Below are 105,624 nucleotides of genomic sequence, written 5' to 3'. Positions count from 1 at the left end.
TACCTGGGCCTGACGATCAGTGGCTTCCCGAACCTCTTCATGATTCATGGACCCGGTTCGCCGGGCGTTTTTTACAATATGCCGCTCGGAGCCGAGCGACAGATGGGCTGGGTGGGTGATCTCGTGCAGCGTCTGCGCGATCAGAACCTCGGTGCCGTGGAGGCCTCCACGGCCAGCGAAGACGCCTGGGCCGAAGAGGTCACGACTCTTGCCAGCTTCACGCTTTTCCCGCGCACGGATTCCTGGTGGACGGGGGCGAATATTCCGGGCAAGCCGCGCTACTTCTCGGCGTATCTTGGCGGGTCGATCTATTATCAGCGCATCGCGGACGTGGCAGCTCAGGACTATGACGGCTTTGTCTTCGAGAAGTCCCATGATGCCGCGTGAGTACAGGTGAATCGGCCCGACTCTCTGCCTCCGCCGGACGATGAGGTGCGAACTGATACGCGATCCGAAGCGCAGTCCGGAGCGAGTCACGAGGTGATTCTCGAGGCCTATCCGGATTCGGGAATGACGCGGTGGCGGATTTGACGACCGGGAATTCTCGCGAGGGTGCGCTCTTGCCGGTTGTGCTCTCGGGCTCGGATATCTCCTACTTCACCGGGAAGATGGAGAACTACTTTCGTGTGCGCGGAATTCCTTACGAATTGCGTAATATGCAGTTTCCGCGTGACGAGAAAATTCGCAAACGTGAGGTCGGTGTCACCCAGATGCCCACCGTCGAGTTGGCCGATGGCCGCTGGATGACGGATACGACCAAGATGATTCAATGGTTCGAGGCGCAGTTCCCGGAAGATGGTCTTCTCCCCGTGGATCCCTTGCAGGCCTTTCTATGTTATTTCCTGGAAGACTGGGCCGACGAGTGGTGGTGGCGCCCCGCGATGCATTACCGATGGTATTCCGAGGAGGGCTCGCGGTTTGCGGCCTGGCACCTTGCCAGGACCTGCTTGCGCGAGGTGCCGGCGCCGATGGGTTTGAAATGGCGTTATCTGCGACGTCGCCAGCGATCCGGTTATACCGCCGGCGACGGGATCCATGAGGCCAGCGTTGCCGCTGTCGAAGCCGATTACCATCGTCTCCTGCGGGCGCTCGAGACGATCTTTCAAGATCGCCCATTCCTTTTGGGCGACCGCCCCACGCTCGCAGATATCGGTTTCGCCGGCCCGTTCTTTCGGCATTTCGCCCTTGATCCCTTGCCTCTGGAGATCCTTCGAAGGCACGCACCCTCGGTTCTGGAGTGGGTCGCGCGGCTTTGGAAAACGCGGATCGCGGAGTGTCGCGGCACGCTGCGCGACGGGATCCCGGAGGATTTCGGCCCGCTGCTCGACGAGATCGGGGGCACCTACCTGCCGTACCTCAACGCGAATGTGGCGGCTGTCCGCGCGGGAAAAAAGCGCTTTGATGTGAATCTGGGCGGGGCGCAATTTCGCGGTGCGCGCTATTCACGCTATCGCGTCTGGTGCCTCGCGGAACTGCGTTTGCATTATGAGCGAATGCCCGCCAGCGCACAGGCCGCAGGCCGAGTGCTGCTGGAGCGCCACGGTTGTTGGGGTCCGCTGTGGCAAGAAAACGACCTGCCGCTTATGCCGAACCAGGAGCAAGGTTTGCCGTTTCGTGGCGATACAAAGATGGTGGGTTTTGCCGAGTAGTTCGGTTGGGGAGGTATGATCGGATGCGGAAGTGGCTGATTCGAATTCCAATGGTGCTGGTCGCCTTGTTTGCGGGTGCCTTCTGGATGATTTTCCTCTCTTCTCGGCCGCCACTGACAATCGATCCGGCAACTCTTGCCGGCGACGGCAGCCTTCTGGATTATTGCGACCTGCCGGTTCTCGATGGTCGCGGGAAGAAGGCAGCGGAGATCGCCAAGGGCAACACACCGGGCTGTGGTTACGAACATTTCCCGCTGCCGATTCTGGCCGAATGTGGCGAGCCACTCGTTGACGGCGCCGTGGACATCCGGGGCCTTTGGCAAGGCGTCGAGGGCACTCATATCGGCCATGTCGAGCGAATCGAGCAATGCGGGGCCCGGACGGTGGTGACCAGTTCCGGGATCATCCATGACAAGGGGCCCAATCTGACCGGCGGCTCCACATCGAATGATACCGAAGGGGCGGTCTTGTTCACGATCGGCGACCGCGAATACTGCCCGCGCACCTCAGCCGATGTAGTCTGGAACGACGGTGTCCTGGATTTTCATGTCTTTGGGTGGGGGCCGGTCGTGGTCCGGCGTTATCTGCGTGGAGACCAACTGGTTTGGGAATACGCCGATGGCAGCGTGACCATCATGGATCGAATCTGCCGTTTGCCCGCAGACAAGAAGATTCCGAGAAAACGAGGTCCACGCTACAAGGTTCTTTAGGCGATCGGGCAAGTGCGGCGGTCGTGCCTTGAAGTTGCCGATTGACCGTGTTTTCGATTAACCGGATTAGGTGTAACCGGTCGCAGGATGCGGCTGTTGAAACCTGGAGACAAGAACTCGTGAATGAAGACAATCCAATGACCAGTCGGGAATCGCCTGTCGAGAAGGACTCGGGTTGTACGGATACGAGCTGTTGTCCGCCGCAACAGCCTGTAGTTCGAGGCGCCCGCAAGGTGGGTCGCAATGACCCATGTCCCTGCGGCAGCGGTCGCAAGCATAAGAAGTGTTGCGCCTAGGGTAGCCCGAGACAGAGCTGGCGGCTCCGTGGAAAGCCGGGAAAGCCGGGAAAGCCGGGAAACCCTGGGAATCCTGCACCTGGGAGATGAAGGCGGTTGTTCAAGAGTGTCGCGTGTCGTATCCTCATCGGAATGAAGCTGAGCCTGAAATTTGCGCTTGTTACGATGTTGATGCTCTCAATGGCCGCAATCTCCTGCGGGGATAGCCAAGAGCTCCCAAGTGAGGCCAGGGGCTTCGAGATCATCGAGATTCGCCCTGACGGTACGCTGCGGGCGTGGATCAGCCCCGAGATTACCTATGATGAATTTATCGCGCTCGAGGTGCCCGCGGGTTGGATCAAGAATCAGCCTCGCACGGGGAGTGCTTCTGCAGAAACCGACTCTGTGAGAAGCAGATTTCTCCGTTCTCCGGATGCCAGCGAAGAAGGAGAGATCGTTATCGAGGAGCTCTTCGGGTTTAACTGGTTCCACGCAGCAACGATCATCGATTCGAATGTGCCCCTGGATGATTCCGGCATCCTGAGAGGGGTGCGCGTGCGGAAGTTCCACGAGGTTACATTTGGCGCCGGCAGTCAGCTTGTCCTGTTGGAGTCGCCCGGTGGTGATCTTTATTTTCGGATCGGTCGCGATGCCGACCGCACCGTGGATGTGCCGACGATCCCCGAAGGCTGGACCTTGGCCGAGGTCACCACCCCCGGTGAGCTGGTGCTCCTCCTGGCTCCGGAAAACATCGTCATCCGCACCGATAACGAGGACTCCTTCCAGGGGCCGCTTCCAGAGCTTGAGGCATTGCTCTAATTCCCAGGACCCACCCGCGTGGGCGGCGGCCGATCAACCGCCACGTGTCTTGGTCTCGGATTTCGTTCGTGTCGATTCGCGACAGCGGGCGCTGCTTCCCGTCGAGCCGCACAAGCGCCAGATCTAATCGCGCAGGAGTCTTGCGGGGTCGCGGCCGTTCACAAAGCCGATGAACGGAAAGAGCATGCTGTATCCCAGAAGGGATTGGACCTTCGGGCTGCATTGCTTTGCCCGTTCCCGCGAGATGGCGAGGCAGTAGTTCTCCTGCTGGCGCGCCCAGGGTTCGCAATACTGCGTCGTGGCAGCAAGCCTTGGCTTGTCGCTGTTGTTCGGGCCGGCGCAATGCCACATGGTCCCCAGAAAGAAGACCGCCGATCCCGCTGGCATGACGGCAGGAACCATCTTGCTGACATCGATGTCGGCAGACGGCACATCTCCCCATAAATGGCTTTTGGGATAGACCAGAGTCGCGCCATTATCCTCGCGGAAATCGTCGAGCGCCCAGATCAGGGCTGCACCGATCGGTTTTCGGGGGCGGGGCAGCGGGTAGAATCCATCGTCATGATGCAGCGGTTGGCGAATTTCGCCCGGCATCACCTTGATCACCTGGAGTTGGGAGAGAAGGTAATTCGGCATGAAGAGCCGATCGAGCAGGGCCATCACCAGCGGGTGCTCGACGACCGGATTACACGAGAGCGTTTTCTCGATCACCGAATAGATGCGGCGTGTTTTATAACCTTCGAACTCGGTCCTGCCGTCATGTTCGAGAAGCGGATCGGTTTCCCGTCGGATGGTTTCGATCTCTTCGGGCGAGAGCAGGTTCGGCAGAATGACATAGCCTTCCTCCTGCACGGTCGCGATCAGGGAGTCGAGATGGTCGCTGTCGATTCCGTATTTACGTTCGGCCTCCGCGAGGGCGGATGCCTGCTTCTCGAGGACTTCGTCTCGAACGGTGCCGTCTTCATTTGTATAGGCGCGAGTAGCCATAAGTATGGCATTTCTAGCAAGCCTCAGGCTTTGGATCTATCGGAAAAAACAACTGGCGGCCGGCTTGCGGGAACTGCGGGTTTTCTACCTCGCTTCATGCGAGGCTCGTTCGGCCAGAAGTGCTGCGGCGGGCGCCGCCGCGTGACGGTTGACGCTTGCTGGCCTCGAGGTCGTCTCGGGGCAGCCGTCCATCTTGTCGATCCAGTTCTGCAGCCGTGATGCCGCATGCTGGTCGACCATGCTGGTCGCGAGGGGCGGCATGCGGTGTTCGCCGGTATCGGTCATCCGCCACCACAGGGCCGAGCGTTCTGCATCTCCCGGTGCCAGGCGCAGAAGCCCTTCGACCGGGATCACGCCGAATTCGACGTCCTCACCGCAAAGGCCCGCATTCTCCGGCCAATTGGGGAAGCGAAGATCGATATCGGTGCGCGCAATCCCTTCCGGCGCATGGCAGAAAGAGCAGTTTGCATGCAGGTATCCTCCGATGGCCTCCTCTTCCTCCTCGACGTTTTGTTCAACCCCGGACCACCGGGGAAACTGGACCTCGGCCCGCAGGCGTCTGGCGAGGTTCGGCTCCAGCGCGCCGAGGCCGATGAGTTCCTCTACCGGATCGGGTCCCCCCTCGGTTGGTCGTAATTGTGCCAGTTCTGCTCCGAGGGTTCGGCCGGCACTGCTGGAATGACAGCGCAGACATTCCTGCCGGCCGGGGAAGCGCCAGGCAGAATCGGACAGACCCTCGATCACGCGCGTGGCGCCCGAGGAGCCGACGAGTTCTGCGGTCCGGCCGTCTTCGTCCCAGGCATAGGAGAGCCCGTTCCATCCCCCGTCGGCATGCCTGGATAGAAGCCTTGTTTCGATGGGGTTTCCGGAGATGGAAAATTCCTTGGCAAAGACCGTGCCCGGCGGGAAGTCGAGGTCTCCGTGCTCTCCGATATCAATGGTCGCACCCGGCGGAAGACTCAGCCAGCGGCGCTTGGTGGCTCCGTCAGACCAGAGCGGAATATTGATTCCATAGCCCAGCATGGCTGCGCCATTGTCCGGTCCGCATCCGGTTTCGGAAAGTGTGTCCGGAAGCGTGGGGTCCTCATCGGCATGGTAGTTCGCGAGGCGAAAAATAGGGCCGCGCGCACTGAGAACATAGATCTCGCCATCTGGGTCTTGTGCAAAGCTGGTGATCGGTAGCTCGGTATGGGCAAGCAGGCGTTCCCGCACGTTGCCGTCGGCGGTCGGGAAGAGTCCCGAGATCCGTCCGTTGCAGAAATCGGAAAAGAGATAGATGCCATCGAGGTCCGGCCATTTGTTTCCCCGGTAGACAAAGCCCCCGATGACCGCACAACCGCCACCGCGGTCATACCAGTACACGGGCGGTTGATAGCGGTCGAGGTCACAAGGCGGGGTGCTGCACGCCGCGGCCTCGACGACCGGCCAGCCGTGATGGCTCCCTTCTTCCAGAAGGTCGATTTCTTCAAAGCGGCGTCCACCGACGTCTCCGACCCATATGGCTCCGGTGCTCCGATCGAAGCTCCACTGCCAGGGGTTCCGGAAACCCCAGGCAAGGACGTCGGCGGGAACCTCGACACCCAAAAGGGGGGAAGAGCCGGGTTGATCGACGTAGAGCGCCAGGAACGTGCCTTCTGCGGAGTCCGGACGGCCAGCCTCCTCGGGGCGGTTCATCTCGCCGAGGCCCACAATCAGCCTTCCGGGGTCCTCCGGGTCAAATCGCAGAGTACCGCCATGATGGACCGGATGGACATTCCCGTCTTCCGCCCGCCAGCAGTTGTTGCGCCGTTCAAAGAGGATGCGAAAGGGTTCGGGATCCAGGTGCAGATCAGCCCCCTCGGACTCGCGATGCAATTCCGCGATGATCTGGAGCGGGCATTGCTCGGGTACGCCTTGGTTCAGTACCGCGCTGATCCAGACGCGGCCATCGTCTGGCCAATTCGGGTGCAGCGCAAAGCCGATCAGTCCGGCTTCGCCGTGATCGGGCCCCCAGGGATCGAGTACCCTATCCCGCCAGTCGAGGATCTCGACGGGCTGATTCCCCTCGCTATCATACCGAACCAATCGGCCTCTTTGGTCGAGCAAGACAAAGCCATCCCCCTGAGGTTCCCACTCGAGGCCGATCAGTGATTCTGCCTGTACTTCAGGAAAAACTCGCACCAGAACGGTTTCACCGCTGGTATGCCGATCTCCGGGAGGCAGGCACAATGGCCCCTCGAGAGGGGCTTCGGAAAAGGATCCCCCACCCGAGCAAGCCTCGATCAAGATCGAGAACAATACCAGCAGTGCTCTGCGCCCATGCATCAGTCATCCGGGGGCCGCGGCCCCCTGCAGGCAGCGTAGGTGTATCGTCGTCTCGATGCGAGCACTCAGTCGCTGACCTCGCAGAGCTCACCCGACCACCCACTCTCACAAGTACATGTCGCTACGCCGGCGTTGTCGGCGCAGTTGCCGTGGACGCAGGGGCTGGGGTAGCAGGCCGAGTTCGGTGGCGCGGGGATCGGGCAGACATCTTGTTGCCAGGGCATCTGGTACTCGGTGGTGATCGCCGCGCCGCAGCGGTGCTCGCCCGGGACCTCGGCGACGCCCAGGATTTGCGAGATGCGCTCGTACTGGGCGACGCGGTTGAGCATCTTTGCATTCGTGTTGGTGCCGCACTCCTGGTTGCCGTTGACGTTATTGATGGTCTGGGCGAAGCCGCTGCTGCCTGCCGGGATACAATCGCCGTAAAGTTCGGGATTGTGGAAGAGCATATGCGCTGACGGGATATAGGCCCCCCCACCGAAGTCGCGGCTGTTCATCCAGTAGTAGATGCCGCTCAGCCAGGCCGTGCCGCGCGCTGTCGGCAGCTTGGCGACGATCTCGGGCGGCACAAAATCCCGATTGAATGAGGCGAGAAGGTAGGGATTCTGGAGGAGGTGATTGTCCAAATCGAGCAGATTGTCCAAATCCCTGTAGTTGTCGTTCCAGCTCAGCTGAATCGGCCCCCGGCCCCAGTACTGACAATCCCGCGCGTCGCCGGTCTGCGCGCAGCAGAATTCGCCGACGGGCTCGCCGTAATACCCCGTACTTGCCGAACAATTCATGTCGGGGCCGTAGTTGCCCGAGCAGGTACTCTCGGTTTCCTTGCAGGCCAGTTCTTCCCAGAGGGTCAGCCCGCAGTTCTGGCCGTCCTCGCTGTCCCAGGTGCCGGTCTCCTGCGTGACGTTGGCAAAGAATGCAGCCAACTCCTGTCGGTTGCGGGTCCCGTCGCCGACATTGGCAAACGCAAGAAGGTCGGTGAGGTCCCGGTCCTTGATGAACTCCATCACCTCGAGCAGGCCGCGGTAGGTGTACATGGGTTTTCCGTCGGCTGCGAAGGGCAGAATATCGCCCCCAATGTCACGCATGCAGATCGAGCAGTTTGTCCCGTTCGGCGCGAATCCGGCACCGTCGGCGCAGGGGAAGATCTGGTCAAATTCGGCCTGAGTCAGCCAACTGGAAAGGCCTGTGTCCGGAAGCGGTTCGGTGTCAGGTTCGGCCGGGAAAACAGGATCCGGCAGGGTGCTGTCGAGGTCCATCTCGAACTCGCACGCGCTGCCATTGAATTCACAGGCGGAGGGCTCGAAGGTGTCTGTCGAGAATGCCGTGAAGTGAATATCGAGCCAGGTTTCGGTCGGGAGGAAAGTTGCGCTGCCACTATTGGAAAACGCATAGTGGCCGTCGGCATAGGAATCCAGAATGCCGCCGCCCCAAGGCGTACCGTCGATCGCATCATCGAGGTCGAACTCCAATGTCCAGCCGCTGGTGATCGGGGCGCTGTAGTTGATCACGCGCAGACGCGCGTTGTAGCCGCCGACCCACTCGCTGGTTTTCGAAAAGCGCACCACGAGAGCATCTGTCTCCGGTTCCGGATCGGGGCCGGAGTCGCCGAGGTTCTCGCAGCTTTCGTTGGCGGCTGCGTCGTCGATGGCATCGCAATCAGGCTCGGTGCCCCCGAATTGGCCAATCATGCGGCAAGTCCGACAAAGGACGCGCTCGGTCACGCAGTCGCTAAAGCCGTTTCCCAGGCACTCGCCGGGAAACATCGCGCCGAAGTCCTGGTCTGCACAAACGCCGCTCACGGCCTTGTCAATTTTGCTGGCGAGTTTGGCGAATTTGCCACTCGGATCGGTAGCAAGTTCATCGACGCAGGCCGCGAGACCCGCGGCCGACTCGATCGGGTTCGTCGCGCTCTTGAGGCCCAGTTTTTGGCATTTCTCGTAGAGCTTGATGCCTGTCTGCGAAAGCTTGCCCCAGGCCTTCATGATGCTCTTCTGGCATTTGGTGCCGCGTATCTGCGTTGCCCCCGATACGATGGCTGCATCCAGATCATCACCCAGAATGTCGTCAACGAGCGCGAGCTCTTCCGAGATGGCGGCCGTATTCAGCTCTGTTGCCCCGGCAAAGCCGTAGGCGGGCAGGGATCCGCAAAATGCGCCGGCAAACAAGTTTGTCTTTGCCGTCTGGATTCCCAGTTTGCCGCTGGCGTCGTTGTCGATGCAATCGCGGGCCGACGCGACCTTGCCTTTGGCCGCATTCTGGAGGCAATTGGCGGCCTCCTTGTTCTGCGCCTTGGCAACGGTTCGGACCTGCTTGGTCATCTTGGCGACACATTTCATGTCGTCTTTTCCGAGAGCAGCCGAAGCCGGTGGGGTCGAAAACAAACTTGCTCCGAGGGCGATAGCGAGCATGAAGACCAAGTGGCGTCGGACGGCGGCGTAGCAGGTTGCGAGAGGCATGGAGGGCTCCGGTTTTCGATTTCGTGTCGTTGGTTTCAGGTTTTCCGCTGCCGAATCGAAGCAAATAAGCGCTCAGGTCCGGTCGGTCGAATAGCATAGCCTATCGCGGTAGCGCTGCCCGGGCAATATGTGCTCCTTGCGGCTGAGGGAGGTCCGGAACCCCGGAATTAGCGTCCGAAATTCAGGGAAGTTAGGCTATTTCCGACCCGCTCGGGCAGGATGATAAATCGGACCGACACCCAACTGCTGTCGAAAGCCCTGTCGCGCGGATCGACAAATTTCCCTTCAGGAAGGCACCGAGAATGGCTCATGAAAAAAACGCTCCAGTAGATTCCGAGAGGGGAGTCACACAAATCATCACAGTCGATTGTCATCCGGATTGTGTGGCTGAGGTCGAGGCGGCGACCTGTCAATGGATCGCCGCAGCCTCGGATGTGGAAGGGCACCGGGGTGCAGGCGTTTTTTGCACGCGACCGGGAGACCAGATGCGAGTGCACGTTGTGCGTCAGTTCGAAAACATGAAGACCTTGCAAGCATCGGGTGCCGCGGACGCGGCCCGCGCCCTGCGCGCCAGCATGGAGTCCTCGACCGAGGGCGAAGTTGATGAGCGGATCGTGCCGGGGATGCAGAATTGGCTGGACCTCGCGACGCCGAGCCGCGAGGTGATGCCGACGCGTTTCAAGATGACGGTCCTTATGTTTTTGGGCATGTTCCCGATCAGCATCGGCGTCCACCATTTGTGGAAGCATTTTCCGGAGATGATGGAATTACCTGCGCTTGTGAATGCAGGCCTCATGACGGGGGCGGTAACGATTGTCACGATGAATCTTGCGATGCCGGTTTTGATGTATCTGTTCGCTGGATGGTTTGACTCAGGTTCCGACGCAGCCGATTGCTGAGGGGTCGGACTGTTTTGCGCCAGAGCCGTAATCCTGGCCACCCGGAGAGATTCGCTTGATTGGTGGAAACAGTGTTGCCAGTCATTCTGCTGCTGATGAATGATTCCAGACGCAGGAGGCTCTGACTTGTCGGGGCCAAGTGGTGGCGGCCCGCCCGCGCCAACTTGCGGTTGAGCAAAGCACTCGCTGAGCGAAGTTCTTGCAGTCACGGCCCTGTCCGGTCTAGGGTCGGGGGATGCTTAACTCGAGGACGATTTTCGCAACAGCGGGTACGGTCATTTTGGGTTTGGGTCTTCTGTCGTGTGGCGGGGATTCCGGCGGTTCCGGAGGGGAACCTGTGGATCCACCACCATGTGAGGGGCCGAGTTGTGGCGAACCGGTTGTGGAGATTGAGTTGGTCGTTGCCGACCCGGACCGATGTGCCAATACGGACCAGCGACATTGCCTGCTGCCGTTTCCGAACGACACCTTGACGGTCGGGGACGAAGCGATGGACACCGGCCGGCGGCTGAATCTGGTGCGCGAGTCCATGATTCAGAATACCGCCGGCGTTTACGTCGAGACGAAATTCATCAACGGAAATGATGGTTGGAGTCCGGGTGCGGCGGCAGCCACGCATATACCGAATCTGGATCTGGAGGCGTCGCAAATTCCACCACTGGTCGACCTTGCGCGTTCGCTCGATGTGGACGCCACGACGATTCTTCTGGATGCGACCACAGGGGAGCGGATCCCGCATTGGGGCGAATTGGACCAGAATGTCGAAAACGATGGGGACCGACTTTTCTTTATGCGCCCGGCCGTGAATCTGGCTTACGGTCATCGCATCATTGTCGCGATCCGCACGCCCGTGGATACAAATGGTGCCGACATTCCCGCGGGTGATGTGTTCCGTGCTTACCGGGATGATCTGATTTCAAATATCCCCGAGGTCGAAGCGCAGCGTCTGCGTTACGAGGAGATCTTTGCGGCACTTGATGAGGCCGGCGTCGCGCGCGGAGGGCTCTATCTGGCTTGGGATTTTACGGTGGCCAGCTCGCGCAATATGACCGAGCGATTGTTGCATATTCGCGATGATGCATTTGGGGATCTCGGGACCGCCGCGCCGCAATTTTCAGTCGAAGAAGTCGAGGAGCCGTTGGACGACCGGACATTGCGTCGCATTAACGGGACTTTTGAGGTTCCGCATTATCTGACCAAGGATGGCGAGACGGGCGGGGAATTTGTGTTCGGTGACGACGGCCTGCCGGTGCGCCAGGGGACTTATACGGCGAGATTCCGCTGCATTGTGCCCCAAGCGGCCTTTGATGAAGCTGGCGCTGCGGTTCCGGCGCGGCCCTCTCTTTATGGCCACGGGCTTTTGGGGAGCGAGCGCGAGGTTTCCGCCGGGAACGTGCGCGATATGGCCAATGAACATAATTTTGTCTTCTGTGCGACGCGTTGGCTCGGAATGGCGGAAGAGGATGTGCCGACGGCTGTTGCTCTGCTGCAGGACCTTTCCAACATCAATGCGCATGCGGACCGATTACAGCAGGGTGTCCTTGCGTATCTCTTCCTGGGGCGTTTGCTGATTCACCCCGACGGCTTCGGTTCCGACCCTGCATTTCAGGGACTCGGGCAGAGCGTGATTGATACTAGCGAGCTCTATTATGACGGCAATTCGCAGGGCGGGATCATGGGAGGCGTCTTGATGGCGGTCGCGCAGGACTTCACCAAGGGGGTGCTTGGGGTGACGGGAATGAATTACAGTCTCCTGCTGCAGCGCAGCGTTGATTGGGACGCCTACCGCGCCATCTACGAGCCTTCTTATGATGAGCCTCTAGAGGCGTCTCTCGGCCTTCTGCTTATCCAGCTTCTGTGGGATCGAGGCGAGGCCAATGCGTATGCAGCACATATGACCGACGATCCTCTGCCGAATACGCCCTCACATAAGGTCCTTCTGCATGTGGCTTTTGGGGACCATCAGGTCGCTCCGGCGTCGGCTGAAATCGAGGCGCGAACGGTGGGCGCCAAAATGCATCGGCCGATGGTTCTCGACGGGCGTTTGCCCGACGTGGAACCAGGGTGGGGGATCGAGACGATTCCGGAGTATCCCTATGAGGGCAGTGCGATTATTTTCTGGGATTCCGGTTCACCCACGCCGCCCACGGTCAATTTGCCACCTCGAGAAGGCCGAGATTCTCACGAGGATCCTCGTCACTACGTCGATGTGCGTCGGCAAAAGGCGGCTTTCCTCGCGCACGATAGCGTCGTGATCGACGTCTGCGCCGGGGAGGCCTGCGTGATTCCTCCGCGATAATTGGCCTCAGTCAACGCAACTCAGTAAAGAGACGCAAGTGAACGAAACACCGACGTACGAACCCCGCCCCGGACCTCTGAACGGAATCCTTGTTCTGGACCTCACTCATGCGCTCTCGGGGCCTTATTGCACCATGCTGCTGGGCGAAATGGGAGCACGCGTTATCAAGGTGGAACGTCCTCCGCACGGGGACAGTGCGCGCGCGTTTCCTCCGTTCGTGGATGGCGAGCCGGAGTTCTACAATACCTTCAACCATGGCAAGCAGAGCCTGGCCGCAGACCTCGAGAGCCCGGAGGATCGACCTTTGATCGAAGCGCTTGTGCGCCGGGCTGACGTGCTGGTGGAGAATTTTCGTCCCGGCACTCTCGAGAAATGGGGACTCGGCTGGGATACGGTTCACGAGTGGAACCCGTCTCTGGTCTACGCCTCGATCAGCGGATTCGGACAGACGGGTCCGGAGTCCTGGGAGGGGGCCTATGATGTGGTCATCCAGGCCGAATCCGGATTGATGAGCGTGACCGGGTTTGCCGACGGACCGCCTGTGGTCACCGGGACCTCGCTGGCAGACTACCTCTCGGGCACCAACGCTTTTGCTGCGATCAACGCAGCGCTGGTCCAGAGCCGTACCTCGGGGGTCGGCTCTCGGGTCGACGTCGCGATGCTGGATTCGCTGCTCGGGATTCTCGGGACACAAGTTTTCAATTATCTGGCCAATGGGGTCGAGCCCCATCGCATGGGCAACGGGAACTCCACGATTGTTCCGTTCGATATTTTTGACGCAGCCGACGGTCCCCTCGCAATCTGTGCGCCGGATGAGAAGTCCTTCGGTCGGCTGGCGGGGGTCCTGGGCCACGAAGAGTGGCTCGCGGACGAGCGTTTCCAGGAACTGGTTGGCAGGATTGCGAATCGAGACGAGATTCTGGCGGCCATCCAGAAAGCTGTCGCGGACCGTCCCCGGGATGAGTTGGCCAAAAGCCTGCAGGAAGCGGGCGTCCCCTCGGGGCCTGTGCGTACGGTCCCGCAGGCGATTGATTCCGCGCAATCGCATGAGCGCAATATGGTTCTGGAAATCAAGGGGACCGGGATGCGGATCCCCGGACATGCAATGCATATCAGCACGCTGAGCGACGACCCGTCCCGCCCTCGTGCCGCGGCTCTTGGAGCCGACAGCGAGGCGATCCGCAAGGAGTTTCTCGACTAGTTTTCGGTGGCGCCCTGTTTCTGCAGTTCGTCGATCGGGTCGCCGGCGATGAAGCGGGCGGCAAGCTTGTCGGCATCAAACTCCACACCGATCGGGTTTTGTATAAAGACATCGCTGGACATGAAGTCCTGCGCCTGTTGCTCGGTTTCGAAGTTGTCCACTTGCAACTCGATCCGATTCCCATCGGGGTCGGCGTAGTAAAGCGACGTCGTCGGTCCGTGGTTGATCGACCAGACCGGGACGATGCCAAGTTCTTTCAGGCGCAGGTAGCTCCCGAGCAGGGCCTCCAGCGAGGAAAACGTGTAGGCGACATGGTCGAGTCCGGCTGCTCCTGGAGGTGCCTGATCGGTCACGGGTGTGACTACGAGGGCGACTCTGTGATGTTCGGCATCGTAGGTCAGAAAAGCGATGAAGGGGGCCTCGTGGACGACGTGCATCCCGAGAAGTTTTTCGTAAAACGCAATCGATGCTTTCAGGTCCGTGACTCGCAGGACGAAGTGGGCAAAGTTGGCCGGTTTGACCACAGTCTTGTTGTCGAGATCTCGGCTCATGCCAGTGTCCTTAGCAGCCGCTCAAAGATTCTTCACGCCTTTGTGCTTGCTTGCGGCGAGCCCGAACGCATTTGCTCGTGTTGCCGTCTTCTCCGTCTCAGGTGAGGTCTCCGAGGGTGACGTGCACAGGAATCGAACTCATCCTCGGTATTCCCGTGTAGGGCTCCTGATAGTCCAGATCTGCACTGGCCAGTGCGCCCGTATGGTTGCCCATAGAGTATTCCTGCGGCTCGGAGGGGTCCGATCCTGCTTTCAGTCGGTCGAGATCGATCCCGTAGGCATGGCTCATGGAGACCACGCCCTCGCGGAGTTCGTTGGACTCCTGCACGACCGCGTGAATGGTGGCGCGGCGCGAAGAGATCGAGACGATCTTGCCATTGTCGGCGCCGATGCGCTCCATGTCCGCGGGGTGCATAAACAGTGGATTATGAGGGCGCTCACGGACCAGATCCGCTTGGTCGCGACCCAGAGAGTTCAGGGTATGTTTCTGCCTTCGGCTCAAAAGCCGGAACGGGAATTCTTCGTCGCCCGGGAGAGCTCCCTGCTGTAGAGCTTCGTCGAGTTGTTCCATCATGATCGGGTTGCCGAGTTCGAGAAACGAGGTGCAATCCGGATCCCGCGGCAGAACCACGGCATCGGGGTCTTCGTAGAGACGTCCGGCCTGGTGCTTGCGCACCTCGGACAACGGGATACGCGAGCCCTCGGTGAGCCAGTCAAAAAAATCGTCTGTAGTCGGCTTGTTTTCCATGTCGAGGGAAACAAAGCGCCCGTCGGGATCGCCCGGGTCTCGGAGCAGGCCGAAGTAGACTTGCAGGGGCAGCTTCATCTCTCGCGCCAGGTAGTAAAATAATTCCCAATCTTCGAGGAGCTCGGATCCTTCGGGGGGGGCGACCAGAGCCTCGCGGTAGGCCGCATAGGGGACTGGATATCCCCAGCCCGGCGAATGAGTCTCGAGTTCTTCGAAATCGTAGCTCAGCGCGGGGATCTCCGGGACCAGTTTGGGCGGGATGACGTAGTCCGCGTAGCGCGCCGTCTGGTTCATCTTCGGGTCGAGCACAACGAGCAGGTCCAGTTTTTCCAGAGCGGCGCGCGTCTTGATCTGATCGGGCCAGGCGGTCAATGGATTGCCGCCCAGGCAGAAGAGCGCACGGATCTGGCCGTCGCCCTCGAGCAAGATCTCGTCAGCAAGCGCACCTGTTGGCAAACCGCAGGCAGTGTTGGAGAGCCCGCGAACCCGCAATGCGGGCGGAAAGCCCCAGGCAACGGGCATGGGTTCCAGCGGTTGGGCGCGTCGCGGTCCCTTGGGTACGAGCACGCCGGGGTTCGGGACCCGGTCACCTTGCTTGGCACGAAAGCCGCAGAGCGTGATCAGGCAAGCCAGAAGATACTCGGCCAGAGTTCCCCGCGGCGACATATTGGACCCGGTACCGGCGCTGGCGCCACCGGTTTTGGCGTTGGCGAAGATCCGCGTGGCCTCGCGCAGTTGATCGGCCGGAATGTCAGCGCGTTTCTCCACGAACTCAGGTGTAAATGGTTCGACGTGCTGGCGCAGTTCTTCGAGATTCTTGCCGTTCTCGGCAACGAAGTCCTTGTCCTCAAGCCCTTCTGCGAGCACAAGACGAACCATGCCGGCCAGGATGGTCGCATCCTCGCCGGGAACCGGTTGCAGGTGGACTCGAGCCTTCTGTGCGGTTTCGCTGCGTCTGGGATCAATCACGATCAGTTTGATTCCACGCTTTACCGCTCGGTGCAGGTGCCAGTTGGGATTGATCGTGGGGACGCCGCCAAGGCCCGATACCGCCGGGTTGGTGCCGATGAACAACCATGTTTCCGCCTCGGCGAATGCAGTGCCGCCCGCGTGCCATTTTCCGTGCAGGGCGCGTGCCAGGAGTTTTCCGGGTTGGTCGATCGAGCCGCAGCTGAATGACATCGGAGAACCCAGTGCATCCATGAACGCACCGGATACCATGCCGCCCGGAGGGGCCAGCGCGTAGGTGCCCGAGTAGAGGGCCACAGAGGCAGGGCCGTGCTTGTCGACAATTTCACTCAGTCTCTCGGCAATCCCGGAAACGGCGGTTTGCGGTGAAACGGATTGGAATTCTCCGTTCGCGTCTTTCTGCAGAGGGCGGAGGATTCGGTTGGGGCCGTATAGGTGCCCCTCGATATCGCGGCCTCTGCGGCAGGAGTACCCATGCGACGCGGGATCATCCGAGTCGCCAATCAAACTCTTGACCCGTCCATCTACGATTTCCATGAAGACACCGCAGGAGATCATGCAGGTCCGACAAATGGCGCGCGTTTTTTCTTTGCCTTTAGAATTTTTCATAGCTACTCGCGGGTCGAGAAATCCCGTTTGCCAACATCCATCAACCCCATGCAAGGTGTCAAGCACTGGCGATCTCGCGCGCCCTTCTATTCCCTCATGCCTGGGCCCTGTTAGAGGGTGAGCAGGTAGAGCAGGAGATTTTTCTGGCGAGTGTCGGAGAGCTCTTGGTAGGAGGTCCGCACGGATGCGGCATCTCCTCCATGCAGAAGGATGGATTCGTCCAAAGTTGTGGCGCGACCGTCATGGAGGAAGGTCGCATGCCCGGTGACCCATTCCTGAAGGCGGATTCCCCAAAGGGGTGCGGTTCGCCACTCGCACCGGTCCGCAGAACCCTCGTCGTTATCCGCACAAAGGTCCTCGCCCATATTCCAGAGGAGCAAGTCGGTGAAAGGCCGGATGGTGATGTTCCGGAACTGAGCGACTGGATGAAAGTCGCCCGTTTGCATCTCCGGGCGGTGGCAGCCTGCGCAGCCAATATCCCGGAAGGTCCTCTCTCCGTCGAGGACATCAGGGTCAGTGATGGTCAATTGGTCGGGTACGCGAAGTCGTGTATTGGCCTGCTGGGCGATCTGGGCTCGCGGGTGTCTCCGTACCGGCACGCCGAGTCCCCGGATATAGTCTTCGATCCTGTCGACAAATCTCTCGTCAGGGTTCTCGACTCCGAGGTCCAATACGAACGCTTTCTCGATCTGGTCTCGCAGGGTTGGTTCGCTGGCCTTCCATCCAAATCGCCCCGCAGGGATTTTGCCGCCGCTCTGTCGCGCGAAGTCCTCGATGGTGCTGTCGTCGACAGCTTCGAGAAGTCCGAGTCCAATCAACGACGGCGCGACACGGAGGTCTCCAGCCTCGTTGATAAACCCCTGGCGCAAGCGATCAGCTCGCCCGGGGGGTGCGGCTTTGCCCAGTTGGAAATGGCAATGGACACAAGTGCTGCTCGCTGCATCCGGACTGCCGCCAACCGCGAAACCACCATTGCCGGGCAAGCGTTCCCCCAGAAAACTGGCGCGAAAAATTTCGCGCCCGAGGGTGAATTGATGCAGGCGGGCCTGATCAATGCCGAGAAAGGGCTGGGATAGTTCGAACCCCGGTGTGCCATGCGCGAAATTTGTCGTGGGTCCCGCAGAGAAGTATCGGGCGGTATCCCTCTCCAGAGTGATTCCGCCCGCTCCGGCGCGGTAGCGCAGAATGTCCGAATAGTACTGAGGGAAATTGCCGCCAAGTTCGCGTCGGGGCGTGAACTCGAGGGTGACGATCTCCCTGCGCTGTCGGATCTCGGCCCACGAGCGCCCGCGAATCGAGTCCACCTGCGCGTAAAGCCGGCTCGCCATCCAACCCGGATCGTCATTGGCCGGACCCTCCGGGCTGCCCTTGGCCATGAATGTGGCCCCGGTGAACTGAGGAGGGTCGGCAAAGCCGGGATTGAGGATATGGTCGTAGGTGAAATTGACCATGCTCAGGGGGGCATCGGGTGAATAGACCTGAACCTCCAACCCTTCGGGTCGATCGATGAGAATGATTTCATAGGCGCTCCCTTGTGCGTATTGGTCGATGTAGGCGTCGTGATTCAGGTCACTCTCGTGGCGGTCTCGAAACCGTTCCGCGAGTCGAGTCGTGATTGTCTCGCCATCGGTAGAGATCAAGCCAGCGCCATCTGTCCGGCTCCCCGCCGGAGAGGATCCGTCCGCACCAGGAGGAGCCGTTGGCGTCGCTGGCGGTGTTTCTGCCGGGGTTGGCGCAGCCGTTCTTTCGGGGCTCGCTCTTGGCGTTGGCGGCGTCGCCGATGGCGTGACCGCGGGCCCGGGTGGCAGCGGGGGGAGGCCATTCGCGCATGGGCTTTCGATCGACGTCAGGCTTGCCTGACGGGTGATGCGTCGCGGACCGGTCAGACATTGTCCACCGTCGACTTCGACCTTGAATTCAATGTCGACGGTTTCTCCAAGGTCGACAAGTTGAGAGACGTCACGCAGGAAATGACCATCCACGCGCACGCCGGGGCGACAATCATTCTCGAGGCAAAGATAGTGGAAGCTCGCGCTCCAGCCCTCATCGACGTGGAAAAGCTGTCCGTCCGCATTGATCCCGAAAATTGCCTCAGTTGCGTCGACGATTGGATCAGGGTCGACGGCAGGGTCCGGGGTCGCGCTGGGTAGGGGGAGGGGCGTGGGCGCGTCCGGAGGATCCAGATGAAAGAATCGCAGGCGATCCACGTTCATGGCGGTATCCCCCTCGGCAAAGATGAGGGAGAAATCAGAGTTGGCCGGTATCGCAAATGGGAAAGATGCGACGCCGTAACTCCCCACCCAGGCTCCGGTGGATGGAAAATCGATGGACCCGACCCGTTCTCCATTAATGAAAACAGATAAGGATCCGGGTCGGGCCGCAGCGTATCTTATATTTACCGTGGTCGATTCCGGGACATTCGCGACCCGCACGCCTGCTCCTGATGAGCCCAAATAGGCAACGCCCTGCCGACCGCTGGCATTTTCATCCGAATAGACCGCCGCCGCTCCGAGAATGATCCCGGATTCGGCCTCGATGAAGGTTGATGGAGCCGAGCTTCCACACCCTGGGAGAATCATCGAGAGCGCAAGGAGAATCCCCGGGAGAATGCATCGGTAATTGCCTTGGTGAATGCCAGGCTGCATCGTCGCATTCTTCAGGTTGGCGTTTCCCGAAAATGCGAGCGATTGAACCAGCATAGTCCCCCTTGTCCAGCTTGGAGGATTCGCCGAGCATAGGGTGCAAGGCGAAGGTGCTCCGACTGGAATGAAGTTCAGACGGAAGGGGCGACGCAGAATTCAAATTCAGGATCGATCAGCGAATCGTTCCCGGATGGCCTGCAGGGCGAGGCCAGGCCAATTCACAGTCGCACCGACGGCGCCGACTTCGTAAAGCCTTCGCAGGTCGTCCTGGTTGTGCACGCCCCAGCCTCTCACGTCCAGCCCGCGATCCGTGGCGTGGGCCATTGTATGCGGCACCAAGTCGGCTGCACTTACCCCGATCTGCTGGAAGCCGGCTGCGGCGGCCTCGTCTGTCCAGAACTGCTGGATTTGCTCGTGCGATAGGCCCTCGAGTTCGGAGCTATATCGAGAGTTCCGAGTGTCTTTCATATTACGCCAGAGCAAGAGGCAGAGCGGGATCTCGGGGGCGAGTCGCTGGACTTCGCGCAGGCGATCCACCGAGAAAGAAGACACGGTCACCCGTTCGCGCAAATCGAAGACATCGATCATTTGCAGGAGTCGCAGCGGGAGGAGATCGTCATCGCCTTTCAGCTCGACATGGTAGTGCACGTGGCCATTCATCTGCTCGAAAACGGTCCGGAGTCCGATCAGACAAGTGCCCGCGTATTGATTTTTTTCTTCCGGATGTTGTCGGTCGAACCAGGACCCGATTTCGGTGCGGAAGAGGACGGCCGCGGGGTGTTCGCGAACTCTGCCTCGAAGAGCGGTTTTGGCGTCCAGCCGGTCGTCATGGAAGACGATGATCTCCTCGTCGGCCGAAAAGCGAATATCGAGCTCGATCTCCGATGTGCCCAGCTCTACTGCTTTCGTAAAAGCCGGCATCGTATTTTCAGGGGCATGCGCTGACGCCCCGCGATGTGCGATTACTTTGAAAGACTCCGACATTTCAATCACAAGGTAGCATATTTACCCCGCGGTCCACTGCGGAAGCGATCGTTCCCGGATCCGTGCGTTGTCTCGGCTATGGTGCTGGAGGAGGAGCTGAGACGGGAAAGGCTTGCAGCAGGCGCCCGGTGTAGCTCTCGATGCTGTATTCGCGCTCGACCCAGCGTCGGCCACGATCGCCGAGCTCGCGGCGCAGGTCGCCGGAAGAAAGTCGCTTGGTGATGGCGGCCAGTTCGGCTCCGTTCTCGATCCAGACTCCAGCCTGACTCTCGCGACAATGCTCCACCATCACCTCGGATTTTTTCGTGACAATCACGGGCGTGCGACATGCGAGGGCTTCGAGCAATACGATGCCAAGACTTTCGAAAGGGGAGGGGTGCACGAATGCCAATGCCGTGCGCATAAGTTCGAGTTTTTCTTCTTCCGAAACAAATCCGCGCACTTCGACGCCGGGGAGTCTCTGGTATTCAGGGCCTTTTCCTCCGATCAGAACCAGTCGCGGTGGGTCGGAGTGCAAATCGCGCATCTCCGCATACCATTTCATCAGATCGGGAACACCTTTATGCGCGTCAATGCGACCCGCATAGAGTAGAAAGGGGGGAGACTTCGGCGGGCGGACTTCGTCTTTCGGCAGGCCCAGACCAAAGCCCAGCTTTTCCGTCCTGAGAGGCACATCCGGATAAAGGCGCGCCGCGAGGGCGATCTCGGAATTCGTGCAACATAAAAGTCGGGCTCGAGAGATGCGGCGACCGAAAACCGGCAGATAGGCGGGGATTTCATCGTGAAGTGTGGGCACGATATTGGCCCGATCCGGGGGGACGGCCAGCAACCCATCGTAGGTCGTTGGATAGAGATAGGTCATGAAGAGGGCTGCGTCCGGTTGGTTTTGTCGCAAATGCTCGCCGATGCCGGGGGCGATGGGTCCCTGTGCCTGGATAAATTTCTCCTGCACTCCGTCCGGCAAGTTGCGGAGACGGCGAAGGAATTGGTCGCGCTCCGAGGTGTTGAGCAGCGGGAACTCGCCGGCCGCACAATTGAGATGGATCACATCGGTCAGGCGATCGAATTCTGGAGTACGCCCCTGCTGGACCGGGAACCGGCGCACCTGAAAACCGTCTTCGGCAGTGGTGCCGGGGGGGAATACATTTTTCCAGGTATCGTAATCGACGGCTGTGGTTGTGAGGATCTCAACCTCGTGGTGCGGCGCAAGCAATCGAGCGATCAACGCTCCGAGCGTTTCCGCGCCGCCCAGAACCTTCTTTCCGTACCGTTGCTGGATGATGGAGATCTTCATGTGCCCACTTGATGCACGATTTCAAGAAATCGATCGAGGAGGACTTTGCGAGCGAACCGTCTTTCCATCGATAATTGTTGTTCCCGCCGCACGTTTTCGCGATCGACTGGCGACTTTAGAAGGCGATGGATCATCGTTGCCATCGCATCATCCTGCGTTTTGCCAAAAGTCATCGCAACATCTCCCATCGTTTCGACCATCGCGCTCTGCTCGCCGATCAGAATGGGAAGTCCCATGGCACTCGCCTCCACCAACGGCACGCAGAATCCTTCATGTTCCGAGCAGGAAACAAATAGCCGAGAGGTCAAGTAGGCTGCCTTGAGCTCCTCGACGCTGACGGCTCCGGTGATGTCGATTTGCGAGCGGAGGCCCATTTTGCCGGCGTCTTCTTCGAGGAGCTGCTGCCAGGCCCTGAGTTCATCCGCGATAGGGCCAACGAAGCGCACTCTCAAGGATTCGCCAAAAAGCTCCCGGTAAATGGCGGCAATTCGGATCAATCGTCGATGACCCTTGTTTGGCGTAATTCGCCCGACGAAGAGGATGTCAGCTGGGTTCTGGGACCATCGCTTCAAAGTTTCGCCGTCAGAATCCGTATTGATCAGACGGTCGATATTATGGATTGGTGGGAGCGGGGTGACCAGCGCTGGATTGGCTCCGAAGGAGGTCAGTTCGGAAGCACTAAAGTTCGAACAGGGCAGGTAGCGCGCCACGTTGGACCGACTCGCCAGGGCACGTCGTTGCTCAAGTCCCCTGCGAGTGTTTTCGGAATAATCGTCGTTGATCCCCTCGAAGAATCGAGATGGCGTGACGTTATGATCCCGGATCATCAGGGGGCCACGCACCAAGTCGAGCAGTTTTGTGCCAGATTCCCACTGAATGCCATGGTGGTAAATCACCAAGCCTCGATGCCGGCGGAGAAAGGAAAAAGCCTTGCGAGCAGGTTTTGCTTCCGATGCCGCGTCGGCCGCGTCGGCGAAAATACGGACTTCATAGCCCGCAGATTGAAGAGCTTCTCGCATGCCGAAAACATCTGTACCGGTGGCGTCTCCAAAGGAGAGCGTCGGAACTAAAATTACGGCGACAGGCTTGCGAAACATTAGGGTATCGGCGCGTTAGGCTCTCGCGATGATCGCATAGTCCTGTGGTGCAAAGAGCAAAGTATTGAGTCGGCGGAAATTTTCCGAAAGTTCAGGGGGCAAATCGCTCGTTTCGAGCTTGTCCTCGGAGGGGACCTCCGCCCCATAAACAATATTGATATCGCTGAAGCGTGCATCCTCTGCCATGAATTGGAGGGTTAAGGGGTGCAGGGCGAGGCTATGAGTGGGATCCATCGTGAAGGCGTTGGCGTGGGTATAAAGGCTTGCGATGTTTACAGTTTCCAGAATCAGGATCCCGCCAGGCCGCAGTTTTTGTTTCGCCAACCGCAGGACTCTGGTGATCGCCCGCAGGGGAAGGTGCTCGATTACCTGAAACGAAACAATCCCCCCGAGGCTCTGATCAGCCGAATTTTCGAGAGCTTGGATAAGATCGCGCTTCTCGATATCGAGGCCGCGCTTCTTTGCGAACGTCACGGCTGCATCTGCGAGATCGACGCCTGAGCAGGGGATCGACTTCTCTCGCAGAACTTCGAGAAATTCCCCGCGCCCGCAGCCCAGATCCAGGACCGGTCCATCCGCAGGCTCGGAGAAGTAGCCCTCGTAGTGCGACTGCATTTCCCGAACTTGTTCGGAGGATCCCCGGTAGCGCTCCTGAAAGCCCTCATAATTAAAATCGCGAGCAGAAGGGGGACTCGCCTCGTGCGCCGCTCCCCGCGGGAGCGCTGCGATTTCATTCTCCAAATATTCGAGGTTCCTCGCCATGGAACGGTTTTCTTCCATGAGCGCTTCCAGCGATTGAATCAGAGCTTGATTAAAACTGGCTTGTCGATCGAGCGCAGGACGCATCATTTGACGGAAAAATTTCTTGAAAAAAATGATGACGCGACCAAGTTGGCCGCGATGGGAGTGAAGCTCGGCTTCGGCGGGGTGGACGTTATTATACAGGCGTGACGGGACACTTGCGCGAGCCGGGTCCGCGTAGGACTTCGGGTCCCCGCGAAGCGCCGCAGCAGCCAATGCTTCCGATTGTGTTTGTTGGACCGGAACTTTGGATGGGCCGATATTCTTGCGCAGTGCATCGGCCTCTTTTTGAACCTCGCTGACAAGATCCAAAATGTTGATACCGGTGTTGCCCACGCTCCATCGTTACCGAAACTCATCGAGTTTTGGAAGACGAACCGCATGGGCAGGCTCTTGTTTCGACGTCCGAGCGCCAACTCCAGAGATGTCCTGCCCTTCTTTCTCGTTCATAATGGGTCTTCTGTCGACGGTTTTGCCGCAAGCCGATGTCAGGGATCAGCCGCCCGAGGGTCGGCTCAGATCGGATAAGTAACGCTCGCGCTCGAGATTCGGAGGCCTGCCTTCTTCGTCGAAAAGTCCTGCAGTGTCGATCATGGATGCTAAACGGCCGAGATGGCGCCCCAAATCATCCTCTACACAATGCCCATATCCCAGAACGCGGTACGACCCGAGATTGCGCTGCGCGAAAAGGGACTCTCTTTCGAGAGGGTGCTGGTGGATCTTCTGGCCGCAGAGCATCATCAGCCGCCGCTGTCGGAACTCACGCCGCGTCGACAAGTCCCGACGCTGGTGCATCGCGATGGCGGAGAGGAGATTGTGATCTACGAGAGCATCGCGATCATCCGCCTGCTCGATGCCTGGTATCCCGACCCGCCGCTCATGCCGCCGCTGACCAACCGGACGGGCTATGCGGAAGCGGTGATGCGAATCGAGGAGTTTCAGGCGAAGCTCGACGTGAAGAACATTTTCGGATCCGTCGTCTTTGGCAAGCAGAGCCGCGCGGTTCTGTCGGAGCGGATTGATCAACTAAGAGCCGAACTGCTGCATTGGGATCGTTACGTGGAGGGTCGAAGCTACCTGGCCGGCGAGGAGTTTACGCTGGCAGACATCGCGGTCTTTCCTTTGCTGATGCACTTCGAGGTCCTCGGTTATGATTTTGCGGCCGAGACGCCCTCGCTGGCGCTTTATATGGATCGTTGCAAGGCACGCCCGAGCATCGAGGATACCGGTTGGGTCAAGACCTTTCAGGAATTCGTCGCGGTCATGAACCCCGAGCAGGTCCTCGCTGCCTGCACTTGAAGGTAGAATGTTTCGCCTCGCGGGCGAGCGGCAATCGCTATTCCGGCCCGACCTGTAGCGACTGGAGGAAATCGACTTTGGTATCGGGGCGGGTGGCTCAGTCCGCCCATTCCACGTGCAGAGGCAGCCTTTTCAGGCCACTGACGAAGTTCGCTTCGACCAATGCGGGCTCTCCGTTGAGTTCGACCGAGCGGATTCGTGGGAGCAATTCGGTGAGGATGGCTCGGATCTCCATGCGGGCCAGTTTTGCGCCCAGACAATAATGCGCGCCGAACCCGAAAGCCAGATGTGGGTTGGGGTGGCGGGTGATGTCGAAACGAAACGGATCTTCGAACACTTCTTCGTCGCGATTGCCTGATGGATAGCAAAGCAGCAGGGCTTCGCTCTGGCGGATCTTCACGCCGCGAAGCTCATAGTCTTCCTGGGCGGTCCGCATGAAATGTTTGACCGGTGTCGTCCAGCGAATGATCTCGTCGACCGCATGATCCAGATTTGCGTCGCCCGAGCGCAGCGCTTCGCGGGCCTCGGGATTTTCGACCAGCGCCAGAACGCCCCCGCTGATCGCCGAGCTGGTCGTATCGTGACCGGCTGTAGCGATGATCGTGTAGTAGGAGGCCGTTTCGACCCCGCCCAGAGGACATCCGCCGATCTCGCCATTGGCGATCACGCTTGCCAGATCTTCAGTGGGTTTCTCGCGGCGGTCTTCGGTGAGTTGGTTAAAATATTGCGCAAACTCCATCAGGGTGACCATCGGGTTGGCGCCGTCGTCGCGCTTCATATCGGGGTCGGTCGAGCCAAAGAGTTCCTGAGTGAGTTTGAGCATCCGGTGCTCGTCTTTTTCGGGAACGCCGAGAATGCTCATGATGACCTGCAGGGGAAACCCCATAGCGACTTCGGTAACAAAGTCGCAGGTCGCGCCTTGGGCGCGCATGCGATCGACGTAGGTCTTCGCCAATTCCTCCAGCCGAGTTTCGAGCCGCCGCAGGCTCTTGGGTTGCCACCAGTCCTTCGTCAGGTTTCGGTAGTCGGCGTGGTCGGGGTCATCCATGTGGATGAGAGTGCGCAGGATCTGTCCTTCCGGAGACTGCGAGAACTCGTCGACTTTGGCGTCGGCCAGAACGGAGCGGGGCGAGTTGGTGAAAAGATGATTCTGTCGCTCGATCTCCAGGATATCCGCATGGCGCGTGATCGCCCAGAAGGGATTGAATCCTTCGGGAGAAACCAGGTGGACGGGGGCCTCTCGACGCAGCAGAGCCAGCGAGGCCTGAAGGGTTTTATCGTCGGCAAAAGCTGCCGGGTTCGCCAGAGAAAGGCCTGCTGCTTCGAGATCATTCATGGCGCGATTAAACACCGAGCATGCCGCCCGGGGCAAGTCGCGCGATCGCGTGCGTTCCTGCGCATTTCTGCGTCTTTTGGAGCGGCCTTACGATAATTTGCCGCGCCAGTCGGCAATCGCCTGGCCAATCTCATCCGGCGAATCCTCCTGAATGAAATGCGAGCCCCGGACCGTCACTTCGGTCTGGTTGGGCCATTTGCGGCATAGCTCCAACTGCTTGCCGACCATGATGGCACCGGGTTCTGCGTTGATCAGCAGTTTGGGGACTTCGCTCTCGGCAAGCCAGGCGGCATAGTCTGTAGCAATGGCGGTCACGTCCGCCGGCTCGCCGGCGATCGGAATCTGGCGAGGCCAGGTCAGCGTTGGCCGCCGTCCCTCACCGGCCTCCAGGAAGGGACGTCCGTAGGCATTCTTCTCGGCGTCCCCCATGCGCCGCAGGACGGAGGAAGGCAGCACCTTGTCGACAAAGAAGTTGTTCTCGAGCACCATCTCTTCGCCTGCAGGCGAGCGGAATCCCTGAAAAACAGGAGTGATCGCGGGGTTCCAGTCTGACCAGTCGGGGAAAGGGGCGACGATGGCTTCCATATAGGCGATCCCCTTGATGGCATCCCGATGGCGGTTAGCCCAATCAAATCCGAGAGCCGAGCCCCAATCGTGGATGACCAGAGTCACGTTTTTTTCCACGCCTAATTGCGCGAGCAGCGCATCCAGATATTCGCGGTGCTCCACGAAAGTGTAGGAGTCCTCGTTGCTGTTCTCCAACTTCTCGGAGTCTCCCATCCCGATCAGGTCGGGTGCAATACAGCGGCCGCTGTCGGCAAGGTGCGGAATGATGTTGCGCCATAAATACGAAGATGTCGGGTTGCCGTGCAGGAAAACGATGGGATCGCCTTCGCCGACTTCGACGTACGCCATACGTTTGCCTTTGACGTCGGTAAATTTCTTTCCGTAGCGCTCGAGGGCCGGGACCGCAGGCCGGCCCGGCAGCCCGTCGAGAATCATCGCGTCCGCGCCGGGCGCGTGCTCGGTTCGGATCGGGATTACCGCCTGGTAGTCGGCGCAGTCGTACCAGCCTTGAGCCTGCTCGCGCGTGGGAAAGGTAATGATGACGTTGTGGTTCCGAGCCGGGCGGCCCTCGAGGTGGTCGATGGGGCCCGCAGCGATGACGCGGCCCTTGAAGGGTTTGATCGTCTTGACCACGCCTTTTTCGTAGGCCCGAAAGGCTTTGCGGTCATTTACATCGACATGGGCAATAAAATAGGCTGGCATTGGATCTTCTCCTTGGCTGGGCATCGGGCCTGTCTCTGGCTAGTGGAGCTGCGAGAGGTTTTCCAGTCCTGTTCGAGGCCGGCTGGGCGGGGGTGGATTCTCGCCCGATTCGAAATTCGGACCACGGCAGGTAGAGGTAGGGTTGTGAGTCAGCCTCATACTCTTTGGCAGCCATCGGAAGACTTGTTGCGCGACAGCGCCATGGCAAGATTCCTGCGTCGCGCGGCCGATCTGGACGCCAGAATTGTGGACTATGCGTCGCTGCATACTTGGTCGGTGCGGCATGCTGACGAGTTCTGGCGTCTCTGGCTCGAGGAGTCCGGGATTCTCCATGAGGGCAGTCCCTTGCCGACAGAGCACGAGAACCCGTCGGCGCTCGGCGGGAATTTCTTTCCGAATCTCAAGCTGAACTTTGCCGAGAATCTTCTTCGCCACCGAGGCGATCGGCCCGCTGTCCACGGCCTCAGTGAGGGGGATGAGGGGGGCGAGGGGGCCAACGATCGGACGCTGACGCACGATCAGCTTTTTGATCAGGTGCGCCGGTTGCAGAAATCGCTGATCGATCTGGGTATTCGCCCGGGAGATCGAGTGGCGGGCATTCTGCCGAACATTCCCGAAGCGGTCGTGGCGATGTTGGCCACGACCAGTCTGGGTGCGATCTGGTCTTCGTGTTCGCCGGATTTTGGCACCCAGGGGGTGCTCAAGCGCTTCGCCCAGATCGAGCCTCGAGTGTTGATCAGCGCGGATGGCTACCGCTACGCGAGCAAGGATTTTTCCTGTCGTCACAAGCTCGAGGAGGTCGCGCCCGGACTCGATGGTCTGCAAGCGGTCGTTCTGATCGAGACGCGAGCGGGAGACGAAATGCCGCCGGATCTTGCTGTCCCGGTCTTGTCATGGGCAGGGGCCACCGCCCGCACCGACCACGAGATGCAGTTCTCTCGGCTTCCGTTCAATCACCCGCTCTATATTCTCTATAGTTCCGGGACCACGGGAGTTCCCAAATGTATTGTGCATGGGGCGGGGGGTACCCTTTTACAGCACAGCAAGGAATTGATCCTGCATTCCGACCTCCGCCCGGACGATAACCTTCTCTATTTCACAACCTGTGGCTGGATGATGTGGAATTGGTTGGTGTCGGGCCTTTATACCGGCGCGGCCATCACGCTCTACGACGGTTCTCCGGCCGAACCCGAGATCGATGCGTTCTGGGAGGCGGTCGCCCGCAAGAAGGTGACGCATGCGGGCACCAGTCCGAAGTATATCGGGAGCTGCCGCGGTGTGGTGATGCCGCGCGAGAAGTTTGATCTCTCGGCTCTGCGGGTGGTGCTCTCGACCGGCGCTCCCTTGCTGGAAGAGGATTTTGACTGGATCTACAGCCATGTTTCCCCCGACGTTCTTCTTGCCTCGATCAGTGGCGGTACCGATATCATTTCATGCTTCATGTTGGGCAATCCCTTGTTGCCGGTGCTCCGCGGTGAGATCCAGGCAGCCGGTCTCGGCATGGATATCGCTGCCTTCGATGATCGCGATCAGTCGGTGTTCCAGAAACGCGGGGAATTGGTTTGCCGCCGTCCGTTTCCCTCGATGCCGGTCTCGTTCTGGGATGATCCGGGAGAAGAGAAGTATCGCGGCGCTTACTTCAGGAAAGAAAACGACGTCTGGTACCATGGTGACTATATCGAACTGACGCGGACCCACGGGGATTGTGGCGGCGTGGTGGTATTCGGGCGCTCGGACGCAACCCTGAACCCCGCGGGTGTCCGGATCGGTACCGCCGAGATTTACAGCCTTGTCGAGACCCTGCCGTGGGTACAGGACAGCATTGTCGTCGGACAGCCCCATGCCGGTGATGTCCGGATCGTTCTCTTTGTTCAGGCCAGAAGCGGCGAGAGCCTTACCGAGGCGCGTGTGGCCGAAGTGCGATCGCTGATCCGCCAGCAAGCATCACCTAGACACGTCCCGGCCTTCGTCCTGGAGACGCCCGAGGTTCCCTACACGCTATCGGGAAAGAAAGTGGAATTGGCCGTGCGAGAAGTTCTTGCTGGCGGGGATCCGGCCAACGAGGAAGCGCTCGCCAATCCGGCCGCTTTGTTGCATTTTCGCAACCGGCCGGAGTTGCAATAAATCGCGCGTTCGAGACGGCGCGCCGGGTTTGAAAAACATGGTCGCCGCGCTACATCTGGGCTATGCGAGTCCTTGCATTTTTGGTCTACCTGCCAATCCAGATTGTGCTCCTGCCTCTGTTGATCGTGGCCGCTCTGATTTTTTCTTATTATCAGATCATGGTCAGTCGTCGGGTCGGGGTTTCCCAGACGGGCATCGAGGTACTGGGAGGGCGTGTTCATATGCACCTCTTCGGTCTTCGCCAGGATGAAGCCACCTTGGCCTTGTCGCGTGTGCTGCCCAACTTTTCGCTCCGGCTGACTCGATTCATGCTGTGGCCTCAGACCGTCTACTATTGGCTTGCCGGGCGGTCGATCCTCTACCCCACGGTGGTCGCGCCGGGGAAGGAAACTCTGGGACAGATGATCACCGCAAGGACCAGCTTTCTCGATGAGATTCTGGAAAGGGCTGCGCTCGAGATGCGCCAGGTCGTCTTTCTGGGGGCAGGCTATGACACGCGCGCTTACGGGCCGATGCGCCGGGAAGAGTTACGATTCTTCGAAGTCGATTTGCCTGTGACGCAGGCGTTGAAGATTGCGTGTCTAGACCAAGCCGGGCTTTCCCGCGATCACGTCACGTTTGTGACCACCGACTTCGAGAGCGACAATCTCTTCGAGCAGCTGGCGGCCGCCGGGTATGATCCGCAGCAGCCCACCCTGTTTTTATGGGAGGGAGTGACCCTGTATCTTGCCGAGTCCGATGTCCGCAGAACACTTGCCGACATCCGCGCGCATGCAGGCGCCGGCAGTGTGATTGCTTGTGATCTCTACAGCGATCGCATGGTGCAGTTGGGGAAAAAGGGTCCAGCGAAAGAGCTTCTGAAAGCTACGGACGAAAATCTGGGCTTTTCTCTCCCGTTTGCCGAAGACTGGGAATCGGTTCTCGAGCAGTTTCTGGTCGCGGACGGCTGGCACTGTGCGACCAGCCATTTCCTCGGAAGCGATAGCCCCAAGGGTCCCTTTATGGTGGTGGCCGAATTGCATAAAACGTCCGCCGATACTTCAGGAGGCGTCTCCTGAGCCGGGCTTTTCCCTCCCTGAGATTGCACCGAGGCGAGCTTCACCGAGCCGATCTTGAACCGCGGCGGGTTTGCCCGGAAGCCGCCGCACGCTGGGCCTGCACGTTCCGTGTAGTTGTGTCCCCGGGAGCTGTTCCGGGGGCAAGCGGGCTCAAGCGTGATTGTTTCCGCGCCGGATGGCGTCGAGGGTGGTAAGTGTGCATGTCGGCTGTGGCGCGCCCGGGGCCAGGCACCACCGAAGTAGGGCTTTCCCCTCGAGCCGTCCGCCGGTGTCGAGCCAATTCGCAACGCCCGGGTCTTCGGCTGCAATCACCAACCGCCAATCGCCGTTTGCTTCGCAGGTGGCGGTGCCGTTGTTGGTGCAGGTGCGCGCGTACCGATAGTCGTAGGATTCGCACCACGGGTTTACCAAGGTCAGGCCCCAATAGACAAAAGGGCGTCGCGGCGGGTGAATGACGACCTCGAGAGCTTCGCCCGGATTCAGTTTCCACCGACCGCCCATATAGGCCATCTCGGTGTTGCAGTGGCTTTCGACTTCGTCGTCCTGTTCCTCGACGTGCTCGGCCCCGGTGCCGCCACCGATCTGGTTGAGATTCGCAGCGGTGCCCGCATACATGCCGACGCAGACATCGGCGACAAAAGGCATGAAGTTGGATGCGGTCTCCATCTTTTCCAGAAATGCGTCGAGTTCCAGTCGGGGCGCTGGTAGAGGCTCGCCGAGACGTTCGATTTCCAGATCGGCGGGCTGTTGGGTGTCGCGGTTGGTGAAGGTCTCCCGGATGGCCAAATGCTGTGTGGTGGCTGGCAGGGGCATCCAGTTTTCTGCCAGTGGCGGCCCTCCGATCGTGATGGAAAAATTCCCGCCGGCGTCCAGAGTAAAGGCGTCGATATGAGATTGCTCCAGAGTCCCCATCGCGCCGCCGCCCGGCGAACCCCAATGATACACGTCTGTCCCCAGGGTCAGGCCGATATAAGGTGCGTCTCCGCGCGATCCCGACAGTCGGTAGATCTGATCATCGTCGAGGACGCAGAAATGGTAGTTCACGTCCGGGTTGTCGACGATGAACTTACGGTAGGGGCCCTGCTGCAGAAAAAGCACGGGATGGAGTGGGTCGTTTTTTTCCAGAATCCAGTCCTGCGCGATACTGGTGAGGCGCCCGGCCCAGCGGATGCCCTCGGCGAGATCCACGGGCGAGTCTGCCGGGGCCGTCGTTTGCATGATGTTCACGACTTTTTCCTGAGCCGCGAGCCATTTTTTATGGACTGCTTCGATGCGGTCGTGCATGGCGCCTTTAAATCACTGGATGAGTCCGCTGCCAAATCGAGCATGCGGGCCCGAATCTCTTGTCGCGGGCGCGGCACTCTGGGAGAAACGTGGCATGGGATGGACGCCGACACCGCAGGCCTCATGGGTCGAGAGTTTTAATGCCCTGGGGGATAATCTGGGCAATGCCGCCATGGCCGAGATGATTTCGCTGCAAGAGTCCGAGGTCCTCGCTGCCGCAGAAAATGCCACCGGCTTTTCGGACTTCGGGGACGAGGGGTTCCGCGACGGGTTAGGGCGCCTGCTGCAAGCTCTCGAAGCCGAGGCCGAGCTGAGCTTTCTCGGACGCCTGTTGGCGCGGCAGGAAATTCAGCGCATCCTCCAGACGCGATTGCAGATCCGGGATACCTTGCGTGCGCAGCCCGAGATCCTCGAGGAACCTGTCGAGGCGCCGGTTTTCATTACCGGGTTGGCGCGCACGGGAACGACATTTCTGCACGAACTCTTGACCCAGGATCCCCGCAACCGTGTTCCGATGCTCTGGGAGACGATGTATCCCGCGCCACCACCGGAGACAGCGAGTTTTTTGACCGATCCGCGCATCGAGAAGGCGGACCGCGAGATTCGTATCATGGACGAGATCGTGCCGTCGTTTCCCGCGATGCATGAAAATGCCGGCAACCTGCCTACCGAGTGTATTTTTCTGCTGGCACAGGAATTCGCGACCGATTTGTTCTCGGGTGCTTTCGAAATCCCGAGTTATTCGGCATGGATGTCCACCACCGACAAGTTGGCCTCCTATCAGGCGCATCGACGATTGCTGCAGTTGTTGCAATCGCGCCACCGTTTGGACCGTTGGGTGTTGAAGGCGCCGTCACATCTTTCTCAGTTGCCCGAGCTCTTTGCGGTCTACCCGGATGCGCGCGTTGTCATCACGCATCGAGACCCGCTCCAGGTTTTGGGCTCTCTGACAAATCTCATGGCGACGCTGCGCGGAATGCGGAGTCGATCCGTCGACTATGCCTCGGTGGTCTGGCAGATGTCGCTGGGGTACGAAATGCTGGTGCAGCGTGTTGTAGAGCAGCGGTCGGCCGGATTGCTTCCGGAAGATCAGATCTTTGATATCCGCTATCCCGAGCTGCTCGCCGATCCCTCCGGTTCGATTTCGCGTTTGTACGCCTGGCTGGGCATCGATCTGCACGCGAGCGTGCTCGACGGGATCGAGAGTTTTCTGGCGAAGCGGCCGCAGGACAAGCATGGTCTCCACCAATACGGCTTTGCCGATACCGGGCTTGAGCTGGGGACCGAAAGAGCCAAATACCTCGGATATCAGGAGCGCTTTGGGGTGGCGTCGGAGATCTGAAGACGGTGGACTACCGGATGAACCCGCGGCGAGCGTCTTCCGATAGACCCGGAATCCAAAGTCCTGAGCGAAGATAATTCGGGCCGCACAGCCACGGCGGTCGGCGCTGGATGCAGCGCCGCCCAACGGGGTGTCGAGAGGCGCTGCGATTTCCTGCGTCTATTTGGTTTCTTCGACAACGACAGCCATAGCCTGGCTGAGAGTGATTTCTACAAGGTCGCCGACCTTGAGGTTCTCGAGGTTCTTGGGGTTCCGCACCTGCACGGTTCTTGTCTTGCCATCCGCGCCCCGCAAGGTCACCGAGTCGGGATCCCGATCAATCTTGTCAATGGTTGCGGTCACCGTGATCACGCGCGCGCCCATCGTCCCGGGCTTTTGTCCCGCGGCGGCTCTTTCGGCGCCACCGGTCATCGTCACTCCGGGCGTTGCTGCCCCGGGAACCTTTACGTCATAGGCAACGGATTCGTAGTAGACGACCCGGATCTGATCACCGGAATCGATCTGGTCGAAGTTGACGACATCGGGGCCGGCATGGATCACGTTGCTGCTGCCATCCGTCATTTTGACGGTGATATCGCGGGTCGAAGTATCGACCTTTTCGACCGTGGCCACGGCCTCGACTGTGGCTTCCTCAAGCGTGCCGGATTGCACAACGCCAGAGCTGTCGGGGTGCCGTGCGGCTGCGCAAGCGGCCAGTGAAACGGCGCAGGTCACCACTAGAAGCACGCGAAGAAGATCATCTCGAATCAAAGTGTACTTGGATTTCATACGACTTCCCTTAGCATGATCGAGGCCGGGATTCGCAAGCGCCCCGCCAGCACTCCGGGGAGGCGGGGCGTCGGTGTTTGGTATTAGAAGTGAATCGCGTGCACTCCATCGAGAAATGCACCCGACGGTGATCCCGCAACGGAAGCGATGCAGCTGTTATTGCTCGAGCCGTCGTCGAAGGTGTCGCAATCATACTCCAGATTGTCAGCAGCGTTGAAGATCTGGCAGGTGCGACATCGCCCGGTCGCGACCACACAGCTCGAGAAGCCATCGATATCGACAGCATTTTGAGCACATGGGCCGTCCAGAACATCCGTCAGCCCGACGGTGAAGGGAGTACATTTTTTCCCGAAGAGATCGACGATCTTGAGACGCGCTTTCTCGACTTTGCCCTTTGCATCCGCCGCAACATCAGCGAAGCAGCCTTCCAGCGATTCGGCGGAGATAATCGGATTCTCGGAAGATTTCAGCTGCGCTTTTTTGCAGGCTGTGAATTCCTTCATCTGGAAAAGCAGCACTTTGTCGGCTGTTTTGATCAGGGTCTGCTGACAGACGCCGGCCTTCTTCAGGGTCTTGTCGGTCAAGTCGACCGCCGTGGCATCAGCATCAGGCCCCAGGATATCGCTGAGGAAATCCCGGGCTGACGCCGTAACTTCGGTGGAAATGGTGGCGTCATCCACGTAGGCGAAGTTGGGTTCTTCGGGGCATTTGGTCTTGGAAGGATCGTCGATCTCTCCTTCTTGAGCCACCTTGAGCTTATTGGCTGCTTTCGCGACCTTTCCTTTCACATCCGCGGTCAGGCATGCAGTGATGGTCTGGTTCTCGGGAAGTTTTCCGCGTCCACCATTCTTTATGCAGATCAAATTTTCCTTGCCCTGCGCCTGAGCGATCTTGACTGTCAATCCGTTGACGATATTGATGCATTTCTGCTGGTCTTTGGACTGCGTGGCTTCGATCTGACAGCGACTGGAGCAGCCATCCCCGTTGTTGGTGTCGCCATCATCGCAGGTCTCGCCGCTGTCGGTCACCCCATTGCCGCAACCGGCTTCATTTGTGCAAACCGCCGAACAGCCGTCGCCGTCGATATTGCCGCCGTCATCGCATTCTTCCGTTGCATCCTGGAGTCCGTCGCCGCAGTTGAAATCACAGGCGCCCGGAGCGCATGAGCAAATACCGACGTCACAGCTCTCGCCGCTGGTCAATGGATTTGCGTCGTCGCATGCCGTCGCGTCGGGCAGGTCCTCGTCGGCAGGGCAGGCGCCGCCAGCGCAAACCTCAGTCGCATCGCAGCTACCACTGGGTCCTCGGCAAGTCGTTCCGTCCGACTCGTGGTTCGCTTCGCAATTGCCGCTATCATCACAGGTATCGGGATTGCTGCAGGCAGTGTCCGCAGAGTTCCCGCAGCTGCTCCCGGCCGTCGCGAAGCCATTATCCGCACAGGCGCCAGAGCCGTCACAGGTGTCGGCAAGATCGCAATCTCCGGCGGCCTCCCCACAACTGGTCGCTGCAGCTGCGTGGTTTGCTTCACAACTACCGGAGCCGTCGCAGGTGTCCGGGTCGGTACATTCATCGTCGGCGCTATCGCCACAACTGGTGGCGGCCGCCGCGTGGTTTGCCTCGCAACTACCGGAGCCGTCGCAGGTATCGGGATCGGTGCACTCGTCGTCGGCGCTGTCGCCACAACTGGTGGCGGCCGCTGCGTGATTCTCCTCGCAACTACCGGAGCCGTCGCAGGTGTCGGGATCGGTGCACTCGTTGTCGGCGCTGTCGCCACAACTGGTAGCGGCCGCGGCGTGGTTGTCTTCGCAGCTACCGGCCCCGTCGCAGGTGTCCGGATCGGTACATTCGTCATCGGCGCTGTCGCCACAACTGGTAGCGGCCGCGGCGTGGTTGTCCTCGCAACTACCGGACCCGTCGCAGGTATCAGGATCGGTGCACTCGTCATCCGCGCTGTCGCCACAACTGGTCGTAGCCAGAGCGTGGTTAGCCTCGCAGCTGCCGGAGCCGTTGCAGGTGTCAGGATCTGTGCATTCGTTGTCTGCGCTGTCGCCACAACTGGTCGCAGGCGGAGCGTGGTTAGCCTCGCAGCTGCCGGAGCCGTTGCAGGTGTCGGCATCCGTGCACTCGGTGTCAGCATTGTCGCCGCAGGCGGTTCCGATAATTGCATGCCCGCCATCGGTGCAGCTTCCCGAACTGTCGCAGGTATCCTGGAACGTACATTCTGTGCCGGCGTCGCCGCAGCTGGCGCCCACAAGTGCATGTCGATCCTGACAGGTTCCGAGACCATCGCAGGTGTCGGGATTCGTACATTCCGTGTCGCTGGGGTCTCCACACGCGGTGCCGCCCGAGACATAGCCGTTGTCGGCGCAGCCGCCCGCGCCGTTGCAGGTGTCCTGAATCACGCAGGCGCTGCCGGGGTCACCGCAGGCGGTTGCGGTGTCCGCGTTATTAACTTGGCAGGTTCCGCTGCCGTCACAGGTGTCCGGGTTGTCGCACTGGGTATCCGAGGCATCTCCGCATGAAGTCCCCGAGGCCTCGAAACCGTTGGTGATACAAATTCCCGAAGCGTCGCAGGTATCCTGAAGGATGCATTCGCTGCCGCCGACACCGCAGGCCGTCCCCGGGGAGGCGACTCCGTTGTCGGTGCAGGAGCCCGTGCCGTCGCAGGTATCCTGAATCACACACTCGCTGCCGTCATCGCCGCAGTTCGTGCCCACGTTTTGGTAGCCATTGTCGATGCAGGTTCCGCTGCCGTCGCAGGAGTCCTGAATGGTGCACTCGTCGCCGGCGTCCCCGCAGTTGGCTCCGACAACCTCATGCCCATTGTCGACGCAACTGCCGGCACCGTCACAGGTGTCCTGAAGGGTGCATTCTGTGCCGCTCCCGCCGCAAGTCGCTTCTGTCGATTCGAATCCGCAGGTAGCGGAGCAGCAGGAATTGCCGGAGTCGTCACATTGCTCGCCGATATCGAGCAGTCCGTCGCCGCAGCTGCCGGTCTGGATCGAGATCTGTGCGATGGCCTGATCGTCGCTGATGCCTCCGGTGCTTCCGCCGAAACCGAAGCGCCAGCCAGCCTGCGGTGCCCAGCCGGGTATCTGCACTTCGATCAGGGCCCCGGCCGTGTTGTCGGCGGTATCGGCGACGACGAGCTGCCCGTTGCGATCGACCGCGACCTGCGCATATGTCCACTGTCCTCGAAGCTGTCGGGGACTGGACTCGGCGATCAGGTTCCCGTCGTAGTACGCCCGGATCCGATCGTTGTTGTAGGTCGACCAGACGATCGTCAGGCCGCTGGGGCCGACATTTTGGTTGAAACTCGCGTCACTGAGGTCTCCGAAGCGAAAGCCGATCCCGTCAGCACCGCCGCCATTCCATGCATATTTGGTAAAATAGGCGGCAAAGCTGTCGATGGCCTGCCCTGGGTTCTGATCTTCCAGGATTGCCGAGCCTTGTTGGCTGCCCGCGTTATCGGTCAGTCGGAGGTAAAAATCGTCTTGTCGGGCATTACCGAAGTAACTCCAACCGGATTGAGGCGCGGTCGAATTGAATTGCTCGGGGGGGGCCCCGACGACGTGGGTGACGATCGAGGTATCCTCGATGGTATGTTCGTCGGCGAGACCACCCGTGGAGGCGGCGAGGATGAAGCGCCTCCCGGCAACCGGCGTCCACGAGCCGATGATGCCGACAATACCGGCGCCATCGTGCCAGATTTTAATTTCGCCGTTCGAGCGCACCACCACGCATAGCGAAACAAAGTTTCCGGTGCGCAAATTCTTGGAGGGGCCCTCGACGACCAAGCTGCCGTCGTAGTAGGCCGCGATTTTACCCGCGACATCACCGCTGCCGTTATCATAAGTGTCAAGCGAGACTGCGAGACCATTGGTCACGCCTTCCGGGTCGCTGACAATGCTGTTGGGGTCCCCGAAGTTGAACGAGAAGCCATCGGCTCCCGAAGGACCAGAACCGATAAATAGAGTGGTGCATCCGTGGAAGGAATCTACCGCTCGGCCCGGATCGAGGTCATCGATCACAACCCGGCCATATTCAGATCCCGAGTTGCTCGTCAGGACGATCTTGGCGCTGACGGCCTCGGCATTTCCACTCAATGTTGCTCGTGAGCCGCTCCCCGAGTTCCAGCTGGAGGCGAAACTGCCTGCGCGTGACTCCAGTGGCGTCGCGAGTTGCGCGGTGGCCAGAAGGAGCAAAGCGAGGCCGAATTGCAGGCGAGCGAAACAGCTTGATAAACGAACGGGGCAGGTTTTCATCGGGTGCGACTCCTGTGGGCTGTGCGGGACGTTTCTGGTCATATCGCCCCGGGAGGTCGCAGGTCAATATAATCGTGTCCCAATTGTGGAAATTGCCCCGAGCACCGCCCGGCCGTGACGCGCCGCGCTAGGGTGCGGCTGCGGAGAGAGTCCAGGTCCGCAGGTCGTGATTCTGCGCGGATCCCCCCGTCTGGGCAGAAAAACCGGCGTACATGGAACCGAAACTCGCGAGGTCCACCTCCACCCAGTTCTCCAGTGCCGCGGCGCTGCCTTCGTCGATCAGGCGGATTCGCAGTTGACGCAGTGCGCTCAGGTAGTCCAGTTCCAGCCGATATACATGACCGGTGGAGCCAGGCGTCGGGTCAGCGGTGAAGTCAAGCAGGTCGTTGAAGAAGATTCGGTTGTCCCCGAGCAGAACTTCGAGGGATTCGCTGGTACCTTCGCCATTATCCCAGGTGTCGACGGCGACGGTCAGTGCCGACCCGGTAAAGGAACCGCGGATGCCCGGGTTCGCGGCCAGCCCATCTGGTTGCAGGTAGAAAGACATTCCATCGGCGCCGCCGTTGACCAGATGGCTGATCTGCAGCCGGAAGGCTGTCGACCAGCTTTCTGAAGCATCGATGGGCTGGGACAACCAGGCCGAACCCACCTGACCACCGCCATTGTTGGTCAGGCGCAGCCGTTGCGGGTTGGGCTGGAAGAGAGCGTCCTCGTCGCGAACCCAGAAGGTGGATCCGACCAGTGTGAGATCGGAGGTTTCAAAAGAGGCACCGGTAAAATCATGGTGAAAGGCGATCTGATGGGGAACGTTATCCTGCATCAGTTGGACCAATTCACCGGGTGTCACGATTTCGACGTCGGGTGAGAGGCTCGCCACGACGCTCTGGACCAGACCAAAGGACTGATCCCAGGCCGCGACATTGATCAGGCTGTAGCCGGCTACGCTGCTCGAGTCGCGGCGAGCATTGTTCAGCAGGGAAATGATCGAGGCGGCATCCGAGTTGGCAAGGCCGGTCCACAGCTTGCCGCGCGGTGCAATGATGGGCTTTCCATTGGACCAGTTCACCCGGCCACGACCATCCGCATAGTCTGCGTATTCCAGATAGAAGAGACCCTCGATCTCCTCTCGTGCGGTAAAGCGATCCCAAAGATCGAGTCGCTCTCTGGCTTCGGCGTCGAGAATCTGGATCAGGCTGAGGTCCGCCAGGGACATCCATCCCGCCAGACGCTCGATATGGGTGTCCAGCGCTGCGGTGGGATAGCGGCTCGGGTAGAGATAGCCGCCCCCGGAAGGGCCGACGACAAAATAGTCCTCGCCGCTGCCGGTGGCCGCGTTCGCGTAGTACCAATGCAGAACCGAGGGAGCGAGTTCGGCGAGGGCAGGTGCCATTCCGTAGCCCATATCGAAACTCCCGCGGAGCGGACTACCGTACCAGCGCGCGTCGGTGGCGAAGGTGCCGAGCAGCCATTGGATATTATCGCCATCGGTCATGAGGAAGGAAGCGTAGTGTTTGCCGGGGGATGCGCTGGCAGCGGGTTGGTTTGGTTGGGTTTGTTGGTGTGCCGGGATCCCGCTGAGAGGTGCGATATTATGGGCATGGTCAGCGGCGATGGTGAACGCCCCTCGGTCGGAGCTCGCGCCCACGAAGACATCTTCGCCAATACTCGCGTCTCCCCAGCCGTAGATTGCGGCATCGGGGGCCAACGTTTCCACAAGGTTGTTGCGAAACTCCGAGTTGCCGTCGAAGAAGACCATGGCGCGAGAGAGCACGGCGTAGTCGCGTAGCTGTTGGGTGAATTCTTCGCGTTGCTCAAAGGCGACAACCGGGTTCAGCCGGCTTGCGTAGTTATCAAGGATCAACCCTTCGTTCATGCTGCGCAGGTCGGCGATCCGCTCGAGGCCGCGCGCCAGCGCGCGCCCTTCCATGGAAGCATCCACCAATAAGGCGTTTTCGATACCGGCCAGAGAGTTGGCCACACTGATCGAGTGATCGCCAGCTTGCCAAACAAGGTGTCCGCGCAACAGGTCGCGGAATCGGTCCACAAGCCACCACGCGTCCGAGACCTCCTCGTAAGTGACGCCGCGAGTTGCGGCGAGATCTTCCAGCCAGGTGCGATAGCCGCCGGCACCAGGGTCAAGATAGATTTGCGCGGGGCTGGTTCTGGCCACAAGACCTTGGAGCCCCGCGACCATGACCTGCTCGCCTGAGGTCAGTTCGCTTGTGCGAACGACGTAGAGGTGGAGTGGCTCGCGGGCTTTTTCGATCCGTGTCCGCGACGCGCTGCTTGGGCATGGCCCTGGCGCGGCATTCTTGCAGACCAGATTGGCCAGCAGACCGCCACCGGAAGACTTGAATCGACACGATTCGAAGCGCGAGCAATGGCGGACCTCTTCGCCTGCATTACGTATGGTCAGAACAGTGTCGACCGGACCTGTGGGAGCTCCAAGTGCGCGGAGATTGCTGTCGAGATCGCCGGCGCTGCGCGCCACGACCTTCAATACCTTCCCCGACCGAGCGAGCAGCGATTTGACAGTCGTGAGCGTGTCGAGCGATTCGGGGTCCGTCGCCTTGTTGGTGAAGGAAAATCCGCCGGTCAGCTTCCGCCAGCCACGGACTCCGGGTGCCGAGCCCACGGGGACGCGGAACTGAGCGACGGGTTGCCCGTCCGGGTAGAATACCTGCAGCTCTGCTTCCACGGAACCGGGATCGGTGCCGGTCCCAACCTCGACCAGGCCTTCCTTGTCGCGCGCGACGAAAACTACGCTTGATTTGGCACCGATCGCCGACTTGTCCCGGATCACGAGTTTCCGGGCGGCGATGGAAACATCGGTGATGGCCTCCGCGGGAGCCGCCAAACTGAGGATGACCAAAAGAAGGCCGCAGAGGTGAGCGCTGTTGCGCTTGTTGTCGTTCAGGTTCATGGCATGGGTACTCCGGTAAACTCCCAAGTTCGGATATCATGATTCTCCGCAGCTGTCCCTGTGGTGGCCGAGAATCCGGCCCAGGAGGCCCCCCAGCCATCGAGGTTCAGACCGATGGTCTCTTCGAGATAGCCACCGCCGGACTCGTCAATCAGTCGGATCTGCAATTGGTTCAAGGGCGCCACGTGGCGAACTTCGAGCCGAAAGACTTGCGGGCTCGAGCCGGGGCGGGGGTCGCTGGCCAGATCCTGAAGGTTATTCGAGTAGATTCGATTGCCCGAAAGCCACACCTGCAGAGATTCGTCGGCCCCATCGTCGTTGTTCCAGGTGTCGATGACGACGGAGAGTCGGCGTCCGCCGAGACCAAACCCATGGTGGTTCGGGTTGATCGTCGTGCCGTTGGTTTGCAGATGGAAACCAAGTCCATCGGCCCCATCGGGACCGCCAAAGGTGATCTGGAAACGGCTGATCGAGCTCCAACTTGCGGAGGCATCCCAGCGACTCTCCGCATCCCAGGCCGAGCCATTGCGACCCGAGCCATTGTTCGTCAGGCGCAGTCGTCGCGGATAGGGCGAGAAGATTGGAGCCCCGTCTTCGGTCCAGAACGCATCGCCAACGAGGGCCATGCTGGCGGTCTCGAAATCGCCGCCGGTGAAATCTCGCGCACGGCGTAACTGTCCGGGCGCGAGATCGAGGACCGGCACCGTCCCGGCGAGGAGAAAGGAACGCACGTCATGGTTCTGCGTCGCGTTGCCGGTACGCGCCGAGAAGCCCGCATGGGATGGTCCCAGGTTGCGCAGGTCGATGCTTACGCGTTCATCGAGAAAAGCGTTCGAGCCCTCGTCGAAAAGCGCAATCCTTAATTCCTGAGCGGCAGCCCAGTACTCCAACTCCATCCGGAAAACTCGAGGAAAGGACCCGGGCCTCGGATCCGATGGGAAATCGAGGAGGTTGTTGAAGTACAGGACGGCACCGTTGACCAGAACATAAAGCGATTCCTCGGTTCCTTGCGGCCCGTTGTTGTAGGTGTCAACCACGACGGAAATCCGCGGGCCGGCAAGTCCGGTTCCATTCTCGGCCGGGTTCGCGTCGAGACCATCGGATTGCAGATGAAACCCGAGCCCATCGGCGCCTTCGGCTCCCTGATAAGAGAGCTGGAACTGATAGAAGGCCTTCCAGTTCTGGCTCGCATCGATTTGTGTGCCGGCGTACCAGGCTGAACCCTGTTGGTTTGTCTGGTTGCTGGTGAGGCGTAGTCGTCTCGGTTGCGGCTGGAAAAAAGGTGCGGGGTCTTCAACCCAGACTGCGTTGCCGTTGAGGACAAAATCGGCTGTCTGAAAATCGGCTCCCGTGAAGTCGCGTTGCACGATCGTTCCGGCGGGCAGCAGGTCGGCAAAGACCCCCAGACTGCCGCCGAGGGCGGAGGCTTCGAGTCCATAGAATGTCTTCCCGAGAATCTCGGGAATCGGGAAGCTGCCCAACGTCGAGCTGATGTTCGGGAGGGCGGCGGGGAGCAATTGCTGCAGGGTCACGGACACGAGCGCTTCGTTGAGCTCCAGCGGGTTTTCCAGAACGAGAACGTCGATCTCATTGGCTGCCAGCGGTCCCAGTACAAACTCGAGAAGGCCGAGAATATTATCGAAGCCCACTTCAATGCCCGTGCGGAGATCGACGAGAACATTCAGGATTTGCAGATCTCCTCCGGCGTCCTCGACGATAAAACGAAGCTGGAGATGGCCGATCCTTAGCTCGGCGACCTCGCCGGCCGGACCTGTCTGGGTTGTGAGAAAGGGCGCCAGTCCGGGACGAACCTCGACGCGGACGGGTCTCGTATCGGGCCAGATGGTAGCGATTTCGGGAAAGACGAGCGCCAGCAGGTCGGTGGTGATCGGGGCACCGGCCAGAGCCTCGATGTTGCTTACCAGCAGACCGCATCGGGTCTCTTCGGCCAGCAGTTGGTTCAGGACGGTTCGCGAGAGTGAGAGTGCGACATCGTAAGCGCGACCCGCAACGGGCGTTCCCGCAGCAAAGATCGGCAAGTCGCCGGCGGCGACGACGACACCCAGCGGTTCCGCGGATCCTGCAGGCGGCGTGCATTGACCGCTTCCGCCGCCCACATTCGCGGCCAGAGTCAGGTCATTGCGAATGGTGATGCCCTCGTCGTCGATCGGGATATCGGCGATTGGCGCGCTGATGCCGACGCCGAGGCTGTCGCCCAGTACGCCCTGAATGGCGAAGCCGGCGAGAGCAATTTCGATTGCCGAAGCAATGGGCGTATCGTCATCGCCTGGAGATTGATTGTCGAGGAATCCGGTGAATCCGTCGCGCACAAGCGACTCCACATCGCCGAGGAAATTTCCGACAAGGCTCTCGAGCAGTCCGCTGCCAAAGCCGTCGCCGCAATCGGTGTCGGCGCTGAAGCCGGCGAAGCTGACGTCGATGCCTCCGAGCTGTGTGACGTCGATTCTGGTGCGATCGGCGGGGGCCCACCAGAGGTCGAAGTTGCCGCGAAGAACGGCGGCGTCCGAGGTGACGTTGATGTCACAGCCAAGTTCGACAACGCGGGCGCTCAACGACACAGCTTGCAGGACGATTTCGGCCTCCACGTAGCCCACACCGGCGCCGCGTGCGTCGGCACCCAGTCGGAACCCGGCCACTGCGGGCGGTGGTGCATTGCTGCCGTTGGAGGGGTTGATGGTGACGTCCGTGGTGAGACATCCGATCACGCAAAGGTATTCGAAGTCGTCGATGACCAGAGTGCCGGGTGGGAGAAGTGAGGGTAGGTCGATCTCGACCATGGAGGCGAGCGACGGTTCCAGACGATCGAGCCCTCGATCAGACAGGCGGAAGGAGAGGCCGGCAGCCTCGGTAGAGCCCAGCGGGATCCCCGAGGTTTGGTGAAGAGTTCGGCGTTGACGAAGCAGGACGTTCTGCGAGCTGGTATGGCGCAGCTCAATCACCAGAGGCTGCAGAACTCCCGAGCCGGCCTGCACGCTGTGGGAGAAGCCCCCCGTGCTGGTGGTCGCGGCAACTTCGTTGTTGACGTAGACGGAATATCTTTCGGGCGCTGCCCCCCCGAATTGACCGTGAGCCTCGATCGAGGTGCCCTGGAAGAACGCTCCCTGAGTGGGGGATTGCAGGCTCAGGAAAGGTTCGGGGTACAAATCATTGAAGGTATCCTCGCCGATTTCGTCCATGGTTGTCGTGAGACATTCGCCGAGAGCGGCGGGATCGGCTGCGCAAAGCCCCAACCGAGCAGGGCTTTCCGCCGCACATGCGAGTGCCGCATCCTGCAGTTTGAGCTCGGCCCTGGCGACTTCGTCGCGAGGATCGGCAAAGCTGTTGAACTCCTTGCAGGACTCTTCGATGCTTGTCCGATCCGCGAGGAAGCGGCAGCGTTGCTGGACCTTCTGGCGTCGGTCAAGAAGAATGCGAGTTGCCTTCCCGACGCTCGCGGCACAGCGCAGATCATCTTTTTCCGGGTTGAACTGAGGTGACGGGTAGGCGGCGTCGGCCGCGCTTGTAGCGCGGGCCTTGGCGAGACAACTCATGCAACTCACTACACCGGCAAAGCTCTCATTCGGTCGGTCGCCGCAGGGTGCCGGGCAGTATCCCAAGCCGGAGGCGAAGGGGCTTTCGCTTTGCGCACAACTTTTTGCAGCAAGTTTGGCGAGCTTCTCCTCTGCCTTGCGAACGGACTTCAGCGCTGCGACATCAGTGCTCTCGAGATCCCGACAATCAGCCGGGGTGTCGCGCCCTCTTATGGTGTCTTCGTGACATTTGGCCTGGTACTTGAAAGCGGTGACGGCCAGCTTGCGGTAGCCTTTGCCGAGGTCCCGTCGGCATTTGATATCTACATCAATGGCGAGAGCATCTGGGGCGATCAGCAGCGACAGTGAGAGCGCCGCGGCCACGAGGCAAGACCGTAGATCGATCCGTCGAACGTTTGGGTTATATTCTTTCATCACGGGAATTTACCAAGCCTCAGGACCATACCTCGGCGCTGCCGGCCGCGCGAGCGACAAAAGTGCTTGGATTATCGATGCTTTTCGGATCTACGGGGGTCTCTCGCGCTATATACGGGATTGTATTCCGGTCCGTCCGGACATAGGAAGGGAAGTCAGGTGCAGGATAACTGTCGGGCAAGGTTCTGACGGAAGAAAGGTTGTCGATGAGAAATCTAAGCGGATTGTTGTGGTTGGGGGCGGTGGTAACGGTCCTTGCGGGCTGTTCCGGCAGTAATTCGGACGAACCCCCGATGCGCGCGGAAATTGTGCGCACGAGCTTCGGCATCCCTCATATCAAGGCAGACAACTTCAAAGGGCTCGGCTACGGCTATGGCTACGCGTTCTCGCAGGATAATTATTGCGAATTGATGAAGGAAGTCGTCCGTGCCAACGGTCGCTCCGCACTTTTTCTGGGAGACGAGGGCAACTTCGACGCCGATGTAGTCTACAGCTTTTTCAACAACGACGAATATATCGAAAACGAATTCATGGCGGCGGCACCACGGGATCTCGACGATCTGGTGGTCGGTTATGCGGCAGGTATGAATCGCTATTTGCGCGAGACCGGCGCCGAGGGATTGCCTGAAGGTGAGACCGGCTGTCGAGAGGCTGCCTACGTGCGCGAGGTGACGCCGATGGATCTGGCCAAGGTCTACCGCAAGCTGATTTTGCGGGGGTCGATGGATCCTTTGATTCGTGCGGTCACCTCGGCTGCACCGCCCGAATCGCTGGCGGCCGCCCCTCGTGTCGAGGCCCAGAGCTTTGCCTTTCAGGCTGAGGATCTCGGGTTTATACCGCCGAGCGAATTCGGCAGCAATGCGTATGCCATCGGAAGAGACGCTTCCCGGTCGGGCAAGGGACTTCTGTTCGGAAATCCTCATTTCCCGTGGAACGGTCCACAGCGGTTTTATAATGTTCATCTGGAAATTCCCGGCGTCTACAATGTTGCGGGTGCATCGTTGTTTGGCGTCCCTTTGGTGAACATCGGTTTCAATGAGGATCTCGCATGGACGCATACCGTCTCCACGGCGCGTCGATTCGCCTTCGTGGAACTGAGGATCCTCCCCACCGATCCCATGCGCTACCAGTATGACGATGAGGTTCGCGAGATCACCTCGCACCCCGTCACCGTGGAGGTCCGTCTCGAGGACGGTAGCGTGGAGGAACGCACCAAAACGATCTATATGAGCCACGTCGGCCCGATTGTGGATTTGGGTGTGCTGAGCCCGGTCGTGGCGGGTTGGCCAACGGCGTTTGGTACGCTCCTGGCTCTTCGGGATGCCAATCTGGAAAACACCGCGGCCCTTCCGCAGTGGCTGGCGATCGGCCAGTCTCATAGCATCGCGGAACTGCTGGAAGCGCTTGAGCTGCTGGGTGTGCCCTGGGTGAATACGATCGCGGCCGATCGAGATGGTCAGGCCCTTTACGGCGATGTCGGCGCGATTCCGAATATCTCCGTAGCCAAGCTCGATGAATGCGGAAAGACGCCGCTGACGGAGTTGCTGACATCGCAAGGGTTCCCCTCTCTCGACGGATCACGCTCTGCTTGTGAATGGGGCGTTTCCCCGGGAGTTCGGGAAGGGCTCTTTGCTGCCGATCAATTACCGGCTCTTCAGAACACGACCTATGTTGCCAATGCGAATGACAGCTATTGGCTCTCCAACCCCGCGCAGCTTTTGACGGACTACTCTCCGGTCATCGGGCGGGAAGACGTGGCGCAGTCCTTCCGCACCCGGTTGACGTTCATGCAGGCTGAAGAGCGGATTGCGGGGACCGATGGATTGGGCCTGCCAGGCTTTGACCGCGAGTTGCTCGAACAGATGCTCTACCTTAATCGGAATATCGGGGCCGATCTCGTGCTCGATGACGTCATCGAGATCTGCTCCGGAGTCGACGACTGGCCAGCGTACAGCAATGCGCCGGCTCAGGCGGCCGAGGCCTGCGAGGTTCTGTCGCTATGGGATACCCGCTATAATAGCGACAGCACGGGACCTCATATCTGGGAAGAGTTCTGGGGGAGGTTGACCGATGTTGCGGATGTGTGGGCGGTGCCCTTTGATGTGACAGATCCGGTTCATACGCCTCGCGAACTCAACCGAAGCAATCTCGATGTTGTGGAAGGCGTGAAGCGTGCTTTGGGCGAAGCAGTCGATGAATTGATTGTGCGTGGACTGCCCATGAATCGTTCTTGGGGCGAGGTGCAGTACAAGGAGGTCGATGGGGATCGTATCCCGATCTCCGGCGGATCAGGTGCTTCGATGTTCAGCGTGATTTCGTCTCGCTACGTCGGCGACCAGGGGCGCGGCTATATCCGTCACGGCAACAGCTATATTCAGGTAGTGACCTGGGATGACAGTCGCTGTCCCGATGCCTCGAGCGTTCTGACCTACTCGCAGTCGACCAATCCCGCGTCCCCGCATTTTGCGGATATGACGCGTGTCTACTCGGCAAAAGAATGGGTCGATATGCCCTTTTGCGCCGACGATATCGAGGCGGACACGGTCTCCGAGATCGTTCTCGAGGCTGTTGCGGAGCCTCTCTCGTAAAATTTTCGGCAGCCTGGCGAAGCGAGGCCTCGATTGTCGGCTCTGTCTTCTGGAGATCGATCAGAGCCAGACTTCGAGGTTCTCGCGCTGGGCCAGGCGTCTGGACAGGCGGATCGTCAGGAGATCGGCGAGGCCGGTGTCGGTCAGCAGGGAGCGCACCGAAGTGCGCTCAGGTTCGGTGAGGGAATCGAAGGTATCCTGTGCGCGCTGTAATTGGAAGAATCGATAGGGCTGAGCCACCGACTCGATCGGTTGACCGCGGACCGAGAAATGCGCCTTGCCGAGAAAGCGCTCGGCCGGCACTCCCGGTGCCGGCGGGGTCGCCCGAAGCCATTGATTGATGGTTTCTGCGGCGGCCTCTGTCTCGGGCAGCAGGTCGGCGGAAAGAATTCGCAGGGTCTCGATCAAGGTCGCAGGGATCTCGTCGTTGGGCAGGTAGTCTTCGCTTGCCTCAAAGAATTCTGGAGTATCGGCGTCGCCTCGGTTCATGCGCTCGACCCAACGGTAAACTCGAACTGCTTTTTCCTGCATGATTCGTGCGGGATAGGGGTCGCGTCCCAAATGGGCATAGAGGGGCGCGATCAGGCCGAAGTCGCCGATACAGGGTTTGCCGCCGAGGAGGTAAGGGTGGGCCGAAAAATGAGTATCGAGGGCCGCCAGAAGCTCCAGATAGAGTGACTCGACCAAATCCTTTGTTTCGTCACGAACCCCCCAGAGCCCCGCAACAAAGCGCATTTTCTCCATCATGCGTTCCGTTTTCTCCGGACGCGCCGGGACGTCTCGCTGGGAGTAGTAGAAATGGTGCCTGAGAAAGCTGAGGTTCTGGTCCGGGAAGTTCCAGCGGTAATGCATGGCCGGGCGCAGGAGGCCATCGGTTCCAACCAGGTCGAAAAGGGAACTGACCACCTTCTGGCGCGCCGTAGAGGGTTGGCAGGGATGCCCGGTGGCCTGCTCGAAATATTCGATGATTGCGGCTCCGTCTCGAATAACGGTGCCGTCCGGCGTCTTGAGGGTCGGAATCGTCGGTAATTTTGCCAGCGGGAGAATATCGTTCTTGAAGCTTTCGTGGCCCGTGGAAAGCTCCTGAAACGGGATCTGATTCTTGATCAGGTAGGAGCGCGCCCTTCCTGAATACAAGGAGTGCGTGATGGCAAAAAGAGTATGTTTCTCCGACATTGGCTGCTCTCGCTTGGCTGGGGTGAGCCTGCAATCATCTTTGCAGGGCAAGCACTAGGCGTCGCGTATCGGGGTTCTTTTCGCAACCCGGATGGGCAGAGGGGATGGGATCTCGCGGTGGATCGCCGGTGCTCGGGGGACGGCGCAACGGTCGCGTGCGGCTCTCGGTGGCCGTTTGCCTGCCCGGCGGGCGGGCAAGGGTTTTCATGCAGGCATTGGTCCGGTAAAACCGAAGAGTGCTGATTGTTATTTCTCCCGCCAAATCGCTGGATTTCGAGTCCCCTCTGGCCACCGACAAGTCCTCAACGCCGAGGATGCTGCGAGATTCGCGCGAGCTGGTCTCGGTCATGGCGCAGAAATCGGCGAAGGATCTCTCGAAGTTGATGAGCATATCGGCCCCTCTCGGGGAGTTGAACCACGAGCGTTTTCAGCAGTGGCACACGCCCTTCACCCCGGACAACTCGCGCCCAGCGCTCACGGCTTTTACCGGCGACGTCTATCTCGGGATGGACGCGCCCGGTTCGTTCACGAGTCGCGACTACACCCATGCGCAAAAGACTCTGCGCATCCTGTCGGGTCTATATGGCGTGCTGCGGCCTCTTGATCTCATGCAGGCCTACCGGCTTGAGATGGGCACCTCCTTGCCCAATGGTCGTGGCAAGGATCTGTATGCGTTTTGGGCCGATCGGATCACCCGAACTTTGAACGCCGACCTGGCGGAAAGCCCCGGGGCAAAAGTTCTGGTCAATCTGGCGTCCAACGAATATTTCCATTCGGTACGCGCCAATGAGGTCGAAGGGCGGATCGTCACGCCCAAATTTCTGGATGCCAAGGATGACGGCCCCTACAAGATCGTGAGCTTTTTCGCCAAGCGTGCCCGCGGTGCGATGTCCGGCTGGCTGATCCGAGAGAGGATCAAATCGGTCTCGGCCATAAGCGACTTCACAGGGATGGGCTATCGGTTTGACGACAGTCGTTCGTCGCCGGAGGAGCCGGTCTTCGTGCGCGAAAACAGCAGCAAGAGTTAGGCCTCTCTTCTCCTCAGCGGGGTCCGGGCGCGAGGATGGCCAGCACGATCAACCTTTCCTTGCCTGTATTGCGAATCCCATGGGGTACGCCTTCCGGGGCCACCAGGACCATCCCGGCGGACATCGGCACCTCTTCGCCTTCGAGAAGGAATTCCCCCTCGCCCGCGACGACCTGGTAGACTTTGTCCATCCCGGTATGCGCGTGGAGCGCATGCTCTTGCCCTGGCTCGAAACTATTGAGTCCGACCAGCAAGCGCTCGGATTCGAAAAGTGTCGCCTTACCCATTTTGGAGGGTTGGAAGATCGCATGGTCCTCGGGTCGGATCGCTACAGGGTGATTCATGGCATCGGCTTTCTTGGTTGCTGTTCGCGGTTGGCAAAGGATTTCGGCCGCGGGATTATTTGCAGGACGCTAGCCCAAAGCTGCTAGTTTGCGCAAAGCCGGGAGCGCGGGAGTCGCTCCGGGCAGCAGGAGTATCCCCGGGGGATGCGTCCGCTTTCACAATCAACTTGCAGGGCTCGCTGCCGAGGCGGTGACTCCTCGTCCGTTTTCTGCTGGTCGTTGCGACCGCTGCGTGGAATCTGATTCCACGCAGCGGTCGGATCAGTTGCCCGGATAGAGTACTTTATCGAAGGATCCCGTCGGGGTGGTATTTCCGTAGGTCCCGCCAATTCGCCCATTCCGGTACTCCTGAACCGTCAGGCTGATTACGGGAAGACCCTCGTAGCCTGTGGCGGGACGACCAAATACGTTCAGGAGTCCATCCGGCAGAGTTTCGCCATGCAGAAGTTCGCCCGCGAGGTTGCGGTCGAAGTACATCTTTACGGTACCGGAGAGCGGCCGCGGCAAGCGGTCGGTCCACAGGGAAATGTCAGCCGGCGGCTCGCTGACCTCACTACGCGAGACCTCGGCGCGCATGGCGATCTCGGTGGTAGCGCGTGTGAGTCGACAACCCCCATCCACGGTCGTGAGTCCGGACGCCGCCAGAGTTGCGGCTCGTGTATTCCCCTCTCGATCGGCTACGGTGCAGCGCATCTTCTCCCCGTTCGGGTTGCAACTGAAAGGTCCGGGGCCGTAGGGGGCACCTTCGGCACAATTCAAATTGAGTGTCGGCAAGGAAGCAATAATGCGCGTCTCTCCACCGACCAGAGGGCTGATGTCGAATTGAGCCGACAGCTGAGCTGACGTCAGCGCCAAGTTTACCGCGGCGACGCATTGGGTCGGCGTCAGCAACCTTTCGCCATCGGTGCGGAAGGTAAGGCAATCGGCAAGAGTGGGAGCCTCCAGGTTGCTCAGAATCCCGCCTTCGACGAGAATCGGCCCCAGTCCGCGAGCGGCAAATCGAGCGATCGCCGGAGTTCGGTAGGCATGGGAAACCCCGGCACCGACACGCACGAGAAAGACCTGAGCGGAAAGGTGATTGGTGGCAGCTTCGCGCAAGAATCCGTCGGGCTTGGCCCAACGGTTGCCCTCGAGCCGAGCGAGCTGGTCTTCCGGGTCGCAGGAAAGGGACTCGACCCCGATGATCTCGAAAGAACCGGTCTGCCAATCCTTCACATCGCCCGGGACCGCCTGAGTGAAGGCCTGGGGTGTGGTGAAGGCGTCAGCTGTCCGCCACGAACCGAGGTCTTCTTCGACGACCACGGGAAACCCGGAGCGGAGCTCTGGAAGCCCGTTCGAGCCCAGCTGGAGGTTTCCGGCCCAGACCTGGCCGCAGCCGAGAATAATCGAATAGCTGAAGGCCTGAGTCCCCTGCAGGGATTCTTTGAACCGAACCCGCGCCAGAATTCCTCCATTGGGATTATAGCAAAGTGTCCCGTCAGTGCCGCGCTGGTAGTCCGAAGAATTACAGACCGGCAGGTTTTCATCGCCGGTATTGGAGTTGCGGATCTGAATCAGGACCTGCTGCGCATCGCCATCATTGGCGCGCACATCGTACCATGGGCCCAGAGCCACCTGGCCCTCTCCGCCGATATTCAGGACGGGTCCGGCATAGATCTGCCCAGAGGCGCTGACATTCTGTGCGGGGTTTGCTGTTGCTGCCCGCCGGCTGCCAGTGTTCCGGATGTCGGCGAGCAGGGCCGCCTCGAGGCCCCAACGGTTTTTGAAGATGTTCTCCGGGGCCGGTGCACAGACTCCGGGTTCATCCGGGACCCGGCGGCAATCCGGTCCGCAATTGGGACCGGTATCGTCGCACTCTTCGCCAGCTTCTCGCTGGATGATCCCGTCGCCACAAACGGTGCAGACGTCCGGGTCTCCGGTGCGACAGATATTATCCCAGTATCCGGCGGGTTCTCCTGCCCGGCAGGTTTCGTCCAGCGCCGGGTCCGGTAGTCCACCGTCCGCGCAGGGAATATTGCTCGACGCGGGTACGCATTGGTTGCATTCGTAAAGCCCATTCGGGTCCGGTGGGATCGGCGGTGTCGCACCGGCACAGAGCGGGCCTTTTGTAAGCGTCCCGTTGAAGATTCCGAGGTCGCAGCTTTCGGGGATGACGAAGTTGTCCAAGCCCGCCGCCTCCCGTCGGTCGAGAGTCGTCTCACATTGCGCGGCTGATTGCGCGGTGAGGGTAGGCATGGTTTCGAAGCAGATGAAATTCCTGTAGGACGGTACTGCGAGTTCGGTCTGACAAATATCATCACCGCAGGCACGACAGTTGGCGTAGCAACTCTTGGAGCTGCCGTTGCTCGGCCCCTCGTCGCAGAATTCGCCATCCTGCTGAATCGCGTCACCGCAAAAAGTACAGTCGGAGCGACAGACCAACCCGTTTGGGCCGGGGTTGCCGGTTCCGTTATCGGCTCCGTCATCGCAGGTCTCATCTCCCCGGATCACACCGTCGCCGCAGAAGGACGGGGTCGGCGTCGGTGGGGTCGGCGTCGGCGGTGCTTCACCGTGATAGCCGACCATATAGACGCGGTTGGCGAGAACAGTTCCCGTGATATTCGTGAATTGTTCCAAGCGGAAGTTGTTGTCGTTCGGCGATACGAAGCGGGCCACGACGTTTGAAAGGCGCCCGATCACATTGTTGTTGCCCCGGGCTTCGATTTGGAAAACCAGATCACTCGGGTTGCCGCTGTCGGGTCGAATCGTAGCCTCAGGTTGCGTGCGCACCGACCGCCGCACTCGTACCGTGACCGCGCCTTCGGCCTGCAGACGCGCACCCTTGCCGATGGTGAGTCTGTGCATCTGATAGTTGCCGGCGCGCAGCGTCAGGGTCGCGCCGTCGCGCACCGTAACGTTGCCGTAGCAACGACCACTTATAGGCTCCCCTGTTGTGTTCCGTGGCACATCGACATCGAATGCAACGGTAACGCAGTCGCTGGTGGGGGTGGCCGGCGGCGGCAGGGTGACATTCGTTGGCGGGAAGTCTGTAGACAACTGCTGTCCTCGGATGGTGCCCGAACCGGTCAAGGTTTGCGTGTAGAGATTTTCGACGGAGGACTGTCTCTGGAGTCGGGTGGTCTGGGCCGCGACCAGCCCACCCGCTTGCTGGCTGTCGGTTCCGAGGTCGAAATAGCCGTCGGGATCGAGGACCAGAAAGCTTCCGTTCAGGTTCCGGTTAGGTCCGACCAGAATCTGCTCTTCGGCGATGACCGCGTAACTTTCCCAATTGCTCTGAGGGAGGGGGGCCGCCTGCAGATCCGCGCCAAACGCGGCCTGAATCAGAAGTGCCAAAGATAGGGCGAGAGCTCGATAAATATTCGTGTACATCGTCATATCTCCTGCTCACTCACAGGGCAGTAAAATGGTTTGAGAGGATCCTGACGGCGTGGTGTTGCCGTAATTGCCTCCGGTTTGAAGATTGGTGAATTCCTGAATGACCACGGAGACCACCGGAAGTCCGAGATAACCGTCGACAGCCACGCCTTGCACGTTGAGGTTTTTCGGACCGCTGTAATCAGAAAGGGTCTCTGCGAGGGCGCGCTGGTCGCGCGCCGCAGAATTACGTGCGGGGATATATTTTTCCTGATGGATCACGATATCCTCGGAATTCTTGGCCAGATCGATTGTGAATTTGCCGGAACCGCCGAGTGGTAACTCCCAAGTCCACAGAGTCAGGTCGGCGGATGGGTCCGGTTGTGTCTCGCGAATCGCTACAATCGACATATCCTTGGGTAGCCGGCAGGTTGACGGGGCCGGTTGAGCTGAATCCATCGAAGGGGGCGGGGCGAGTGGGTTCTGAATTCGTGTGCCGAGCCTGCTGTATATCTCGCAGTTGATCTCTTCGCCCTGAGGATTGCAGCTGAACGGTTCCGAATCGGCGTAATAATCGTTCAGGCAGCGGTAGCGTCGCGTCGGCATCGCCGTCGCAATCCGAGTCTGGCCGGCGATCAGGTCCTGAATATCAAATTGCCCAAGCGTCTCGGCCGAGGAGATTGCCAGATTGACCGCCGAGATACACTCCTCGGGAGTGAGGGGGGTCTCGTGGTCCCAACCCGTCGTGATGCAGTCGTGAAGTGTAGGTTTTTCGGGAGTCGCGAGCAGGTTTCCGCCAAGTGGAATCGGTCCGCCTTCATACTCCACGAAACGAGCGATCGCGGTGCCCTGATAAGAAAAGGAGCGGCCGGATTGGGGCTGAATGATAAAGACTTTTGCCGACAGGGCGTTGCTGGGTTCGTGCCCGCCCGGTCGAAGTTTCGCCCATTGCCAGGTCCGACTTTCCGGCGCACCGTCCGGGCCCGGAACAATCGTGGCTCCGCAAGGGATGGACTCGATGCCGATGATCTCGAAAAATCCTCTCTGCCAATCCTCGATGGAGCCGGTTGCGTTCACATCCTTTTCAAACGGAAGTGGATCGAGAGGGATCTGGGCGCTAAAGAGTCCGTCTGCATCCGCGGTCACGACGGGAAAGCGAGTTCGGACCTGCGGCAAGTTGTTTTCGCCCATGGAGATGACGCCTGCCCAAGTTTGTCCGCAGCCGATGGCGATCGGAAAACTCAGCGCCAGTTGACTGGTTCCGGCTTCTCGGAAGAATACGCGCGCGAGGATCCCGCCGAGAGGGTTGTAGCAGTGGAGGCCATCGAGTCCTGCGAGGAAGTCCTTACGGGTACACTCCGGCAGGTTCGAATCCGAAGAGTTGCGGTTCCAGATTTGCAAGTTGGTGTGTTGTGGCAGGATATTTGTCGATTGAGGGTCGATCCCGCGCTCGCGTGCATCAAAGTAGGGCCCAAGCACGATCTGGCCCTGATTACCGGGATTGATGATCGGCCCGGCGATGGCGGTACCGCCTCGCGTCCCGGCCAGATTGCGGTAGACGTTGCGTGGCCCCGAGACCGCGGCCCAGGAGACCTGAGTCGCGAGCACGGCCACAAGGGTGATCGCCATACTGAATTTAAGCTGTCGCACGGGTGCAGACTATCACTCGAAGACTTTCGGCGGGTAGGGTTTTTCTGGTCCGTACGGAAGTTTATCAACGGAGATCTCCTGAAAATAGCGATTGACAGGGCATCGGCTAGCGCAGTTGGCGTAGGGAGGCGGATTTTTCTCTGTGGCCGCGATTTACCGTTGACCTAAAGGGGACTCTAATAATATACCTTTCTCCAAGTTTGGACCGTTCTCCATGAATTTACCCAATATTGACAGTGATATTACGCCGGGGCGTCGCGAGCGCCGGCGTCGCGAGTTGCGCGAGAGGGTGCTGGCCGTGTCGCTGGAGTTGGTCGCTGACAAGGGCTTCGATGCCACGACCGTCGAGGAGATCGCTGAGGCAGCCGATATCGCGCCGGCCACCTTTTTCAATCATTTCCAGAGCAAGGGCGGTCTTCTCGGGGAGATCACCGCACAAGTGGTTGCGTCAGTGGAACTTCTGATCGAGGCCCATCTTCAGGAGGATGCCAATGTTGCGGCGCACCTCGAGGGCCTTGCGCGGCATGCGGCTGCGCTGATCTCGGAGCAGCAGAAGCTGGCTCGCGAGGTCATGCTCGAGATGCTGCGGTCGAGTTCGCGCCCCGAAGATGCGGCCCCCTATTTGGCCAGTCTGGGACGACCGATTGCCTTGCTTCTCGAGCGAGGTCAGGAGCGAGAGGAAGTTCGTGCCGATCTCGAAGCGGAGTTTCTGGCCGAGATGGTGCTGGGCGCGTTGCACGCGACCTTGACCCAATGGCTGTCCGACGAATCCTATCCCATTGTTGAGCGGCTCCCCCGAGCCGCATCTTTTATTTGTGAAGCCATCCGTCCAGTCGGTGTGGTTTCGAATTCCCGGGCCGATGCCCATGAGGTTTTTTGAGATGAGTATCCCTGATTTTGATTACGGCAAGTCCGATTTTTGGACCTGGGATAAACCGATGTATGACCAGCTTCAATGGCTTCGGGAGAACGACCCGATCCATTGGTCGGAGAAGTCCGGTCTCTTTATTTTGACTCGGTTCGAGGACGTGATGTTCGCATCCAAGAACAACGAAACCTTCTGCTCGGGTGAAGGCGTGCTCCCCTCGAACCCGGCGAAACTGGGCCTGATCGATGAGGACGAACCCCGCCATCAGAAGCTTCGGCGTTTGGTGAACAAGGGATTTACCCCTCGAATGGTGCGCAAGATGGAAGAGGACTTCGAGGGTATCGTCAAAGATGCGCTTGATGGGGTCGCACATACAGGACGCTGCGATTTTGTTCATGATATCGCTGTGCCGCTGCCGCTTTTGATCATTGCGGACATGATCGGCGTTCAACCCGACGATCGTGCCAAGTTTCACCAATGGTCAGATTGCATGATTCTGGCACAGGGCAATATGCACGAGCCCGGAGTTGTGGAAGCAGCCGCGAATGCGTTTGTGGAATACGGCCAATATTGCACCGGGATCCTCGAGGATCGTCGAGCGAATCCCCGAGACGATTTGATGAGTATTCTGGTAACGGCGAAAGATGAAGGCGTCCTTGTCGATCATGATCACGCCGGGATGGACGAGGTGATCGTTCTGGAGGAGCAGCGCCAACTTAACAACGATGAACTCATCATGTTCTGTGTACTTCTGCTCGTGGCTGGCAACGAAACCACCCGGAATGGTCTGTCCGGTGGCATGAAGCTCCTGGTCGAAAACCCCCATATTGCGGAGCAACTGGCAGCGGACCCTGACCTGATCAAACCTGCTGTGGAGGAGATGCTTCGTCTGACCTCCCCGATTATTTCCTTTGTTCGCACAGCCACTTGCGATACCGAGATCCGAGGGCAGAAGATTGCCAAGGGGGAAAAGGTTTTGATGCTCTACCCGTCGGCCAATCGGGACGCCGAGGTCTTCGAGGATCCGGATCGATTTATCATTGATCGAAACAAGACCAATCTGGCTTTCGGCATCGGCAACCATTTTTGCCTGGGTGCGAATCTCGCGCGGATGGAAATGCGAGTGGCTTTCCGTGAGTTGCTCCGCCGGACGCCGGGGATGAAATACGCGGGCGAGGAGCCCGAGATGGCACCGTCGGCTCTGGTCCGCAGTTTCCAGAAGATGGATCTGGTTTTCACGCCCGAGACCGCATAGGCGCTTGCTTTGCCCGCGGACCCGCCAACAAGGGCGGGTCCGCCTCGGCAGATGGCCTCTGCCAATTCAGCTAGCGTCGGGATCGGTTGCCGGATCGCCACAGCGCGGGTCATTCTCCTGAAGCAGGTCGATCAGGGTCTGGCTGAGCGGAATGTCAACGCACCCGTTGGTTTTTTCGCAGATGAAATCGGTTTCCCTCGCATCCACATGGCAACCGAAGCACTCACCTCCGAATTGATTGATGACTTCGTCGCGCCCGCGTACACGAATTTCTGTTCCTGCTTCCGAGACTGCGAGTTCAAAATACTCCCAGTTGTTATTCTCAGGATCGAAGTCGGGGCCTCGTTTGACCATGGCCTCTCCGGGAACCAACTGGAGTATGGTTCCAATGGGGTATTGCTCTCCGGGGGTGAGCTTCTCGGCCAATGCAATTGCCTCATCGAGAAAACCGAGGGTATTGGCGATCCGGAGGTTGCGTACCCGTGGTTGCTCGGCGAGACACCGAAAATCGGCGGCCGTCGCGACGAAATCTGTTGGTACCGGCGTCGGTGTCGGGACCGGTGCCGGGCCCGGCGGTGGGCCTGATCCCCCACAGGCGAAGGCAAAAAGGGCGAGCAAGGCGAGTGTTGTGGTCTTTGTGAAATCCAGCACGACAGAACCCTACCAGCATATTTGTTCTCGACTCTATCAAAACGGGACGTTCGGTCGCGATAGGGGGCTGATCGACCCTGAAATGGTGCGCCGTTGGTGCAATTTTCCCCGGTGGGACTGGCACGATCCGGGGCCAAGGGGGTAGAGTCATCCAAGGGGGAGCGAGGCGCCTCCCCGGAGGGGGAACAATGAAAAGAGTTTTTCTTTTGGTGGCCACCAACATCGCCATCATGCTGGTACTTTCCGTCGCGGTCAGCTTGCTCGGGTTTCAGCCCTATTTGCAGCAAAACGGACTGAACCTGGGATCGCTGCTGGCCATTTCCGCTGTCTTCGGATTTGGCGGTTCCTTCATTTCGCTGTTGATGTCGAAGTGGATGGCAAAGCGTATGATGGGGGCGCAGGTTATCGAATCGCCACGGAACCCCGCAGAGCAATTTCTTTTTGACACTGTGCGCAATCAGGCGCAGGTGGCGGGGATCGCGATGCCTGAAGTCGCGATATTTGATTCCCCTCAACCGAATGCCTTTGCCACCGGAGCCCGTCGCGATGCGGCACTCGTCGCGGTGAGCACGGGGCTTCTGCGAGGCATGGGGCGCGACGAGGTCGAAGCCGTCCTCGGACACGAAATCAGCCATATCGCCAACGGGGATATGGTGACCTTGACCTTGATCCAGGGCGTGCTCAATACCTTCGTCTTTTTTCTCGCGCGCGTTGTCGGATACGCGATCGACCGCGCCATTTCCGGCGATCGGGACCGTGGCGGGTTTGGTATCGGTTATTTTGTGAGCGTTATGGCCGCGCAAGTTCTGTTCGGGATGATCGCCAGTGTCATCGTGATGTGGTTCTCTCGGCAACGCGAGTTCCGGGCTGACTCCGGTGGCGCCCAGTTGGCCGGCCGCGGCAAGATGATTGCCGCCCTCGAGGCGCTGAAGAACCCCCATACGGAGGTCGAAATGCCGCAACAGTTCTCTGCTTTCGGGATCTCGCCGGGGCATCGGTCCCGTTTCGGAGCTCTTTTCATGAGCCATCCCCCATTGGACGAAAGGATCGACGCGCTTCAGCGAGGATCCTGAGAAGCGAGGGGGTGCAGGCTGGATTCCCTTGCAGCCAACCTTGAAATCATATCGAAGTGAGCGCAGGTCGGAAGCTTTCGCCCTGCAAGCCAATAGAATGTACAGCCCCGGAGACAAGAGATGAGAAGTTCAGCGAAATTATGTTTGGCCCTTGTTTTCCTCGGGATGGTTGCATGCGGGGGCAGTAGTTCGAGCAAGGAGGCCAGGCCCGCGTTGGATTTGGAATTTTCGGATCCGCCGATTGATTTGGAGGGGACAGCTGCGAAGTTCGTAGCGGACCTTCGCTACGGCGAGGGCGAACGGAACTTTTTGGACATCTACCTACCGGAGTGCTCGGAGCCGACGGCTTTGGTCATTTACGTCCATGGGGGCGGGTTTACCGGTGGCAACAAGTCGGCCGGGCATCGAAACCCCGGCAATGTGCGCGAGTTCCTCGATAATTGCGTGGCTTTTGCGACGATAAACTACTTTCTTCTGGACGTTCCGTCCCGAGCCGAAGGAACCGACTCGATCGCCGCGCAGGGCGGTGTGCTTTCATCTTTGCGGGATGCCGCCCAATCGCTGCAATTTTTGCGCTACAATTTCGCGATCCTGAACCTCGATCCGACACGAGTCGCGATGTACGGTGCTTCGGCTGGTGCGGGCGCGAGTCTGTGGATGGCGACCCGCGACGATATGGCCGATGCCGACAGCGCTAATCCTGTCGCGAGGGAGTCTACTCGGATCCTGGCTGCGGGCGCGTTGGCCACGCAGTCCACTTATGACGTGATGAAATGGGACACGATCCTCATGCCGATCACGGAGCAATTCGCAGAAGCTTTGGGCGGGACGGATATCCCAACGGTCGCTGCGGCCGTGGGCGCAACCAACTATATGCTGACGTTTCTCGGCGTTCCCGAGGTGGCGGATATCTATACTCCAGAGAATGCCGAATATCGTGCCAGTATCGATATGCTGGGCATGATGGATGCCGAAGACGCGCCGCTTTTTGTCCGAAATTACGCAACCGGCTTCGACGACCTTCTCAACGTTTTCCTCCATACGGGCCTGCACGCGCTTGCCGTCATGGATCGTGCGGATGCGGTGGGGCTTGAGAATGTCACGTATGTCGAGGGCACTTTTGCGCGGGAAGATCCGTCAGGGCTGGAGTTGGTTCCGTTCCTCCTTGGCCATCTGGAGTGAAGCCCGACGAGCGAAGGCTGTGATTGGCGATGAAACTGCCGGTGGCACAGGCCGTGGGGTAACCTGTAGGCCGGGACCCGCCCATTCCGATGATTATATCGCATAAGCATAAATTCATCTTCATCCATGGCCCCAAAACGGCGGGTACAGCGATCGCCGACCAATTGCAGCCAATTTGTGGGGATAGCGATCTCGTCGTCCAGAAGAGGACATCGGGCCTGCAGAAACACGACGGTTCCGAGCGGATCCGGGATTTCGTTGGTGATGCCATCTGGCAAAACTACTTCAAGTTCACATTCGAGCGGAATCCATGGGATAAAATCTTTTCGCTCTACTGTATGCAGATGGACCCGGACCACTGGCTGCGCGACGAGGGCGGGGATTGGACGCGGGTGCGGTCCGATCTGCGGCGACGAATGTACGGCCATCGCACGCCTTCTTTCCGGAAATGGCTCCTGCGCAAGAATCGCGGTCTTTTCCATTCACGACTGCCCGAGTACCTCGGGCATCTCTATTTTGTCGAGGGGCCACTCGCGGTCGATTTCATTGGTCGGTTTGAAGAACTGCACCGGGACTTTGCCAAGATTACCGATCGGTTGGGCGTGGATGTTCGGCTCGGAACCGCGGATCGCGCGGTCCGAAGAAAGACCGATCCCGACTTCGATCCGGCTATCCCCTCGTATCGAAAACACTACGACGAGGAATTGCGAGAAGTTGTTCGCCGTCGCTACCAGCGCGAGATCGAATACTTCGGCTACGAATTCTAGCTCCTCGATGGTCGCGCAGGGGCATGGTTTCGTTCCCGGAAGGCCTTGCTTTACAATTGCACCCGGACAGGGAGGGGCTTCATGAGTTTAATTGCATTCTTGATTTTGGGGGCATTGGCGGGTTGGTTGGCGGGGGTTCTTACCCGCGGCGGCGGATTTGGTCTGGTTGGCGATATGGTCGTCGGCATTGTCGGCGCTTTTGTCGGAGGATTTCTCTTCAGCCTGGCCGGGCTGGATGCGATCGGTTTCATCGGGGCGCTGGTTTCGGCGACAGTTGGAGCGGTCGTGTTGCTTTGGGTCGTCGGGATGATCAACCGCGCTTGAAATTGTCCTGAGCGAGATTTCTTCCGTATCCTCGAAGTCGAGGCGGAATCGGGGATCGCCATCCGGAAGCGAGAGCGCTCGGTTTGCGAAAGCCTCGACCCTTGATGTCCAACTTGGTACCTTTGACCTCGGCAGATCGCTCGATTTCAGAGGGGGAATTTTGATGGCGCATCGCACGAAATTTTTAGGTTCAAGTTTTCTGGTGGCCGCGTTGGCCCTTGGTCTGGTGCCTTCTGTCGTTGACGCAAAGCTTCCGCGGGCGACTGCCGTAGAAATATCAACCGTCCAACAGGAGTTGCTGGAACTTCGATATTATACGGGCCCTGTGGATGGGCAGCGCAGCGAGGCACTGCGGTTCGCGGTTGAGGCTTTTCAAAAGGTCAATGGCCTGAGTCGCGACGGTATCGTTGGTCCCGAGACTCTGAGTGCTTTGGCGACATCGTCGATTCCGAAGGCCAATACGGTCCACGACGGAATTCACACCGAGGTCGATATTCCTCGACAGGTGCTTGCCGTTTATGAGGGAAATCAACTCTTGAGGATTTTGCCCGTCTCCAGCGGCAGTGGGAAGACCTATCGGGCGCCTGATGCCACAGAAGATAGTGTCGCCAACACCCCCACCGGTTCCATGAGTTTCCTTCGCCATATCGAGGGGATTCACCGCAGCCATCTCGGTCGGCTCTGGAACCCGGTATACTTTCACGCGGGCGGCTTCGCCGTGCATGGTGAGCCTTCGGTTCCTGTCTTTCCCGCGAGCCACGGATGTATTCGTATTCCGGTGGGAGATTCCGAATGGTTTGAGCAGACCGTGCCTCTGGGGTCTGCGATCCTTGTCTCCCCGGATGCGCTCTCGCTCGAGCCCGCGACCGCCTTGGACAAGAGCCTCTAGCGCCTCATGGCAGGAAGAGGCTCCGGGCTTCCCACTCGGGAGCAAATGCGACCAGGGCCCCGCCGTCCTTGATGGCATCGATGATCGAATTCGAGGTTGCCCGGGGCAGAGCGGGGCAGCCCCAGCTCCGCCCCATCCGGCCGTGGCGCTGGAGGAATTGCGGGCTGACATAGTCGGCTCCATGAATGACGATACTCCGGTCGAAGGCCTTGTCGTTGATACCCTGCTCAAGTCCGTGCAGGCGCAACGAGTAGCCATGTTTGCCGCGGTAGGTGTTTCCTGCCGCAAACAGGCCCAAGCTCGTCTGCAAACTCTCCGGAGTGTTGGAGAAGTTTTTTGCGTAGGCATCGCCCGAGTTCTTACCGTGAGAAACCCAGTCATGGAAAAGAACGCTTCCCTCCACGAGGTCGAGAACCCAGAGCCTCTTGTCGGATGAGGGTAGGCGATAGTCGATGATCGCCAGCCGCGGCCGCGAAACTAATTCCCTGCTTTTCGCCTCCGCGTAAGCCCGCAGCGACAGTGAGAGAACCTTCTCGGGAAGTTTGGGGGCCGCGCGCACGATGCTGGTGAAGGACTCCCTCAGGCCCGCGGGAATCGTCTCGAGGATCTTTGGTGCGGCCTTGGGCTCACGAGCGACTGCTGTCGCGGTTAGTGAGAGTGCCACCGCGAGCACCATGATTCCCGGAATGGGCCCGAGAAGTTTTCTCCAGTTCATGCACCGATGGTACCGGCCGCAGGCCGACGGTGATAGCCTGCATGCCGGTACGAGATCGGTTTTTTCAGGCGTCGGCCTTAGGGTGTTCCCGCGCAGATGCCGCTGGTGCATTGGTCACCCGTGGTCGATCCGTTGGCGTCGTCACAAACGGTTCCGTCGGTCACGGGGATGGGGGCTCCGCAGGTGCCGGTCATCGGGTCACATGTGCCGTTGTTGTTGCACTGATCGGCGCCCGAACAAGTCACGCCTTCGCAAAGGTCGACGGGCGCTGGTGCCTGCGTGAGATCGAATACGTATCCGTCCGAGCGGTCCTTCCAGGTCGCGGTGCGGGCAAAGCTTATCGTGCCGTCGATCTCGATTTCCACCTGGATATCCGGACTGGTCGCCGCTGCGAGGTCCGCGAATCCCTTCATCTGCCAACGCCAGATCCCTTCGCGGTTTGTGGTCATGGACATCAGGCTGATGCCATCTCTGGTCCCGGCACCGCGTCGAGCCGTGCGATCGCGGAAGCTCCATTTGTGGCCTCGCTGGATCACGTCGCCCGCGAATAGTGTGCCTTCGAAGACGGGATTCCCGTCACTTTGCACAGTGACCCTGAATTCCGATGTCGCCGGGTCGAATCCGTCGGGCAGGTCCATGCCCAGGCGCAGGTAGAAGAAATCCTTCTGGACGCGCCGTAGCCGGATCTTGGACGGGCATGGGTGCGTGCAAACATCATATACAGGGGTGTCTGCCACGACCGCGGATTCTTCGACGGCAATGACTGTATAGCCGCTCGTAGATGTCAGCACCGGGTTATAGCCAACTTCACGCAGTTGATGAGCGAGGTTGTCTGGCCCGGGGTCTCCGTGGAAGCCGCGGATTTGCCAAATGGCGTAAGCCACGTTGGGGGTAGTTTGCAAAGCACCCGGCTCGCCGGGCGTGAGGGCGGGGTCCCCGAAATAGATCATATGTTCGGTTGTAAGATCCTCCATCGGCGTCGCGAAGGTCTTGAGGAGGTTACCACCGGCGTCATAAAGCTCTACGGCAAGGTCGGCGACGCCGTCCCCGGTCTCGTTGCGATCATTCCAGATCACGATTCCGTAAATGTTCTGAGGTGCTGAAAAGTCGAAACGGAATTTCGCTTCGGTCAAATTCTGGTCGATCCGCATATAGTGACAACCAAGAGGCGAGCCGCAGCCTGAACCGGTTATCCTGCCGTCAACCAGGGTCTCATAGCTGCCGCCCCCGCCCAGACCCTCAAAATAAGTATAGGGTCCATCGATTTCGGTTATGACGGGAATTTCAACGGGGCCACAGATTTCCGCAATATCATGACAATCAAAGGCGAGACTTGAACTTCCGCTGGACGCTGGAGAAGGAGCCCAGAGGGCGGCGATCAGGCCCATTCCAATCAGGCAGGTCGCGCGTGGGGAGAGGCGTAGGTTATTCATGTGCAGGACTCCAGTGCGAAAGGTGAGATGAAAAAGCGGCTGGAAAGATGAGGTTTGTCGGTGGCATCGACCTGATGCCCGCTGCTGTTTTAGGACTCTTATGCAAATTTTGCAAGAGACACCGATAGGACTGGTAGGGCCGCGTGAGGGTACAGCCGGCACATGGGTTTCCGGCCTTCTTTGCTTCGCTGCGGCATGTCGGGTAGCCCGAAGCATGTCTGGGCACCAACTCGGTGGGGGTGGGAGGCGATCAATCACGGAATTTTACCCGCGATTGTTTGCCCCCGGGATGCCCCCACGTGGGCTCGGATGGGCCCTGATCCTCGCCTCCGGGCTTCTCGCGGGCTGCGCCGCGTGGCTGCCGTCAAAGCCGGCTGCGCCCCCGGTGATTCAGGAGTTTCAATTTGCAGTTCTGGACCATCCAACGACGCGTCAATTCGGGCGCTCGATAAACCTCTTTATCCGTTACCGATATCTCGAGGGCCTCGCGGCTTCGGATTATCCGGATTATCGCGCCATGCGGCAATCCGCGCTCGAGTTTTTCCGCGTGAGACCCGCGGAGCCAGCCATCGAATATTGGGAAGTCCTGAATGAAGGCCTCGTCCGCGAACTTTATGTCTCGTTTCCGCTGGCCGGTGTGGTGTCGCAGCTTCAAGTCGAGCCGGACCCCAATCCGAAATTACAGGAACCCGGTTTTCACAGCTCGATTGTCCAGATCGGTGCTGTGACGGGGATCGATCGCGGTCCTCGGGGTTGGCCCTCTGCGCGGCACTCAGCCGGTCTCGGTCCGGTTTCCGGCGAGACGCTGGCGGATCGCTAGCGTTCCTGCCCGACCCGAACGATTCCCTTTATGCGCGCTCTTGAGCCTGATTTTCCATTCCGTCCGAATCAATTTCCGTTCTTCTACGGGTGGCTGATTCTCGTCGTCGCCACATTGGCCGTTCTGATGAGTATTCCTGGTCAGACGATGGGCGTGAGCGTCTTTACCGAGCCCCTGATGGAAGTGACCGGGCTCTCACGCATCGGTCTCAGCAACGCCTACCTTTGCGGGACGCTGCTCTCTGGTGCCTTGCTGCCGTGGGCTGGTTCCTTGCTCGACCGGGTGGGTGCTCGTGCCGCGACCCTGATGGCGTCTGCCGGGCTCTCGGTGACTCTGATGTATCTCTCTGCGGTGGACCGCGTAGCGGATGCGGTCATTGGAATCGTCGGCGCCGGTTATGCGCAGGGAGCCTTCTTTGGTGCGATGGTTTTCGGTTTCTTCGCACTGCGTTTCACGGGGCAGGGCATGCTCACGCTGATTGGTCGGACCCTCATCGGGCGTTGGTTTGATCGTCTGCGCGGGATCGTTTCGGGGGCTTCGAGTCCTTTTGTGTCGCTGGGGTTTTCAATGACTCCGATTTTGTTTGCTGGATGGATTGATGCGTCCGGTTGGCGGGGCGCCTGGCTGGAAATGGCATTGGTGATCGGGCTCGGGATGGGTAGCTTGGGTTGGCTTGTCTTCCGGGATTCTCCGGAGGAATGCGGGTTGCGAATGGACGGGGCCCCCGAGCCGGCGGCCGACAGACTTCCGGGTTCATCCGAAGTCTCCAGCCTCCACCCTGAACTCCCCGGGTCCGCCGACCGCGAGCCCGAATTCGATCGTTCGCAGGCTGTGCGAACCCTGATGTTCTGGGCTATTGTCGTCCCGCTTGCGTTGCAGGGGCTGACCGTCACCGGGATCACGTTTCATATTCTGGATCTGGGGGCGGAGGCGGGTCTCGGGCGAACAGCCACCATCGGTATCTTTCCTCCCATTGCCGTCGTGAGCGTGTTGACCTCGATCGGCATTGGCTGGCTGACCAACCATCTGCGCATCCAGACTCTTTTTGCGTGGATGCTGGTGGCCCAAGTGGTCGGGTTTGCTTCGGCCGCCGGGCTCGATGATGCAGGCCTTTATTGGGCGACCGTCGCGGGTCTGGGATTCAGTGGGGGTTGCTTCGTCCCGCTCTCGACCGTTGCCATCCCTCGTTTCTTCGGACGGCAGCATTTGGGGGCGATCAACAGCGCCATGATGATGTGCATTGTCTGGGGCAGTGCTGCCGGACCAACAGCGATGGCGGCCTCCCGCGACATTCTGGGCTCCTACCAGATTGGTCTTTATGTATGTGCGGCAGCTTCAGCCTTGGTCTTGTTCCCCGTTCTTTGGGCACCGCTGCCTCCCGCGCCGCGGGAGGTCCGAAAGGCGGGCGATTGAGGGGGCCCGCGGGCGGTTTCCGCGAGGACTCGCGCAGGTCTGTCTGGATTTTCTCCCGGAGCTGCTTCTTCTGAAGAACCAAAAGGTATTGAATTATATAGGCTTTGATCATCAACCTGCTTAATTTTAGTGCACCGACCACGGGCCTGTTGTTTCCTCTTTTCAGTGTGCTTATTATTTGCACAGTCGAGGGCTCTGAACGCGAGGGCCAGAGATTCGGAAAGGTGCAAAGGGTTGATTCATGAACAATTCAGCAAACCGTTTGAGTGGAATTCTGGGGGGGGCCTTTTTGAGTCTATGGTTCCCGACGGTCGCTTTGGCCGAGGAGGGGATCAGCGCCGGAGATACCAGTTGGGTACTGACCTCGACGGCCTTGGTATTGTTCATGACGATACCCGCATTGGCCCTGTTCTATGGCGGACTGGTGCGCACCAAGAATGTTCTCTCGATTCTGATGCAATGCCTCGTCCTCACGGCCCTGATGAGCATCCTTTGGTTGGGCGGAGCCTATAGTCTCTCGTTCGCCGAGGGGAACGCATTTTTCGGATCCTTCAGCGAGAAGTTCTTCCTGCGAGGCATTGGTCCCGATGCAGCGTGGGGCAGTATTCCGGAGTTGGTATTCTTCGCCTTCCAGATGACATTTGCGGTGATTACTCCGGCGCTGATCATCGGAGCCTTTGCCGAGCGAATGCGGTTTTCTGCGATGCTTCTGTTTTCGTCGCTCTGGCTATTCCTGGTCTACGCGCCGATCTGTCATATGACCTGGGGCGGCGGTTTATTCTCGCAGTGGGGCGTTTTTGATTTCGCCGGAGGCATCGTTGTCCATATTACCGCCGGGATTGCTGCTTTGGTTCTCTGCATCGTTCTGGGCCCCCGCGAGGGATACCCGCGAACGCCGATGCCGCCCCATAATCTTACGATGACCTTCATGGGCACAGCGATGCTGTGGGTGGGCTGGTTTGGTTTCAATGGCGGAAGCGCGCTTGCGGCCGATGGCAACGCGGCGATGGCCGTCGTCGTGACGCATATCTCAGCTGCCGCCGCGACGTTGGCCTGGATGGCGATCGAGTGGGTGAAATACGGAAAGCCGAGCGTCCTTGGCGCGGCGACCGGCGCCATTGCCGGGCTGGCTGCCGTCACGCCCGCCTCTGGCTACATCGGACCATTCGGCGGTTTTGCCATCGGGCTGATTTCGGGCGGGACTTGCTGGTTTTTCGCGACTTCCTTGAAGAACAAGCTTGGCTACGACGATTCGCTGGACGTTTTCGGCGTGCATGGGGTTGGCGGTTTTGTCGGAACAATTTTGGTCGGCGTTTTTGCCTCCGAAATCTTCGGCGGCCTCGAAGGCGACCTGGCGATGGGGAGTCAGGTCGGCACGCAGCTGCTCGCGGCGGTGATCACCTGTGTCTATACCGCGGTAGCCACGTTCGTGCTGATCAAGTTTACGGCCCTGTTTGTGCCGATCCGTGTCGATGCCAATGACGAGCTCGAGGGACTGGATATCGCTCTGCACGAGGAGTCTGGTTACAATTTGTAGAACGTCGCGCGAACCCCTGGTTTTCGAAGGGCGCAAGTTTGGGCCCGCCGTTTTCGCGGCAGGTGAGCCCGTGATGGTTATTTGTTGCAAGGCGTAGAAGATTTTCGTCAAATGGGGCAGACTTGCCCCGTGATGCGAGCAGCGTCGCGGAGGAAAATATGCCTGAAACATATGATGCGATCGTAATCGGTGCTGGTCACAATGGCTTGGCAGCAGCACAGGTTCTGGCCAACCAGAAGAGCAAAGTCCTGGTTCTCGAGAAGAACGCCTACGTCGGTGGGATGGCGGGCACTCGCGAGATCTTCAAAGGATGTCGGAATGAGGTTGGTGCCAGTTGTCTCTTTCCGATCGCCGATGAAATTCTGGAATATTACGAGTTCGAAAAGAACGGGGTCGAATTTCTGGAATTGCCGGTGATGGCCATCAATCTCGTCGGCTCCGGTCATCCTCCGCTGGTTCTTTACAGCAAGCAGGGTCGACAGCTTTGGCATATCGTTCGCCATCACGGGTTTGCGGCCATGTTGGGGTTCGTCAGACTGCTCCGGTTCCTCAAGTATCCAGCCAGCGTCATGGATCGTTTTACCCCGGGCCGAGTCCCACGGGGTCTCGCGCAACTTCTGGCAGAAGCGCCCACCGAGCAGGCTCGCGAGCAGTTACGTCTGACTTTCGAGGGTTCGGCGATGGATCTGATCGACAAGTTCTTCCCCGACAAGGAGAAGCACCATACGTTCCGTTCCCTGCTGGCCTTCGCGGCGATTCAATCCACATACAAAGGCCCTTATACGCCGGGCTCGGCGCTCTGTCTGGTTTATACCTTCGCCCAGAGCGGCGACGGTGGTCTGATGCGCCGCGTGAAGGGCGGGATGGGGTCATTGAGTGAAGCTCTGGTCCGATCGCTTGAAGCTGCCGGCGGCGAGGTCCGGCTGAAATCTTCTGTGGACCGAATCCTGATGGAGGAGGGCCGAGCGGTCGGCGTTATTCTCAAGGGCGGTGGGGAAATACGAGCTGCGGCCGTGTTGTCCAATCTGGACAAGCCCGCGACCTTCGGGCGTCTGGTGGGCGAAGAATATCTGGATGCGTCCCTGGCCTCGGATGTTGCGAAGGCCGAGCATCGAGGCGCCTACGTCCATATGCTGTTCCGGCTGGAGGGTTTACCGAGTTACGGCGGTGAGTGGGCGCATCTGAATGCCGATATCCATAATCGATTCGGCGGGGCGATGGTCAATGCGCCGGAGGTCCTGCAGGAAAGCTTCGAGACCTGCGATACGGGGGCCTTGCCGGCCTGGCTTCCCGTTGCCTTTCAAATTCCCTCGATCGTCGACCCGAGCCTCGCTCCGGAGGGACAACATATCGCCAGCGCCTACGGCTTTTGTTTCCCATGCAAGGCGGCAAAGGAACTTCGCGGCGAACTGCTGGATCAGGCGGCCGAGCGTGTGATCGATCAGATATGCACTTATATGCCTGATTTCCGCGAGCGGATTATCGACAAGGCGGTTTTCTCTTCGGATCATTTTGCGACCATGCATGGGGCGACCGAGGGCGACTTTACCCATGGTCTGATTCATCCCGAGAATATGCTGGGTGAACGGATGCTGGTAGCGGGGTCTGCGCACCGGACGCCGATTGAAGGTCTCTATATGTGCGGGGCCGCTTGCCATCCGGGGCCGGGTGTCACGTTTCTGCCCGGATATAATTGCGGTTGGGAAGTTTCGCGGGACATGCGAAAGAGAATCTCGAACGATGATGAGGCGCCGGCGATCCTGCCGGGTGCCGACGGAATGGACGAGGAGATCTCCGTCCAGCGCCTCGCAGGGTGAAGTTGTCGTCGGAGGGCGGATCGTTGATGGTCCGGATTGTTGGCGGCATTGACCCCCGCCGAACTTAGCGCGGAGGAATCATGCGAGATCACGCCCGGAGCATCGAAAATCTACTCTATACCTACGCCGAGCGAATTGATGCCGGAGACCTCCCGGGGGTAGCCGACCTGTTCCGGCACGGCAGGATCCTGCCATCGCCGGACGCCCCACGCGAAGCGACGTTTGAGGGAGCCGCACAGGTGCTTACGATGTATGAGTCCTCCACGCGTATTTACGAGGACGGGACTCCCCGGACGCGCCATTTGACGACCAACGCGATTGTCGAGGTCGCTGACGACGAAAAAACGGCGAAGGCCCGCAGCTATTATACCGTCCTCCAGAGAACCGAAGACCTGCCCTTGCAGCCAATTATTTCCGGCCATTATCACGATACATTTCATCTCGTCGATGGTCAGTGGTGCTTTGAAACTCGCACCATGTTCATCGACCTGATTGGAGATCTCAGCCAGCACCTTCTCTATGATTTGGGATGAGTCGGTCGGCGATCCTCGCTTCCTCAGTCGTGGGAAGGCGAGTCTTCCCTGCCGCCGTCCTCTGGGCTAGAAAAAAGATGGAGAGTGGGTACCCCGGCACCACTGCAGACGGCTCAGGTGCTGGTCCGCGCAGAGATGCTGGAGGGGCCTGATCTCGGTTCGTTGAGCATATTGGCCAGAGAGGTGATATCCCGGCAGAGGGCCCTTATCTCGGGCCAGGGGAGATCGTAATGTCGCAGAATATGGCACCGAGAAGGATGCCTTTTGAGAAATACCGACCATTCCAGCCGCTTGATTTCAATCTGGCGGATCGGACGTGGCCGGACCGTCGTCTGGAGAAGGCTCCGCTATGGTGCTCCGTCGATCTGCGCGATGGCAATCAGGCCCTGATTGATCCGATGGACCCAGTCCGCAAGCGACGCATGTTCGACACCGTCGTCGAGATGGGGTTCAGCGAAATCGAAGTCGGCTTCCCGGCGGCCAGCCAGCCCGATTTTGATTTTGTTCGACAGTTGATCGAGGAGGATCTGGTTCCCGAGGGCGTCACGATTCAGGTGCTCGTCCAATGCCGCCCGGAGCTGATTGAACGGACCTACGAATGCTTGCAGGGCGCACGAGATGTTATCGTGCACTTCTACAATTCGACCTCGGTTCTGCAGCGTCGCGTCGTATTCGGTCTGGAGAAAGAGGGCATTACCAGGATTGCAACGGAAGCTGCTCGTCAGTGCCGCGAGCTGGAGGCCACGTTGCCCGGCACGAATATTCGTTATGAGTATTCGCCGGAGAGTTTCACGGGAACCGAGGCTGCCTACGGCATCGAGATCTGCGAAGCTGTGATGGACGTAATCCAGCCAACGCCCGACTGGCCGATTATTCTGAATCTGCCCGCGACCGTCGAGATGTACTCCCCCAAGATCTACGCGGACGTCATCGAGTATTTTCATCGGAATATCCGGAACCGGGAGAGCGTGTGCCTGTCCCTGCACCCGCATAACGATCGTGGATGCGCTGTGGCGGCCGCTGAACTCGGGCTGATGGCAGGGGCGGATCGCGTTGAGGGTACATTGTTCGGCAACGGCGAACGTACCGGCAATGTGGATGTTGTGACCTTGGCGATGAACCTCTTCAGCCAGGGAATTGATCCCGAGTTGTCGATTGTCGATATCGACGGTCTTCGCCGGGTGGCGGAATATTGCAACCGGCTTCCCGTGCATTGTCGGCATCCCTACGTGGGAGATCTGGTTTACACCTCATTTTCCGGGAGTCACCAGGACGCGATCAAGAAGGGCTTTGCCGCGCTCGGCACGGACTATGAGGAGTGGGGCGTTCCCTACCTCCCCATCGATCCTAAACATGTCGGGCGGAGCTACGAGGCCGTCATCCGCGTGAACAGCCAATCGGGCAAGGGCGGCGTCGCCTATGTCATCCAGACCGAGCACGGGCTGGACCTGCCGCGCCGCTTGCAGATCGAATTTTCACAGACGATTCAGGGGATCGCTGAGGATACCGGGACCGAGATCAGTCCGGCGGCGATGTGGGAGTCTTTTCAGGCAGAGTACTTCCCCGCGAAGCAGAGTATCGAGTTGTTGACGCACGAGACCACCACCGGGGCGGATGGGTCGCAGGTAAAGGCGCATATTTTGCTCGATGGCGCGCCGCAAACCGTTGAGGGTGCGGGGAATGGTCCGATCTCGGCGCTGATGGCAGGTCTCAAATCGAGTCTGGGTATCGATGTCGATGTCGTCGATTATAGCGAGCATGCGGTTGCCTCGGGAAGCGAGGCCTCGGCGGTGGCTTATGTGGAAACCCGCCGGCACGATGGCAGCCTCAAATGGGGGGTGGGTATGCACGAATCGATTACAACCGCTTCGTTTCGTGCCGTAATGAGCGCGCTCCACCGGCAACGACAGGATCTGGCGCCGGCAAAAACGGACTGATGCACCCTCGCGGGGTCGAGGGTCTCCGGAGTCTGGGCTGGCTCCGGGAGCATTGGCGGGTTTCGCTTCTTCTGCTGAGCGCGTTGCTCGCCGGTTGCGATCGGGCCGGTCCGATTGGTTTTCGGGACGGCTCGCCACTGGAAGATTTGCCGCACTGGATTCGTCCGGTTCTGGACTCCGGCGTTCGACCGGATTGGTCCGCGGATGGAAGGCGTCTGGTTTACCTCGATGCGCTCGTGGGAAACGCTTACGAATTGGAACTGGCAACAGGTGTCCGTCGAAGCCTGACAAGCCATTTCCCTCATCACGGATTTACCCGCATACGTTATCTGGCCAACGGTGACTTCCTACTTTGTGGGCCCAGTGCCCCGACTGAGGAGGGTGCCGTGGGTGCCGGGGACCGTTGGCATACGGAGTTGTTCTTTCTCGGGAGCGAGGGCGAGGACGCGGCCCAGTCCTTGAATGAGCCATGCTTTGAAGGTCCCGCTACCTCGCGAATTGACATGAAAATCGCCTGGACCCGGTCGGACTATCCCGAGGAACTTGTTTTTGCTCGCTCGGAAATCTGGACAGGTCGAATCGTGGTCGACGACGGCCGCGCGCAATTGGTGGACCGACGGAGACGCGCAGGTAGAGAGGATTTCTACTATCTGGCCTTTCTCGAGACGCAGGATTTCCGCCCGCCCAACGATCAGGAACTGCTCTTTACGGCTTATGCTTACAAAGGGGGCGAAGTGATGGGGGTCGACCTCGAAACCGGTTCTCTGACCAACTATTCCAGGGATTGGGGCTATGACGAGGCGGAGGGTGTTTTCCCCGAGGGCAAGACGATCGCGATCGAGCGGGAAGCAGATACTTATACGGCGGTGCCTGTGGGCGATATTGACATCTGGGAGTTGGCTTTGGACGGCAGCGCCCGCGCCACTCGTCTGACCAATTTCACAGACTACGCAGGCTTCGGGGCGAACAATCCGGTGGTCAGTCCCGATGGGAAAAAGATGGTCTTCGGTCTCCGTATCAAAGGAGGCGAGCACGGAAACGCGAAGGGAATGCTGCTGTATGATCTTGAAGCAGCGAGGCAGGCTGATTCAGGGCCGTTTGCGAAGGCGGCGGCAGAAGCCGAGCAGCTTCGATGATTCACGCGCCATTTTTATTGTAGCGAATACCTGCCAAAAGAGAGGCTCCGGCGGGCGGGCGTTTCCAGAGGGAGGTCTCTCCTGCCAGAAGTGTCCGGAGCAGCCCGTCGGCGATCCAATGTGGTTCGGGAAAGCCCTCCTTGATCGCATCCGCTTCCCGATCCCGGAAGTCGAGAATCGCTTTTCGCGCCAGAACTGCGGGAATCAGCGAGACGCCCCAGTAGCGTTGCTCGAGGATTTCGAAAGCCGGCGAGTCAAACTCTGCCGCCAAAGTATCTTTTTGGTAGCGCCGATAATGTCCCGCGGCTCGATCGTAGATGCTCATGCAGATCCGGAGGGCCGGGACATTCAGGAGCAAGGTGCCCCCGGGGCGAAGGTGGGCGGATGCTGCTTCCAGAAAAGGTGACGTGACCTCGATATGCTCGAGTACGTCCATCATCAGGATGATGTCGTAGGAGCCAAGGAAATCCTCTCGTTGTTCGAGAATATCGTAGAAGAGGATTCGACCTCGCCCGGGACCGCATCGTGCGAGTGCGGCTCGGTCTAGATCGACGACGTCGACCTTCCAGGATGTAGCGCTTTCGATCTGGGCACGAAGGACTCCATGGCCGCCGCCGATATCCAGAACGCGAAGGGGGCGTTCCATGGGTAAGCCGAGACTTCGGATCAGGCCCTGGAGGGCGCGGAAACGCCAGCGAAACCAGAAATGCTCGGCAGAGCCGACTTCAAACCATCCGTCGACAAAGGGGTCGCCCGGTACATCGCTGATCCATTCAATGTTTGCGGCGGCGCTCGCGGGCACGTTCTCCTGGACCGAGGCCTTCATTCAGAGGGATCTTTCTCGGCCGGGACTGTTTCCATGACCACAAAGGTCGGTCGACCTTTGATTTCCAGATAGGTGCGTCCGATATAGGCGCTGAAGATATAGAGGCATGCGAGGTTTACCGAGCTCGTCGCGAGAACGGCAAGGCAGACAATGAGCGACCAATACACTTCAGGGTCCAGATTACTTCCCATGGACACTCGCACCGCGAGGCCGGTGCCGAGAATCAGCGTGAAGAGCGACGAGAAGAAGGTGGAAAATTGGACGATTCGAAGCGGCCGAATACTCATGGCGGCGATCCCGTCGGTCGCAAGGTGATAGAGCGAGCGCCAGTCGTATTTACTCTCGCCTTCTTGCCGAGCAAGCCTCTCGTAAGGAATGGCAACGTGATTGAATCCAACCCATGTGCGCAGCCCACGAGGGAACCGTAGTCGCTCAGGGAGCTGCTTCATCGCCTCGACTACTTTTCGATCCAGCAGGGAGAAATCACCGCTATCGAGTGGGACGTCGACTTCTGCGAGGAAAGCATAGACGCGGTAAAAAGCTGCGTAAGCGAACTTTTTAATGATCCCTTCCTTGCGATTCTCGCGCACTCCAAAAGCGACATCGGCGCCGCCGCGCCAAGCCTGAACCATTTCCAGGATGATCTCGGGTGGATCTTGCAGGTCGGCATCCATGATGGCAACGAGGTCCGCCTTCGCGTGGTCGAGTCCGGCCGAGAGTGCTGCCTGATGACCAAAATTCCGAGACAATCGAATCAGACGCGCCGGAAGTCCCTCGCGGATGAGTTGTGCGATGCGAGCGGCCGTATTATCCGAGCTGCCATCGTCGATGATCAGAAAGCGAACGGATGAGAGCTGGTGGTCCAGCCGGGCTTGTGAGTCAAACACCAGATCCAGTCGCCCAAAGAGAGCGTCGAGGACTGTCTCCTCGTTGAAAACGGGGAGAATGATCTCGAGGTCCACAGGGCCATCTCGCCCGGCAGTCAGTTGCGATGCCATCTTCGCCACGGCAAAGACGATACAACGCCTTGCCCCGGTGGGGCAAGGCAGACTTACTGCGGTTTCGTCATTCCGCTGATGTCGAGAACCTTATCGAGAGTCTTCGCGTCGAGAATATCGTGCGCCAGGCAATATTCTCGGATCGTCTGGCCACTCTCGTGAGCGTGATGTGCGATCTCTGCTGCTTTGTTGTACCCGATCACGGGAACCAGAGCGGTCCCCAGCATCAGGCTTTGCTCGACGGAAGCGGCAATCCGACGTTTGTCGGCTTTCAGGCCCGCGACGCAGTTGTCCGCGAAGGTGTCACTCGCATTCGACAGCAGGAGGATGCTTTCGAGCATCCGCTCGGCCATACATGGCATCGAGACATTGAGCTCCATCATGGAACCTACGCCACCCATGGCGCCAATGCCGATGGTGACGTCGTTGCCTTCGACCTGCGCACAGACCTGCATTACGGTTTCGACCAGAACGGGGTTCACCTTGCCCGGCATGATCGAGGATCCCGGTTGTAGCTCCGGCAGGACCAGTTCGCTCCAACTGCACCGAGGGCCGGAGCCCATCAGGCGAATATCGCTGGCGATCTTGGAGAGGCTGATCGAGACGGTTCGCAACAATCCATGGGCTTCGACAACGCAGTCCCTGGTGGCTTGCGCTTCGAAATGATTGGCCGCTTCCTTGAAGCGAACACCCGTGGCCTTGGCCAATCGCGCCGAAACACTTTTGCCGAATCGTGGATGCGTGTTGATGCCGGTCCCGACCGCGGTGCCGCCGATGGGAAGATTGCCGGCCATTGCTTCGACTGCGCGCTCCGCGCGTTTGATGGCATAGTCAGCCTGAGCCGCAAAGCCCGAGAACTCCTGCCCGAGCCGGATCGGCGTCGCGTCCTGCAGGTGGGTGCGGCCGATTTTCACGATCTTGTCGAAGCTTTTGGCCTTTCGATGGAGGGCCTTTGCGAGCTTCTTCAGCGCCGGCAGGAGCGTGCTGCGAATCTCGATGCAGGCGGCAACCTGCATCGCTGTGGGAAAAGTATCATTGGAGGATTGCCCCAAATTGACGTGGTCGTTGGGGTGTACGGGATCCTGCGCTCCGATTTTGGCGCCGGCCGCCAGACACGCCATATTCGAGATAACTTCATTGGCGTTCATATTGCTCGACGTGCCCGAGCCCGTCTGGAAGACGTCCACCGGGAAGTTGCGCATCATGGCTTGTCGCGTTTCGGTGTCACCTTCGAGCGCGGTGGCGATCTCGTTGCAGGCCTTGACGATGAGGCGACGGCGTTTTTGCGTGAGCCGGCCAAGTTCGTGATTGGTTTCCGCAGCCGCGCGCTTGAGCAGGGCGAAGGCATGAATGACTTCGTGGCCGACGACACGGCCGGAGATGGGGAAGTTCAGGACGGCACGCTGTGTGCTGGCGCCGTAGAGGACATCCGCAGGCACGGTCATGGTGCCCATCGAGTCGTGTTCGGTTCGTGTCTTGGTCTTGGTCATGGCTTGGAAACTCCTTGCCCCGTACCTACCAGTCGCCCTCCGCCTCGGCCAGTCTGCCGGGCGCGCGCACAGCTGCTTCGTGTGCCTGAGGAGTGTTCCTGCGTATCGTGGAGGGACGAGTTTTCAGGGCCCACTTTGTGGTGAGCGCAGGAACTCTCGGCCGGGCAGCCTATCGCAGATTTGCCATGAACTCGTCGCGCCAGCCTTTCCACTGCGAATGGTCGCCCTTGAGGCCGAGAATCGCTTCCTTGGCTTTGGATAGGCCAAAGCCCCACGCCTCGCTGATGGTGAGGTGGGGGGGCATGGTAAGCTCGCCGGGACTGACGATGGCATCGATCAGGAAGGGCCCGTCGTGCGCGATGGCCTGCTCAATCGCCGGGATGATGTCCGCGGCATGTTCGACCCGGACGCCCCCGGCACCACATGCGTGTGCGTAGGCGGCGAAGTCGGGGTTCAGCAATCCCGTGGCTTCCTGATAGACCGGCAGGCCGGAAACCTCGGTTTCCATTTTCACAAAACCGAGCTCGCTATTGTTGAACACGAGAATCTTGACCGGCCAGTCGTAGCGGACAGCCGTGACCAGATCCTGCATGGCCATGCCGAAACCGCCATCCCCGCAGAAGGCCCAGACCTGTCGTTTGGGATCGAGGGAGCTTGAGCCAAGGGCCACCGGGAGGGCGGCACCGAGAGAACCGTGATTGAACGACCCGAGCATGCGGCGTTCGTTGCGCATCGAAACCTGGCGCGCGATCCAGACGGTGCATTCGCCGACATCGACCGCGAAGATCGCGTCTTCGGCGGCTCGATCACTGACGGCGCGTGCGAAGATCTGCGGATGGAGGGGCTCGTCGACACGTTTGGGGTCAGCCTGCTTCTCCATCGATTTGAGCCATTTGTCGCGCATTTTCTCGAGCCCACCGAGAAATTTCGCGGAGCTGCCCGATTGAATCTGCGGGTTGAGCTTTTGCAATGTTTCGCGCACTGTCCCCACGAGACCAAGTTCCACGGGGGCGCGACGACCGATATTCTCTACCTTGCGATCGATCTGGATGATCGTGGCATTCGGGGGCAGGAAACCGTCATACGGAAAGTTCGTGCCCACCATCAGCAGCACATCGCAATCCCACACGGCATGGTAGCCGGCAGGGTTTCCGATCAGGCCTGTCAGTCCGACCACGCGGGGGTCCTCGTAATCAAAGATATCCTTGGCGCGCAGAGTATGAACGATGGGCGCGTCGAGTTTCTCGGAGAGCTCGAGGACCTCCTCCTTGGCGCCCCGGCAGCCGACGCCGCAGAACATCGCGACCTTGCTTCCCTTGCTCAGAAGGTTCGCGGCTTTCTCGATCTCGCTGTCGGGCGGCAGGACACTGGAGGGAAGGACGACCAGAGGGTGGGCTGGTGTCGCTTTGGCGAGCTTTGCGTCGATGACGTCGATGGGGAGTTCGATGCGCGTAACGACGCGCTCCGCCAGCGCCTTCTGTACCGCAATTTCGGCCAGGCGAGGCATTTGTGCGGGGGAAGCGAGGACTGCCTGGAAGTCGCAGATATCATCGAACATTCTGGACAAGTCGACTTCCTGAAAATAGTTGCTGCCACGTTCGGCATGGGCGACCTGCCCGGTAAGCGCTACGACGCCGGCGCCTTCCTTCTTTGCATTATAGAGTCCATTGATGAGGTGCAGGGCGCCTGGCCCTACGGTGCCGGCACAGACACCGATCCCGCCGGTCAACTCGGCTTGGGCGTAGGCGGCATAGGCAGCATTCTCTTCATGTCGGACGCCGATCCAACGAAACCGATCGTCTTTTCGAATGGCATCAAGCAGAGTATTCAGAGCATCTCCGGTGACACCGAAGATGTCGCGCACGCCCGCGGAGGCGAGAATATCGAGGAGGCTTTCGCATACATTTTTGGCCATGCTTCAATCGTTCATGTCTTACGTGCGATGGCAAACTGGTGCGCTGGGCTCCGCCGATGTAGGTTCACCGTCGATGATGAACCCCAGCCTCCGATGGCTATGTGGGCTCCGGGCCGGTCTACGGTTCCGAGCCTTGACGTTGCTGATGTTTTTCCTTCTCGGGCTTCCTGTGGTCGCCTTGGCGGAACGTACTTTTGTGGTCATGGTCTTCGATGGGTTCCCGCCGTCCTATGTCGACAAATTCCCCACGCCCGGGCTGGATCGACTGGCCACTCAGGGAGTGAGGGCGGGCGCGATGGACCAGGCCTTCCCCACGGTATCGCTCAGCGGTGGCGTGACGATTTCAACAGGCTGCTGGCCCGGGACGCATGGTGTTCTCTCCAACCTTTTTCTCGATCCCGAGCGTGGTCTATATGACCACGGCGGCGACGCTGATTGGCTCATCGATTGTGAGCATCTGCACGAGGCGGCAGAGCGCCAGGGTGTGCGCACCGCAGCCTTGGGCTGGTACGGTCGGTACTCGTCCAGGCGAGGGGCTCTGGATTCCGAGGGGCCTCCGGGTGAGAAGACCTATCAGGATTATCCCGATGATCCGGGGCGAATGGCCCAGTTGGTCGATCTGCTCGAGCGACCATCGCAGGACAGGCCGGATCTGATTCTGGCCTACTTCAAGGGACCGGACTCCACGGGGCATCGCTATGGATTGGATGCCGCCGAGACGCGCGAGGCGGTGATCGCCGCCGATGCGATCGTGGGAGAGGTCCTGTCCTCGATCGAGGCTCAGCCCGATGGCGATCAAATCCAGCTTCTGGTGACCACCGATCATGGCATGGTGCCGGTCGACAGCCTCGTTAACATCCAGAGAATTCTGCGCCGTCACGAGATTCCGGCACGCGCGGTTTCTGCGGGGACCAGCTCCTTTCTCTATTTTGATGAGCCCGGCGAGGCGATCGTGGACGATGCGATCGAGAAGCTCTCGGCATATGATGCCTTCGATGTGGTGCGGCCGCGAGACCAGCCGCCCGAGTGGCATCTCGGCACGGGTGCGCGGGTCGGCGATCTGATTCTCTCAGCACGTCCGCCTTACTTCATCGAAGACGCGCGTGCCTGGCCCGTCTGGGTAAGGTGGCTTGCCTGGGTTGGCCCGGACATTCTGCCGGCGTCTGCTTTGCTCTCTGCCACCCACGGTTACCCCCCGGAAACGCCCGGGGTCGAGGGAATTCTCTATGTGCGCGGCGATGCCTTCGCATCCGGCCGCGGCGTGGATCGCGTGCGTGCCATCGATATTCATCCGACAGTGCTTGCGGTTTTGGGACTCGAGCCGGGAAGTCCTGTCGATGGCGTCGTGGACAAACGCCTGCTTCGAGCGCCTTGATTGAAATCGCGTGGGTTGGTCGGCAGAGCAAAAAGTGGAAGTGGGCGGGGGCCTGTCCTTGTTGCTCGGGTTTTTGATTCGTCATAAGTGTAGGGGAGGCTGTCCCAATTCTGTCGCTCAGCCCTGATTCTGATGTCTTTCGCGGGTGTTCTTGCCGCCTGTGGCCCGGGTCAGGGTGGCGCGCCAAACGCCGGTGATGGTCCTGATTTGAGTGTCGCTCTTTTCGACCGCGACCACGTGATTGATGTCGAGGTCGAGATTGATCCCACGGAATGGAACATCCTCTGTCAGGATGGGCGAACGGCTCCGAGCGTATTCTCGGGTTGTTCGGACGGCTTTGCCTATCAGAATTTTCGGGCCACGGTCACAGTCGATGGCGAGCGTTACCGCAACGTGGCAATTCGAAAAAAAGGTTTCCTGGGCTCGCTGTCCAATCTGCGACCTTCCCTCAAGCTGAACTTCGGGACGTTTGTCGAGGGTCGAACGCATGCGGGGATGAAGCGCATGACGTTGAACAACAACCGGCAGGATCCCTCGAATACCCATCAATGCATGGCTTATGAGCTGTTTCGACAGGCAGGATCCATTGCCCCTCGTTGCAATTTCGCGCGGGTGGTTGTCAACGGGGAGGATCTCGGGATCTATACGCACGTCGAGAGTGTGAAGAAGCCCATGATCCGACGTCACTTCTCGGATGATAGCGGCAACCTTTACGAGGGTCAGGGCTCCGACGTCTCCGCGGATTTAATCGATCGCATGCAGCTCAAGACGAACGAGGAGCTCAACGATCGAAGCGATCTGCGAGGTTTGGCAGCTGCCCTTGAGGTCGATGACGATCAGTTGCTCGACGCGCTCGAAGAGCATCTGGATATCGACGCTTTCATGACATTTTGGGCGATGGAAGCGACCACCTCTCATTGGGATAGCTACTCGGGGAATCGGAACAATTATTTGATGTACCACGATCCGAGCAGCGATCAGTTTTATTTCATCCCTTGGGGCGCCGATGGCGCCTTCCAGCGCATTCGCCTTTTCAATCCGGAGAATACGGATATTGCCGTATTGGCGGAGGGTGCGGTTGCCAATCGTCTTTACGAACACCCCGAGGTGCGGGCCATGTATGTGGACCGGCTGCGCGCTCTCTACGAACAGCTGTGGGACGAAGACGTGTTGCTGGCCGAAGCGGATCGAATCGGCGCTCTGACCAATGCTTCCTCGTCTTCGTTGGAGCAACAGAGGAGGTTTATCGTCGCGCAGGGTGAAGGCCTCCGCGTGGCCCTGGCTCGTGAAGTTGCGGCATTCCCCGAATGGATTCGCGCCCCCCGCGGGATCGGAGCACCTGAATGCCGGGTCGAGGCAATCACCCGGATCTCGGGAGAATTCGAGACAGTCTGGCTGAATGGTCCTTCCCCGAGTCCTGGATCGTCGGTGTCGGTGGTCCTGAATGGCGAGGAGCAGCAATGGCAGAGCCTGTTGGTCGCGGCCGGTCTGAGTACCCAAGGAGATGGCTATCAGCTCTTCATGCTGCGGCCGGGACCGGATGGCCAGTTTTTCGCCATCGCTCTGGAGATCCCAAGAGAGGTATTCGTCGAAGGTGTGACCGAAATGCACGCACTTGAAACGAGTGTTTTCCTTGCGCTCGTGAATCCGGCCACCCCGGATCAGCCCCAGATTGTCGGCTTCGGTGGGGTCGGCACGATCCGTCTCGATCAGGCCAGCACCGAGATCGGCGGGCCCGTTTCAGGTTCTTTTGAATCCGAGTTTATTCAGATCGGGGCCTTCTGAGCCCACCTGAATCCGCGCCCGGCAAGAGAGCTAAGCGCCCGCTTGTCGGGCGCGCGATGCCGGAGCTTGGCGCAGGACCATGCCGGCACGAGCACCGGTATGTTCCCCGTCGATCAGGCTGACCTCTCCGTTGACCAGAGTTGCCTTGTAGCCTCGCGCTCGTTGGATGAAGCGGGGCGCGTCATGTGGGAAGTCGTGCACCAACTGCGGTTGCTCCTCGGCGACTTTGGCAGGGTCGAAAACGTTGATATCGGCCCGCATCCCGGAGGCCAGCAGGCCACGATCGTTCAGTCCCATCACGCGGGCGGAGGCTGATGTCATCCGCCGAATGGCCTCGCCCATGGTGAAATGTTCTTCCTGGCGAACCCAATGCGAAAGCATGAAGCTCGGCCATCCCGCGTCCATGATCTGCGACACGTGTGCTCCCGCATCGCCCAGGCCGGGGAGTACGTTTTCGTTCCGGATCAATTTGCTCAGCCCGGGCAGATTGGCGCTGAACAGGCGCAAGGTAAAGAGCGCTCGGCCTTCCGTGTCGCGCGACAGTTTCAAGAAAGTCTCGGACCAATGTTCGCCGGCACGCCGTGCCTGTGCGAGCAGGTTTTCCCCCCGAGGCTGTGTGTAGTCGGGCTGTTCCCGGTCGCCCATATAGAAAGTCCGTCGCACCAGAAGGCCGCTGAGACGGTTTTTTCGGGCTTCGCGGGTCAGGGCGGCGCAAAAGGCTCCATCATGAATCGCCTTTTTCCGCTCTTCGAGGTTCATTTTCTTGAGACGCTCCCAGCTTTCGCCCCGCACGGGAGGCAAGTTGGATTGCATACCGAAAACAAAGCCCGAGGGTCGGACGTGTGTACACATGGTCAGGTCGCGATCGCCGGTGCTGGCGCGATTGAAGACGCCGTTCCAGAAATTCCCCGCAAATGAAGTGGGGCCCAGGACGGCCGAGCTGAACAAAATGCGAGCGCCAGTTGCCGAGGAGAGTTTGCCCAGCATGCCCGCGCCTGCGCCTACGGCCTGAAACAGGCCATCGCGTTGGCTGACAACTTTTCCGATGGCTTCGAGTTCATCGGTTCGTGCAAACGTCCCCGGGATCGATTCGCCGTCGGGCCCTTTATGGGGGCGAAAGCGGTTGGTGGAAAACCCGATGGCGCCGCCGTCCATCGATTGTGCGACCAGAGACGCCATCTGTTCGCGCTCTTCGGCCGTTGGCTGTCCCTTCACCGCACGGTCGCCCATCACATAATAGCGGACCGCGGAATGGCCCACGAGGCCCGCGACATTCAGCGCCGGATTCAACCGCTCCAGCGCGTCGAGATAGCCGCCGTAATCTTCCCAGTCCCAGGGCAAGCCGCTCAGGATTGCTTCTTTGGGGATATCCTCGACTGTCTCCATCATACCCGCGAGTGTTTCGCGGTCATGCGGGCGGCAGGGAGCGAAAGTCACCCCGCAATTTCCCATCAAGGCTGTCGTCACACCATGCCAGCTGATCGGGGTCATCATCGGATCCCAGCCGATTTGCGCGTCCAGATGCGTGTGGACATCAATAAACCCCGGCGTCACCAAACATCCCCGGGCATCAATTTCCCGATGGGCGCTGCCCTCGACCTTGCCGAGGGCGGAAATTCGACCGTCCTGAATGGCGACGTCTCCGCGACATGCATCGCTTCCCGAGCCATCGACGATTTCCCCGCCTCGTATAATAATATCGTGAGTCATGTCGAACCTCCCGCTTTGCTGGACCTGGTAATCGGCAGGAATCCTGAAACCGTGCCGGTAGTCCTCGAAGACTCATAGCCGCTGACAGGGCTCGGTGTCACGAGAAATGCCTCATCCGGTCATATTGCGTGTCTGGGTGGCCCGGTCTGATCAGCGCCGGGCCCGGATCTGTTCGCGGAACCTGAAGACGCGGTCAACGTAACCGCGGGTTTCCTTGTAGGGCGGGATGCCCCGATACTCGAGAACAGTGTTCGGACCCGCGTTGTAGGCCGCCAGGGCGAGTCGTGTATCTCCTTTGAAAAGGTCGAGCATTTGTCGCAAATACGCGACCCCGCCGCGCAGATTTTCCTGCGCGCTAAAGCTGTTCTCGACGCCGACCGCGCGGGCGGTTTCCGGCATGAGTTGCATCAGTCCCTGTGCGCCACGATGCGATACGGCAAAGGGGTCGAATCCCGATTCCGCACGGACCACGGCTTCGACCAACGCCGGATCGACGCGCCCTGCTGTCGCGATTTGTTGAATCAGAGCTTGCAGCCTTGGCGGTGCGGTCAGGGATTTTTGGCGCAAGGGTGCCCGCCAGGGGCCGCCTGTTTCGTGAAGAGGGTTTGCCGGAGCCACCGTGTCCAACTCTCGGTCGAAGCCGGGCGGTGCGGATTCGAACTGCCAGCAAAGCGGTTTGCAATTCGGTATGCCGTCGCACGCGGTGCAGTGGATTTCGGCGATAGCGGGTGTCGGGAGGTTCAGCAGAGCGGTCGCCACGAGGATAAGCAGGGCACGTGCTGGGCCGGTGGGGGCAGCTGGGGGCATCGCCAAACCCTATCAAAGCGTGCGGGCCCCGCACAGCCAATAGTTCGGGGACGTTCCGGTGCCGGATTTTTCCCTGTGGGGACTGACGGATTCTTCCGCGAAGGCGGGAGTGCGATCGATCTCTGGGATCCTCGTGCGGACAGTTCGGCTTGACGGCATCCGTGACTCCGAGGCAAATAAGGGTATCCTGACGAGGAGATCGTTGGTCCAGCATCAACTCGTTTTTCTTTTTCAAGAGAGGTTCGGCAATGTCCAAGGCAAGTTCAGGTTATGATCTGGTGATCCGTGGCGGTCTATTGGTCGATGGAACAGGTGCCCCCGGTTATCGGGGTGATCTGGCGATCGCCGATGGTAAAATTGCCGCCATCGGTGGGAAGATCGATGCTCTCGGCGCCGAATCGATCGATGCCGATGGAGCGTTGGTCGCGCCCGGGTGGGTGGATGTGCACACGCATTACGACGGGCAAGTCGCGTGGGATGACAAGCTTGATCCAGCTTTCAGCAACGGCTCAACGACTCTGATGATGGGCAATTGCGGCGTGGGATTCGCACCATGTCCGCGCGGCGAGGAAAAGACTCTGATCGAGGTGATGGAAGGGGTCGAGGATATCCCGGGCGCGGCATTGGCCGAGGGTGTTCCCTGGGGCGCCTGGGAGAGTTTCAGCGAGTATCTCGACTACCTGCAGGACAGGCCCTATGCCGTCGATTTTGGAGCGCAATTGCCGCATAGCGCTCTTCGACTCCAGGTGATGCGCGATCGAGCCCTTCGCCACGAGGATGCGACCGCAGATGATATCATCGAAATGAGTCGCCTGGCCGAGCAAGCCGCCCGCGATGGTGCGCTCGGGTTCTCGACTTCGCGCACGATCTTTCATCGTAATATCGATGGTGAGGCGATTCCGGGAACCTATGCCTCCGAACATGAATTGGTCGCTCTGGCGGAAGCCGTCGCTCGCGGAGGTGGGGCTGTGATCGAGGCAATCACCTCGTCTTCGATTGGAGATATGGACTTTCTCGGAGGTGAGCGGTTCGATACCGAACACGAATTACAATTGCTGGCAGCCATGTCGCGCGCTGCGAATCTGCCCGTCACCTTCACGACCGTACAGACACCGGATCACCCTGAGGAGTGGCGGGAGATTCTGGACTTCGCTTCCCGGGAAAATGCGCAGGGAGCCACCCTGCGCCCGCAGGTCGCATCTCGTCCGATCGCTCTTTTGAGCGGTCTTTGCGGCTATCATGCCTTCATGCACCGACGGACCTATCGGGACGAATTGGCTCAGTTGCCGCTCGAGGCGCGGGCGCGGCGGATGCGTGATCCAGAAATGAAGAAGCGAATTCTCACCGATGCCGATGTGATGCCAGAGCAGGCCGGTGCGATGGAGATGCTCTCGGCCGGTTTTCTGATTGGAGCCGGCGCTTTTTACGTGATGCCGGATGGCTATGACTACGAGCCGACACCCGATATGGCTCTCGCCGCAATAGCGGAGAGCGAGAATCGCGACGTTCTCGAGGTGATGTACGATTACCTTACCGCCAATGACGGGAAGTGGTTCCTGTCTCTGATGGGCACCAATTACGCGGAAGGGAATCTCGATGCTGTCGGGGAAATGCTGGCGCATCCCGAGACGATCACCGGTCTCGCCGACGGTGGCGCTCACGTCAATCTGATCTGCGATGGCACGATGCCGACCACGCAGCTGAAGCATTGGGGCTATCGCCGCAACCGAGGAGACCGACTGCCGGTGGAAATGCTGGTCGAGAAACAGACACGTCGGAACGCTCGGCTCTACGGACTCCATGATAGAGGTACTTTGGAGGTCGGGATGCGTGCCGATGTGAACGTGATCGATCCCGAGAACCTTGATGTGACCCGTCCTGAGGTACACCAGGACTTGCCCGCCGGGGGTGCCCGACTTTTGCAGCCAGTTTCCGGCTATCTGGCGACGGTTCTCGGGGGCGCGATTACCCGTCGTCACGACGAAGACACGGGGGCCCGTCCGGGACGCCTTCTGCGTGGCTCTCAAGCCTGATATGCCGAGGCGCCAGAAGGTGCTGGTTCTCTACCTTCAGACATCGGCTCTGGATTCAGGGGTGGTGGGATGGGCTCGTTACGACGGTACGGGAGAGACGACGCCGATGGCGGGAGATGGAGATGAACCGCCTTATGCTGATGGCGTGGCGGCCCTGCGCGATGGCTGGCGACTGATTCAGGCAAGCCCGCTCTCCCCCGAGCTCCCGGGAGCCGAGTTCCGGACTTCGTATCTGAAGTACGAATTTTTCTTCGAGAAGATAGTGGATGTCGATGAGTGAAGATGGGCGCCTGCTGACATCCCGAGAGATGGCTTCTTTCGTGGCTCTCGGCTTCCTGCGGCTGGATCGAGCAGTGCCTGCCTCGGTCAACCGGGCCTTTGTGCAGAGCCTTCCGCCCTTTGAGGCCGGCGGTCCCCACGCCGGGATGACCCATTATGGCCAGGTACTGCAATCCGGGAGTATTCCGACCGTTTCTCCTGGTTGCCCGCTGGCAGAAGCCTACTCTCCGGGATCTCCTCTGGCGGAGGTGCTGTCGGTTCCGGAAGTGCGCGGCGCGATTGGCAGCCTGGTGGGGAGGGACCCGGTAGTCGATCACCAATTTCTCCATATGACGTTTCCCGAGGAAACCTCCTTGGATGGTCGCCGCCGGTCGGTGTCACAGGCGACGCATCAGGATTCGACGATCGATGTCCGACGAGCGTTTGATATCCAGATTCTCTACTTTCCCGAGGCGGTCACCCCGGAAATGGGCGGCACTCGCTATGTCCCGGGGTCGCATCTCCGCACCGTCAGCGAAAGCAGCATTGGTCGTTACCAGAATCTGCGGGGGCAGAGGCATGTCGTCTGTGAGCCCGGAACGGTCTTCCTCTTTCATCATGGCCTCTGGCATGGCGCCGGACTCAATCAGTCAGACGCGAGGCGGCTGATGTTCAAGCTTCGTCTCGCGCCGACAGCGCGCCAGAGGAGACTTTGGGATACCTCGGATCTTGAGCCCGATCATCATCGCCAACGCCCGATTTTCTGGACGGGGGACGGTACGGATCGCGACCCGATTCATGAGATTCTCACCCGGCTCGAGCCTTGGTTCGAATTGGACACCGGCCGGCTGGAGATCCTGAATCGTATTCGGCTCTGGCGCTATCTTCTCGAAGACGAACGTCTCGATGTCGACTACTGGTTGAGCCGACTCGAGAACGAATACCGCTGAGGAGATTCCGTCTCGCTGCGTTCCAGCTGGCTGGTTGTCTCGGGGTGTCAGGCGATCGGGGCTTCGATCAGAATCGGCCTGCAGACGTTTTGATGGAGAATTGCCCTCGGCTTTCCGTTCACGTCTTGTCTGAACGGAGCGCTTCTCAGCCGCGCGGGGGCAGACCGTGAACCAGGGTCAGCGATTCCATTGTGGTGCCCGCCCGACGGTGCTCGGATAGTGCTTGGTACTCCGGATCGGCCCACCAGTTCTTGGCGGCTTCCTCCGAAGGGAATTGGAAAATGACCATCCGTCCGGTGCGTGGCGCCTGACCTTCCAGATGCTCCGGGTTGTCGTCGTAGGTGTGGAAGCTCCCGCCATGTTTTTTTAAAATCGGGAAAAACCCTTTTTCGTATTCGCGATATTTCACAGCGTCGTGGATTTGGAAATTGGCCACAAGCAGGGCGGGTGCGTCAGACATGCTCAGATATCCTTATCGTGATGGAGTGATGGGTTCGATGGGAAACCGCACGACCTCGGACGAGCGGCCCATCTGCCTGCGGTGTTCTGCACCAAATGGCGCAACTGAGTCAAATGGTTTCGGCGGACCGCGGCTGAGAAATCCCTTCTCCGTTTCGGCGAGCTCGATTGGCGCCTGTCCGATTGTGCCCGGCGATCCTGATTTCCGGTTGTGCTGCCGTTGCGTAAACAGCGGCGATCCGCAAAGTTAAGGCGGTGCGCTATCTCTCTGCGATCCTGATTGCCTGTGGGGCGATGCTCGGTACAGCTTGTACTCAGGACAGTTCGCCGCGGCCCAATATCCTTCTGATCTCGATTGACAGCTTGAGAGCAGATCATCTGGGCAGCTACGGCTATGCGAGGAATACAAGCCCGAATATCGATGCGTTGGCGAGTGAGGGTGCTCGGTTTGTCACCGCGATCGCGCCTGCACCCTGGACTCTCCCCTCGCACATCACCATGCTGACCGGTCGGCACCCGGCCGCACATGGCGTCAATAATACCGACCGCCGATTGGCGGACGAAATCCCGACGCTGGCCGAGGTTCTCCGAGGTCAGGGCTACGCAACGGCGGGTTTTGTCGCAGGCCCCTATTTGCGGCGAGATTACGGCTATGATCGCGGCTTCGATCTTTACGATGAATCGCTGGTCGCCGACGGTCGAGCATCGCATCGGGGGACGACCTCTCCCCAGCTGGTTGCCAACTTGAGCAGCTGGCTGGCAGGGGAGCGCGAAGCGGAACAGCCCAAACCATTTTTTGCTTTTTTGCATATTTGGGATGTCCACTACGATTTTGCACCACCACCGCCTTTCGATACGCTTTTTGACCCGTCCTATGAGGGTGAGGTTGATGGGCGCAATATCGGATTCCTGAAGTCGTCGATGTCCGAGCGTGACTTGGAACACGTTGTCGCGCTTTACGATGGGGAGATTCGCTTCTCGGATCGTGAACTCGGTGTTCTTTTTGAAAAACTGCGGGCTTGGGGCCTCTGGGACAATACGATTGTTGTTCTGACCGCAGACCACGGGGAAGAGTTCTTCGAGCATGGCAAGATCGGGCACCTGATGCATATTTTCGATGAAGCGATTCAGGTTCCCCTGATCGTCCGCTATCCACCGGCGATTGATGCCGGATTGGTTCTGGAAGAGCAGGTTCGATTGATGGACATCGCGCCCACGATTCTTGGACTGGCCGGTATCGAGTCTTCGCGTCTCGGGATGCCGCCGGAGGCGCCTGTGCGGGAGAAGGATCTCAGTCCCTGGCTGCGCGGCGACTTTCTGGCGGGTTCCATTCCCGATTTAGTGGCCTTCCCGGAGAATTATGGTGGTGGTCGCGTGGGAGTCCGAATGAACCAGGGCAAGCTGATTCGCCATAATGAGGACTACTACGAGCTTTATAATGTGCGCCCTGAACTTGGGGAGCGAGAGAGGGAAACCGGGAAGGCCCCCGAAGTCATAGCCGTCCTGGCCGAGTTGATTCAGCAGGAAGCTGAATGGAACGAGTGGAAGAAGGATGGCGCGATAGTTGCGCCATCGATGACTCTTTCGGATCCTTTGCGGGAACAGCTTGAGGCTCTGGGCTATATCGAGCGCTGAGATCGGCCATCCGGAATCGACGGCTGCCGAGGACTGGTTCGGAGGTGCTAATTTGCCGCTTTCGGGTTATGAAAAATTCGTGTCGAAACCATCGAAGCAGGAACTAGAAGAATTTCGTGCGGGCGCTTCGGCGTGGTTCGCCGAAAACGTCCCTTCTCCTCCCGATTTTGTAATGCCGCTCACCTTTATGGAGGTCGGAACGGACGAGCAGTTCCAATTCCTTTGCGAGTGGCAACGGAAAGTCTACGAGGCCGGTTATTTGGGGGCAGCGTGGCCGGAGGAGTACGGTGGTCGCGGATTGAATCAACGCTTCCAGGAGATCGCTACCGACGAGATGCGCCGGCATCAAAGTCCGATCATGCTCAACACGATCGGTCTGAACTGGGCGGGGCCATTGATTCTCGATATGGGAACCCACGAACAGCGCCAGCGTTATATCAAGGGGATCCTCTCGGCAGACGATATCTGGTGCCAAGGTTTCAGCGAGCCGGACCACGGCAGCGATCTCGGTAACGCACAGACGCGTGCCGTTCGTGACGGCGATGATTGGGTGATCAATGGTCAGAAGATCTGGACGACCCACGGCTCCTACGCCAAGTATATGATCCTGCTCGCTCGCAGCATTCCGGACGCGCACAACAAATATGCCGGCTTGTCTTTTTACCTCGCACCGATGAACGTCCCGGGGATCGAAACACGCCCCATCCGCAAATTGACCGGTGAATACGGATTTACAGAGACGTTTTTCACGGATGCGCGGATTCCTGGCGAATCGCTGATGGGAGAGGAGGGGCAGGGCTGGACAGTCGCGATGCGCACGCTCGAGTACGAACGAAATGCCCGTGGCGGTCAGGCCGGTGGGCTTGCCTTTGTCGCGCCGGATCGCACCGAGGCAATTGATCTGGCCAGACGGGCGCAGCGCAATGGCAAGCCGGCTATCGAAGATCCCGCGATCCGCGACAAGCTCGTCGAGCTGATGATCGAGCACCAATCCACCGTGCTCTGTGCGCGCCGTGCCGTGATACCGCCTCTGGTAGCTGAGCGTCCGATGTCGCTGCCCTTGGCCGGAAAGTTGATGACGACCGAATTGGACCGCCGTCTCAACGAGTTTGCGATTTCCTTGCAGGGGCAGGCGGGGGCCTACGGAATTGGTTCGCCGGAAGGTTTGGATCGAGGCCTCTGGCAGCGAGCCTACCTGAATTCCTTCAGTGCCACGATCGGCGGCGGGACCAGTCAGATCCAGACCAATATCGTCGCCGAGCATGTGCTCGGATTACCGAAACATTGAGGAGTCAGTGATGCGTGAACGACACGGCCCCATTGGATGCAGCGACGAGCAAGCCGACCTTCTCGAGTCGGCGACAAGGTTCTGCGAGGACAAGTCTCCGATCGCGAAGGTGCGCGGATTATTGGAGGACGAGATCGGCTACGACCTCGAAGTGTTTGCCGAGATGGGCGATCTGGGTTGGTTGGGGGTCGCGATCCCGGAAGCCTACGGCGGCGCGGGACTTGATCTGGCCGAAGTGGTCCCTTTGGTGGAGCAGATGGGGCGTCGTTTGATGTCCGGTCCCTTTGTGCCCACAACGCTGGCCGGGCAGTTGCTGCTGGGCGCGGGAACGGAAGCGCAAAAGCAGTCGCTTCTACCGGCTCTCGCAGGCGGCGCGCCTGCGACCGTGGCGTTGGCCGAACCGGCAGGCGATTTCGATTTGGCACAGATCTCGTGCAGGGCCGAGCGTCACGGCGACTCTTTGCGACTCTCGGGCACGAAATGCCTGGTTCTGGATGCGCCGGTAGCAAATTGGTTGATCGCTTCGGTGTCTCTGGAGGGATCTGTCGCGCTTGTTTTGCTCGACGCGGATCAAATCCGGCAGGCAGGTCCTGTGCGCGAAAAAGTCATTGATGAAACGCGGCGGTCCTTTCGGCTTTGCCTCGACGGATTGGAGGTGCCCGGATCGGCGCTGCTGGATTCGGTAGCGACGCTGGACGCCTTGCGTGAGGTCGAGTTGGCAGGCGGTCTGCTGTCCGCGGCCGATATGTGTGGCGCCGGAGCGAGCTGTGTCGCCTACACGGTTTCCTATTTGACGACCCGAAAGCAATTCGGACGTTTGATTGGCTCCTATCAGGGGTTGAAGCATCCTACGGTGGAGGCCCATGTCCGGATGGAGCAGGCAAGGTCGCACGTCTATGCCGCGGCGCATACTTTTGGCAAGGGTGCGCAGGGCGAGATTGCGGTGCGGATGGCAAAGGCACAGACGGGGCCGGCATTGGCCTTTGCCGCCGATCGATCAATTCAGTTCCACGGCGGTTTTGGGTTCACCTACGAATGCGATGCGCAGCTATACAGGCGGCGTGCTCTTTGGGGCGAGAGTCAATACGGCGACGCCGTCCATCAGCGCCGCTTGTTGGCCGATCTGATGCTTTCAGGGAACCTCTTTGCGGAAGGGGCTCGTGGGGGGCACTTCCTGTAGAAATGCCGCCGGACCGGAACGGTCTCGGCGGCATTGTTCGGTAAAAGAAGACCAACGCGACCCACTCACCTCGGCTGCGGGGGATGAGCCGAAGTGAGGTGAGCCGCGCTGCTCTCCTTCTCTCAGAAGTCGTCGGAGATCGGTGTTCTGAGAGACTGTAATTCCTCCTGCAGCGCTGTGGTTTGGCAGATATGCATCTCGGAGATGCTGGTTGCCGTATCACAGTCACTCCCGGTGCCCAGAAGCGACAGGCTTGCGATGTCTTCGTCGCTGCACGCTCGAGAAACCTGGCTCAGAGAACGCATGGCGGCAGATTCGATGCTGGAGAGCGCCGACGCATTGGGGCATTCGGTCTCCTCGTCCTTCTCGATCTGGCGTTCGCATTTGGAGATCTGTTTAAGTGCCTGCTGCAGCAGACCGCCGTACGCTCGACCGATTGCCTTCTGGCATTTATCAGCTGTGCCTCCCCGTGCAGCGACATCGGCGCCATACTGCCGTTCGAGTTGAGAGGCGACCAGAGTATCGGCATCCTCCTTCAGGCAGGTCTCGAGCTCCGAGACTGTCTGTGCATGAACGCAGCTGCCGGGCCAGCTCGCGCCAAGGGCCGTGACCGCGTCGTCCGAGCATTTGCGACTCAAGTCGATCTTCTGGGTCGCCTTGTCGAGTTTGGCCGCGGCCTTTGCCGATGGGCAGCTGTTGCCTGATTTCAGCGAGGCATCAAAACAGCCACGCCATGCCTTTGCGCTGCTTCGGATATAAGTATCGCGTACCTTGTCGAATCCGGCACGGCATTTTGTGATCGTCCTGGAAGCGTGACCGAGGCTGCTCAGCGAGGATGAAGTCCCCGCGATCAGCTCATCCCAAAGCAGCACATTGACATCCTCGAAGGGGGTCGGTGAGATCAGGGTCGAGCTCCAGCTTCCGCCACAGAGCCTGAGTCGATAGATCTGGTCATCAGTCGCTGCGTAGAATTCCTCGGCACAGCCGCCGCCCGGCGTCGGGTTGTAGGTGACGGCCCTGTACTCGGCGGCACCTGTGGGGATGGAAGTGACCGTGGACATGTCGGTCCAGATCCACGAGCCACTCAGCTCGCCGCGGAACAGCCCGCCGGAGGCGGCTACGTAAACAGGCGAGGTCGTCGGGCCATCCAGGTCGTAGACGATCGAGGTGTCCAGATTGGCCAGAGTCGTTGCCTTGCTGAAGGTGCCCGTGCCGCAGCCGGTGAGAGAGCCGATTTTGGCGTACAGGCCGCGGTGGTTGGGGTCGAGGTCGTCGTCCTTGCCGACGCCCACCCAGAATTTAGTGTTGGTGAGCTGAATGTCGCGGACGAGCATGGAGTCGCCGGCTGTGGTCCACGCGGGGTCCATCTGCCAGGTCGCGCCGTTGTCGATGGAGCAGGCAACCCCGCCGCCGACGTGCCCGATATCCCAGTCGCCGAAGCTGATATAGAGATCGTCGGCATTGAATGTTGAAGCCACGATGCTGGTGATCTTGATGGTGTTGTCATCGAAGTGGTATCCGACCGCATCGATTTGTGCGTCGAAGACCTTGGTATAGGACGCGCCGGTCAGTCCCTGATTGGTGGCTCGGTAGAGATCGCCGCCGTCATTTCCGGCAAATACATTCTCCATGATGGTTCCATCGAGATCGTAATCCTGCAGGAAAGTTGCGGTGATGGGCGCCCCGTCGTTGGCCGGAAAGATCGGGTAGGTCCAGGTCGGATAGGCTCCCGTATGAGTCAGGAAATCCTGTGTGATGCCGATGCCTGTCTTGCCTCCGATCACGAAGGTATCCTTGGTGGTCGCTGTGTTGGCGATCTGATCCATATCGTCGATCAGGATCGCGGCCACGCCTCGATTGCCGGCGAGCTCGCCCAGCGTGCTCCAGGTGCCCGTGGCGATGGTGTACTCTGCGATGAACCAATCGGTCGCGTAGAAGACGGTGCCGGCGTTGCTGGGGTCAATCGCCATGCTGTAGTCGTTGCTGTGGATCGCACCCAGTGTTCGCGCCTGGCTTGGCATGCTCGTGAAGGTGTGGCCGTAGTCGACCGAGACACCCGAGATCGCGTAGATGCGGGCGTTGGCTGCATCGAATCGCATCTGTTGAAAGTAGTGGGGCGCATCGGTGGTGGTGGTCCAGGTCGTGCCGCCCCCTGCGCCGCGGTAGACGCTATTGCTCGGTGAGGAGCCCGTGACGAAAATCAGCGGCGCATCAGCGATCGCCGTGTCGGGGTAGACGAAAACGCGCTCGATGATCCCGTCGAGCGAAGGGACTGTGATCATGGCGCCAACCGTGTATCCCGCGCTGTAGGTCAGGGGGTAGAGCTCGATGGTGCCTGCGTTATGCACGGTCGCCCAGAGCATCGGGTTGGTGGGATCATCCGTGTAGGCGGTGATCGACACGACCTGCGCCATCGCGACGGGCGTGGCCAGAAGCGTCCACGTCGTGCCTCCGTCGGTTGTGCGGTAAATATTGCCATCGTCACTGCCTACGTAGGTGCCGCTGACGTGCCCCAGAACGGTGGATATACGTTCCACCACGGCCGAACCGTTATGGAACACGCCTCCATTGGTAACCGTACCCCAGCCGGTGCGGTTAAAGGGGCAGGAGGCATTGGCGATCAGTTTGCCGTTGTTCAAGGTGCCGAAGATGGTGCCGGCGCCGGAGCCCAAAGTGGACGCGGTGATGTCGGCTTCGAGTTCGTCCATCTCGCCCGGTCGGCCGAAGAAGATCGGATCCCACGCTGTGCCGGCTGTGTTGAGGATCACGCCGCCCTGGTCGCCACGCACGGCGGACAGCAGGCGGGTCTGAGCCGTACAGTCGGAATAGCTCACGATATCCTTGGCCTGGCCACCGAAGATGCCGAGGCCCACCCTCACCACCGCGGCGGTAGAGCTTGGCGCGAAGCTGAGGCTGACCAGCAGGGCGCTGAGTGCGGTACACAGGCCCGCTTTGATGGTTTTGCTTCGATAATGTCCTGAATTTGAGTTTCGCATGGTATCCCCCGCGTTCTGGGGGTGCACTTTCCACGGGTCGGAGCTTTTTTGCCGCCGACTGGAAAGGCACCCGATATGGATCTGCGGGAAACGAAATGCAACCTCCGTGCCGGACTGAAAATGCTGAAAAGCCTCGGTTTTTAAAGCGCCCCTTGGTGCGCCGGTAACTAGATGTTTCCAAAAAGCGGAACGTCCAGTTACCGCGATCGCCCCGGATTACGGGGGGCGAGGGGCGGAAGGGTTTCGGAAAATCTCCCGAGGAGCAGGACGGTGGTTGAGGCGGAGCCTTTGCCGGAACCTCGAGGTGCCAGAGACCTGCCTGTATGGGGAGCACGGAATTCCCCGCGCTCCCCGCACAGGGATGTATCGGTTTCAGGCTAGCCGCGGCCGAGTTCGCCGACGTAGCCGTTGGATCGCTGCATCCATTCCTTCTCACGGTCGTAGATCACCGTGCCATCAATGGTAAGCGTGACCCGAATATTAGGGTCGGCAGCAGCACTCATGTCGGTAAACGCCTTGAACGACCACCGCCAGACGCCATCGCGGTTGATCGACAGCAGCATGTAGAAAATACCGTCTCTGGCCCCGGAGCCCTTCCGGGCATCGCGGTCCAGATAGCGCCAACGATGTCCACGCTTGGGTACCGCGCCGGCCTCCAGCGTACCGGAGTAGACGAGATCCCCGCCGCTGCGGATCTCCACGAAGAACTCCGAGACGGACGGGTTGAAGTCGGCGGGCAGGTCGAGACCCGCGCGGATGTAGAGGTAGTCGTCTGCGTTTCGCTTGAACCGAACCCTTGACGGGCAGGGATGGTTGCAGATCGCCGCATAGGAAGTCGGTCCCGGTGTGGCAACGACGGTGGGCGCCGGGGTCGGTTCCGGAGTCGGTTCCGGGGTCGGTTCCGGAGTCGGTTCCGGGGTCGGTTCCGGTGTAGGCGCTGGTGTCGGAGCCGGGTCCTGAATTGCAGGTACCGCAAGATCTTCCACTTCGCCGTTGGATGCTGGTCCCGTGGCCACGCTCAACTCGCCGTCATCACTGGCGATACGGATTCGCGCAAACGACGTTCCGGAAGTCGCGCTGGCAGGAATGGCCCAGGTAAGCGTTGCCGCCGACTCTCCTGCGCTGACCCCTACCAAATTCGACATTTCGTCCAGGCCATCGAAGCTGCCATCAGCGTTCCAGTCGATCCAGCCTCGCACGAATGCATTCGAGCCCGTACTGTTGCTGACCGGAATTTCGATATCGTAGGCAGACTGGCCAATCACGTAGTTGCTGAACACAGAGCTTGTGATGTCTTCGTCGTCGATATCACGGAGATTGTCCCCTACGTCATCGAGCTTGTCCCCCAGGGGGGCAGTGCTGATCCGGGCTCGAACAAATCCTTCACCGACTCCAACGGAGATGGTCTGGTCCTCATTCGCGTCCGTCGCAGTGGGAACGATTGGAAGCTCAATAATTCCGATGTTCTCATCGATGGCCCGAGTGATCTCATCGCGATCTTCCGCATCGAGGGCGATACCAACATGCTTTTCGATAACACCAGCATCCAGGTGGGTGATGGTGGCATCGGTGATGGTACGAATCCGATTGGCGCTATATTCTTCAAGGGCGATGACGAAGGCGGGGGCAGCGGCGATGCCGTCTTCGGTGGCAGCAATGTCGTCCTGAACGGGGTGGCTTTCTGGGAGTTGAACGAAGGCACCGACGACGACGGCAAGAACGAAATCGACATTCAGAACGGTCAGGGATGCTCTCAGTTCATCGGCTCTACTGTCCTGCACACCAGCAACAGTCGGTTTAACCGATGTACTTTCTCTGCGACACCCACTCCCACACCGACACCCACGCCAACGCCGACACCCACGCCGACACCCACACCAACGCCGACACCCACACCCACACCCACACCCACACCCACACCCACACCCACACCCACACCCACACCCACACCAACACCGACGCCGACACCGACGCCAACACCGACGCCAACGCCGACACCAACGCCGACGCCAACGGCACCGACCCCGACGATTACGCCATCGGAGACGCCGGGTGATTTCGTGGCTGTGTGTAACCACCCATGTCCCTCGCGGATTCGATTGGTCCGAAACCCGGCCCGGCTCGACATGCTTTATCTGAAGGCAGGGTTCTTCCCGGCGGAGCCTTACGATCCTGTCCTCTGCGATTTCCGGATCTCGCTGAGTAACGTCAACGGTCTGATTTATGAGGGCGAGTTGCTTCCCGGCGATCTGGAGCGCAAGGGGCGAAAGAATCTCTTCAAAGATCGTCTTGCCAGAACTTCACCGGGGATCCGTGATGGAATCGGGCTGACGCAGATGTCGCGTCGCCCGGAAGGATTTTGGCGATTCCAGTTCAAGGCCTTCGCTCAGCTTGACGCGGCGACCGAGGACGAAATGACCTTGAGGATGGAAACGTGTGGCGATAGCTACGAGCTGACCACGCAGTGGCAGAGGATTCAGAACGGATTCAAACTCAATCTCCGGGAGGTTCCCTGATTTAACCACGGCCGGAAAGCGGCCGCTAAGGGGCTTCGAGATTCCAGGATTTTGGATCGGCGCCAACGCGCCTGCCCAAATCTGACAAGCGGCGCATCTGGGCTCGATCAAAGAGGGTCGGAAAGATCGACTCTTTCAATGGCTCCTCGATGGCGACCCACCGAACCTCGACTTCGCCCAGCCCGCGCCGATTGGTCAGCTCGGCGAGGGCATATAGTTCCCGCAGCGCCACAACCTCCGACGACCCCACCGAGACAGCGAGGCTCCGGGAAGCGATATCCGGCCAGCTGCCGCCGCTCGTTTTGGGGGACTCGCGCAAATTCCCATTGAGGATCACCCAATAACGAGTTTTCGGGATGGGCCGCTCCGGATATTCTCGCTTCCAAATTCCGCCAAACGTGAGGTCTGGTTCCGACGCGTGGCCTCCTGAATAGAAATTCCCCACCACACCGCCGTCGACAAACAGGGAACCACCGATTTCGCGGGGCGGGAAGAGCCCCGGAATGGCCGATGAAGCCAGAAGGATTTCGATCATGGGATCAAAATCCCCGCTGGCGACAGAGTCTTTTGCCGTCTGGTTGAGGTCGAAGATTTGAGGAACGGCCTGATCCAAATTGCTCGCCTGGATCAGGAGTAGCCGTCCGGGTGTCGTTGCGGCAACAATCTCCTTGCCGAAGGACATCGATATTGCTTCCCGCAGGGCTCGCTCCAGGCCGGGGATTTTCGCCAGACTCATATTCTCGGGGGAGAAGTAGAGATGGCCACGTAACTCGAGCCAGTCCTTGCCGGGGTTGCGAAAAAAATGGTCGATCTTTGCCAGGCTCGTCGGAGTTCCCAGATAGGCGAAGGGCGCAATAAACGATCCGGCGCTGACGCCCGTGACACCATCGAATGCCGGCATTGCTTCAGCCTCTTCCGAGAGGCTGGACCAGCCGACCAGAAAGCCCGCACCAAAGGCCCCGTTCTCGCCGCCACCCGAGAGGACGAGGAAATCCATCGTGGCGTCAGGGTCCTTGAGCTGCCGCTGATGCATTCGCTCCACGAGCGCTTTTGTCGATTTGCGTTTGTGCTCTCGCGCGCGGGTGAGCGTCGCCTCGCGCTCGGTTTTGAGCTCACTCTCGGCGAGTATTTGGCGGGGAGGGAGGCGCCCATCGGTGTTGAACGTGATGGCCGCCATATAAATCAACGCGACCAAGGCCAGGACCGAGCCAACCCCCAGCACGAAGGAGAGAAGCATCCATAGACCAAAGTGCTCTCGACGTTTTGGATCGGCCGATTGGGTCATAATTTTTCTCTTCCACATCTGTGGAACGGTGAGGAACGAGACACGATCATGGACAACATGGGCTATCGTTTTGACGCACGATCGACCCTGAGGTCAACCCCGGCCCGGCATCGGGAATTCCGTACTTCTCACGCCCTCTCGCAAAGGTCTCGGAGAGACTCGAACTCCCGGCCCTCCGATCCGAAGGTCTGAGGCCTCGCAAGAAGGGATCCCGGAACGCGGGGCTTGCCTCCAGTAAATGCATGGCGTGATCGCGTTTGAAGGTAGAGAGGGCATCTGGAGCGATTACAGGGATGGATATCTCTCAGCGCGCCAAAGGGCTTCGCCGCGGGCGCGAATAGCGGGAAACGCTCCCATCGAGCCGTCCACGGTCAGACGAACGTCGTGTCGCCCAGGTCCACGCCCAGGCTGCGCCGGCCTGCGACACCGAGGAATTTGGGGCGGGCCATCAGGTGTTGGGCCATGGCCTGGGCATCGCGCAGGTGTCGTTGCAGGGGCGAGCTGCGGTAGAGGCTGCGACTGCCGCCAAGCCGGAACAGGGCCTCGGTGACTTCGCAGCAGGTTTCCACGGCGTTGCAGGTCGCTATGCGAATCTCGGTGCGTTGGTCGACGGTCGGCGCCTCGCCTGCGCAAGCTGTTTCCCATGCATCGTCGACGGAAGAGTAGAAGAGGGCGCGCGCGGCGCGCAGGCGGGTTTCTTCCTTGCCGACCGACATCTGGACTTCCTTGCGCGCAGCCAATGGCCTGGGTGCTGGATCTGCGGCAAGCGTGGCAAAGGTGCTCAAGGAGGCCCGTGCGAGCCCGAGCGCAATCGCGCCGAGGCTCATGCCGAGCATGGTGAAACGCGAGAAGCGGTAGAGCGGCGTATCGATTTGCCCGGAGTCGAGAAGGGGCAGGGTATGCTCTTCCGGGACGAAAACGTCTTCCGCGCGAAAGTGCGTGCTGCCGGTGCCGCAAAGACCGATGACATCCCAGGTTTCCAGCAATTCGACATCCTCGCGTCGCAGGAAGGCATAGCGGGGACCGCTGGTCTCTCCGGGAACCATCGTGCCGACGCCGATCCAGTCAGCATTCCACGACCCGGACCCGAAGGCCCATGTGCCGCTGATCCGGAAGCCGCCGTCGCAGGGCTCGGCCGTACCTGAGGGTTCGAAGACGCCCGCCAGTCGGGCCCGAGGCGAGGCGAAAATCTCGCGCCGCGCATTTTCGGAAAGTGACGAGAGCGGCAGCGTCGAGGTGATGCCGATGAAAACGCACCACGCGACCGAGGCGTCTCCCTCCGCAAGCGTCTCGATCACCCGCATCGCATCTGCGGGAGGGGCCTCGGTGCCGCCGACATCCCTGGGTGCCCAGAGTCCGTAGAAGCCCTCGGCGGACAGGCTTTCGGCGAGATCTTCCGGAAGCCTTCCGGCCGCTTCGGTCGCCGCTGCCCGGTCGTACAATTCTTCGCGGCGCTCGCTGGCAACGCGCAGGCAGTCTTCGGCACTCGGAGGATTCGTGGTCATGAGTTTGGCTTAGCGCAGACAGATCGTCTCGGCCAGAAAGCGGCGGGTAGGGCGGCGGAAGCCTCCCCCGAGACATGGGGAGTTGACGGCTAGACGCAGCTTGGGCGAAAAAGGGCCTTGATGTCGCCTGCCGTCATCTCGTAGGGTCCCGGCATGGCCGATTACACGACCTTCCTCATCGAGAAACGCGGTGCCGTAGACTGGCTGACCTTCAATCGTCCCGAGAGGCGAAACGCGATCAACATCGCCATGGTCGATGAGCTGCGCGACTACTTTGGCTCGCTCTGCGAAGACGAATCGACTCGCATCGTGGTTCTGCGCGGCGCCGGCAAATCGTTCTGTGCCGGGCTCGACATCAAAGAGGCGGGTGGAGACGGGAGAGGGCAGTCCGCGCCGTTCGGGGCTGGTATGGGCTTTCAGGGGTACCTTGCGGAGGTCTATCTCCGGATGAGGCGCTGCCCACAGCCGATCGTGTCTCTGGTCCATGGAGCGGCGTGCGGCGGCGGCTTTTCCTTCGTGATGGCCTCCGACATCCGCATTGCCGGCGAGAGTGCGAAGATGAACGCGGCCTACATCAAGCTCGGACTTTCCGCGTGCGACATGGGATGCAGCTACTTTCTGCCGAGGCTCGTCGGCACGTCGATCGCTTCGGAGTTGATGCTGACCGGGCGCTTCCTCCATGCCGAGCGCGCTCTGAGGACCGGACTCGTCTCGGAGGTCGTCCCCGACGACCAACTTGAGCAGGCGGCCGCGTCCTATATCGACGAAATGTTGGCGACGTCGCGGATCGGTCTTCGCATGACGAAGGAAGGGCTCAATCTGAGCATCGATGCACCCTCGCTCGAAGCCGCGATGGCGATCGAGAACCGAAATCAGCTGATGTGTTCGTCGAGCTCCGAGTTCCGCGACCGGATGAAGGCCTTCGTTTCGGGGTCGTGAGTGGGGCACGATGCTCAAGTTGGCCGTGCGTGTGGGTGAACAGAAACCGGGGTCAAGCCGAAGCCAAGCCGAAGCCAAGCCAGAGCCAAGCATAGGGGGCAGCCTGCCATGCCGATTTCGAATCGTTTGCATCAGATCTTCATTGCGGCCTGATACGGGACATCACTCGACATAACGCACGACCACAAGCAGAAGGCTTCCGGGCCAGAAATCCCGGGAGCTTTCTGTTCGTGCGTGGTCTGGAGCTATCCCCAGTTTGGCACACCGCGGGCACAAGCGGTGGGGGTCCTGGTGGCAAAACCGGTCACACCACGGTCACAGGAGAGCAGGGCGCCCGGCGAGGCCAGGGGTGCCGCTTTCCCCTCACCCCCCGCGGCAGGAGATTGATCCCCGGCTCGAGATTTTAAGCAAAACTGCGATCCCGGGTGCAGATCGATCTCGGCGCGCTAAAGGGCTTCGCCGCGGGCGGGAAGGCGAGTCGGAGACTGCTGGTGGCGGGATTCGGCTTCACGAACAGAGCGCCGCTTGGGCAAAAAGGGCCTTCATGTTTCCTGCCGTCTGCGCCTTAAACGCATGCCAGGCCCCCCTGGGCTCGCAAGGGAACCGGAACAAGGCCGGGAGGGCCGCAAAGATCAGGCGGGATAAATCCTTTTCCTGAAGCCCGCTGCGGGAACGCAAGCTTTCTGGGGGGGGCGGCGCCGGCGCGTGAAAAAATCTGCTTTTCCGAGTGGCTGAGCCGGTGATAGACACTGAGTGTGCGCCCACGAAATTTTCTGAAGGCTGCCGTGCTGATGGCGAGCTGCATGCTGATTCCGGCTGTGCCCGGGGCGACCCAAGCCGTCGAATCGGTTTGCTCGGTGCGCAAGGTCGAGGCGATTGCCGCGACTTGTTCGCGTTTGCTTCGGCACGAAGGGCGGTTTGTCTTTGCCGGCGGCACGCCTACCGCGGAGCGGCGTCTGGCAAGTATTCATGACCGGTTTCTCCAGTCTTGGAGTGAGGCAGAAGCCGGTGACACGGCTGAATGCGCTGCGCAGACGGCCTCGGCCGAAGCGGCCTGGACGCTTCTGGGCGAGCGGATTGCCGGTGTTCTTGGTCGAGCGCCGACACCCGTCTGCCAAAGGCGTCTGGCGCGCACCTTGTCCCGTGCCTGCCGGTCATGGGCGACCATGGTCTGGCCGGATTCGGAGCGGTCGGAAGATATGGCGACGCGTCACGCGCAGCGCCTCGACCGCCGTGTCGAGAAACGCTGGTCGCGGTCGGATTGCCCGAGCCCGGCGGCCTCGACCGTGCAGGATCTGGCGCGTGGGTTGGGGGGATTTGCCGCGGGCCTCGGGACCCAGCGCTCGATTGCGGATCTGGCGACAGCCGCGGGCGTTCGATTTGGCGCCGCGATCGAACCCGGCGAGGTCGCCGGGGATGCGACCTATGCGTCGCTTGTTGCGCGGGAAGCGAACTCGCTGACAGCAGAGAACGTGATGAAGTGGGGGCCTATTCATCCTCAGGCGGATGTCTGGAACTTCGCTCCCGCGGACGCGGTTGTGAGTCTGGCCGGTGCGAACAGCATGAGGCTGCGGGGTCATACGCTCGTCTGGGGTGGCTCGCAGATTGCGCCTTATGTGCAGAACATCAGCGACCGTGAGTCGATGCTGGACCGGATGGAAGAGCATATCGAGGACGTGGTCGGGCGCTATGCGGGCCAGATCGAGCAATGGGATGTGGTCAATGAGCCTTTGCCGTCGGTTGTGGATCCGCCCACCAGCGACGGGCTGGATGACAATGTGTTTCGGCGTGTCGTGGGCGCCGACTACATCGCACGCGCGTTTCATTTTGCTCATGCTGCAGACCCCGACGCGATGCTCTTCCTGAACGATAACGGGATCCTCTTGCCCGGGGCGCGTCAGGAGCGCTTCGTCGCCCTGGTGGAAGAATTGCTTGCTGACGGCGTTCCCTTGCACGGAATCGGGGTTCAGGGACACATCGGGCTCACCCCGCCTGCAGCCTATCCGACACGCCAGCAGCTGGCCGCCTCGATCCGGAGGTTCGCGGATTTGGGTTTGTTGGTGGAAATTACCGAACTGGATGTGGTGACTCTCTTTTTATCGACCGAGGGAAATGCTCTCCCACTTCCTCTGCAGCAGGCGGTTTTGTACTCGGATGTTGTGGGTGCCTGTCTCGAGAATGCCTCTTGTACGGGCATCACCACTTGGGGCCTTGGTGACCATCTTTCATGGGTACGAACTTTTTTCGGCTTGCCCGACGACCCGTTGCTCTTTCTTGAAGACTGGACGCGCAAGCCCGCATATTTTGCCGTGCGTGCCGAGTTCGCCGCAGCCGAGCGTCGTCAGCGCCCACGGTAGGGAAGTGCATTGGCGGCAGGCAGGGTGCGGCCACCGCGCTATCGAGCCTCGACTCGGCAAGGATGAGCTTGTGATGGCCGCCCGTGGGGGAGCCGCTCGCCGGGCCAGATGAGGGCCCCAAACCGCCTGCATCTCGCGAAACCAAGGGAATTCCGACGCAGCCGCACGCACTTCTCGGGATCGAAACTTTCCTTGGACACGCGCCCGGATTCGAGGTTGATTCAACGCAGGAATCCAACGGGGAACGTCCGCGACCGCAGGCCCGCCCGCCACGCCGGAACAAGGCATGAATATGAGCGATTTCACGAGAGAGTTGAAGACAGGTGTTCGCGCCAAGCTCGTCCTTGGGATTATGCTTGTTGCGCTATTCGTACTTCTCTTCCCGCCCAGGGCCGCGGCGGTCGAGTGCGTCGGGGACTGGAGTTACTGGACGGCGGTTTCCGGTGGTTGTACTAGCATTACGGGCCTTCTCTCTATCGACACCAGCACCGCGCTCACCAACCTCGACGGCCTCTCCGCGCTGACTTCCGTCGGCGGCTCTCTCTCTCTATCGACAACAACAACGCGCTCACCAACCTCGACGGCCTCTCCGCGCTGACTTCCGTCGGCGACACTCTCTCCATCCGCGACAACAACGCGCTCGCCAACGTCGACGGCCTCTCGGCACTGCTTTACGTTAACTACGACATCTGGATCCGAGACAACACCAACCTTTGCCAACAAAGCGTCGACAATCTCGTGAGCCAACTGGAGGATTATCGTTACCGAATTGTGACTGGCAACGACGGATCGTGCGTTTTGGGCGCTGGCGGCATTGTCGCCAACCTCGAAACTCCAATTCTTGGAATCGATGGCGTTGCCGCCGATGCGACCGGCATTTCCAACGTTCAGGGTTGGGCGTATACGACGACACCCGGAGCCGAGATCGAACGTCACGTTGAGGTCTTCATCGACGGCGAGTTCGCGATGCTGGTTCCCTGTTGCGGCGACCGTGGCGATGTCGAGGCTGCCGGTGGGCCGTTGCTGGCCGGGTTCTCCGGCGTCTACAACTGGGGGCTTCTCGAGTCAGGTGCTCACGAACTGAAAGTCGTCATCGCCAGCACGATCGGCGAAGAACTGGTCATCTACCGCGACCTGAATACCGCCCGATTTGGCGACCACCCGTTTGTGCGCGAAATGGAGTTCACCAACGGATCCGGCGGCGAATACACCGGCGGCACTCTCAGCTGCGAGACGGTGCCCATCTCTGCACCGGAGAATATGAGTTCTCAGGCGACGGTGCGCTGCTTTAACTGGCTCGCAGAAGCGCCCAGCAGCAGCACGCTTTGCGAAGGCAACAATCCGGACAACGCGCTCTACCTCGCGTTCGATCGGAGTTCTCAGAGCTTCAAGACGGTGCCGGTCCCGGAGAACTCTTGTTTCCGGTGAGTCGAAGGCCTTACGAGTAACGCCATAATCGAACGGCCTCGATTTCCCCGACGCAACAGGTTTTCGGGGAGATCGGGGCTTTCTTTTTTGGGACGACCAGAGCGAAGTCCGCGGTTCGAGCAGCGTGGCCGTGACCACGGATTAGGTTTCCGCGCCAGGGAGGCGATGGATACGCCTCCAACGTGCAGCGACCCTCTACAAAATCCACTGCAAATCACCCATCCGAGCAGCCAACTGCTGCAGTAGCCAAACCCCCGCAACGAGAAAAGCCCCTACCAAAGCGGAGGCTTTCCAAACGCGCCCGGAGAGATTCGAACTCCCGACCCTCTGATCCGAAGTTCCGGGGTCCTGAAAAAAGGACCCCGGAACTTGGGGCTTGCCTCCAGTAAACGCAAGGCTTAATCGGGTTTGAAGGTACCGAGTGCATCTGGAGCGATCCCCCGCAGGTGCGTCGACCCACTACAAGATCCACT

General features: G+C 59.8%; 77 protein-coding genes and 1 pseudogene. 40 read left to right on the top strand and 38 right to left on the bottom strand.

All coding sequences use genetic code 11. The annotated features are described in order from the left end of the window. The 5 genes from P8K07_11420 to P8K07_11400 form a co-directional block, all read left to right on the top strand. The coding region (locus tag P8K07_11420) for a cyclohexanone monooxygenase (GenBank protein MDG1959128.1) at positions 1 to 387 on the top strand (387 nt) is incomplete at its 5' end. Between the two features lie 131 nt (positions 388 to 518). Beyond that, a complete protein-coding gene (locus P8K07_11415) occupies positions 519 to 1,649 on the top strand; it encodes a glutathione S-transferase family protein (protein ID MDG1959127.1) in 1,131 nt (376 codons plus the stop codon). Between the two features lie 23 nt (positions 1,650 to 1,672). Continuing rightward, on the top strand, positions 1,673 to 2,359 hold the full coding sequence (locus P8K07_11410; GenBank protein ID MDG1959126.1) for a hypothetical protein: 687 nt from the start codon (positions 1,673 to 1,675) through the stop codon (positions 2,357 to 2,359). A 137-nt stretch (positions 2,360 to 2,496) separates the two neighbouring features. After that, positions 2,497 to 2,655 (top strand): SEC-C metal-binding domain-containing protein, encoded by a 159-nt coding sequence (locus P8K07_11405; GenBank protein ID MDG1959125.1) that lies wholly within the window; start codon positions 2,497 to 2,499, stop codon positions 2,653 to 2,655. Positions 2,656 to 2,751: 96 nt separating this feature from the next. Next, positions 2,752 to 3,453, top strand: a complete 702-nt coding sequence (locus P8K07_11400; protein ID MDG1959124.1) for a hypothetical protein — start codon at positions 2,752 to 2,754, stop codon at positions 3,451 to 3,453. A 123-nt stretch (positions 3,454 to 3,576) separates the two neighbouring features. Here the strand turns inward: P8K07_11400 and P8K07_11395 are convergent, their stop codons facing one another. The 3 genes from P8K07_11395 to P8K07_11385 form a co-directional block, all read right to left on the bottom strand. Continuing rightward, positions 3,577 to 4,440 carry a phytanoyl-CoA dioxygenase family protein gene (locus P8K07_11395; protein ID MDG1959123.1) on the bottom strand — a complete coding sequence of 288 codons (864 nt, stop codon included), beginning with the start codon at positions 4,438 to 4,440 and terminating at the stop codon, positions 3,577 to 3,579. Between the two features lie 84 nt (positions 4,441 to 4,524). Beyond that, on the bottom strand, positions 4,525 to 6,744 hold the full coding sequence (locus P8K07_11390) for a PQQ-dependent sugar dehydrogenase (protein ID MDG1959122.1): 2,220 nt from the start codon (positions 6,742 to 6,744) through the stop codon (positions 4,525 to 4,527). A 65-nt stretch (positions 6,745 to 6,809) separates the two neighbouring features. Next, positions 6,810 to 9,200: a glycoside hydrolase family 19 protein gene (locus tag P8K07_11385; protein MDG1959121.1), complete on the bottom strand. Its 2,391-nt coding sequence runs from the start codon at positions 9,198 to 9,200 to the stop codon at positions 6,810 to 6,812. A gap of 302 nt (positions 9,201 to 9,502) precedes the next feature. Between P8K07_11385 and P8K07_11380 the strand changes: the two genes are divergently transcribed. The 3 genes from P8K07_11380 to P8K07_11370 all read left to right on the top strand — a co-directional run bounded on the left by P8K07_11380 (position 9,503) and on the right by P8K07_11370 (position 13,599). Continuing rightward, complete coding sequence (locus P8K07_11380) at positions 9,503 to 10,099, top strand: hypothetical protein (protein ID MDG1959120.1); 597 nt, start codon at positions 9,503 to 9,505, stop codon at positions 10,097 to 10,099. Positions 10,100 to 10,334: 235 nt separating this feature from the next. Continuing rightward, positions 10,335 to 12,398: a hypothetical protein gene (locus P8K07_11375; protein MDG1959119.1), complete on the top strand. Its 2,064-nt coding sequence runs from the start codon at positions 10,335 to 10,337 to the stop codon at positions 12,396 to 12,398. A gap of 37 nt (positions 12,399 to 12,435) precedes the next feature. Then, the gene (locus P8K07_11370; GenBank protein ID MDG1959118.1) at positions 12,436 to 13,599 is read left to right on the top strand and encodes a CoA transferase; all 1,164 of its coding nucleotides are present in this window, start codon (positions 12,436 to 12,438) and stop codon (positions 13,597 to 13,599) included. Here P8K07_11370 and P8K07_11365 read toward each other — a convergent pair. The 7 genes from P8K07_11365 to P8K07_11335 form a co-directional block, all read right to left on the bottom strand. Next, positions 13,596 to 14,150, bottom strand: a complete 555-nt coding sequence (locus P8K07_11365) for a VOC family protein (GenBank protein ID MDG1959117.1) — start codon at positions 14,148 to 14,150, stop codon at positions 13,596 to 13,598. The two genes, P8K07_11370 and P8K07_11365, sit on opposite strands and share 4 nt — an antisense overlap. 97 nt (positions 14,151 to 14,247) lie before the next feature. After that, positions 14,248 to 16,476: a molybdopterin-dependent oxidoreductase gene (locus P8K07_11360; GenBank protein MDG1959116.1), complete on the bottom strand. Its 2,229-nt coding sequence runs from the start codon at positions 16,474 to 16,476 to the stop codon at positions 14,248 to 14,250. 110 nt (positions 16,477 to 16,586) lie between these two features. Continuing rightward, a complete protein-coding gene (locus P8K07_11355; protein MDG1959115.1) occupies positions 16,587 to 19,175 on the bottom strand; it encodes a di-heme oxidoredictase family protein in 2,589 nt (862 codons plus the stop codon). Between the two features lie 105 nt (positions 19,176 to 19,280). Further along, positions 19,281 to 20,102, bottom strand: a complete 822-nt coding sequence (locus P8K07_11350) for a glycerophosphodiester phosphodiesterase family protein (protein ID MDG1959114.1) — start codon at positions 20,100 to 20,102, stop codon at positions 19,281 to 19,283. A gap of 76 nt (positions 20,103 to 20,178) precedes the next feature. Beyond that, positions 20,179 to 21,396, bottom strand: coding sequence for a glycosyltransferase family 4 protein (locus P8K07_11345; protein ID MDG1959113.1), 1,218 nt, complete (start codon positions 21,394 to 21,396; stop codon positions 20,179 to 20,181). After that, a complete protein-coding gene (locus tag P8K07_11340) occupies positions 21,393 to 22,415 on the bottom strand; it encodes a glycosyltransferase family 4 protein (GenBank protein MDG1959112.1) in 1,023 nt (340 codons plus the stop codon). Before P8K07_11340 ends, P8K07_11345 begins: the two co-directional genes overlap by 4 nt. Positions 22,416 to 22,508: 93 nt before the next feature. Further along, positions 22,509 to 23,630: a class I SAM-dependent methyltransferase gene (locus P8K07_11335; protein MDG1959111.1), complete on the bottom strand. Its 1,122-nt coding sequence runs from the start codon at positions 23,628 to 23,630 to the stop codon at positions 22,509 to 22,511. Positions 23,631 to 23,906: 276 nt separating this feature from the next. Between P8K07_11335 and P8K07_11330 the strand changes: the two genes are divergently transcribed. Further along, positions 23,907 to 24,593 (top strand): glutathione S-transferase family protein, encoded by a 687-nt coding sequence (locus tag P8K07_11330; GenBank protein ID MDG1959110.1) that lies wholly within the window; start codon positions 23,907 to 23,909, stop codon positions 24,591 to 24,593. 97 nt (positions 24,594 to 24,690) lie between these two features. On the opposite strand, the gene P8K07_11325 is transcribed toward P8K07_11330, so the two are convergent. The 3 genes and pseudogenes from P8K07_11325 to P8K07_11315 all read right to left on the bottom strand — a co-directional run bounded on the left by P8K07_11325 (position 24,691) and on the right by P8K07_11315 (position 27,198). After that, the gene (locus P8K07_11325; GenBank protein MDG1959109.1) at positions 24,691 to 25,929 is read right to left on the bottom strand and encodes a cytochrome P450; all 1,239 of its coding nucleotides are present in this window, start codon (positions 25,927 to 25,929) and stop codon (positions 24,691 to 24,693) included. 87 nt (positions 25,930 to 26,016) lie between these two features. Next, complete coding sequence (locus tag P8K07_11320) at positions 26,017 to 26,931, bottom strand: haloalkane dehalogenase (GenBank protein MDG1959108.1); 915 nt, start codon at positions 26,929 to 26,931, stop codon at positions 26,017 to 26,019. Then, a pseudogene (locus tag P8K07_11315) lies at positions 26,929 to 27,198 on the bottom strand (DUF1330 domain-containing protein). The gene P8K07_11320 and the pseudogene P8K07_11315 overlap by 3 nt, the downstream one beginning before the upstream one ends. Positions 27,199 to 27,342: 144 nt before the next feature. Here P8K07_11315 and P8K07_11310 point away from each other — a divergent pair. Continuing rightward, entirely contained in the window at positions 27,343 to 29,322 is a 1,980-nt protein-coding gene (locus tag P8K07_11310; protein MDG1959107.1) for an acetoacetate--CoA ligase, read from the top strand. Between the two features lie 62 nt (positions 29,323 to 29,384). Beyond that, positions 29,385 to 30,380, top strand: coding sequence for an SAM-dependent methyltransferase (locus P8K07_11305; protein ID MDG1959106.1), 996 nt, complete (start codon positions 29,385 to 29,387; stop codon positions 30,378 to 30,380). A gap of 150 nt (positions 30,381 to 30,530) precedes the next feature. Here P8K07_11305 and P8K07_11300 read toward each other — a convergent pair whose 3' ends face one another. Further along, on the bottom strand, positions 30,531 to 31,664 hold the full coding sequence (locus P8K07_11300) for a hypothetical protein (protein ID MDG1959105.1): 1,134 nt from the start codon (positions 31,662 to 31,664) through the stop codon (positions 30,531 to 30,533). Between the two features lie 19 nt (positions 31,665 to 31,683). On the opposite strand from P8K07_11300, the gene P8K07_11295 reads away from it, so the two are divergent. Further along, positions 31,684 to 33,006, top strand: a complete 1,323-nt coding sequence (locus tag P8K07_11295; protein ID MDG1959104.1) for a sulfotransferase — start codon at positions 31,684 to 31,686, stop codon at positions 33,004 to 33,006. 159 nt (positions 33,007 to 33,165) lie between these two features. Here P8K07_11295 and P8K07_11290 read toward each other — a convergent pair whose 3' ends face one another. From P8K07_11290 to P8K07_11275, 4 genes are all read right to left on the bottom strand, one after another. Beyond that, positions 33,166 to 33,774, bottom strand: coding sequence for a hypothetical protein (locus P8K07_11290; GenBank protein MDG1959103.1), 609 nt, complete (start codon positions 33,772 to 33,774; stop codon positions 33,166 to 33,168). 83 nt (positions 33,775 to 33,857) lie between these two features. Further along, positions 33,858 to 38,039 (bottom strand): hypothetical protein, encoded by a 4,182-nt coding sequence (locus P8K07_11285; GenBank protein MDG1959102.1) that lies wholly within the window; start codon positions 38,037 to 38,039, stop codon positions 33,858 to 33,860. A gap of 127 nt (positions 38,040 to 38,166) precedes the next feature. Beyond that, positions 38,167 to 40,962 carry a GxGYxYP family putative glycoside hydrolase gene (locus tag P8K07_11280; GenBank protein MDG1959101.1) on the bottom strand — a complete coding sequence of 932 codons (2,796 nt, stop codon included), beginning with the start codon at positions 40,960 to 40,962 and terminating at the stop codon, positions 38,167 to 38,169. Continuing rightward, positions 40,959 to 44,927: an L-type lectin-domain containing protein gene (locus tag P8K07_11275; protein MDG1959100.1), complete on the bottom strand. Its 3,969-nt coding sequence runs from the start codon at positions 44,925 to 44,927 to the stop codon at positions 40,959 to 40,961. The genes P8K07_11280 and P8K07_11275 overlap by 4 nt, the downstream gene beginning before the upstream one ends. A 206-nt stretch (positions 44,928 to 45,133) precedes the next feature. Between P8K07_11275 and P8K07_11270 the strand changes: the two genes are divergently transcribed. Next, positions 45,134 to 47,515 (top strand): penicillin acylase family protein, encoded by a 2,382-nt coding sequence (locus tag P8K07_11270; GenBank protein ID MDG1959099.1) that lies wholly within the window; start codon positions 45,134 to 45,136, stop codon positions 47,513 to 47,515. Between the two features lie 60 nt (positions 47,516 to 47,575). Here the strand turns inward: P8K07_11270 and P8K07_11265 are convergent, their stop codons facing one another. Beyond that, complete coding sequence (locus P8K07_11265) at positions 47,576 to 48,691, bottom strand: glutathione S-transferase family protein (GenBank protein ID MDG1959098.1); 1,116 nt, start codon at positions 48,689 to 48,691, stop codon at positions 47,576 to 47,578. 236 nt (positions 48,692 to 48,927) lie between these two features. Here P8K07_11265 and yaaA point away from each other — a divergent pair, with 236 nt between their 5' ends. Continuing rightward, positions 48,928 to 49,719, top strand: coding sequence for a peroxide stress protein YaaA (gene yaaA / locus P8K07_11260; protein MDG1959097.1), 792 nt, complete (start codon positions 48,928 to 48,930; stop codon positions 49,717 to 49,719). A 13-nt stretch (positions 49,720 to 49,732) separates the two neighbouring features. On the opposite strand, the gene P8K07_11255 is transcribed toward yaaA, so the two are convergent. The 3 genes from P8K07_11255 to P8K07_11245 all read right to left on the bottom strand — a co-directional run bounded on the left by P8K07_11255 (position 49,733) and on the right by P8K07_11245 (position 55,066). Further along, complete coding sequence (locus tag P8K07_11255; protein ID MDG1959096.1) at positions 49,733 to 50,062, bottom strand: cupin domain-containing protein; 330 nt, start codon at positions 50,060 to 50,062, stop codon at positions 49,733 to 49,735. 261 nt (positions 50,063 to 50,323) lie between these two features. Next, positions 50,324 to 53,431 carry a hypothetical protein gene (locus P8K07_11250; protein MDG1959095.1) on the bottom strand — a complete coding sequence of 1,036 codons (3,108 nt, stop codon included), beginning with the start codon at positions 53,429 to 53,431 and terminating at the stop codon, positions 50,324 to 50,326. Positions 53,432 to 53,446: 15 nt separating this feature from the next. Beyond that, positions 53,447 to 55,066, bottom strand: coding sequence for a hypothetical protein (locus P8K07_11245; GenBank protein ID MDG1959094.1), 1,620 nt, complete (start codon positions 55,064 to 55,066; stop codon positions 53,447 to 53,449). A gap of 214 nt (positions 55,067 to 55,280) precedes the next feature. On the opposite strand from P8K07_11245, the gene P8K07_11240 reads away from it, so the two are divergent. Both P8K07_11240 and P8K07_11235 read left to right on the top strand, forming a co-directional pair. Next, complete coding sequence (locus P8K07_11240; GenBank protein MDG1959093.1) at positions 55,281 to 55,946, top strand: TetR/AcrR family transcriptional regulator; 666 nt, start codon at positions 55,281 to 55,283, stop codon at positions 55,944 to 55,946. A gap of 1 nt (position 55,947) precedes the next feature. Then, positions 55,948 to 57,189, top strand: a complete 1,242-nt coding sequence (locus P8K07_11235; GenBank protein MDG1959092.1) for a cytochrome P450 — start codon at positions 55,948 to 55,950, stop codon at positions 57,187 to 57,189. Positions 57,190 to 57,255: 66 nt separating this feature from the next. Here P8K07_11235 and P8K07_11230 read toward each other — a convergent pair whose 3' ends face one another. Next, positions 57,256 to 57,840, bottom strand: a complete 585-nt coding sequence (locus tag P8K07_11230; GenBank protein ID MDG1959091.1) for a hypothetical protein — start codon at positions 57,838 to 57,840, stop codon at positions 57,256 to 57,258. Positions 57,841 to 58,028: 188 nt separating this feature from the next. On the opposite strand from P8K07_11230, the gene htpX reads away from it, so the two are divergent. From htpX to P8K07_11205, 5 genes are all read left to right on the top strand, one after another. Next, positions 58,029 to 58,913 (top strand): protease HtpX, encoded by an 885-nt coding sequence (gene htpX, locus P8K07_11225; GenBank protein ID MDG1959090.1) that lies wholly within the window; start codon positions 58,029 to 58,031, stop codon positions 58,911 to 58,913. 213 nt (positions 58,914 to 59,126) lie between these two features. Continuing rightward, positions 59,127 to 60,095, top strand: coding sequence for a carboxylesterase family protein (locus P8K07_11220; protein MDG1959089.1), 969 nt, complete (start codon positions 59,127 to 59,129; stop codon positions 60,093 to 60,095). 89 nt (positions 60,096 to 60,184) lie between these two features. Continuing rightward, positions 60,185 to 60,862 carry a sulfotransferase family 2 domain-containing protein gene (locus P8K07_11215; GenBank protein MDG1959088.1) on the top strand — a complete coding sequence of 226 codons (678 nt, stop codon included), beginning with the start codon at positions 60,185 to 60,187 and terminating at the stop codon, positions 60,860 to 60,862. A gap of 81 nt (positions 60,863 to 60,943) precedes the next feature. Then, the gene (locus P8K07_11210) at positions 60,944 to 61,186 is read left to right on the top strand and encodes a GlsB/YeaQ/YmgE family stress response membrane protein (protein MDG1959087.1); all 243 of its coding nucleotides are present in this window, start codon (positions 60,944 to 60,946) and stop codon (positions 61,184 to 61,186) included. Positions 61,187 to 61,349: 163 nt separating this feature from the next. Continuing rightward, positions 61,350 to 62,075, top strand: a complete 726-nt coding sequence (locus tag P8K07_11205; GenBank protein MDG1959086.1) for a L,D-transpeptidase family protein — start codon at positions 61,350 to 61,352, stop codon at positions 62,073 to 62,075. A 4-nt stretch (positions 62,076 to 62,079) separates the two neighbouring features. On the opposite strand, the gene P8K07_11200 is transcribed toward P8K07_11205, so the two are convergent. Next, the gene (locus tag P8K07_11200) at positions 62,080 to 62,790 is read right to left on the bottom strand and encodes a murein L,D-transpeptidase catalytic domain family protein (protein ID MDG1959085.1); all 711 of its coding nucleotides are present in this window, start codon (positions 62,788 to 62,790) and stop codon (positions 62,080 to 62,082) included. A 77-nt stretch (positions 62,791 to 62,867) separates the two neighbouring features. Further along, positions 62,868 to 64,223, bottom strand: coding sequence for a hypothetical protein (locus P8K07_11195; GenBank protein ID MDG1959084.1), 1,356 nt, complete (start codon positions 64,221 to 64,223; stop codon positions 62,868 to 62,870). Between the two features lie 289 nt (positions 64,224 to 64,512). On the opposite strand from P8K07_11195, the gene P8K07_11190 reads away from it, so the two are divergent. The 7 genes from P8K07_11190 (at position 64,513) to P8K07_11160 (ending at position 73,416) form a co-directional block, all read left to right on the top strand. Beyond that, positions 64,513 to 65,043: a hypothetical protein gene (locus P8K07_11190; protein MDG1959083.1), complete on the top strand. Its 531-nt coding sequence runs from the start codon at positions 64,513 to 64,515 to the stop codon at positions 65,041 to 65,043. A gap of 30 nt (positions 65,044 to 65,073) precedes the next feature. After that, positions 65,074 to 66,456, top strand: a complete 1,383-nt coding sequence (locus P8K07_11185; GenBank protein ID MDG1959082.1) for an MFS transporter — start codon at positions 65,074 to 65,076, stop codon at positions 66,454 to 66,456. 241 nt (positions 66,457 to 66,697) lie between these two features. Then, on the top strand, positions 66,698 to 67,993 hold the full coding sequence (locus P8K07_11180; protein ID MDG1959081.1) for an ammonium transporter: 1,296 nt from the start codon (positions 66,698 to 66,700) through the stop codon (positions 67,991 to 67,993). Between the two features lie 158 nt (positions 67,994 to 68,151). Then, positions 68,152 to 69,810 (top strand): NAD(P)/FAD-dependent oxidoreductase, encoded by a 1,659-nt coding sequence (locus tag P8K07_11175; GenBank protein ID MDG1959080.1) that lies wholly within the window; start codon positions 68,152 to 68,154, stop codon positions 69,808 to 69,810. An 80-nt stretch (positions 69,811 to 69,890) separates the two neighbouring features. After that, positions 69,891 to 70,343: a nuclear transport factor 2 family protein gene (locus P8K07_11170; protein ID MDG1959079.1), complete on the top strand. Its 453-nt coding sequence runs from the start codon at positions 69,891 to 69,893 to the stop codon at positions 70,341 to 70,343. A gap of 257 nt (positions 70,344 to 70,600) precedes the next feature. Then, complete coding sequence (gene leuA, locus P8K07_11165) at positions 70,601 to 72,280, top strand: 2-isopropylmalate synthase (protein MDG1959078.1); 1,680 nt, start codon at positions 70,601 to 70,603, stop codon at positions 72,278 to 72,280. Then, the gene (locus tag P8K07_11160) at positions 72,280 to 73,416 is read left to right on the top strand and encodes a hypothetical protein (GenBank protein MDG1959077.1); all 1,137 of its coding nucleotides are present in this window, start codon (positions 72,280 to 72,282) and stop codon (positions 73,414 to 73,416) included. The genes leuA and P8K07_11160 overlap by 1 nt, the downstream gene beginning before the upstream one ends. A 1-nt stretch (position 73,417) precedes the next feature. Here the strand turns inward: P8K07_11160 and P8K07_11155 are convergent, their stop codons facing one another. The 4 genes from P8K07_11155 to P8K07_11140 all read right to left on the bottom strand — a co-directional run bounded on the left by P8K07_11155 (position 73,418) and on the right by P8K07_11140 (position 78,645). Beyond that, the gene (locus P8K07_11155; protein MDG1959076.1) at positions 73,418 to 74,242 is read right to left on the bottom strand and encodes a class I SAM-dependent methyltransferase; all 825 of its coding nucleotides are present in this window, start codon (positions 74,240 to 74,242) and stop codon (positions 73,418 to 73,420) included. Continuing rightward, a complete protein-coding gene (locus tag P8K07_11150; GenBank protein ID MDG1959075.1) occupies positions 74,239 to 75,240 on the bottom strand; it encodes a glycosyltransferase family 2 protein in 1,002 nt (333 codons plus the stop codon). Before P8K07_11150 ends, P8K07_11155 begins: the two co-directional genes overlap by 4 nt. 53 nt (positions 75,241 to 75,293) lie before the next feature. Then, the gene (locus tag P8K07_11145; protein MDG1959074.1) at positions 75,294 to 76,730 is read right to left on the bottom strand and encodes a class II fumarate hydratase; all 1,437 of its coding nucleotides are present in this window, start codon (positions 76,728 to 76,730) and stop codon (positions 75,294 to 75,296) included. A gap of 169 nt (positions 76,731 to 76,899) precedes the next feature. Further along, on the bottom strand, positions 76,900 to 78,645 hold the full coding sequence (locus tag P8K07_11140) for a thiamine pyrophosphate-binding protein (protein MDG1959073.1): 1,746 nt from the start codon (positions 78,643 to 78,645) through the stop codon (positions 76,900 to 76,902). A gap of 73 nt (positions 78,646 to 78,718) precedes the next feature. On the opposite strand from P8K07_11140, the gene P8K07_11135 reads away from it, so the two are divergent. Then, positions 78,719 to 80,020: an alkaline phosphatase family protein gene (locus tag P8K07_11135; protein MDG1959072.1), complete on the top strand. Its 1,302-nt coding sequence runs from the start codon at positions 78,719 to 78,721 to the stop codon at positions 80,018 to 80,020. A gap of 132 nt (positions 80,021 to 80,152) precedes the next feature. Continuing rightward, positions 80,153 to 81,805, top strand: coding sequence for a CotH kinase family protein (locus P8K07_11130; protein ID MDG1959071.1), 1,653 nt, complete (start codon positions 80,153 to 80,155; stop codon positions 81,803 to 81,805). A 30-nt stretch (positions 81,806 to 81,835) separates the two neighbouring features. Here the strand turns inward: P8K07_11130 and P8K07_11125 are convergent, their stop codons facing one another. Both P8K07_11125 and P8K07_11120 read right to left on the bottom strand, forming a co-directional pair. Beyond that, complete coding sequence (locus P8K07_11125; GenBank protein MDG1959070.1) at positions 81,836 to 83,515, bottom strand: D-aminoacylase; 1,680 nt, start codon at positions 83,513 to 83,515, stop codon at positions 81,836 to 81,838. Between the two features lie 150 nt (positions 83,516 to 83,665). Continuing rightward, positions 83,666 to 84,322, bottom strand: a complete 657-nt coding sequence (locus P8K07_11120; protein MDG1959069.1) for a lytic transglycosylase domain-containing protein — start codon at positions 84,320 to 84,322, stop codon at positions 83,666 to 83,668. A 248-nt stretch (positions 84,323 to 84,570) separates the two neighbouring features. On the opposite strand from P8K07_11120, the gene P8K07_11115 reads away from it, so the two are divergent. From P8K07_11115 to P8K07_11105, 3 genes are read left to right on the top strand one after another with little or no spacing between them, the layout of a single operon-like run. After that, positions 84,571 to 86,355, top strand: a complete 1,785-nt coding sequence (locus tag P8K07_11115) for an amidohydrolase family protein (protein ID MDG1959068.1) — start codon at positions 84,571 to 84,573, stop codon at positions 86,353 to 86,355. Between the two features lies 1 nt (position 86,356). Beyond that, positions 86,357 to 86,635 (top strand): hypothetical protein, encoded by a 279-nt coding sequence (locus P8K07_11110; protein MDG1959067.1) that lies wholly within the window; start codon positions 86,357 to 86,359, stop codon positions 86,633 to 86,635. After that, complete coding sequence (locus P8K07_11105; protein MDG1959066.1) at positions 86,628 to 87,563, top strand: phytanoyl-CoA dioxygenase family protein; 936 nt, start codon at positions 86,628 to 86,630, stop codon at positions 87,561 to 87,563. Before P8K07_11110 ends, P8K07_11105 begins: the two co-directional genes overlap by 8 nt. A gap of 145 nt (positions 87,564 to 87,708) precedes the next feature. On the opposite strand, the gene P8K07_11100 is transcribed toward P8K07_11105, so the two are convergent. Beyond that, positions 87,709 to 88,023, bottom strand: a complete 315-nt coding sequence (locus P8K07_11100) for a DUF1330 domain-containing protein (GenBank protein MDG1959065.1) — start codon at positions 88,021 to 88,023, stop codon at positions 87,709 to 87,711. Positions 88,024 to 88,277: 254 nt separating this feature from the next. Here P8K07_11100 and P8K07_11095 point away from each other — a divergent pair, with 254 nt between their 5' ends. From P8K07_11095 to P8K07_11085, 3 genes are all read left to right on the top strand, one after another. After that, positions 88,278 to 89,657 (top strand): sulfatase, encoded by a 1,380-nt coding sequence (locus P8K07_11095; GenBank protein ID MDG1959064.1) that lies wholly within the window; start codon positions 88,278 to 88,280, stop codon positions 89,655 to 89,657. Positions 89,658 to 89,736: 79 nt separating this feature from the next. Then, positions 89,737 to 90,945, top strand: a complete 1,209-nt coding sequence (locus P8K07_11090; protein ID MDG1959063.1) for an acyl-CoA dehydrogenase family protein — start codon at positions 89,737 to 89,739, stop codon at positions 90,943 to 90,945. Between the two features lie 10 nt (positions 90,946 to 90,955). Continuing rightward, positions 90,956 to 92,125, top strand: coding sequence for an acyl-CoA/acyl-ACP dehydrogenase (locus P8K07_11085; GenBank protein ID MDG1959062.1), 1,170 nt, complete (start codon positions 90,956 to 90,958; stop codon positions 92,123 to 92,125). 122 nt (positions 92,126 to 92,247) lie between these two features. Here P8K07_11085 and P8K07_11080 read toward each other — a convergent pair whose 3' ends face one another. From P8K07_11080 to P8K07_11070, 3 genes are all read right to left on the bottom strand, one after another. Continuing rightward, a complete protein-coding gene (locus P8K07_11080) occupies positions 92,248 to 95,121 on the bottom strand; it encodes a hypothetical protein (GenBank protein MDG1959061.1) in 2,874 nt (957 codons plus the stop codon). 377 nt (positions 95,122 to 95,498) lie between these two features. Then, entirely contained in the window at positions 95,499 to 96,902 is a 1,404-nt protein-coding gene (locus tag P8K07_11075; GenBank protein ID MDG1959060.1) for a GEVED domain-containing protein, read from the bottom strand. Further along, entirely contained in the window at positions 96,875 to 97,249 is a 375-nt protein-coding gene (locus tag P8K07_11070; protein MDG1959059.1) for a hypothetical protein, read from the bottom strand. Before P8K07_11070 ends, P8K07_11075 begins: the two co-directional genes overlap by 28 nt. On the opposite strand from P8K07_11070, the gene P8K07_11065 reads away from it, so the two are divergent. Beyond that, positions 97,248 to 97,637, top strand: coding sequence for a hypothetical protein (locus P8K07_11065; protein MDG1959058.1), 390 nt, complete (start codon positions 97,248 to 97,250; stop codon positions 97,635 to 97,637). The two genes, P8K07_11070 and P8K07_11065, sit on opposite strands and share 2 nt — an antisense overlap. Before the next feature lie 25 nt (positions 97,638 to 97,662). On the opposite strand, the gene P8K07_11060 is transcribed toward P8K07_11065, so the two are convergent. Both P8K07_11060 and P8K07_11055 read right to left on the bottom strand, forming a co-directional pair. Further along, entirely contained in the window at positions 97,663 to 98,922 is a 1,260-nt protein-coding gene (locus P8K07_11060; GenBank protein MDG1959057.1) for a patatin-like phospholipase family protein, read from the bottom strand. Between the two features lie 371 nt (positions 98,923 to 99,293). Further along, complete coding sequence (locus P8K07_11055) at positions 99,294 to 100,427, bottom strand: acyl-CoA dehydrogenase family protein (protein MDG1959056.1); 1,134 nt, start codon at positions 100,425 to 100,427, stop codon at positions 99,294 to 99,296. A 153-nt stretch (positions 100,428 to 100,580) separates the two neighbouring features. Between P8K07_11055 and P8K07_11050 the strand changes: the two genes are divergently transcribed. Together P8K07_11050 and P8K07_11045 are read left to right on the top strand one after the other, a co-directional pair. After that, positions 100,581 to 101,366, top strand: coding sequence for an enoyl-CoA hydratase/isomerase family protein (locus P8K07_11050; protein ID MDG1959055.1), 786 nt, complete (start codon positions 100,581 to 100,583; stop codon positions 101,364 to 101,366). A gap of 755 nt (positions 101,367 to 102,121) precedes the next feature. After that, positions 102,122 to 103,723 (top strand): endo-1,4-beta-xylanase, encoded by a 1,602-nt coding sequence (locus P8K07_11045; GenBank protein ID MDG1959054.1) that lies wholly within the window; start codon positions 102,122 to 102,124, stop codon positions 103,721 to 103,723. Between the two features lie 423 nt (positions 103,724 to 104,146). On the opposite strand, the gene P8K07_11040 is transcribed toward P8K07_11045, so the two are convergent. Continuing rightward, the gene (locus P8K07_11040) at positions 104,147 to 104,470 is read right to left on the bottom strand and encodes a hypothetical protein (protein ID MDG1959053.1); all 324 of its coding nucleotides are present in this window, start codon (positions 104,468 to 104,470) and stop codon (positions 104,147 to 104,149) included. Between P8K07_11040 and P8K07_11035 the strand changes: the two genes are divergently transcribed. Beyond that, positions 104,462 to 105,151: a hypothetical protein gene (locus P8K07_11035; protein MDG1959052.1), complete on the top strand. Its 690-nt coding sequence runs from the start codon at positions 104,462 to 104,464 to the stop codon at positions 105,149 to 105,151. The two genes, P8K07_11040 and P8K07_11035, sit on opposite strands and share 9 nt — an antisense overlap. Positions 105,152 to 105,624 lie beyond the last annotated feature (473 nt).

The organism is Candidatus Binatia bacterium, from assembly GCA_029248525.1.
In the GTDB taxonomy this organism is placed as follows: Bacteria; Desulfobacterota; Binatia; order UBA12015; family UBA12015; genus UBA12015.
The sequence above is the reverse complement of the archived record's forward strand: the minus strand, read 5'-3'. Positions and strand labels throughout refer to the sequence as shown.

Bases quoted from the DNA above. Each gene is read 5' to 3' on its own strand.
- P8K07_11135 (MDG1959072.1), top strand. From the start codon at position 78,719: ATGATGAACCCCAGCCTCCGATGGCTATGTGGGCTCCGGGCCGGTCTA.
- P8K07_11345 (MDG1959113.1), bottom strand. From the start codon at position 21,396: ATGAAGATCTCCATCATCCAGCAACGGTACGGAAAGAAGGTTCTGGGC.
- P8K07_11145 (MDG1959074.1), bottom strand. From the start codon at position 76,730: ATGACCAAGACCAAGACACGAACCGAACACGACTCGATGGGCACCATG.
- P8K07_11300 (MDG1959105.1), bottom strand. From the start codon at position 31,664: ATGCACGACCGCATCGAAGCAGTCCATAAAAAATGGCTCGCGGCTCAG.
- P8K07_11080 (MDG1959061.1), bottom strand. From the start codon at position 95,121: ATGCGAAACTCAAATTCAGGACATTATCGAAGCAAAACCATCAAAGCG.
- P8K07_11125 (MDG1959070.1), bottom strand. From the start codon at position 83,515: ATGACTCACGATATTATTATACGAGGCGGGGAAATCGTCGATGGCTCG.
- htpX (MDG1959090.1), top strand. From the start codon at position 58,029: ATGAAAAGAGTTTTTCTTTTGGTGGCCACCAACATCGCCATCATGCTG.
- P8K07_11070 (MDG1959059.1), bottom strand. From the start codon at position 97,249: ATGTCGAGCCGGGCCGGGTTTCGGACCAATCGAATCCGCGAGGGACAT.
- P8K07_11375 (MDG1959119.1), top strand. From the start codon at position 10,335: ATGCTTAACTCGAGGACGATTTTCGCAACAGCGGGTACGGTCATTTTG.
- P8K07_11325 (MDG1959109.1), bottom strand. From the start codon at position 25,929: ATGAATGATCTCGAAGCAGCAGGCCTTTCTCTGGCGAACCCGGCAGCT.
- P8K07_11130 (MDG1959071.1), top strand. From the start codon at position 80,153: ATGTCTTTCGCGGGTGTTCTTGCCGCCTGTGGCCCGGGTCAGGGTGGC.
- P8K07_11160 (MDG1959077.1), top strand. From the start codon at position 72,280: ATGCACCCTCGCGGGGTCGAGGGTCTCCGGAGTCTGGGCTGGCTCCGG.
- P8K07_11365 (MDG1959117.1), bottom strand. From the start codon at position 14,150: ATGAGCCGAGATCTCGACAACAAGACTGTGGTCAAACCGGCCAACTTT.
- P8K07_11380 (MDG1959120.1), top strand. From the start codon at position 9,503: ATGGCTCATGAAAAAAACGCTCCAGTAGATTCCGAGAGGGGAGTCACA.
- P8K07_11190 (MDG1959083.1), top strand. From the start codon at position 64,513: ATGCCCCCACGTGGGCTCGGATGGGCCCTGATCCTCGCCTCCGGGCTT.
- P8K07_11255 (MDG1959096.1), bottom strand. From the start codon at position 50,062: ATGAATCACCCTGTAGCGATCCGACCCGAGGACCATGCGATCTTCCAA.
- P8K07_11185 (MDG1959082.1), top strand. From the start codon at position 65,074: ATGCGCGCTCTTGAGCCTGATTTTCCATTCCGTCCGAATCAATTTCCG.
- P8K07_11280 (MDG1959101.1), bottom strand. From the start codon at position 40,962: ATGAACCTGAACGACAACAAGCGCAACAGCGCTCACCTCTGCGGCCTT.
- P8K07_11350 (MDG1959114.1), bottom strand. From the start codon at position 20,102: ATGTCGGAGTCTTTCAAAGTAATCGCACATCGCGGGGCGTCAGCGCAT.
- P8K07_11250 (MDG1959095.1), bottom strand. From the start codon at position 53,431: ATGTACACGAATATTTATCGAGCTCTCGCCCTATCTTTGGCACTTCTG.
- P8K07_11285 (MDG1959102.1), bottom strand. From the start codon at position 38,039: ATGAAAACCTGCCCCGTTCGTTTATCAAGCTGTTTCGCTCGCCTGCAA.
- leuA (MDG1959078.1), top strand. From the start codon at position 70,601: ATGCCTTTTGAGAAATACCGACCATTCCAGCCGCTTGATTTCAATCTG.
- P8K07_11100 (MDG1959065.1), bottom strand. From the start codon at position 88,023: ATGTCTGACGCACCCGCCCTGCTTGTGGCCAATTTCCAAATCCACGAC.
- P8K07_11270 (MDG1959099.1), top strand. From the start codon at position 45,134: ATGAGAAATCTAAGCGGATTGTTGTGGTTGGGGGCGGTGGTAACGGTC.
- P8K07_11115 (MDG1959068.1), top strand. From the start codon at position 84,571: ATGTCCAAGGCAAGTTCAGGTTATGATCTGGTGATCCGTGGCGGTCTA.
- P8K07_11065 (MDG1959058.1), top strand. From the start codon at position 97,248: ATGCTTTATCTGAAGGCAGGGTTCTTCCCGGCGGAGCCTTACGATCCT.
- P8K07_11390 (MDG1959122.1), bottom strand. From the start codon at position 6,744: ATGCATGGGCGCAGAGCACTGCTGGTATTGTTCTCGATCTTGATCGAG.
- P8K07_11395 (MDG1959123.1), bottom strand. From the start codon at position 4,440: ATGGCTACTCGCGCCTATACAAATGAAGACGGCACCGTTCGAGACGAA.
- P8K07_11290 (MDG1959103.1), bottom strand. From the start codon at position 33,774: ATGAAATCCAAGTACACTTTGATTCGAGATGATCTTCTTCGCGTGCTT.
- P8K07_11060 (MDG1959057.1), bottom strand. From the start codon at position 98,922: ATGACCCAATCGGCCGATCCAAAACGTCGAGAGCACTTTGGTCTATGG.
- P8K07_11410 (MDG1959126.1), top strand. From the start codon at position 1,673: ATGCGGAAGTGGCTGATTCGAATTCCAATGGTGCTGGTCGCCTTGTTT.
- P8K07_11330 (MDG1959110.1), top strand. From the start codon at position 23,907: ATGGCGCCCCAAATCATCCTCTACACAATGCCCATATCCCAGAACGCG.
- P8K07_11295 (MDG1959104.1), top strand. From the start codon at position 31,684: ATGAGTCCGCTGCCAAATCGAGCATGCGGGCCCGAATCTCTTGTCGCG.
- P8K07_11210 (MDG1959087.1), top strand. From the start codon at position 60,944: ATGAGTTTAATTGCATTCTTGATTTTGGGGGCATTGGCGGGTTGGTTG.
- P8K07_11205 (MDG1959086.1), top strand. From the start codon at position 61,350: ATGGCGCATCGCACGAAATTTTTAGGTTCAAGTTTTCTGGTGGCCGCG.
- P8K07_11175 (MDG1959080.1), top strand. From the start codon at position 68,152: ATGCCTGAAACATATGATGCGATCGTAATCGGTGCTGGTCACAATGGC.
- P8K07_11105 (MDG1959066.1), top strand. From the start codon at position 86,628: ATGAGTGAAGATGGGCGCCTGCTGACATCCCGAGAGATGGCTTCTTTC.
- P8K07_11360 (MDG1959116.1), bottom strand. From the start codon at position 16,476: ATGAAAAATTCTAAAGGCAAAGAAAAAACGCGCGCCATTTGTCGGACC.
- P8K07_11180 (MDG1959081.1), top strand. From the start codon at position 66,698: ATGAACAATTCAGCAAACCGTTTGAGTGGAATTCTGGGGGGGGCCTTT.
- P8K07_11120 (MDG1959069.1), bottom strand. From the start codon at position 84,322: ATGCCCCCAGCTGCCCCCACCGGCCCAGCACGTGCCCTGCTTATCCTC.
- P8K07_11055 (MDG1959056.1), bottom strand. From the start codon at position 100,427: ATGACCACGAATCCTCCGAGTGCCGAAGACTGCCTGCGCGTTGCCAGC.
- P8K07_11275 (MDG1959100.1), bottom strand. From the start codon at position 44,927: ATGAAAGAATATAACCCAAACGTTCGACGGATCGATCTACGGTCTTGC.
- P8K07_11385 (MDG1959121.1), bottom strand. From the start codon at position 9,200: ATGCCTCTCGCAACCTGCTACGCCGCCGTCCGACGCCACTTGGTCTTC.
- P8K07_11200 (MDG1959085.1), bottom strand. From the start codon at position 62,790: ATGAACTGGAGAAAACTTCTCGGGCCCATTCCGGGAATCATGGTGCTC.
- P8K07_11355 (MDG1959115.1), bottom strand. From the start codon at position 19,175: ATGCTGGTTCAATCGCTCGCATTTTCGGGAAACGCCAACCTGAAGAAT.
- P8K07_11170 (MDG1959079.1), top strand. From the start codon at position 69,891: ATGCGAGATCACGCCCGGAGCATCGAAAATCTACTCTATACCTACGCC.
- P8K07_11150 (MDG1959075.1), bottom strand. From the start codon at position 75,240: ATGGCATCGCAACTGACTGCCGGGCGAGATGGCCCTGTGGACCTCGAG.
- P8K07_11155 (MDG1959076.1), bottom strand. From the start codon at position 74,242: ATGAAGGCCTCGGTCCAGGAGAACGTGCCCGCGAGCGCCGCCGCAAAC.
- P8K07_11085 (MDG1959062.1), top strand. From the start codon at position 90,956: ATGCGTGAACGACACGGCCCCATTGGATGCAGCGACGAGCAAGCCGAC.
- P8K07_11265 (MDG1959098.1), bottom strand. From the start codon at position 48,691: ATGTCGGAGAAACATACTCTTTTTGCCATCACGCACTCCTTGTATTCA.
- P8K07_11340 (MDG1959112.1), bottom strand. From the start codon at position 22,415: ATGCGAGAAGCTCTTCAATCTGCGGGCTATGAAGTCCGTATTTTCGCC.
- P8K07_11235 (MDG1959092.1), top strand. From the start codon at position 55,948: ATGAGTATCCCTGATTTTGATTACGGCAAGTCCGATTTTTGGACCTGG.
- P8K07_11195 (MDG1959084.1), bottom strand. From the start codon at position 64,223: ATGAATAACCTACGCCTCTCCCCACGCGCGACCTGCCTGATTGGAATG.
- P8K07_11050 (MDG1959055.1), top strand. From the start codon at position 100,581: ATGGCCGATTACACGACCTTCCTCATCGAGAAACGCGGTGCCGTAGAC.
- P8K07_11240 (MDG1959093.1), top strand. From the start codon at position 55,281: ATGAATTTACCCAATATTGACAGTGATATTACGCCGGGGCGTCGCGAG.
- P8K07_11305 (MDG1959106.1), top strand. From the start codon at position 29,385: ATGCGAGTCCTTGCATTTTTGGTCTACCTGCCAATCCAGATTGTGCTC.
- P8K07_11405 (MDG1959125.1), top strand. From the start codon at position 2,497: ATGACCAGTCGGGAATCGCCTGTCGAGAAGGACTCGGGTTGTACGGAT.
- P8K07_11110 (MDG1959067.1), top strand. From the start codon at position 86,357: ATGCCGAGGCGCCAGAAGGTGCTGGTTCTCTACCTTCAGACATCGGCT.
- P8K07_11140 (MDG1959073.1), bottom strand. From the start codon at position 78,645: ATGGCCAAAAATGTATGCGAAAGCCTCCTCGATATTCTCGCCTCCGCG.
- P8K07_11320 (MDG1959108.1), bottom strand. From the start codon at position 26,931: ATGATTCTCGACGGGCTGCCGGGCCGGCCTGCGGTCCCGGCCCTCGAG.
- P8K07_11215 (MDG1959088.1), top strand. From the start codon at position 60,185: ATGATTATATCGCATAAGCATAAATTCATCTTCATCCATGGCCCCAAA.